Source organism: Pseudomonas sp. RT4P38, from assembly GCF_054897765.1.
The window spans coordinates 6,391,287-6,506,629 of the sequence record NZ_CM142703.1 but is presented as its reverse complement, the minus strand read 5'-3'; the positions used below and the strand labels follow the sequence as shown (position 1 = coordinate 6,506,629).

The window sequence follows — 115,343 nt, the reverse complement described above, 5'->3', positions numbered from 1 at the left end:
CAGTTCAACGCTGCTGATGCCCGGCTCGGTGGCACCGAACGGCGCCAGTTTGGCGTCCCGCTCGTGGGGTTGGTGATGACTGGAGATCGCCGACACCACACCCGATTTCACAGCTTCACGCAGGCCGTCGCGGTCGGCGCGGGTGCGCAGCGGCGGCTGGACGTGATAGAGGCTGCTGAAGTCGATCAGCGCTTCGTCAGTCAGAATCAGCTGATACAAGGCCACATCGGCGGTCACCGGCAACCCGCGAGCCTGGGCCTGAGCGATCAGGGCCACGCCACGAGCGCTGGTGAGCTGACTGAAGTGCGCGCGCACGCCACTTTGCTCGACCAGCAGCAGATCCCGGGCCAGAGCCACGGTTTCAGCGGTTTCCGGAATGCCCGGCAAACCGAGGAAACTGGCGGTCGGGCCTTCGTGGGCCAGGCCCCCTTCGGCCAGGTCATGGTCCTGAGAGTTGAAAATCACCGTCAGGTCGAATGTGGCGGCGTATTCCAGCGCCCGGCACAGCGTGCGGCTGTTGCGAAAGCTCTCCAGGCCGTTGCCGAAGGCCACGCAGCCGGCATCGCGCAAGGCAACGAGCTCCGCAAGCTGTTCGCCGTCCAGGCCTTTGCTCAGGGCGCCAATCGGGAAGACTTTGGTGTTGCCGGCCTCGCGGGCGCGGTCGAGGATCAGTTCGGCCACGGCCGAAGTGTCCAGCACCGGTTTGGTTTTCGGCGGGCAGCACAGGCTGGTGACGCCACCGGCCGCAGCGGCGCGGGTTTCGCTGATGATCGAGCCCTTGCGGCTGTAACCTGGTTCGCGCAGGGCGACGTTCAGGTCAACCAGGCCAGGCGCGGCCACCAGACCTTTGGCGTCGATGGTCTCGACCGGGACAAAACCGGCCGGTGCCGCGCCAATGGCGACGATCTTGCAGGCTTCAACATGAATATCGGTAACTTGATCCAGGCCGCTGGCCGGATCGATGACGCGGGCGCCGAGAATGCTGAGCTTCACTGGGCGTTCTCCTGCTCGAATTGGCGCTGGGCAGTCTGCCCGCTCATGGCCATGGACAACACAGCCATACGAATCGCGATGCCGTAGGTGACCTGGTTGAGGATCACCGAGTGCGGGCCGTCGGCCACCGCCGACTCAATCTCCACACCCCGGTTGATCGGCCCCGGGTGCATGACGATGCAATCCGGCTTGGCCCCGGCCAGGCGCGCGGTGGTCAGGCCGAACAGGCGGTAGAACTCGCCTTCGCTCGGCAACAGGCCGCCGGTCATGCGTTCGCGTTGCAAGCGCAGCATGATCACTACGTCGACGTCTTTCAGGCCTTCGGTCATGTCGGTGTAAACCTTCACGCCGTATTGCTCGATGCCGATCGGCAGCAGGGTTTTCGGCGCGATCACACGGATGTCCGGGCAACCGAGGGTTTTCAAGGCCAGCATGTTCGAGCGCGCGACCCGCGAGTGCAGGATGTCGCCAACGATGGCCACCGAGAGGTTTTCGAAGCCGCCCTTGTGCCGACGGATGGTGAGCATGTCGAGCATGCCCTGGGTCGGGTGGGCGTGACGGCCGTCGCCGCCGTTGATGATCGCCACTTGCGGGCAGACATGTTCGGCAATGAAGTGCGCCGCGCCGGAATCGCCGTGACGCACGACGAACATGTCAGCGGCCATGGCTTCAAGGTTGCGCAGGGTGTCGAGCAGGGTTTCGCCCTTGCTTGCCGACGAGGTGGACACGTTCAGCGTGATCACGTCCGCCGACAACCGCTGGGCCGCCAGCTCGAAGGTGGTGCGGGTGCGGGTGGAGTTCTCGAAGAACACGTTGCACACGGTCTTGCCGCGCAGCAACGGGACTTTTTTCACCGCCCGGGCGCCGACTTCGAGGAACGAGTCGGCGGTGTCGAGGATTTCCGTCAGCAGTTCGCGGCGCAAACCGTCGAGCGAGAGGAAGTGGCGCAGCTGGCCCTGATCATTGAGCTGCAGCGGGCGCTTGGTATCTAGAGGCGTCATCGCGAGGGGGACTCTCAATAGGGCGAATTAAAGGGCGAGGTCTTGCAGTTCGAGCTTGAGTTCCGGGCCGGACAGTTTCACCCGCTCGTGGGCCGCCAGCGACAAGGTCTCGCCGACCACATTCGGGCGGATCGGCAGCTCGCCGGCGTCCAGGTCCAGCAGGCACACCAGCGTCACGCTGGCCGGGCGACCGTAGTCAAAGAGTTCGTTCAGGGCGGCACGGATGGTCCGACCGCTCATCAGCACGTCGTCGATCAGCACCAGGTGCTGGCCTTCGATCTCGAACGGCAGTGCGGACGGGCGCACTTGCGGGTGCAGGCCGTTCTGGCTGAAGTCATCGCGGTAGAAGGACACGTCGAGGGTACCAAGGGGCGAGTCGCTGCCCAGTTCATCGAGCAACGCCTGGGCGACCCAGACGCCGCCGGTACGAATGCCGATGTAGCGCGGTTCACCGATGCCACGGTGTTCCAAGTGTGCCTTGAGACGGATCGCCATCTGGCTGATCAGTTCGGCGGGATTGGGCAGGCTCATGGTTGCTCCTTCTTGGGCCCGAGCCGGTGCGTGCGGGGTTTGGCTCGGGTTTTCGCTATAGAGAGTCGCTTACAGCGGCTCTTTAGAATTAGATGCAGTCAGGACTCGAACAGTGCGCTGTTTTCGTCGAGCCAGCCTTGCAGCAGCAGGGCGGCGGCGATGGCATCGACCGGGTTGTCGCGGTAGCTGCCCTTTTGTCCGCCACGATCACGCCGTTCGCCCTTGGCTTCGAAGGTGGTGAGGCGTTCGTCGTGGGTATAGAAGGGCAGGTTGTAGCGGCCATTCAGGCGGCGGGCGAATTTCTCCGCGCGCAGGCACATGTCGCTCGGTGTGCCATCCATGTTCAGCGGTAGGCCGACGACTACAGCATCCGGTTTCCACTCTTTAATCAGGGCTTCGACCTGATTCCAGTCGGGAATACCATTTTGTGCCTTCAAGGTGCACAGCTCGCGGGCCTGGCCGGTAATCACCTGGCCGACCGCAACGCCGATCTGTTTGGTGCCGTAGTCGAAACCCAAAATCAGGCGCAGGGCCATCAGGCGTGCCCCGCCTGGCTGGTCAGCAGGCTGAGATTGACGCCCAGGTGCTTGGCCGCTGCTTCCAGGCGCAGTTCGCTGCTGGTGTTGAACAAAATATCGGCTTCGAACGGGCAGGTCAGCCAGGCGTTCTGGGCCAGTTCGGCTTCAAGCTGCCCGGCCTCCCAGCCCGCATAGCCAAGGGTGATTACACTCTTGGCCGGGCCGACGCCGTCGGCGATGGCGAACAGCACATCCTGGGACGTGGACAGGGAAAGGTCGCCCTCTAGATCAACGGTCGCCTGAAACGTCTTACCCGAGGGGTGCAGGACAAAACCGCGATCGGTCTGCACCGGGCCGCCGATGAAGATCGGCACATGCTGGCAGAGCACCGGCGGTTCGATGTCGGGGCGCAGTTGCTCGAGGATATCGGCCAGATTGAGGTCTTGCGGACGATTGACTACCAGCCCCATGGCACCATTGGCCGTGTGCTCGACAATGTAGGTCAAGGTGTGCGCAAAGTTCGGGTCGACCATGTGAGGCATGGCGATCAGGAAGTGATGCTTGAGGTAGGTGGGGCTGACGTTCTTCATAAGCGCTAGTGTGGCGTTGGAGGGGCGAACTGACAAGCTGGGGATGCGTTGGAAATGCCGCAAATCCCGGCAACGACATAGATTAAATGTGGGAGCGAGCTTGCTCGCGATGGCGGTCTGTCTGTTACATGAATATTGAATGTGCTGCCGCTATCGCGAGCAAGCTCGCTCCCACAAGGGATTTGCGGTGTTCAATTGCTGGAGAGCTTGTCCCCGCGAGCAAATTTCCAGGTCCGAATGATTTCCAGCCGGTCGATATCCGACAAATCCCCGGTAAACGGCGAAAACGGTGCCGCCAGCCGCACGATGCGCTGGGCGGCCTGATCCAGCAGCGGTTGCCCGGAAGACTCCAGCACCAGTACTTCATACAGCGAGCCGTCGCGGTTGATCGAAACCAACAGGCGCAAATTGCCGTAAATCTGTTTGCGTCGGGCTTCGTCCGGGTAATTCAGGTTGCCGATGCGCTCGACCTTCTTGCGCCACTCGTCCTTATACCAGGCGCCCTTGTCGCGCATGGTCGATGCGGCGCTCAGGCGGTGAATGCGCGGGCGCTTGGCGTACAGCTGCTGTTCATTGGCCAGTTCCGCTTCGAGGCTGGCGATGTCGGTAGACAGCTGTTCACTGTCGAACGTCGGCGCGGCCACTGCGGGTTTGGTGACGGGCTTGGGTTCTTCCGTTTTGGCTGCGGCTTTTTTCGGCTTCGGCGCGACGGTCGTCACAGCTGCCTTGGGCGCCGCTTCCTTCACTTCGGGCTTGGCCGCCGGCGGTGGGGTGACTTTCTGCACCTTATTGTCCTGGAACGGCGCGACCTCGGTGGTCTTGGGAATCGCCTTTTTATCCAGGGTGCCGCTGCCTTGCTGATTCTCCTGGGCGAGGAAATCGGCTTTTTCCGGCTTCTTTTCGCTCTTGAAGGTGGCGAGGGTGATTTCCAGGGTTTTGCTGATTTGCTTGGGTTCGACGATGGTGAACCCGACGCCCAACAGCAAGGCCAGGTGAATCAGCGCCGCGAGAAACAGGGTAAAACCGAGGCGATCGGCCGGGCGCACGCCACGGTGGGCGAGTTCAGCGGGCAGATCGGACGGGAGTGTCATGACAAAAAAACCAACATCGCGTTTTTCACAGGCCGCGGATGATAACGCAATGTTGGTCGTTTCTTGGCTGTTCTATATCAACGGGCCTTGAGCTTCTGATCGATGGCATCCATCAGCAGGCCGCCGATGTCGGTGCCAAACGCATTATCAATCTCGCGAATGCAGGTCGGGCTGGTGACGTTGATTTCCGTCAGATGCTCGCCAATCACGTCAAGGCCGACGAACAGCAGACCCTTTTCACGCAGGGTCGGGCCGACTTGTGCGGCGATCCAGCGATCTTTCTCGGTCAGCGGTCGGGCTTCGCCACGGCCGCCGGCGGCGAGGTTGCCACGGGTTTCACCGGCGGCAGGAATTCGCGCCAGGCAGTAATCCACCGGTTCGCCGTCGATCATCAGGATGCGCTTGTCGCCATCGACGATGGCCGGCAGGTAACCCTGGATCATGATCTGCTGTTTGCCATGCAGGGTCAGGGTTTCGAGGATCACCGAGAGGTTCGGATGGCCAGCGGTGTGACGGAAGATCGATGAGCCACCCATGCCGTCCAGCGGCTTGAGGATCACGTCGCCGTGGTGATCGGCGAATTCACGCAGCACGTCCGGGCGACGGCTGACGATAGTCGGCGGCGTGCACTGCGGGAACAGCGTGGCGAACAGTTTTTCGTTGCAGTCACGCAAGCTTTGCGGCTTGTTGACCACCAATACGCCAGCACGCTCGGCTTGCTCCAGCAGGTACGTGGAGTAAACGAACTCCATGTCGAACGGCGGATCCTTGCGCATCAGGATCACGTCCAGGTCGCTCAGCAGCGCGTCGGTCTCGGCTTCGAGTTCGAACCATTTTTGCGGGTTGGCGAAGACTTTCAGCGGACGCATCCGCGCACGCGCTTCACCTTCGGCCTGGTACAAATCACTCTGTTCCATATAGAACAGTTCCCAGCCGCGCTTCTGTGCGGCCAGCAGCATGGCCAGCGAGCTATCCTTTTTATAGGAAATGCTGGCAATAGGATCCATGACAATCCCGACGCGAACGCTCATGGGTTATTCCTCGAAATTTGGCTGCCCGAATGGACATGAAAAAGTGGCGTCAGAGTGGCGCTGAGTGTGTTCCCGGTCAAGGAAAAACCACCGCGCCAGTCGCCCGATAGATTGGATTTGGAGACTGTGCTAAAAAGGCTGCCATATCGTGCTGGCCCTTGAACATCAAGGGTTTCGAGCCTCCGGTTATCGGAAATGGACAATTTGATTCGCAAAGGCGACGGCAGAGCAACTATGGAACAGCATTCCAGCGCCTTGAAGGTCATGGTGATCGACGATTCGAAGACGATTCGCCGCACCGCCGAAACGCTGTTGAAGAACGTGGGGTGTGAAGTGATCACGGCCATCGATGGTTTCGATGCCCTGGCCAAGATTGCCGACAATCACCCCGGCATCATCTTTGTCGACATCATGATGCCGCGTCTGGATGGCTATCAGACCTGCGCTTTAATCAAGAACAACAGTGCGTTCAAGTCCACGCCAGTGATTATGCTGTCGTCCAAGGACGGGCTGTTCGACAAGGCCAAGGGGCGCATCGTCGGCTCCGACCAGTTTTTGACCAAGCCTTTCAGCAAGGAAGAACTGCTGAACGCGATCCAGGCCCATGTACCGGGCTTCGCCGCCGTTTTGCCGCACTAGGACACGCACAGTGACGCTCGGCCAGCGGGCCCGGCGTCGACAAGAATGGGGAAGACCATGGCACGTATTCTGATCGTCGATGATTCGCCGACTGAAATGTACAAACTGACCGGCATGCTGGAAAAGCACGGTCATGAAGTGTTGAAAGCCGAAAACGGTGCCGACGGTGTGGCGCTGGCCCGTCAGGAAAAACCCGACGCGGTGCTAATGGATATCGTCATGCCCGGCCTCAACGGTTTCCAGGCGACCCGCCAGTTGACCAAAGACCCGGAAACCGGGCACATCCCGGTGATCATCATCACCACCAAGGATCAGGAAACCGACAAAGTCTGGGGCACGCGCCAGGGCGCCAAGGATTACCTGACCAAACCGGTCGACGAAGACACCCTGATCAAGACCCTGAACAACGTGTTGGCCGGTTGACCGTCCGGCCATGACCGAGTCGCTGACGGCTTTCGAACTGCTGCTGCAGATCGACCGGCGTTGCCGTGTGTTGGCGGCGGACTTGCCGTCGCAGCCGACTCGACAAGACAGCTGGAGCGGCATCGGCTTTCGGCTGGGCGAGCACTGGTACGTCGCGCCCATGGGCGAAGTCAGCGAAGTCTTGCATGAGCCGCGGTTCACCCAGCTGCCAGGGGTCAGAACCTGGGTCAAGGGCGTGGCCAACTTGCGCGGGCGTCTGTTACCGATCATCGATCTGTGCGGCTTCTTTTCTGGTAATGAGCTTGGCCATGAACTGTCGGCGGTGCGTAGGCAGCGGCGGGTGTTGGTGGTGGAGCACAACGACGTGTTTGCCGGGTTGATGGTCGATGAGGTTTTCGGCTTGCAGCACTTTGCCCAGGACAGTCTGGAACCGGTAGAGACCTTGAGCGGCCCGATTGCACCGTTCATCAAAGGCGGGTTTCAGCGCGAGCAAAACTGGCAGGTGTTCAGCCCGTTTGCGTTGGTGCAGTCGCAAAGCTTTATGCACGTCGCGGTGTAATCCATGTGGGAGCGACCTTGCTCGCGATTGAACGATAACGCGGTATTTGCTGATACACCGCGGCGCCTGAATCGCGAGCAAGCTCGCTCCCACAGGTTCTTCGGCAAGCTTTAAGGTGTTGGTTAACAGGCGAGGACCGATGATAAAAGCAAAAACAGGCAAGCCAGAAGGGTCGCGCAGCCGGTCACAGATCATCGCGCTGTTTATCGCGCTGATCGTCTTCATCATGCTGCTGTTCGCCAACTTCGCTTATCTCAACACCCAGGCCACGTACGATAAACAGTACATCGGCCACGCCGGTGAGCTGCGCGTGCTGTCCCAGCGCATTGCCAAGAACGCCACCGAAGCCGCTGCCGGCAAGGCAGCGGCGTTCAAGCTGCTGAGCGATGCGCGCAACGACTTTGCCCAACGCTGGGGCTATCTGAAGAAAGGCGATCCCTCCACCGGCCTGCCACCGGCACCTTCCACCGTGCGCCCGGAAATGCGCGCCGTGCAACTGGACTGGGAACGCCTGCTGAAAAACACTGACGCGATCCTCTCCAGCGAACAGACCGTGCTGTCGCTGCATCAAGTCGCCGCGACCCTGGCCGAAACTGTGCCGCAGTTGCAGGTCGAGTACGAAAAGGTCGTTGAAATTCTCCTCCAGCGCGGTGCCCCGGCCGCACAGGTCGCCGTGGCCCAACGACAAACGCTTTTGGCTGAGCGGATTCTCGGAGCGGTGAACACCGTGCTGTCCGGCGATGAAAATTCGCAGCAGGCCGCCGACGCCTTCGGTCGCGATGCTGCGCGATTCGGTCAGGTGCTCACCGGTATGCTCCAGGGCAATGCGGCGCTGCGGGTCAGCCAGGTCGAAGACCGTGACGCGCGCGCGCGGTTGATCGAGATTTCCGAGCTGTTCGAATTCGTTTCGGGCTCGGTGGATGAAATCCTCGAAACCTCGCCGGAGCTGTTCAAAGTCCGCGAATCGGCGAGCAATATTTTCACCCTGTCGCAGACCCTGCTCGACGAAGCTTCGCACCTGGCCAGCGGTTTCGAAAACCTGGCCGGCGGGCGCAACACCGACACCATTGGCGGGTATGTGCTGGGCCTGCTGGCACTGATGTCGATCATCCTCATTGGCCTGGTGATGGTTCGCGAAACCAATCGTCAGTTGCGCGAAACCGCCGAGAAAAATGAACGCAACCAGAACGCGATCATGCGCCTGCTCGACGAGATCGAAGACCTGGCGGACGGCGACCTGACCGTGACCGCCTCGGTGACTGAAGAATTCACCGGTACCATCGCCGACTCGATCAACTATTCCGTGGACCAATTGCGCGATCTGGTGGCAACCATCAACCTCACCGCTGGCCAGGTCGCTGCCGCGGTGCAGGAAACCCAGGCCACCGCCATGCACCTTGCGCAGGCTTCGGAACACCAGGCGCAGCAGATTGCCGAAGCCTCCACCGCGATCAACGACATGGCCCAGTCTATCGACCAGGTCTCGGCGAACGCCGCCGAGTCCTCAGCGGTGGCCGAGCGTTCGGTGGAAATCGCCAACAAGGGCAATGAGGTGGTGCACAACACCATTCACGGCATGGACAATATTCGCGAGCAGATTCAGGACACCGCCAAGCGCATCAAGCGCCTCGGCGAGTCCTCTCAGGAAATCGGCGATATTGTCAGCTTGATCGATGACATTGCCGATCAGACCAACATCCTCGCGCTCAACGCGGCGATCCAGGCCTCCATGGCCGGTGATGCCGGGCGCGGTTTTGCGGTGGTCGCCGATGAAGTCCAGCGGCTGGCCGAGCGCTCGTCTGCCGCCACCCGACAGATCGAAACCCTGGTGCGAGCGATTCAGACCGACACCAACGAAGCCGTGATTTCCATGGAGCAGACCACCACCGAAGTGGTGCGCGGCGCGCGTCTGGCGCAGGATGCCGGAGTGGCCCTGGAAGAAATCGAAGGCGTGTCGAAGACCCTTGCAGCGTTGATCCAGAGTATTTCCAACGCAGCGCAGCAACAGACGTCTTCTGCCGGTCAGATTTCCCTGACGATGAACGTGATCCAGCAGATCACCACGCAGACTTCGTCCGGCTCCACCGCCACCGCCGAGAGCATTGGTAACCTGGCAAAAATGGCCAGCCAGCTGCGGCGTTCGGTGTCCGGTTTCACCTTGCCGGCCGCCAAGGCGCAGGCCGCGGATAAAGTGTGAAACGCCCGCGGGCGTTTGCTTTTTTTGAGTAGAGCAGTGAGCGGAGTGGTTATGGGTGATCGGCACGACTATGTGGCCCTCGAGTGGGTCAAAGGCGAAATTGCCGAAACGCTGAAAGTGGCTCATCAGGCCATCGAAACCCTGCTTGATGACCCGCAGGCGACGCACGCCCTCAGTGAATGCCTGGCCTGCGTCCATCAGGTTCACGGCAGTTTGCAAATGGTCGAGTTCTACGGCGCGGCGCTGCTCGCCGAAGAGATGGAACAGCTGACCATCGCCTTGCAGCAGAACCGCGTCAGTCATCGCGATGAGACGCTCCACCTGTTGCTGCAAGCCCTTGGGCAGTTGCCGATTTACCTCGACCGGGTGCAAGGTGCGCGCCGCGACCTGCCGCTGGTCGTGTTGCCGCTGATAAACGATCTGCGCAGCGCCCGTGGCGAAAGCCTGTTGTCCGAAACCAGTCTGTTCAGTCCGCAATTGCCGGACCTGCCGCCACTGGACGAAGCGTCGCTGGCGCTGCTCGAGCCGGCAGATTTACCGAATGTGCTGCGCAAGTTGCGTCAGATGTTGCAGATGGCCCTGGTCGGATTGCTGCGTGAGCAGGATGGCGAAACCAACTTCGATTACCTGACCAAGGTCTTTGCGCGCCTCGAAGGACTGTGCGGCAACGCACCCCTGAGCCCGTTGTGGCAAGTCGCCTCGGCGCTGGTCGAAGGCCTGCGCAGCGGCTCGATCGCCAACAGTCCGGCGTTGCGCAGTCTGTTCAAAGACGCCGACAAAGAGCTCAAGCGCCTGCTCGAGCAGGGCATGCCCGGAATCAATCAGCCGGCGCCGTTGGAGTTGCTCAAGAGTTTGCTGTTCTACATTGCCAAGGCCGAACATCCCACCGGGCAGATGCTGACCATGAAAGATCGCTACGGACTGGACGACGCGCTGCCTGACAGCGCAATGGTCGACGAAGAACGGGCTCGGCTGGCCGGTCCCGACCGCGATGCCATGCGCTCGGTGCTGGCCGCGTTGTGCGAAGAGCTGGTGCGGGTCAAGGAGCGCCTGGACCTGTTCGTGCGCAGTGACCGCCAACATACCTCGGACCTTGAAAGCTTGCTGGCGCCACTGCGGCAAATCGCCGACACCCTGGCGGTGCTCGGTTTTGGCCAGCCGCGCAAGGTCATCATCGATCAACTGGCGGTGGTGCTGAGCCTCGCTCAGGGCCAGCGTGAGCCCAATGACGCGATCCTCATGGACGTCGCCGGTGCCTTGCTCTACGTCGAAGCGACCCTCGCCGGCATGGTCGGCACCGTCGAGCCGGAAAGCCAGGAAGACAGCCGCCTGCCGACCACCGACCTGACCCAGATCCATCAGATCGTGATCAAGGAAGCGCGCATCTGCCTGCAACAGGCCAAGGACATGATCGTCGACTACATCGACGCCGACTGGGATCGCCAGCACTTGCAGCCACTGCCGGCGTTGCTGACCCAGGTGCGCGGTGCGCTGGCGATGATTCCGTTGAGCCGTGCGGCGAGCCTGATCGAAACGTGCAACCACTTCATCCGCGAGCACCTGCTGCTGGATCCGGATCATCCTGGCTGGCAGGAACTGGACAGCCTGGCCGATGTGGTCACCAGCATCGAGTATTACCTGGAGCGCCTCAGCGACGATCCCCAAGCGCCCGGTGAACAGTTGCTCGATGTCGCGGAAAAAAGCCTGGCATCACTCGGCTTTTTCCCCAGCGAGCAGCAGGTGCCGGTGCTTGAAGATGTGCTCAGCCCGAGTGAAGCGCAGGTCATGCAAGATCTGCAGGAACTGGACGACCCTGACACCGTCCAGTCACTGGCCGACGTATTGGCCAGCCCTGTGTCTTGCGTCAACCCACCCGCCCTGACCATCCCCGCAAGCCTGTTGCCGCCACCCGCCGGTGAAGAGCCGGTGGACGATGAGCTGCGGGAAGTCTTCCTCGAAGAAACCGATGAAGTCCTCGAAATTCTCCGGGAATACCTGCCGCGCTGGTCGGCCAATCCCGACAGTAAATCGGCCTTGAGCGAACTGCGCCGGGCCTTCCATACGTTGAAAGGCAGTGGTCGGATGGTCCGCGCTTTGGTGCTGGGCGAACTGGCTTGGGCGATGGAAAACCTGCTCAACCGCGTACTGGAACACAGCGTTCCACCGGGGGCGGCGGTGCAGCAACTGCTGGGCGACGCGCTGAATCTGCTACCGGAACTGGTGGCCGAGTTTGCGGGCAATGCCCAGCGCCAGCGCAACGATGTCGACCAATTGGCCGCACGCGCCCACGCCTTGGCCAAGGGCGAAGAATTTATACTCGATGAAGACGCACAAGACGTCGCAGCCCTCGATCCGCTGCTGCTTGAGATCTTCCGCAACGAAGCCGAAACCCACTTGGGCAGCCTCAACCGCTTCCTCGATCAAGCCGCCGAGCACGTGCCATTGCAGGCCAGCGACGAGTTGCAGCGGGCACTGCATACCCTCAAGGGCAGCGCCTCCATGGCCGGCGTATTGCCGATTGCCGAGCTGGCGACCCCACTGGATCATCTGGCCCGGGAGTACAAGGCACACCTGATCGCCCTGGACCTGGATGAAGTCGAACTGTTGCTCGAAGCCGAAGGACTGTTCCGTCTCGGGCTACGCCAGCTCAAGACTGATCCACTGGCGGAGATTCCCGGTGCCCGTTTGTTGATCGAGCGAACCCAGGCATTGCTGGCCGAGCGTCTGGAATCCCTCCTGAGTGCACCGAATACCGGGTTGCGCATCAAGCGTGATCCGCAACTGATCAATAACTTCCTCGCGCAAGGCATGGACATCCTGCTGGACGCTGAAAGCCTGTTGCAACGCTGGCAGCAACATCCCGGCGAGCGTCAGGAACTCAGCGCGCTGCTGGATGAATTGACCACCCTGGGCGAGGGTGCCCACCTGGCTGACCTGCATCCGGTGGATGAGCTTTGCGAAGCGTTGCTCGATCTCTACGGTGCCGTGGAAGAAAGCAGCCTGGCGGTCAGCGAGGCGTTTTTCCACGAGGCTCAAAGTGCCCACGAAGCGCTGATCAACATGCTCGACGAACTGGCCGCGGGCCAGGAAGTCAGCCCGCAACCGGAGCGGGTTCGGGCCTTGCGTGGTTTGTTGGATGCGAGCCTCGATCCGTCGGCGATGGGGCTGATTCGCAGTGACGGCAGCCGTACCCTGAGCATTCGAGAACTGGGCAGCGCCACGGCCGAACTGGAACAGACCGCGACCCAGGTTGAACTGGACGATGAGATCGTTTCGATCTTCCTCGAAGAGGCGGTGGATATCCTCGAAAGTGCTGGCCAGGCCTTGCAGCGCTGGGTGAACGACCCGGACAACGCCGCGCCATTGTTGTCGTTACAGCGAGATCTACACACCCTCAAGGGTGGCGCGCGGATGGCCGAGGTCGAGCCGGTCGGTGATCTGGCGCATGAACTGGAAAGCCTTTACGAAGGTCTGGTGGACCGCCGCTACGCCTACAGCGAAGCGTTGGCGCAACTGCTGCAAGAAAGCCATGAACGGCTCGCAGAGCTGCTTGATCAGTTGCAGAACCAGCAGCTATTGGGCGATCCAGACGGGCTGATCGTGGCCATTCGCGAGTTTCGCCAGGGCAATGTCAGCGCTGTTGAAACGGTCGAACCTGCCCCGGCCGAGAATTCACCGGGCCATGATCCTGAGCTTCTGGATATCTTCCTCGAGGAAGGTTTCGACATCATCGAAAACTCCGGCGCGGCGCTGGTGCGCTGGCAGGCCGAGCCTTCGAATCGTCAGGAAGTGGAAACCCTGCTGCGTGACCTGCACACCCTCAAGGGTGGTGCGCGGATGGTGGAAATCGCACCGATTGGCGACCTCGCCCATGAGCTGGAATTCCTCTACGAAGGCCTCTCGGCTGGCGTACTGCAACCCACCGCCGCGTTGTTCGACTTGTTGCAAAGCAGCCACGATCGACTGGCGCAGATGCTCGATGCGGCCCGTGCCGGTCATCCTTTGCCGCCGGCCGATCGACTGATCGACGCGATCAAGAATTTCAGTCATCCGGCAGTGCCCGAAACACCGGCACCGGTCACGGTGTCCGCAACGCCGAAAATCGAGACGCCCGCACCGCAACCCGATGCCGGCGGTGACATGGTCAAGGTCTCGGCTGAGCTGCTCGACGACCTGGTGAACCTGGCCGGCGAAACGTCGATCTTCCGTGGCCGGATCGAACAACAGGTCAATGATGCGCGCGTGACCCTGAGCGAGATGGAAACCACCATCGAGCGCATGCGCGACCAGTTGCGTCGTCTCGACACTGAAACCCAGGGGCGGATTCTCAGCCGCCAGCAAGTCGACGCCGAACGCCTGGGCTACGAAGAATTCGATCCGCTGGAAATGGACCGCCACTCACAGTTGCAGCAACTGTCGCGCGCGCTGTTCGAATCCGCCTCGGACTTGCTCGACCTCAAGGAAACCCTCGACCGACGCAATCAGGACGCGGAAAACCTGCTGCAACAGCAGGGCCGCATCAACACCGAATTGCAGGAAGGCCTGATGCGCACGCGCATGGTGCCGTTCGAGCGGATGCTGCCGCGCTTGAAGCGCATCGTCCGCCAGGTCTCCAGCGAGTTGGGGAAAGATGTGGAATTCATCGTCGGCAATGCCGAAGGCGAGATGGACCGCAACGTCCTCGAACGCATGGCCGCGCCGTTGGAACACATGCTGCGCAACGCGGTGGATCATGGGCTGGAATCGGCCGAGGTGCGTATCGCCGCGGGCAAACCGGCTCAGGGTCGAATCACCCTCGACCTGTCACGAGAGGGCGGCGACATCATTTTCGACATCCGCGACGACGGTGCCGGCGTGCCGCTGGACGCGGTGCGGCGCAAGGCGATCAAGCGCGGGTTGCTGGCCCCGGACAGCGATATCAGCGACCGCGATGTGCTGCAATTCATCCTGCAACCGGGGTTCTCCACCGCCGAGAAAATCACCCAGATTTCCGGACGCGGCGTCGGCATGGACGTGGTCCACGAAGAGGTCCGGCAACTCGGCGGCAGCATGAGCATCGACTCTGTGCCAGGGCAGGGCGTGCACTTCCGGATTCGCCTGCCGTTCACCGTGTCGGTCAACCGGGCGCTGATGGTGCAGTGTTTTGATGATCAGTACGCGATCCCGCTTAACACCATCGACGGCATCGTTCGCGTGCTGCCCAACGAACTTGAAGGGCATTACCGGCTCGATCCGCCGACCTACAAATACGCCGGGCAACACTATGAACTGTGTTACCTCGGCGAACTGCTGAAAACCAGCCATCGCCCGAAACTACTCGGCCAGAGCCTGCCGCTGCCGGTATTGCTGGTGCAGTGCAACGAGCGGCACATCGCCGTGCAAGTCGACTCCATGGCCGGTACTCGCGAGATCGTGGTCAAAAGCCTCGGCCCGCAATTTGCGGCGGTGCAGGGGTTGTCCGGAGCAACGATTCTCGGCGATGGGCGGGTGGTGCTGATTCTGGATTTGCTGGCACCGATCCGCGCGATGCAGGCCCGTGTGCCGCAACAGTCAGCGACTCAGGAGGCGGAGGTCGAGCCGCACAAGCCATTGCTGGTGTTGGTAGTCGACGATTCGGTGACGGTGCGCAAGGTCACCAGCCGTCTGCTGGAACGCCACGGCATGAACGTGCTGACCGCCAAGGACGGTGTCGACGCCATGCTGCTGCTTGAAGAACACAGGCCTGACTTGATGTTGCTGGACATCGAAATGCCGCGCATGGACGGCTTCGAGGTGGCGACCCAGGTACGCGCCGACGAACGTCTGCAGCACCTGCCGATCATCATGATCACCTCACGCACCGGGCAGAAGCACCGCGACCGTGCCATGGCCATTGGCGTCAACGACTACCTTGGCAAGCCGTACCAGGAATCGGTGCTGCTCGAAAGCATCGCCCTGTGGAGCAAAACCCATGCGTGAGCACCGAACCAGCAACCTCACCGGGCTGCTGTTGCCCTTGGCTGACCGCAACCTGATTTTGCCCAACGTCGCTGTGGCGGAGCTTATTGATTACCAACCCAGCGCCTTCGACCTCGACACTCCGCCGTGGTACCTCGGGCGGGTAATGTGGCGGAACCGGCAGATTCCGTTGCTGAGTTTTGAGTCGGCGTGTGGGCAGAAAATCGTGATCGGTGAGCGGGCGCGGATTGTCATCCTCAATGCTCTCGGTGGGCGGCCCGATTTGAAATTCATCGCCTTGCTGGTGCAGGGGATTCCGCGGTCTTACAAGCTTGATAGCCAGTTGAGCTATGTGGATGTGCCGTTGTGTGCGCTGGAACAGGCGGCGGTGCAGGTGGGGGAGCAGGTGGCGAAGGTGCCGAATTTGCTGGCGTTGGAGGAGTTGCTCGTAAGTGCTGGGTTGATCTGACTGGCCCCATCGCGAGCAAGCTCGCTCCCACATTGGATCTCTGTCGTACACAAAACCTGTGGGAGCGAGCTTGCTCGCGATGGCGGCCGTCAATTCACCTCAAACCTGACGGCTAAACCTTGGCTTGATCCCGCAACTGCATCTGCAACGCCTCATGTTGATCCAACACCCGCTCCACCAATAACTGCACACCGTCCGTCAAACGGCTGATCGCCAAGGCTACAGAGCGGCGTGAGCCTTCCACATCGTCCGCCAGATCGGCCGCAATGGCGCTGATGGACAGCAAGTCTTCGGAGGCATTGGTCAGAAGGGCTTCGGTGTCGATATCGGGGGAGACGCTGAAGAGGTGATGTTTGCGGCGCTTGCCCGGTTTTTCATGAGGTGGGAAGTAGTAGGAAAAGACGCGGTCGGCGGCTTCCTTGAGTTTTTCGGCTTCGAGGGATGCTTGGGAATCGGTGTCAGTGTTATCTGCTGAGTTGGGCGTTACCTTGGACATAATGAGTTTCCGCTTACAGATTGGAATTGGCCCATTCGTTATGAATGGCGCTTTTGCGCCCTTTTTTTTGGGGTTTCCAGTCCCAGTCACTGGATGTGCAGCGACACACAAACGATAAAGATCAACGCAAAACCGCACCAGTCAGCGGGTTCCGGCATTGCTGTAGGCAGCGACGCCAGACTGCGTAGCCTCTCACCCGTCCTGCGAAGAAACTTTTAAACACAAATCCCCATTCGGCTGCGACAGGTTGAAGATTCCCAAAAAGGGACCTATCGTTCCCTTTTTGGGACTCATCGGTTGCCACTGTGAAAAACCTTTCCCTCAGCGAAGCCCTGTTCACGACTACTCAGCAAAAAGTGCTGGGCTTGTTGTTCGGCAAACCCGACCGAAGTTTTTACGCCAACGAGATCGCCCGCTGGGCTCAAGTGGGTAAAGGCAGCCTCATGCGCGAGCTGGATCGGTTGCAGCAGGCGGGCGTGTTGACCCTCAGCCGTCAGGGTAACCAGACCCACTATCAAGCCAATCCCGACTGCCCGATCTATGCCGAACTGCTGGGCATCGCCCGTAAAACCTTTGGTATTGCCGAGCCTCTGCGCCAAGCGCTCCAACCCTTTGCCGAACAGATCACCTGGGCATTTGTGTATGGCTCTATCGCCAAGGATCAGGCGAACGCATCCAGTGACATTGATCTCATGCTGATCGGCGAGGGCCTGCACTACAGTGAAGTGATGGAGCGGCTTATACCGATGGAGGAGCAGTTGGGCCGCGTCCTCAACCCGACGCTCTACACCCCCGACGACTGGGCAGCGAAACTGGCCGCTGAAAATAGCTTTGTCGTGCGGGTAGCGCAGCAGGACAAGATCAATCTGATGGGGGGAAACCCTGTAGGAGCTGCCGAAGGCTGCGATCTTTTGATCTTTAAGCGCCATCAATGATGCAAAGGTCAAAAGATCGCAGCCTTCGGCAGCTCCTACCACTGTCATTCGCAAGTCGTTTCGACCTGGCGCTGCCCATGCCCTTGCACTGACGGCTCTTCGCTTGTGCGGCTATCGTTCAGACAAGCGATATCTGGTGTTTCAGTGCCTGGTTCATAGCAGATGACCGGACTGTAGTACTCCATCATCGAAAACAGTGGGGAATGTTCTGGCCCCATCGCGAGCAAGCTCGCTCCCACAAGGGTTTTGTGTAAGACGGAGATCCATTGTGGGAGCGAGCTTGCTCGCGATGGCGTCCGCCCAGTCAACCATTACCCTAAGCGTAACGATCCGTCTCTCTGCTTGATAGATGCCCCCCCACGACAGCTCTTACAGGGGGGCATTGTGTTCTGAAACATTGCGCTTTTAGTCTCAAGGCCTGAGCCTTGCGCGATGCGGCAACGAATTTTGGGGTGAGCAACACATGTATCACGGGGAAAGATTGAACGCCTGGACGCATCTGGTCGGGGCGGTGGCAGCGGTGGTCGGGGTGGTGTGGATGCTGGTGATCGCCGGCATGGACGGCAGCCCGTGGAAGATCGTCAGCGTGGCGATTTACGGGTTCACCTTGTTGGTGCTTTACAGCGCGTCGACCGTTTACCACAGCGTGCGCGGGCGCAAGAAAGCGATCATGCAGAAGGTCGATCACTTTTCGATCTACCTGTTGATTGCCGGCAGCTACACGCCATTCTGTCTCGTGACCTTACGCGGGCCGTGGGGCTGGACGTTGTTCGGGATTGTCTGGGGGCTGGCGCTGATTGGCATCCTACAAGAGATCAAACCGCGTTCGGAAGCGCGGATTCTGTCGATCGTGATCTACGCGGTGATGGGCTGGATCGTGCTGGTGGCGGTCAAACCGTTACTGGCGGCGTTGGGCAGTACAGGTTTCGCCTGGCTGGCGTCGGGCGGCGTGCTGTACACCGTGGGCATTGTCTTTTTTGCGCTGGACAGTCGTTTGCGCCATGCCCACGGGATCTGGCACCTGTTCGTGATCGCCGGGAGTTTGCTGCACTTCGTGGCGATTCTGTTTTATGTCCTTTGAAGCCGCTACGGGATCAAGCGATCCAGTTGCGCCTGCGCCCGTCGGCTGAACACCTGCAACAAGTCGCTCAAGGTGTGGGGCGGCGGTTCGTCGGCGCGGGTGACCGCATACAACGTGATCGGTAACGCGGGTGCCAGAGGTCGAATCGCCGTGGTGGCGGGTGATGCGCCGAGCGCGGTAAACGGATCGATCACCGCCAGCCCGGCACCGGATTCAACCATCGCCCGCGCCAGCGAATAGGTCTGCACGGCGATGCGAACCTGTGGCGGCGGATCGACCGCCTCAAGGTAGCTGTCGAGCCTGGCTGCCAGCGGGTCGGCGCTGGACAGGCCGATCAGCGGCGCACCGCCCAGTTCGATCAATGGCAACGGTTGGCTCAAGGCGTCGTCGGTCCAATAGCCCAACGGCGCCAGTGCCACCAAAACACCGCAGGCCAGGACTTGCGCCTTCAGGCCCGGATGATCAGGCGGCTGCAAGGTCAGCGCGACATCCACTTCGCGCATCAACAAGTTCTGCATCAGCTCACGGCTGTGGGCGCTGGACAATTCGCAGACGATGTCCGGGTAGCGTTGCGTCCACTCGTTGATGGCCGGCGGCAGCAGCGACAGGGCCAGCGCCGGGATCGCGCCGATCCGTACGCTGTGACCCGGCTCGCGCCGCAGGCTCTGGGCCAGACGTCGCACGCCTTGCAGGCTTTCGGTGACCTTGTCGACTTCGCGCTCAAGCTCCAGCGCTTCGGGCGTAGCCTGCAATTTACCGCGCACCCGCAGGAATAATGGGAAGCCCAGTTGCTGCTCGGCGTGTTGCAGCACTTTGCTCACCGCCGGCTGCGATACGTGCAGTAACTGCGCGGCGCCACTGACCGAACCGGTCTGGCGAATGGCCTGGAAAATCTCGATGTGTCGCAGTCTCATGGCAAGTCCATAACCTTTGTTTATGGGTCAGGCATCTTTATGCATTGTTCAAGGTCTGTCACCTGGTCCTAATCTGAGGTCTGTTTCAACAACGGTTAAGGACAGACATGGCTCAGCGGGTTTGCATCATCGGTGGTGGCGTCATCGGGCTGACGACGGCTTACGCATTGGTGCGCGACGGCATCGACGTGACGCTGATCGAGGCCCGGGATTCGTTTGCCAGCGAAACCAGTTTCGCCAATGGCGGCCAGTTGTCCTACCGCTATGTCGCGCCACTGGCCGATGCCGGCGTACCGTTGCAGGCGCTTGGCTGGATGCTGCGCGGTGACTCGCCGTTAAAGCTGCGTCCGCGCCTGGACCCGGCGCAATGGCGCTGGATGGCGTCCTTCCTGGCGGCCTGCCGTCGTTCGGTGAACCAGCGCAACGGCGCGCACCTGCTGCGTCTGGCGCTGCTGAGCCAGTCCACGCTGCAAGGCTGGCGCGACGAAGACCGCTTCGACGGTTTCGGCTGGCGGCGCAATGGCAAACTGGTCACGTTTCGTGAAGCCGCGAGTTTCGAACATGCTCGCCATGGCCTGGCTGATCCGCGACAGCAGCACGTGCTGTCGCGGGCCGAATGCGTACAGCTGGAGCCTGCACTCGCCGAGGCGCCGTTTGTGGGCGCGATTTATACCCCCGACGAAGAAGTCGCCGATTGCCATGCTTTCTGCCAGCAACTGCTGGCTCGACTCCAGGTGTCGGGGCGTTGCGAATTTTTGCTGGGCCGCAAGGTCACCGGCATTCGCCACGCGGACGGCGCGGTGCAGGCCGTCGAAATGGGTTCGCAGGTGCTGCCGGTCGAACAACTGGTGATTGCCGCCGGACATCGCAGTCCGGCGCTGGCGCTGCCCGGCATGAACCTGCCGCTGTATCCGCTCAAGGGCTACAGCCTGACCTTGCCCATCCGCGCCGAACATCGTGCGCCGGAGCTGAGCATCACTGATTACAACCGCAAGATCGTTTACGCCCGCATCGGTGAACAACTGCGCGTGGCGGCGATGGTCGACATTGTCGGTTTCGACCCGGCGCTCGACCCCAAACGTCTGGCGCTGATCAAGCGCCAGGCGCAGGAAACCTTACCGAATGCTGGCGATTACGACGCCGCCATCGAATGGGCCGGCATGCGCCCGGCCACCCCCAGCGGCGTGCCGTTGATCGGGGCCACGGCGTACCGCAACCTGTGGCTCAACCTCGGCCATGGCGCCCTGGGTTTTACCCTGGCCTGTGGCAGCGCCCGGTTGCTCAGCGAGTTGATCGCCCGGCGCACACCTTCAATCGAAATGCAGGGCCTCGCCCCCCGCGTCGCCTGACTTGAAAAGGAAAAACCGATGAGCATCAACCGTATCAACAGCAACAGCCGACTCTCTGGCGCGGTGACCTTTGGCGATCTGGTGTTTCTCTCGGGACAGGTTCCGGATGACAGCACCGACGTCACCGGCCAAACCGCCGAGGTGCTGGCAAAAATCGATGCGTTGTTGGCCGAAGCTGGCAGCGACAAGGATCATCTGCTCAACGCGACCATTTACCTGAACGATATTGGCCGCGACTTTGCCGCCATGAATGAGGTCTGGTCGCAGTGGCTGTCACCGGGCAACGCACCGACCCGCACCACCTTGCAGGCGCAGCTGGCTCGTCCAGAGGTTCTGGTGGAAATAACCGTGATCGCCGCCCGCCGCTAATCGCCTTACCCACAACGGAGAATAACAATGCAAAAAATCACGTTGATCGGCTGCACCCTCGGCCTGCTGCTCGCCAGTCAGGTCCAGGCCAACGAAGCGCCGCTGACCGGCACGCTGAACAAGGTCGCCAATGCCAAGAGCATCACGCTGGGCTATCGCGACGCGTCGGTGCCGTTCTCCTACGTGGGTGATCACACCGGGCAGCCGATGGGCTATTCGGTGGACCTGGCGAGCAAGATTGTCGAGCGCATCAAGCAAAAGCTTGAACTGCCGGATCTGCAGGTGAAGTACAACCTGGTGACCTCACAAACGCGCATTCCGCTGGTGCAGAACGGCACGGTCGACCTTGAGTGCGGTTCCACCGGCGTGACCGCCGAGCGCATGCAGCAAGTGGCGTTTTCCTACGGGTTTATCTACGTGAAGGGGCAGTTGCTCACGGCGAAAGACAGCGGCATCAAAAGCTTCGCCGACCTGCGCGGCAAGAACGTCGTGACCACCGCCGGCACCACCAACGAGCGGTTTCTGAAGAGCTACAACATCGATCACAAGATCGATATGTTCGTGATCAGCGCCAAGGACCACGGCGAAGCCTTCCAGATGTTGCAGTCAGGTCGGGCTGCGGCGTTCTATATGGATGACGCGCTGCTTTACGGCGAACGCGCCAAGGCTCGCGATCCGCATAACTGGGTTGTAGTGGGTGAGGAGCAGTCGCGGGAAATCTACAGCTGCATGGTGCGCAAGGACGATCCGCAGTTCTTGGCACTGGTCAACTCCACTCTGGCCGACCTGTACAGCTCAGGGGAAATCAACAGCATCTACAACCGCTGGTTCCAGCAACCGATACCGCCCAAAGGCTTGAACCTGGAGTTCCCGATGACCAGCGAGCTGAAGGCAATCATCGCCAAACCGGTGAGTGATCCGGTGCAGTAATCGCCTCTTGATCCTTGCACGCTCCCACTTTGGAATGCATACCCCTGTGGGAGCGAGCTTGCTCGCGATAGGGCCCTAGAAGTCACCCCAAAGCTGCTGGGCAACCGCCAATGCCACCACCGGCGCGGTCTCGGTGCGCAACACACGAGGGCCGAGGCGGGCGGCGTGAAAACCGCCAGCCTTGGCCTGCTCGACTTCTGCGTCGGACAACCCGCCTTCCGGGCCGATCAAAAACGCTAGCGTCGCCGGTTTCGCATGGCTCACCAGCGGTTCGGCCACCGGATGCAACACCAGTTTCAACTCCGCCTGGGTCTCCTTCAACCAATCCGCCAACAGCAGCGGCGGATGAATCACCGGCACCCGTGAACGCCCGCATTGCTCGCAAGCGCTGATCGCAACCTGGCGCCAGTGCATCAGGCGTTTGTCGGCGCGCTCGTCCTTCAGCCGGACTTCGCAGCGGTCGCTGAAGATCGGGGTGATTTCTGTGACGCCCAGTTCGGTGGCTTTCTGAATCGCCCAGTCCATCCGCTCGCCACGGGACAAGCCCTGGCCGAGATGGATCTGCAGTGGCGACTCGACCTGCCCGGCGAAGCTTTCATCGATCTGCACGACCACGCGCTTCTTGCCGACCTCCACCAGCGTGGCGCGAAACTCATGGCCCGAACCGTCGAACAGTTGCAGCGCATCGCCCTCGGCCATGCGCAGCACGCGGCTGATGTAATGGGCCTGGGCCTCGGGCAACTCGTGTTCGCCAGTGCTCAAGGGGGCGTCGATAAAGAAGCGGGACAGTCTCATGCTGGGTCTCTGAAAATTGGATCGGAGTTGCTTTTGTGGCTGCTGACTATGTGTGGCGAGGGGATTTATCCCCGCTGGGCTGCGAAGCGGCCCCAAAGATGGGACTGCTGCGCAGTCCAACGGGGATAAATCCCCTCGCCACAGGGAACTGTGTTGGTCTTTAGCCCGGATCGCGGAAACCCGGGTGGAAGTCTTTTGGCACCGACACGCTGACGCTGTCACGGGTCGCGATGTCGATGCCTTCGCTGGCCACTTCGGCCAGAAAGTCGATCTGCTCAGGCGTGATCACGTACGGCGGCAGGAAGTACACCACGCTGCCCAACGGTCGAAGTAAAGCACCACGCTCCAACGCATGCTGGAACACTTTCAAGCCGCGACGTTCCTGCCACGGATAAGCCTCCTTGGTGGCCTTGTCCTTGACCATCTCGATGGCCAGCACCATGCCGGTCTGACGCACTTCCGAAACGTTCGGGTGATCGGCCAGGTGCGCGGTGGCGCTGGCCATGCGCTGGGCCAGGGCCTTGTTGTTCTCGATGACGTTGTCTTCTTCGAAGATATCCAACGTCGCCAAGGCTGCCGCGCACGCCAGAGGATTGCCGGTGTAGCTGTGGGAATGCAGGAAGGCGCGCAGGGTCGGGTAGTCGTCGTAGAAGGCGCTGTAGACGTCTTCGGTCGTCACGCAGGCCGCCAGCGGAAGATAACCGCCGGTCAGGGCCTTGGACAGGCAGAGGAAATCCGGGCGGATGCCGGCCTGTTCGCAGGCGAACATCGTCCCGGTTCGGCCGAAGCCGACGGCGATTTCGTCGTGGATCAGGTGCACGCCATAGCGGTCGCAGGCTTCGCGCAGCAATTTCAGGTACAGCGGGTGGTACATGCGCATGCCGCCGGCGCCCTGGATCAGCGGCTCGACGATCACCGCGGCCACGGTGTCGTGGTGCTCGGCCAGGGTCTGTTCCATGGCGGCGAACAGGTTGCGGGAGTGTTCTTCCCAGCTCATGCCTTGCGGGCGCAGATAGCAATCGGGGCTCGGCACCTTGATGGTGTCCAGCAGCAGGGCCTTGTAGGTTTCGGTGAACAGCGGCACGTCGCCCACCGACATCGCTGCCATGGTCTCGCCGTGGTAGCTGTTGGTCAGGGTGACAAAGCGCTTCTTGTTCGGCTGGCCGCGGTTGAGCCAGTAGTGAAAGCTCATTTTCAGCGCGACTTCGATGCAGGACGAGCCGTTATCGGCGTAGAAGCACCGGGTCAGGCCTTCCGGCGTCATCTTCACCAGGCGCTCGGACAACTCGATCACTGGCTGATGGCTGAAACCGGCAAGAATCACGTGTTCCAGTTGATCGACCTGGTCCTTGATGCGCTGGTTGATCCGCGGGTTGGCGTGGCCGAACACATTGACCCACCAGGAACTGACGGCGTCGAGGTAACGTTTGCCTTCGAAGTCTTCCAGCCAAACGCCTTCACCGCGTTTGATCGGGATCAGCGGCAGCTGTTCGTGGTCTTTCATCTGGGTGCAGGGATGCCACAACACCGCGAGATCGCGTTGCATCCACTGATTATTCAGGCCCATTTTCAGTCTCCTCGAGGCGGCTCGCGACGTGCGCGGGCAAACAATCGCGCAAGCCTATGCAATGCGTGACGTGGGGACAACCCATTGTGTCGATTGAGCTACTTTGTATAGGTGGATAGACGTCGCTGGCGGCCTTTTGATGGCTGACGTATTCTTCGCGGTTCTTTGAGCCGTCTGGCTCGTAAAACCGCTATTTCCCACGTGTATTTCCGGAGTTCGCTGAATGTCTGCTGGTTGGCTGCGCGCCTGTGCGCTGGTGATGTTGGGGCTGTTCAGCGTGTCTGCGCTGGCCAAGGATAAAACGGCGATCGTTATCGGGGGAGGGCTGTCTGGCCTCACCGCGGCTTACGAACTGCAAAACAAAGGCTGGCAGGTGACCCTGCTGGAAGCCAAACCGAGCATGGGCGGTCGCTCTGGCATGGCCACCAGCGAGTGGATTGGCAACGATAAGACCCAACCGGTTCTGAACAAGTACGTTTCGACCTTCAAGCTGAGCACCACGCCGGCCCCTGAGTTCGTGCGGACCCCGGGCTACCTGATTGACGGTGAGTATTTCACTGCCGCCGATCTGGCAACCAAGCAACCGGCCACCAGCGACGCGCTCAAGCGCTACGAAAAAACTCTGGACGATCTGGCGCGCTCGATCGAAGACCCGCAGAACCCGGCGGCCAACAGCACACTGTTCGCCCTGGACCAGATCAACGTGTCCAACTGGCTCGACCGTCTGAATCTGCCAGCCACGGCACGTCAGTTGGTGAATCAGCAGATTCGTACCCGTTATGACGAACCGTCGCGCCTGTCGCTGCTGTACTTCGCACAGCAAAGCCGCGTTTACCGTGGCGTTGCCGATCGTGATCTGCGCGCTTCGCGCCTGCCCGGCGGTAGCCCGGTGTTGGCTCAGGCGTTCGTCAAACAACTGAAAACCATCAAGACCAGCTCCCCGGTCTCGGCGATCACCCAGGACAAGGATGGTGTGACCGTCAAAGTCGGCAGCGTTGGCTATCAGGCTGACTACGTCGTCGTGGCCGTGCCATTGCGCGCACTGAACAAGATCCAGATGACTCCGTCACTGGATGCCCAGCACATGGGCGCGATCAAGGGCACCAACTACGGTTGGCGCGACCAGATCATGCTGAAATTCAAGACGCCAGTGTGGGAAAGCAAGGCACGCATGACCGGTGAGATCTACAGCAACACCGGTCTGGGCATGTTGTGGGTTGAGCCGGCTCTGAAGGGCGGAGCCAACGTGGTGATCAACCTGTCCGGCGACAACGCGCGCGTGATGCAGGCCTTCGGCGACAAGCAGATGGTCGATCAGGTGCTGATCCGTCTGCACGCCTTTTATCCACAGGCGCGCGGTTCGTTCACCGGTTACGAAATCCGCCGCTACAGCACCGACCCATCGATGGGCGGCGCATACCTGGCATTCGGCCCTGGCCAGATCAGCAAGTACTGGCGTCTGTGGGAACGTCCGATTCAGCGTGTAGCCTTTGCCGGCGAACACACTGATACGTTGTACCCAGGCACGCTGGAAGGTGCATTACGCACCGGTCAGCGGGCAGCCAGTCAGGTAGAAGACCTGGCGGCCGGCAAGTCGTTTGAACCGGCGAAGGTTGTTCCGGCAGCGACCGTTGCGGCGGCCGGCGCGGTGGCGGCGAAGAAAGGTAACTTCTTCACCAACCTGTTCGGTGGTTCTGACGACAAACCGGCACCCGTCAAGGCGCCAGAGCCAGTGGCTCCGGTTGCTCCGGCACCGGCTCCAACACCTGAGCCGGCCCCTGCGCCAGCTCCGGTCGAAGCGCCGAAACCAGCGGCACCGGTGAAAGCCGAACCCGCCAAAAAAGCCCCGGCCAAAGCTGTGGCGAAAAAACCTGCGGCCAAAGCCGAAGTCAAAAAGGCCCCAGCGAAGAAAGCTGAACCGCCGAAGAAAGTAGTGGCCAAGCCCGCTGCGACTCCAGCGACGGTTACCAAAGCGCAGTAAGCTTTGGGATTAAAAAAACGCGGCAGAAATGCCGCGTTTTTTTATGCCCAAAGAAAACCAATATCAAGAATCGAGTAAACCTTATGGCGGAGGTGTTCTTTAGTTGGACTTCATTTTTTCTTACACATGGGTCTTTAATCTTTCCTTAACTCACCTATTTCAGACTCTTGATCGTATTTCTCGATATTTCAAAGCGAAATTTTCCGCTTTAACTCGATGGATAACTCGATAGTCTTGGTCACAGTTCTCACAGGATTTGGGCAATGCAGTTACGTAATTCTTCTTCGCGCTACGGTTGGGTCAGCATCTTCATGCACTGGGGCGTGGCGCTGGTGGTCTTCGGTCTGTTTGCGTTGGGCTTGTGGATGGTCGGTCTCGACTACTACAGCGTCTGGCGCAAAGACGCGCCCGACTTGCACAAGAGCATTGGCCTGGTGTTGTTAGCCGTCATGGTTCTACGGGTGCTGTGGCGTTTCATCAGCCCGCCGCCGCCAGTCCTGGAAAGCTATAACCGCATGACGCGCATTGGCGCCAAGTTCGGTCACTCGTTCCTGTATCTCAGTCTGTTCGCTGTGATGATTACCGGTTACCTGATTTCCACCGCAGACGGTGTCGGGATTCCGGTGTTTGGCCTGTTTGAAGTTCCTGCACTGATATCCGGACTACCGGATCAGGCAGATACAGCCGGTGTGATTCATTTGTACCTGGCCTGGGCGCTGGTAATTTTTTCCGGTCTCCATGCGTTGGCAGCACTGAAACACCACTTTATTGATCGTGATGCGACCCTGACGCGAATGCTGGGGCGCAAAGCCTGATGTTCAACCTCGACTCCAAAGGAAAAGAAAGCATGTTGAAAAAGACGCTCGCCGCTCTGGCAATCGGTTCTGCTCTGCTGTCCGCCAACGTGATGGCGGCTGACTACGTTGTCGACAAGGAAGGCCAGCACGCCTTCGTTGACTTCAAGATCAGCCACCTGGGCTACAGCTTCATCACCGGTACCTTCAAGGATATCGACGGCAAGTTCAGCTTCGACGCTGCCAAGCCAGAAGACAGCAAGATCGAGTTCAACGTGAACACCGCCAGCGTGTTCACCAACCATGCCGAGCGCGACAAGCACATCGCCAGCGGTGATTTCCTGAATGCGAGCAAGTTCGCCAAAGCCACGTTTGTTTCCACCAGCGTCAAATCCACCGGCAAAAACGCCGCGGGTAAAGACACTGCTGACGTGACCGGTGACCTGACCCTGCTGGGCGTGACCAAGCCAGTCGTGGTCAAGGCCACTTTCCTGGGTGAAGGCAAGGATCCATGGGGCGGCTACCGTGCCGGTTTCGAAGGCACCACCAGCATCAAGCGTTCCGATTTCGGCAAGCAGAAAGACCTGGGCCCACAGTCCGACGCGGTCGAGCTGTACGTTTCGTTTGAAGGTGTCAAAGCGAAGTAACTTTCGCCGCTAAAACAAAAACGCCCCCGATCTCGCGATCGGGGGCGTTTTTTATTGCCAGGCGCAATCTGCACGACCGCCGCAAATCCCCTGTGGGAGCGAGCTTGCTCGCGATAGCGGTAGATCAGTTAGTGGAGATGTTGAATGTTAAACCCCCATCGCGAGCAAGCTCGCTCCCACAGTGGATTTGCGCCAGGCATAAAAAAATGCCCCTGATCTCGCGATCAGGGGCATTTTTTATGGCGGCGTTAAATCAGCGATTGCGGGTCAGCAAGGCTGGTTTCTCGCCGCGAGGGCGACCTGGCAGTTGATCGAGTTGCTCGGGTGTCGGGAAGCGATCAGTTTTCGACTCCTTGTGAATGATCTTCGGTGCCGGACCGCGCGGGTTTTGCACGGCCGGTTCCGAACGTGGCTGATCGTCGGTGCGAGCCGGGCGGCGGTTGCGGGGCTCTTCGCGACGGGCCTGGCCGTCACGTGGAGCGCCGTTGCGTGGACCGCTGCGCTTGGCCGGCGGCGTGCCAGTGGTGGCGCCATCGCTGCTGCGCGGGCCGCTTTGGCGACCCTGAGGCTTGCCGCCGGTGCGCGGAGCACCTGCGCCGGCGCCTGCGGCCGAGCCTTGTGTCGGAGCACTCGGACGGCGGCCACGGCCTTGAGCGGGTTTGGGCTGTGGCACGTAGTCGACGCGGTTACCGAAGTTATCGACGTCGTCGTCCAGAAACTCGTCCGGAGCACGGTCAGCAGCGGCGCGAGGCGCCGGGCGCTGTTGCTCGCGAGCCGGGGTGCCTTCGCGTGGCTTGTGTTCACGCGCTGGGCGATCACCACGGCCAGTGGCAGCAGGTTTTTCCTTGCCGCCCTTGTCCTTGCCTTTGTCTTTACGACCGCCGCCACCACCAGTGCCGTTCGGACCGTCGCCGCGCGGGCCACGTGGGTTGCGCGGGTTACGCACATCCGGACGCTCGCGAACTTCTGGCTTCTCGGCTTCTACAGCGCTGGAATCGAAGCCCATCAGATTGCCGTCGGCAATTTTCTGCTTGGTCATGCGCTCGATGCTTTTCAGCAGCTTCTCTTCGTCCGGAGCCACCAGCGAGATCGCCTCGCCCGAACGACCGGCACGGCCAGTACGGCCGATACGGTGCACGTAATCTTCGTCGACGTTTGGCAGTTCGAAGTTGACCACGTGTGGCAACTGATCGATGTCCAGGCCGCGAGCGGCGATGTCGGTCGCAACCAGGATGCGCACTTCACCGGCCTTGAAGTCGGCCAGGGCTTTGGTGCGAGCGTTCTGGCTCTTGTTACCGTGGATCGCGACGGCGCTCAGGCCGTGTTTGTCCAGGTACTCGGCCAGACGGTTGGCGCCGTGCTTGGTGCGGGTGAACACCAGAACCTGTTCCCAGGCGCCAGCGGTGATCAAGTGCGCCAGCAACGAACGCTTGTGGCTGGCGGCCAGGCGGAATACGCGCTGTTCGATACGCTCGACCGTGGTGTTCGGCGGCGTGACTTCGATGCGTTCCGGGTTGTGCAGCAGCTTGCCGGCGAGGTCGGTGATGTCTTTGGAGAAAGTCGCCGAGAACAGCAGGTTCTGGCGTTTGCTCGGCAGACGGGCGAGGACCTTTTTCACGTCATGGACGAAGCCCATGTCGAGCATGCGGTCGGCTTCGTCCAGCACGAGGATTTCCACGTGGGACAAATCGACGCTGCCTTGGCCGGCGAGGTCGAGCAGGCGGCCGGGGCAGGCCACCAGCACGTCCACACCGCGGGACATGGCTTGAACCTGTGGGTTCATGCCGACGCCGCCGAAGATGCAGGCGCTGACGAACTTCAGGTCACGGGCATAAACCTTGAAGCTCTCGTGTACTTGAGCCGCGAGTTCGCGAGTAGGGGTCAGGACCAGTACGCGCGGTTGGCGCGGGCCGTGACGCTGGGATTTGTCCGGGTGACCGTTGGGGAACAACCGCTCCAGAATCGGAAGGGCGAAGCCGCCGGTTTTACCAGTACCTGTCTGCGCCGCGACCATCAGGTCGCGACCTTGCAACACGGCGGGAATGGCCCGCTGTTGCACCGGAGTAGGCTCGGTATAGCCCGCTGCCTCGATGGCGCGGACTAAAGCCTCGGAGAGACCGAGGGAAGCAAAGGACATGAGTAATCCTGTTTTAGTTAGGGCTTGGCCCAATGGGAGTCTTGCCTGGCGCGAATGGCGTTTAAGAGGAACGCAATCCCGTCCGGTCCTGCTGGGCCTTGAAAGCTCGTCTGGAGTGCTCGCGCGGGCTGAAAAGCTGCGCTGTAGCGGTGTCGAGATGCCTTGAACAAGTCCGAGCGTCCGGGCGTGAGCCTGGCGGGAAGGCCGGAGTATAACAGAGCAATCACTGCGCGCCGCTTTCCTGCTGCTCAACGGTTTTTCCGCTGGCGGCGGTGGCTCGGGTGGTTTTCACCTCGGCTGCCGGTTCGGCACCATAGCGGGCGCTCAGTTCTGCGTACGCAGGCTCGCGCTTGAAGCGTTTGAGCTCGGCGCCGAAGCGTTGCACTAACAAGTCCATGCCCGCGTTGCGGCGCACCGCCAGGAACTGGCTCTGGTGGCTGATGACGGTCGGGTTCTCGGTAATCTTGTCGCGGATGCCCAATTCGTCGAGCAAGTGCTGACCCACCCGGCGGTCGGTGATCAGCAGATCGATCCGCCCGCGCACCAGTTTGCCGAAGTTGGCTTCATGGGTCGGCGCCGGTTCACGGGTGAACAGGGGCGATTCGCTGAAATCCTTGCTGTAGAGATAGCCCGGCGAGGTGCCGATGGTCAGGCCTTTGAGGTCGTCCAGGGTGCGAAACGGATGCGGGCGCTCATTGGCGTAAAACATCACGAACTCGACTTCCGAGAGCGGTTCGCTCGGGTAGAGCAAAGTAGCGTCGCGTTCGGGGCTGTGAAAAATATCCAGCGCGCCATCGGCCTGGCCCGTTTCGAGCATCGACAGGCAGCGCTTCCACGGCAGGAACTGCCATTCGACTTCGATCCCCAGGCGCTTGAAGACAATTGCCGTAGTTTCGTAGTCCAGTCCCAGGGATTTGCCGTTTTCCTCGTACACGTAAGGCGCCCACGGCTCGGTGACAATGCGCAGCTTCTCGCCCCGAGCGGCGAAGCTCAGGCAAGTAAAAAGAAACACGGTCAGTAACTGTGTGATCAAAGGCATGGCTTGAGATTACGACGAGAAACCGGAAAGAGCCAGAAACGGGATCCACAAGCTCTAACTCCGTGTGTTGCTGCACAATAAAAGTGCGTTAAAAGCAAAAAATCGCAGCCTTCGGCAGCTCGTACAAAGGTCCGTATTTCCCTGTAGGCACTGTCGAAGGCTGCGATCATTTGGTCTTGCTTTAACGACTTTTAGCGCGGCAACTTCAGATTGTTCCACACCGCCAGGCTCGGTTCGGCCTGGTTCAGCGTGTAGAAGTGCAGCCCTGGAGCGCCACCCTGCAGCAAGCGTTCGCACATTTCGGTGATGACTTGCTCACCAAAGCCTTGGATGCTTTGGGTGTCGTCGCCGTAGGCTTCCAGCTGCTTGCGGATCCAGCGCGGGATTTCCGCACCGCAAGCATCGGAGAAGCGCGCCAGCTTGCTGTAGTTGGTGATCGGCATGATCCCCGGAACGATCGGGATGTTCACGCCCATCGCCCGTACACGCTCGACGAAGTAGAAGTAGCTGTCGGCGTTGAAGAAGTACTGGGTGATCGCACTGTCGGCGCCAGCGTTGACCTTGCGCACGAAGTTGGTCAGATCGTCTTCGAAATTGCGCGCTTGCGGGTGCATTTCCGGGTAAGCGGCGACTTCGATGTGGAAATGATCGCCGGTTTCTTCACGAATGAATTCAACCAGGTCATTGGCGTGGCGCATTTCGCCACTGGCCATGCCCATGCCTGAAGGCAGGTCACCGCGCAGGGCAACGATACGCGTGATGCCGGCTGCCTTGTATTGGGTCAGCAGGCCGCGCAGGTCGTCCTTGCTGTCGCCAACGCAGGACAAATGCGGTGCGGCAGCGACTTTTACTTCGCTTTCGAGCTGCAACACGGTGTTGAGCGTGCGATCACGAGTCGAACCGCCAGCGCCATAGGTGCAGGAGAAAAAATCGGGGTTGTACGTGGCCAGCTGACGGGCAGTGGCGAGCAGTTTTTCATGCCCAGCGTCGGTCTTCGTAGGGAAGAACTCAAAGCTGTAGCGACGGTCTTGGGACATGGGAATACCCTTTGCAATCGCAAAAGGCGAACCGGTGATGGTCGGTCCGCCTGGTCAGGATCGGCGGGCGCAAAGCCCGCCGGGTCCAATCAGTAGCGGTAAGCGTGTGGCTTGAATGGACCTTCGACGGTCACGCCGATGTAGTCGGCCTGAGTCTTGGTCAGTTGAGTCACTACGCCGCCGAAACCGCGGACCATTTCCAGGGCCACTTCTTCGTCGAGTTTCTTCGGCAGTACTTCAACGGTCAGACGCTCGGCTTTCTGGGCTGGCGACAGGTCGGCGTACTTCTGGCCGAACAGGAAGATCTGTGCCAGAACCTGGTTGGCGAACGAACCGTCCATGATGCGGCTTGGGTGGCCAGTGGCGTTGCCCAGGTTAACCAGACGGCCTTCGGCCAGCAGGATCAGGTAGTCGTCGTTCTGAGCGTCAAATGCGCCAGGGCCGGTCCGGTGGATCTTGTGAACCTGTGGCTTCACTTCTTCCCATGCCCAGTTCTTGCGCATGAAAGCAGTGTCGATTTCGTTGTCGAAGTGGCCGATGTTGCAGACAACAGCGCGCTTCTTCAGGGCTTTGAGCATGTTCGCGTCGCAAACATTGACGTTGCCGGTGGTGGTCACGATCAGGTCGATCTTGCCCAGCAGCGCTTTGTCGATGCTTGCTTCAGTACCGTTGTTGATACCGTCGATGAACGGCGAAACCAGCTCGTAACCGTCCATGCAGGCTTGCATGGCGCAGATCGGATCTACTTCGGAGACTTTAACGATCATGCCTTCCTGGCGCAGGGACTGGGCCGAACCCTTGCCCACGTCGCCGTAACCGATGACCAGCGCTTGCTTGCCGGACAGCAGGTGGTCGGTACCGCGCTTGATCGCGTCATTCAGGCTGTGACGGCAGCCGTATTTGTTGTCGTTCTTGCTCTTGGTCACCGAGTCGTTGACGTTGATGGCCGGGATTTTCAGCTCGCCCTTGGCCAGCATGTCCAGCAGGCGGTGAACGCCCGTGGTGGTTTCTTCGGTCACGCCGTGGACGCGGTCCAGGATCGCCGGATATTTCTTGTGCAGCAGCTCGGTCAGGTCGCCGCCGTCGTCGAGGATCATGTTGGCATCCCAAGGCGCGCCATCCTTGAGGATGGTTTGCTCCAGGCACCACTCGTACTCTTCTTCGGTTTCGCCTTTCCAGGCGTAAACCGCGATGCCGGCAGCGGCGATAGCAGCAGCGGCCTGGTCTTGAGTCGAGAAAATGTTGCAGGACGACCAGCGTACTTCGGCACCCAGGGCAACCAGGGTTTCGATCAGCACAGCAGTCTGAATGGTCATGTGGATGCAGCCGAGAATCTTGGCGCCTTTGAGTGGCTGCTCACCGGCGTACTTGCGGCGCAGACCCATCAGGGCCGGCATTTCGGATTCGGCGATGATGGTTTCGCGACGGCCCCAGGCAGCCAGGGACATGTCGGCCACTTTGTAATCGTTAAAATCTGCAGGCGTGATAACAGCGCTCATGATGAGCCTCCATTCGTAATGTATGCGAATGGGCGCCGTTGTGCGTTTAGTGCCTGGTCGATGACGACCAAGCAACGCCCCATCCGAGCCTGACAGGTCGAACCTGCTGCAGCGCCCCTCGGACAGGTGGCGGGAAAACGGTATCAATTGAAGATGACCGTTCTGAAACGGTGGCGATTATAGCGGGCTATTCTTATCTTCCAAAGCCTTTCTGTTGATCAATGTCTGAACGGTAATCGAGACCATAGTCGATGCTTGATAGAGCTCTAGGTCGGGCTCTGCCATGATGCCCACCATCATTCGGCAAGACGCTCAGGAGTGAATATGAATTTCCACACCCGCAAATGGGTAAAACCCGAAGACCTCAACCCCAACGGCACGCTATTCGGCGGCAGCCTGTTGCGCTGGCTCGACGAAGAAGCGGCGATCTACGCCATCGTCCAGCTGGGCAATCAGCGTGTGGTCACCAAGTACATTTCCGAGATCAACTTCGTCAGCGCCTCGCGTCAGGGCGACATCATTGAACTGGGCATCACCGCCACCGAATTCGGTCGCACCTCAATCACCCTCAAGTGTGAAGTGCGTAACAAGATCACCCGCAAAAGCATCCTGACGGTGGAGAAGATTGTCTTCGTCAATCTGGGTGAAGACGGCTTGCCTGCACCGCACGGCCGGACCGAGATCACGTACGTCCAAGACCAGTTCAAGGATGATGGCATCAGCGAGTGATATAGGCGGCCACTGAACAGCTCCGAACCGCGCGTGTCGTACCTACATGACACCCTGTTGGCTCCGGAGCTATATGGACACGCAAAAAGACGGCAAGACCCCGAACCTCTCGCCTGAAGAACAGCGCGACGTCGACAAGAGCCAGCCGCCACGGGCGGCGGTGCTGCACGAAATCATCCGCACCCAGGGCGATAAGGAGCTTGAACGCAGCGTCGCCGCACTGTGGTGGTCGGCGCTGGCGGCCGGCCTGACCATGGGCCTGTCGCTGATGGCCATGGGGCTGCTCAATTCCCGTCTGCCGGACGGCGAAGGCTTCAAGGTGATCGCCAGCTTCGGTTACTGCGCGGGTTTTCTTGCGGTCATTCTCGCCCGTCAGCAATTGTTCACCGAGAACACGCTGACGGCTGTGCTGCCGATCATGACCAAACCCACACTAAACAATTTCGGTCGGCTGCTACGCCTGTGGTCGGTGGTGCTGGTGGGCAACCTCTGCGGCACGTTGCTGGTGGCGTATGTGATGCTGCATCTGCCGATTTTCGACAGCAAGACCGACCTGGCTTTCCTCGATATCGGGCGCAAGATCATGGAGAACGACGCGAGCCAGATGTTCGCCAAAGGCATTGTGTCGGGCTGGATGATCGCCACCATGGTCTGGATGATTCCGTCCATGGAGAGCGCCAAGATGTGGATCATCATCCTCATCACGTACCTCATGGCGCTGGGGGATTTCACCCACATCGTGGTCGGTTCGGCCGAGGTCTCGTATCTGGTATTTGCCGGCAAGTTGCCATGGAGGGATTTCTGGCTGGTGTTCGCCGGGCCGACGCTGGTGGGGAATATCATCGGCGGCAGCTTCATCTTCGCGCTGATCAGCCATGCGCAGATTCGTAGCGAGAGCGGGCCGCCGAAGACGTCTGCGGATCAAGGCCCGGAGCCCGATCCGCAGAAGAGCAAAAAGTAATAAGTTTGAAATCTTTGTTAGATCAAGGGCCACCCGACCCATCAGCAAGGCGGACCACACCCGCCCCACGACGTTGCAGATAGATGTAGAAAGCCGCCGTCACCACCGTCAACCCACTGACCAGCGCTCCGGTCCACGGCAAGTCCGCCAGATCCGCGCCACTGGCGACAACCAGCCCACCTATCCACGCACCGGCCGCGTTACCGAGGTTGAACGCGCTCTGGTTCAACGTTGAACCCAGGTTCGGTGCCTCATGCGCCTGGTCAATGATCAGCAATTGCAAAATCGGACACAGGGCAAAGGCGAAGATCCCCCACAACACCAGCGTGATCGCGGCTGGAATTACCGAGTGGCTGGTCTGTGTGAACGCGGCCAGCACGACCAGCACGGCCAGCGCCATGCCGACCAGTGAAGGCAGCAAACGGTTGTCCGCCAGTCGACCACCGAGCATGCTGCCCGCGGTCAAACCCACGCCAAATAACAACAGCATGATGGTTACGCCATGCGGGCTGACGCCGGTGATGTCTTGCAGGATGGGGGCGATGTAAGTGAAGACGCTGAACAGGCTGGTTGACGCCAGCACGCTCATGCCCAGCGCCAGCAACACATTGGCTTTACCCAGCACTTTGAATTCGCTGGCCAGGTTGGCCTTGTCCATGGCGATGTCCTTCGGCAACCAGACCCACTGCGCGATCGCGGCAATCACGCCGATCACCGACACCGCCCAGAACGTCGACCGCCAGCCGGCGTATTGCCCGAGCGCGGTGCCCAAAGGCACGCCCAGCACGTTGGCCAGGGTCAGGCCGGTGAACATCATCGCAATCGCCTGGGCGCGTTTGTTCGGTGCCACCAAACCGGCGGCGACCACTGAACCGATGCCGAAGAACGCGCCGTGGCACAGAGCAGTAATCACCCGGGCGGCCATCAGCGTGGCGTAGTTCGGCGCCAATGCGCAAAGAATGTTGCCGAGGATGAACATCAACGTCATGCCAAGCAGCGTGGCTTTGCGCGGCATGTTGGCGGTACCGACCGCGAGGATTGGTGCACCGAACACCACGCCCAGGGCGTAGCCGGTGATCAGCAGGCCCGCATCGGGAATGCTCACGGCGAGGTCGCGGGCCACATCGGGCAGCAAACCCATGATGACGAATTCAGTGGTGCCGATGCCGAACGCGGCAACAGCGAGGGCAAGCAAGGCGAGTGGCATGCGCAAGGTCTCTGTCGGTAGTCTTGACGCTCTGATCAGGCATACGCATGCCGACGCCCGTTCTCGATGAGAGTGGGCGGGGGCAGAAATTATTGGAATTAGTCTGTGCGCAACTGAGTGCGGCGTGGTCGCTTGCAGTATAAACAGCTGCTGACATATGGCGAATCAATTATCTGGGCGCTTGCCTTAGGGACCAACAATAAATAAAGGAGTGTGCCGTGCTTGCAACAGCACTGGTGTTAGTAGCCGCGCTGTTGCACGCGGCGTGGAATACCCTGATCAAATTCAGTGCGGAACGGCTGCTGGTGGTGGCCTGCATGGACAGCGTTGCAATGCTGTTTGTCGCACTGATGCTGCCGTTCGTGGCGTTGCCACCCCTGGACATCTGGCCGTGGATTCTGGCGTCGGCGGCGTTCGAGTTGCTCTATCGATATCTGCTGATCCAGGCCTATCGGGTTGGTGATCTCGGGCTGGTCTATCCGCTGATGCGTGGTTTGTCGCCGCTGGTGGTGCTGGCACTGACGCTGATCTTTGCCGGGGAAGTGCTGACGAACCAGCAGATCTTCGGGATTCTGCTGATCCCGTTCGGCATGCTGTGCCTGCTCTGGCAGGGCGGTGGCGGTGCGCGTTTGCCGTGGTCGATGCTGCCGGTGGTGGCGTTGATCGGTTTGTGCATCGGCTGCTACACCTTCATCGACGGCCAGGCGTTGCGACGCTGGTCGCATCCGCTGGATTACCTGGTGTGGGTCACGTTGCTCAGCGCCTGGCCGTTCCCGTTACTGGCTCTGGTGCGTAAACGACCGGCCTTCATGTTGTTCTGGCGTGAGCAGTGGCGACTGGGGTTGGCGGTCGGGTTTTGCGTGTTGTTCAGCTACGCTCTGGTGCTGTGGGCCATGCAGCTGGGCTCGATTGCCGAAGCGGCGGCATTGCGCGAGATCAGCGTGATTCTGGTGGTGCTGTTCGGCATGCGTTACCTGAAAGAACCTTTCGGCAGGCCTCGGCTCTTAGCCTGTGGGCTGGTGCTGATCGGCATTCTGGTAATGAAGTTTTGACTGGAGCTCGACTCTTGAAACTTGAAGAAGGGATTGCGTTATGACGGTTGCTCTGTGGTGCATTTTGATCGCGATTTTCCTGCCCTATATCTGCACGGGCATCGCCAGGGCCAGTGGCGGGTTCAGGCCGAAAGACAACCATGACCCCCGTGACTTTCTCGAGTCACTGAATGGTTTTGGCCGACGCGCGTATGCGGCGCATCTGAACAGTCTTGAAGTGATTCCCGCGTTCGCGGCGGCGGTGATCGTTGCGCACCTGGCCGGTAATGCCGAACTGGTGACGATCAATGTGCTGTCGGTGTTGTTTATCACCAGTCGGCTGCTGTACATCATTTGCTACTTGGCGGACTGGGCGATTTTGCGGTCGCTGGTGTGGTTGGTGGGGATGGGGTTGATCGTCAGTTTCTTTGTGGTTTCTGTCTGACAGCTCGCTCCCACAGGGTCTGGCTGACCACAAAACTTGTGTTCACTGGAGATCCACTGTGGGAGCGAGCTTGCTCGCGATTGCTATTTAACCGCCGATACAGGTCTCAGGGGCTGGTCTTCGCCGCATCAGCCACCTGAGGCACTTGAGGCAGGGCTGCGCCTTTAGGCCAGAGCATCCAGATCTGCCCCTGCTGTTTCATGTCGCCGGCCAATTGCCCGGCCGCATCGCCCGTGCCCCAGAACAGGTCCGCACGGACTTCGCCGGCAATTGCGCCGCCGGTGTCCTGAGCGGCAACCGGGCGTACCAGTGCGGTACCGTCCGGTTTAGTGGTCGATAACCACAGCAGACTGCCCAGCGGAATCACTTTGCGATCCACCGCCGCGCTGTAGCCGGCGGTCAGCGGTACGTTCAGCGAGCCGCGAGGTCCTTCGTTGCTGTCCGGATTGCGAGTGAAGAATACGTAGCTGGGGTTGCTGCCCAGCAGTTCCGGAATGCGCGTCGGATTGGCCTTGGCCCAATGGCTGATGGCGCCCATGGTCACTTCTTCTTTTTTCAGCTCGCCCTGGTCCACCAGCCAGCGGCCGATCGGTCGATACGGATGACCGTTCTGGTCGGCATACGCAATGCGCAATTGACGGCCGTCGTCGAGCTGAATGCGACCCGAACCCTGGATTTGCAGGAATTGCAGGTTCATCGGATCGGTCAGCCAGGCAACAACCGGTGCCTTGACCCCTTTGGTTTCAATCGTGGCCGCATCGTCGTAAGGCTTGAGCACGCGACCTTCGAGTCGTCCGCGCAGGCGTTTGCCTTTGAGTTCCGGGTAGATGCTATCCAGAGAGACGATGATCATGTCCTCGGGCACACCATACACCGGGATGTTTGCCACTTCGGTCTGGGTCAGGCTGCCGGAGTAGACCGGCTCGTAATAGCCGGTGATCAAGCCGTTGGGATTGTCATTGGCGGCGCGCAGACCGTAGACGTCGAGGTTCTGCTTGAGGAAGCCACGAATGTCGCTGGCGGTTTGCGGTATGTTGGCGGCAGCCGCGCAGGTCGAGCCCCACACCGGGTCGGCTTTGAGTCGGGTGCAGGCGCTGCGCCACGAGCCGAAGCCGGCCACCAGGTCGTTGTCGGACACTGTCGGAAGGGCTTCCCACGTGGCGCTGGAGTAGGTGGCCAGGGCGTGGGTTTTCGGTTTGTTGTTGTCGCCACCGGTGCAGCCCGCAAGCACGGCCACTATCGGAAGGGTCCAGGCGAGGTTGTGACGCCATGCCTTGAAACGGCTGTTCATGGAGTAATTCCTTTGTCGGTTGCCTGAGTGCTCCATGCGCTCAAACAACCCGTATTGATAATAGGGCTATTGGTCTTTACCGATGACGCGAGGATACTGGTCGCCGTTTCCCGTGACCTGAAGCCACCATGACTCTTAAAAGACTTTCTGTTGTATTGCTGGCCTGCCTGATGTTGTCTGCTTGCGGTGGTGTCGACCCCAACTCGCCGCTGGGCCAGCGCAAGGCGATCTTCAAGCAAATGCTCAAGACCGGCGAAGATCTGGGCGGCATGTTGCGTGGCCGCATCCCGTTTGACGGCCCGAAATTCGCTGACGGTGCCGTGAAACTCGATGCGTTGTCCCGTGAACCCTGGAAACATTTTCCGCAAGTGCGCGAAGAAGATCACACCAGCGCCAAGAGCGACGTCTGGCAGAAACAGGAACACTTCCAGGACATGGCCCGCACCCTTGAAGTCGCCACCGGTGAATTGGTGACTGCCAGCAAGGTCCAGCCTTACAAGGCCAGTAACCTGGGGCCGGCCGTGCAGAAGGTCGAAGATGCCTGCAGTGCTTGCCATAAAGAGTTCCGGGATCATTGATCTCAGATCAGAGGTGGACGCGGAGCGTCCATGGCTGCATTCCCACGCAGAGCGTGGGAACGATCACTTATCCAGCTCATCGAGTGCGTTCTGCAATTCCTTGCGGGACTCGGCGAGTTTGTCTTTGCGCTTGTTGATCTTCTCGGCGTCGCCTTTCTTCATGGCCTTGTCGAGATCAGCCTGACGCGTGCTGACTTCGTGCTTGGCGTCGAGCACCTTGTTCTCCCGTTCTTTCTTCAGGGAAGCGTCGGTGCAATGAGCGGTGACTTCGCTCAGGGCTGTTTCAAGGCCTGCCTGCTGATCAGCATTGCCGTGAGACTTGGCCAGTTCAATCTGGTTGATGATGCCCTGCTTCTTCGCGGCGCAGCCGGTCAGCCCCGGAGCTTCTTCGGCGGCCATCAGTGGCGTGGCCATCACGCTGCAAAGGGTCAACAGGGCGAACGGTGAAAGAAGTTTCATAAAGGCTCCATGTGAAAAGACAATCGGGTCGATGTGGCGATGGGGTGTTTGAGCCCAGCGGCACCATTGGGTTCCGGGTTGGTGGGCATCACCCGTTTTAAAAACCGTCAATCCCGGCAACACGTAATGTTTCACTCAAGGCCAGGACCTGCGGGTCGCGGAAAAATGCACTCAACTGCGCTGCGCGTCCCGGGCCGATGCCAGGTTCTGACTGCCATTGTTCGGTGCTTCGTTGCGCCAGCTCCTGCCATGAGTTGGCGAGGCGTGCCTGGCCCGTCGGTGGCAAACCCAAGGCCTTGAGCCAGCGAGCGAATGGGCGTTGCCGGGCACTGTTGAAGCTGTTCAAAAGACGAGCACTGCTGCGTTCGCCGAAGCCGTTGATGTTAGCAAGCTCTTGAGCATCGAGGGTCATCCAATCCAGCAGGCCATTCAGACGGCCTGTTTCGAAAAGTTTCTCCCAAGTGCCAGGACCGACATGGGGCAGGGCCAGTCCCTGCTTGCCGCTGAGCCAGGTCAGTCGGGCGAGGAATTGGCTTTCGCACCCCGGTGTCGGCTGCCAGCAACTCAAATGATGAAAGTCCTCAGCCAGCGGTACGCTCAATTCAGCGCGTTGGGTGCTGCGCAGCATGACACCGTCAAGCCTTGGAATGGTCAGGCCTGCCAGGCTGATGGCGACCCGGTCTCCAGGCCGGATATCCAGCATTTCCCAGCGTTGCAGTGAGCTCACACTGACTCGTTTGATCTGCCGGTCATCAAGCATTACCGGTGTCAGTTCCAGGACCGGCGTGATCCGTCCGGTCCGTCCAATGTTGAAGTGGACCTTGCGCACCTCGGCCAACGCCTGAGCAAAAGGGTATTTCCAGGCGACGCTCCAATAAGGTGGTTTGGCCTGCCAGCGCTCGGCGAGTGGACGCTGACCCTGGCGCAGGACAATCCCATCACTGGCGAAGGGCAGGGGCGAGCGATACCAGTGATCTCGCCAGCGTTCGGCATCGGCGAATACCTTGATCGAGTGGCTGTAAGGTGCGGAGCTTGGGAAACCCAACTCATCCAGGGCCGCGACGCGGGCGGGCAAACTGGCCGGGCCTTGGGGCCAGTCCCAGACAAACAGGCCGATCCCGGCGGCGTGCTCAGTGCTCAATTTTTTACGGGCCATCAAACCGGCCACGGTAGCGCGCGCATTGAGGCTGCCGGCCTGGGCCTGTACGTGGTCGGTCAGGCGCCAATAGAGTTCACCTTGCAGCAGCAGGTCCCGCGGTTGTGGCAATAGTTTGGGGATGGCGGCGATCTGGCGCGCCGAAGTCGTCCAGTCCTGGCCATTTATCCCATCACCGCGACTGATTGCCTGAGTCAGCAGGCCTTTGCGATAGATTAGCGTCACCGCCACACCGTCGATTTTTGGCTGGATCCAGACATCGTTCCGACCTTTTAGCCAGGCTTCGACGGCGCGACCATCGTGGAGTTTTTCCAGGCCGGTGTGGGCGATGGGGTGAGCAATCGTGCCGCCCGCGGTGCGTAACGGTTCTGCGGATTGGCCCAGGCCAAAACAGGTGCGCCATTCGGTCAGTCGCACACGGGACTGATCGTAGAGTTCGTCGGCGACCAATGAGCGGCCTTCCCGGTGATAGCTGTCGTCCCAGAGGTCGATTTGTTTTTGCAGTGACGAGACTTCGTCCAGGGCGCGTGAGGGTGGCCAGTCGGGGCATTCGGCGGCGTGGGTGGTCAGGCAGAAAGATGTCAGTAGAAAACCGAAAAACACGCGCAGGTTGAGCAGCATCGTGAGCGTCCTTGCTCAAGTGGAATGCTTGAAGGCTAGGACGGATTTTCAGGATGAGCAGGCCGGCTGTTTTTCAGCGTGTGTCGGCATCCGGACAGCGGACAATAAAAAGCCCCGCACGGCGAACCGCGCGGGGCTTTTGGTATCGCCAAGGAAGTTTTACAGGCCGGCAGCAGCGCGCAAGGAATCGGCGCGGTCGGTCTTTTCCCAGGTGAAGGTGGTGAACGTGTCTTCGCCCACAGTTTTGGTTTCCGGGGTGCGACCGAAGTGGCCGTACGCAGCGGTTTCCTGGTACATCGGGTGCAGCAGGTCGAGCATGGTGGTGATTGCGTATGGTCGTAGGTCGAACACTTCGCGAACCAGTTTGACGATTTTGTCGTCGCTGATCTTGCCGGTGCCGAAGGTGTTCAACGAGATCGACGTCGGCTGAGCAACACCGATCGCGTAGGAAACCTGGATTTCGCAACGCTCGGCCAGGCCGGCCGCCACGATGTTTTTAGCCACGTAACGACCCGCGTAGGCGGCCGAACGGTCAACCTTCGATGGATCTTTACCGGAGAACGCGCCGCCGCCGTGACGGGCCATGCCGCCGTAGCTGTCAACGATGATCTTGCGACCGGTCAGGCCGCAGTCGCCTACCGGGCCACCGATGATGAACTGGCCGGTCGGGTTGATGTGGAATTGGGTGTCTTTGCTCAGCAGTTCGGCAGGCAGTACGTGCTTGACGATCAGTTCCATCACGCCTTCGCGCAGGTCTTTGTAGGACACGTCAGGGTTGTGCTGGGTCGACAGTACAACGGCGTCGATACCGACAACCTTGCCGCCTTCGTAGCGGCAAGTCACTTGCGACTTGGCGTCCGGGCGCAGCCAAGGCAGCAGGCCGGATTTACGGGCTTCGGCCTGACGCTGAACCAGCTGGTGCGAGAAGGTGATCGGCGCTGGCATCAGCACGTCGGTTTCGTTGCTGGCGTAGCCGAACATCAGGCCCTGGTCGCCGGCGCCTTGATCTTCAGGCTTGGCACGGTCGACACCTTGGTTGATGTCTGGGGACTGCTTGCCGATGATGTTCATCACGCCGCAAGTGGCGCCGTCGAAGCCGACATCGGAGCTGTTATAGCCGATGTCCAGAATGACGCTACGCACGATCTCTTCCAGATCGACCCAGGCCGATGTGGTGACTTCACCCGCGATGATTGCCACGCCGGTTTTAACCAGTGTCTCGACCGCTACACGGGCGAATTTGTCTTCAGCAATGATGGCGTCCAGCACCGCATCGGAAATCTGGTCGGCGATTTTGTCCGGATGTCCTTCGGACACGGACTCGGAGGTGAAGAGGGAGTATTCGCTCATCTCGATTTTTTCCTGAATTTACCGATGGTGAGTGTCGCCAGCCGGTCGCTGAAAATGGCGGACCTGGATCTGGAAACCATTACGTAAGCCTACATAGAGGCTTTCCCCGGGAGCGAGTCCCGCAGCGGTGGCCCAACGGGCCAAATCGTCCTGTTCAAACCCCAACCATAGATCACCGCAGGCCTCCCTGGCCCAACTCTGGTTGTGGCTACATAACTCTGTCACGAGCAGGCTACCGCCCGGGTGCAGCAAGTTGGCCATGTGCTTGAGTGCTTCGGCCGGCGCGGCGAAATGGTGCAGCACCATGTTCAGTACAACGCAGTCAGCCTTGAGGCGGACACCGTTCAATGCATCGGCCAATTGCAGGCTGACGTTAGCCAGCGTTTCACGTTCGCAAACCTGGCGCGCCAGTTCGAGCATCGCCGGGCTGTTGTCCAGCGCCGTGACCTGGGTGAAGCGGCGCGCCAGTTCCGGCAGAAATGCGCCATCTCCGGGGCCGACTTCGATGGCCGTGGCGCCTTCGCTGAAACTCAACTTGTCGAGCAATGCCACCACGCTTTCGCGGTATTGCGGCAGGCCGGCGATCAAGTCTTGCTGAGCGCGAAACTTTTCCGCGACCCGTGAGAAAAAGTCCTGGCTGGCCGCCGCTCGTTGCCCATGGACCTGACCGATCCGCGACTGCACCTCGGCAGGCAGGGTCAGGTTATCCACTTCCTCCAGTAGCGCAGCGTGCAGCTTGCCGCCCAGCAGGTCGGTGTGGGGCAGGGCGCGGCGGTAGAAAATCGCGTTGCCTTCGCGGCGCGTCGCCACCAGATCGGCCTGGGCCAATACCTTGAGGTGGTGACTCATGCCGGACTGACCGATGCCGAAGATCTGCGCCAGTTCCAGCACGCCGAACGAATCGTTGGCCAGCGCGCGCAGTACATTCAGACGCAGAGGATCACCGCCGGCCTTGCACAGGGCCGCCAGCTCATCGCAATTGTCAGGTCGAATGGAAGGTGCGCGTAAATTCATAAGGCCAGCAGTCTAGTGATGGTCAGAAATCATCGCAAGAGCAATATCAAAAAGTTTTGATATTGCTCGATAGATGGCACTTCTCGGGGAAAGGGTCACTCTACAAATCGTCAGCGGAAAGGTTTCATCAGGCGAATGCGACTTTATCCACCGGAAAAACGCCTTCAGATGACTATCTGTCATTGCCCCGAGGCGGCCCGGTGAGGGAAAATGCTCGCCTTTTTTCCGTTTCGTTTTATTCACTCTCGATTCAGAACCCGCAGGAGAACAGCGATGCCCAGCCGTCGTGAGCGTGCCAACGCCATTCGTGCCCTCAGCATGGATGCCGTGCAAAAAGCCAACAGCGGCCATCCCGGTGCCCCTATGGGTATGGCGGATATCGCCGAAGTACTTTGGCGTGACTACCTGAAGCACAACCCGAGCAATCCATCGTTCGCCGACCGTGACCGCTTCGTGCTGTCCAACGGTCACGGCTCGATGTTGATCTACTCGCTGCTGCACCTGACCGGCTACGATCTGTCGATCGATGACCTGAAGAACTTCCGCCAGCTGCACAGCCGCACCCCGGGCCACCCGGAACTCGGCTACACCCCGGGCGTTGAAACCACCACCGGTCCACTGGGCCAAGGCCTGGCCAACGCCGTTGGTTTTGCCTTGGCAGAGAAAGTCCTGGCGGCGCAATTCAACCGTCCGGGCCACAACGTCGTCGACCACCACACCTACGTGTTCCTGGGTGATGGCTGCATGATGGAAGGCATTTCCCACGAAGTCGGCTCCCTGGCCGGTACGTTGGGCCTGGGCAAACTGATCGCCTTCTACGATGACAACGGCATCTCCATCGACGGCGAAGTCGAAGGCTGGTTCACCGATGACACGCCTAAGCGTTTCGAAGCCTACAACTGGCAGGTCATCCGCAACGTCGACGGTCACGACCCTGAAGAGATCAAGATCGCGATCGAAACCGCGCGTAAAAGCGAGCAACCGACGCTGATCTGCTGCAAGACCACCATCGGTTTCGGTTCTCCGAACAAGCAAGGCAAAGAAGACTGCCACGGCGCCCCACTGGGTGACGCGGAAATCGCTCTGACCCGCGCTGCGCTGAAATGGAATCACGGCCCGTTCGAAATCCCGGCCGACATCTACGCCGAGTGGGACGCCAAGGAAACCGGCCGCGCGGCCGAGGCCGAGTGGGATCAGCGTTTCGCGGCCTACTCTGCAGCTTTCCCTGAGTTGGCCAACGAGCTGATTCGTCGTCTGAGCGGCGACCTGCCGGAAGACTTCGCTGAAAAAGCCTCTGCTTATATTGCTGAAGTCGCCGCCAAGGGCGAAACCATCGCCAGCCGTAAAGCCAGCCAGAATGCACTGAATGCCTACGGCCCGCTGTTGCCTGAACTGCTGGGCGGCTCCGCTGACCTGGCCGGTTCCAACCTGACCCTGTGGAAAGGTTGCAAAGGTGTTTCGGCTGAAGACGCCAGCGGCAACTACATGTACTACGGCGTTCGCGAGTTCGGCATGAGCGCGATCATGAATGGCGTGGCTCTGCACGGCGGTCTGGTGCCTTACGGCGCGACCTTCCTGATGTTCATGGAATACGCCCGCAACGCAGTGCGCATGGCCTCGCTGATGAAGCAGCGTGTCGTGTTTGTCTACACCCACGACTCCATCGGTCTGGGCGAAGACGGTCCGACTCACCAGCCGATCGAGCAACTGACCAGCTTGCGCAGCACGCCGAACCTCGACACCTGGCGCCCAGCCGATGCCGTTGAATCGGCGGTGTGCTGGAAACTGGCTCTGGAACGCAAGGACGGCCCTTCGGCGCTGATCTTCTCGCGTCAGAACCTGCAGCACCAAACCCGCAATGCGTTCCAGATCGCCGACATCGCCCGTGGCGGTTATGTGTTGAAGGACTGCGCAGGCGAGCCTGAGTTGATCCTGATCTCCACCGGTTCCGAAGTGGGTCTGGCGGTTCAGGCCTACGACAAGCTGACCGAACAAGGTCGCAAGGTGCGTGTGGTTTCGATGCCTTGCACCAGCGTGTTCGATGCTCAGGACGCCGGCTACAAGCAAGCGGTTCTGCCGTTGCAGGTCAGCGCCCGTATCGCCATCGAAGCCGCCCACGCGGACTACTGGTACAAGTACGTGGGCCTGGAAGGCCGCGTGATCGGCATGACCACCTACGGCGAGTCGGCGCCTGCGCCAGCCTTGTTCGAAGAGTTCGGCTTCACCCTGGAAAACATCCTGGGTCAGGCTGAAGAACTGCTGGAAGACTGATCCAGAAGATGTGTCGTCTGAGCTGACGTCATCGCGAGCAAGCTCGCTCCCACAGGGATTTGTTGTGTGACACAAGCAGTGTTCACAACACAAACCCAATGTGGGAGCGAGCTTGCTCGCGATAGCGTCGGTTCAGGCAATACTGAATCAAAGGATTCACACGGTAATCGAGAACCCCATGCCTCAACCGCGTCCTTACAAAGTTGCACTCAACGGCTACGGCCGGATTGGTCGTTGCGTCTTGCGTGCGTTGTTTGAGCGAGGCGATAAGGCCGGGTTTGAAATTGTTGCGATCAACGATCTGGCTGACATGGCCAGCATTGAATACCTGACACGCTTCGACTCCACTCACGGGCGTTTTCCCGGAGAAGTGAAGGTCGACGGCGATTGTCTGCATATTAATGGCGACTGCGTGAAGGTCCTGCGCAGTGCCACCCCCGAAGGCATCGATTGGGCGTCACTGGGCGTCGATCTGGTGCTGGAGTGCTCCGGCGCTTACCACACCCGTGAAGACGGCCAGCGTTTCCTCGACGCCGGCGCGCCTCGCGTGCTGTTTTCCCAGCCGATGGCCAGCGAAGCGGATGTCGACGCCACCATCGTATACGGCGTGAACCAGGATTGTCTGACCGGTGAAGAGTTGCTGGTGTCCAACGCGTCCTGCACCACCAACTGCGGCGTGCCGCTGTTGCGTCTGCTGGATCAGGCCATTGGTCTGGAATACGTGTCGATCACCACCATTCACTCGGCGATGAACGATCAGCCGGTGATCGACGCTTATCATCACGAAGACTTGCGCCGCACCCGTTCGGCGTTTCAGTCGGTGATTCCGGTGTCCACTGGTCTGGCACGAGGCATCGAACGGCTGTTACCGGAACTTGCCGGGAGAATTCAGGCCAAAGCCGTGCGGGTGCCGACGGTTAACGTGTCTTGCCTCGACATTACGATGCAGACCGTGAGCGACACCGACGCCACCGAGGTCAACCGGATTTTGCGCGAGGCCGCCACCAGCGGCCCGCTCAAAGGCCTTCTGGCCTACACCGAGTTGCCTCACGCCAGTTGTGATTTCAACCATGACCCACATTCGGCCATCGTCGATGCCAGTCAGACCCGAGTTTCCGGCCCACGGCTGGTGAACATCCTGGCCTGGTTCGACAACGAATGGGGGTTTGCCAACCGAATGCTGGACGTTGCAGGGCACTATCTGCAATCCGCTGGCTCTCCAAAACACTGCTCTCCAAAACAGTAGGAAATGCGACCCATGACCGTGTTGAAGATGACCGACCTCGATCTGCAAGGTAAGCGCGTACTGATCCGCGAAGACCTCAACGTCCCAGTCAAGGACGGTGTAGTCACCAGCGATGCGCGAATCCTGGCCTCGCTGCCGACCATCAAGCTGGCCCTGGAAAAAGGCGCGGCCGTGATGGTCTGCTCGCACCTTGGCCGTCCGACCGAAGGCGAGTTCTCGGCCGAGAATAGCCTCAAGCCAGTCGCTGATTACTTGAGCAAGGCCCTGGGCCGTGAAGTGCCGCTGGTGGCCGATTACCTCGGCGGCGTCGACGTGAAAGCCGGCGACATCGTGCTGTTCGAAAACGTGCGCTTCAACAAGGGCGAAAAAAAGAACGCTGACGAACTGGCCAAGCAATACGCTGCCCTGTGCGATGTGTTCGTGATGGACGCCTTCGGCACCGCTCACCGCGCCGAGGGTTCGACCCATGGCGTGGCCAAGTTCGCCAAAGTCGCGGCCGCTGGCCCTCTGCTGGCCGCCGAACTGGACGCACTGGGCAAAGCCCTCGGCGCCCCGGCTCAACCCATGGCGGCCATCGTTGCCGGCTCCAAGGTCTCGACCAAACTCGACGTACTCAACAGCTTGAGCCAGATCTGCAACCAACTGATCGTCGGCGGCGGCATTGCCAACACCTTTCTGGCCGCTGCCGGTCACCCGGTCGGCAAGTCTCTGTACGAGCCGGATCTGCTGGACACCGCCCGCGCCATCGCCGCCAAGGTCAGCGTGCCGCTGCCGGTCGACGTCGTCGTTGCCAAGGAATTCGCTGAAAGCGCCACCGCTACCGTCAAGCTGATCGCTGATGTGGCCGCAGATGACATGATTCTGGACATCGGCCCACAGACCGCGGCGAATTTCGCCGAGCTGCTGAAGTCGTCCAAGACCATCCTCTGGAACGGCCCGGTGGGCGTGTTTGAATTCGACCAGTTCGGTAACGGCACCAAAGTCCTGGCCCAGGCCATCGCACAAAGCTCGGCGTTCTCCATCGCCGGCGGCGGCGACACACTGGCAGCGATCGATAAATATGGCGTTGCCGATCAGATCTCCTACATTTCTACCGGCGGCGGCGCGTTCCTCGAATTCGTCGAAGGCAAGGTTCTGCCGGCCGTTGAAGTTCTGGAAAGCCGGGCGAAGGCCTGAGGCCGCCCATTTGACCAGGCAAAGGAGTGTTCAGATGGTCAAGACATTAGCGCTATTGATTGTCGCGGGTTCGCTTGCGGCTTGCGGGAGTAACCCGAAAGCCCCGAAGGTACCCGAGACGCCTGAACAGGACAAAGGCTGCTACCAGGCCGATTGGCAGGCCGAAACCAACCCGGTGATCAACAGGCGTTCCGGGCCTGATGGCCTGGACAAATACGAGACGCAGACCCCGGCCAAGGAACATGGTTGCCCTTGACGGGTCTGACACTTTACTCAGGACTGGCGGCGTGCGTCGTCAGTCGAGGAACATGGATGAAAGGTTTTATCGCCGTTACGGCGCTGGCTCTGCTGGCAGGTTGCGCCAATTTGAACCTGTTCAAGCCTGCCGAATCGACGGACAGCTGGACCACCTGGACCTGCGACAGTCAGGCCAAAGTGCTCTGGCGCTACAGCGACGAAAGCCGCAAGGAAGTCGACGTTCGCCTGGGCGGTGCCGCTCAGGTCTACCGCTTGAAACATGAACCGGGCGCCGACGGTTCGCTGTACAGCAACGACATGCTGGCGTTTCACATAAAAGGTGAGGAAGGCCTGGTGTACTGGGTCGCCACCAATGATTTGATCGGCCGCGGTTGCAAAGCCGAGTAAGACGATTGATTTGATTCACAGAGATCAATGTGGGAGCGAGCTTGTGTGGTGAGGGGATTTATCCCCGTTCGGCTGCGAAGCAGTCGTGAATCGAATGCAAGCGGTGTATCTGATACGCCGCAGTTGCAGGTTTCAGGGTCGCTTCGCGACCCAGCGGGGATAAATCCCCTCACCACACAAGCTCGCTCCCACAGGGTTTCTGCGTACTACCGAATGAGCGGGCCGGGACTAACCCCCGATCTGCAATAACTTGAATAGCCGCCGCCGCTACGGCAGGCTGGCACGATTAACGACCCTCAACCGGGAGATACACACACAATGGCACTTATCAGCATGCGCCAGATGCTGGACCACGCAGCCGAGTTCGGCTACGGCGTTCCAGCCTTCAACGTCAACAACCTTGAGCAGATGCGCGCCATCATGGAAGCCGCTGACAAGACTGACTCCCCGGTGATCGTCCAGGCTTCCGCCGGTGCTCGCAAATACGCCGGCGCACCGTTCCTGCGTCACCTGATCCTGGCGGCAATCGAAGAATTCCCGCACATCCCGGTGTGCATGCACCAAGACCACGGCACCAGCCCTGACGTCTGCCAGCGCTCCATTCAACTGGGCTTCAGCTCGGTGATGATGGACGGTTCCCTGGGCGAAGACGGCAAGACCCCGACCGACTACGACTACAACATCCGCGTTACCCAACAAACTGTAGCCCTGGCTCACGCCTGCGGCGTATCGGTAGAAGGCGAGCTGGGCTGCCTGGGTTCGCTGGAAACCGGCATGGCTGGTGAAGAAGACGGCATCGGCGCCGAAGGCGTTCTGGATCACAGCCAAATGCTGACCGACCCGGAAGAAGCCGCTGACTTCGTCAAGCGCACCCAGGTCGACGCCCTGGCCATCGCCATCGGCACCAGCCACGGCGCGTACAAGTTCACCAAGCCGCCTACCGGCGACGTGCTGGCCATCGACCGCATCAAAGAAATCCACAAACGCATCCCGAACACCCACCTGGTGATGCACGGCTCGTCTTCGGTTCCGCAAGACTGGCTGGCGATCATCAACCAGTACGGCGGCGACATCAAAGAAACCTACGGCGTACCGGTTGAAGAAATCGTCGAAGGCATCAAGCACGGCGTGCGCAAGGTCAACATCGACACCGACCTGCGCCTGGCCTCCACCGGCGCGATGCGTCGCTTGATGGCGACCAACCCGAGCGAGTTTGATCCGCGTAAGTTCTTCGGCGCAACTGTTACTGCGATGCGTGATGTGTGTATCGCTCGCTACGAAGCTTTCGGGACTGCCGGTAATGCTTCGAAGATCAAGCCGATCTCGTTGGAAGCGATGTATCAGCGTTATTTGAAGGGTGAGTTGAACGCTAAGGTTAACTAAGCCTTTAGCGTTTGAATCGCATAAAAAACCCGCCGCGAGGCGGGTTTTTTATGGGCAGGGACTTTTGCGCGCAATCACTACCCAAAAGTCAGAGAAAATGGCGCTGCCGCTTGCTCAATGGCACTGACCACATGAGGTACCTGTTCCCGATACTCAGGATAGCGCTCAAGTACTGCTTCAACCGAGGCAAGCAATTGCTGAATGCGCTCCTGGGGTCGCTCGATCTCACAGGTGTGCGCAAACTCCAGCAGTCCTTGCCGCGAGGCAAACATTGACTTGTTGCCCGCCAGATCCAAAGCCAAAACATCTTCCGGAATATAGGCCGTGGTGTTGACGATGTCGTAGGCCGGCGCCAGGCGTGCATCGCGTTGCGTAGGCTCGGAATAGAGCAATCCGAAGTTTTTCAAATGAGCGTCGCCATTCCCGACAATACAGCTCAGGGCAACGCTATCGAAGAGTTGATCAAGGGAGGTGCGTAAATGTTTAGTCGGGCAGAACACACGGATAGCCTTGGCGATTGCCGCATAGCTTTTGCTGTACTTCTGGTTAGCCGATAGCCCCATCAACACCGCCATGTCTTCAAATCCAATTGGGTTGAGCTGGTCGTCGCGATCAAAGCGACGCATGACAAACAGCTTGGCATTGTCGGAAAGGTAAAACGGCGGAACGGGAATACCGGCCTCCTTCGCAATGGACATGCAAAGGAACTCGTTGATTGCCAGACCGGGATATTCGTCTCGACCGCTTTTGATGATCAGGTCCGAGGTTTTCGAGGTCACTCGTGGTAATCCGGTTTCTTGGCGTTCCGGTACCAACACTTTGGGTTGAACGCCGGAAATGCCGGCACGCAGAATGTAGCGATCAAGAATGTCAGCGAAGATATCTTCCGTGCCGTCCCACGTCAGAATCTCTTCGAGTTTTTCCCCCGGAAATTGTTGCTCCTCCAGCAAGGCGTCAACCGTTTCAGAGCGCACTTGAACCCTGCCAATGGGCGAAGTGCTGCCGGAAAGCGCCAGTAACAGCATCGGGTCGACATTCACAGTCTTGGCTAATCGATTTCGCAGTTGCTCCAATACATAGCCTTCCGGCAGGTTCATCTGAAAAACAGGGTGCAGTTCACGCCGACGAAACTCGTCATGCCTTACTGGCATCGACAAGCTGATAGCCATTTCTGGCGATGCATCTTCGTGATAACGGAAAGTGAAGTCTTCGGCATCGCTGAAAAGCCTGCCGCTACGCCCCTCAGGCGTGCTGACTTTGAGAGAGGTCATCTTCATTCGAATAAATCCCCAAGCTCTTCAAGGGTCGGCATAGCAGCTGGAACGACAGCAAGCTCACAATCCAGAGCGCCAAGGACACGCGCATAGGCGATCATGCCGACAGACAGAGTACCTTTCTCTACTGCAATGACTTTGTATCGTGTCAGTCCCGCGAGGTCGGCAAGCTGTGCTTGCGTCAGACCGCGATTTATACGTTTTTCGCGTAATTGGTTGCCAAGACGGCTGATCAACAGAAAATAATCCATGTTCCGCTACCGTAACATTCATAGCTGAATGTAGCGTATGCGAAACATTTTATCTACGTCGTATTTAAGTCCACGGCCAGCGGCGACACGGGGATCATAGATCGTCAAGAATCCACAAACGCATCCGAACACCCGCCTGGTGATGCACGGTCCTTGATGGGTTCCACGAGAGTGGCTGGCGATCATCAACCAGTACGGCGGCAACATCAAAGAAACCTACGGCGTACCGGTTGAAGAAATCGTCGAAGGTATCAAACACGGCGTGCGCAAGGTCAGCATCGACACCGACCTGCGCCGGGCCTCCACCGGTGCGATGCGTCGCCTGATGGCCACCAACCCGAGCGAGTTTGATCCGCGTAAGTTCTTTGGCGCGACGGTGACTGCGATGAGTGATGTGTGTATCGAACCCACTCTGCTCAATCACCCCAAACACATCCGCAATGTCCTGGACCATGATCCGGGCAATGTTGGTGACGGTGTTGATATCGTTCTCGGCGTAGTCCGGCAGGCTGGTGCAGGCCATGAGTGCAGGTATTTGAGAACGGCGTTGAGGCGTTCGCTGACGCAGTTGTGGAGTTCGCGCAGCGGGGCGTCGCTGTCGATGAGCAGGACGGGGTAGTCGGTGGCGAATTGGGACATGGGGGTGAAGCGGCGGGGCGGTAGCTGATTTGACATGGGTAATCCTTAACTCAAGAAAAGAATTAGCCACCGTTTGCTGCGAAACAAATTGGGTGACAGCTGTGCGCGGGTTCGCAGACCGAGGAGTTAAGACCCGGCAGACCCGAGAGTCTCCCACGCACAGCCGCCATAAAAACGCGAGTACGGGCAAGCGCTGCCCGTGTCGTATTTTGACGGTTGTGGTTCTAACTCGGTAGGGCTGCGAAACCCTATCGCCGACTGTAGCCGGCGACGGGGCGAACTATAAGCGGCGACTTTGGTGGCTGCAACCGGGGTGTAGGACCGCGCACTTTTGGCGAAGGGGCTTGTCGGAACGCCGCATCGCCCCGTTCGGCGACGCAGCCGTCGTAAAACCGGGCACTGCGGTGTGTCTGAAGAAATCGGGTGGCAGGGTTTGGGGCTGCTTTGCCGCCCAGCGGGAGCAAGCTCCCTCGTTACGGTGGGAGTGGTCCTACGAATTTTGCGGACGCCAGGATTTTGTAGCAGCTGTCGAGCCTGCGAGGCTGCGTTCGATCGCGAAGCGGTCGCAATCTGGCAAACACAGGCTTCCTGAAAAAACGCAGTCGCCGGTTTTACGACTGCTTCGCAGCCGGACGCAGCCTCGCGGGCTCCGGCAGCTACGGGGATTGAGTCGCGCTTAAGGGCTTACTTGTCGTGATCAATATCGAGTTTGCTGAACGTCACTTTTCCGCCTTCACTGGTGTACCCGGTGTTGTCCTGCACATAAACCCCAGCCTTGAAGTACAGCGGCTTGTCGCGCCAGGACGCGCTGATGTCGGTGTTCCACTGATAGCCCGCCGCACTGATGCCCAGCGCGCCGCCCGGGCTCAGGTGGATGAGGTAGTTGAATTCCTTATCCAGTTTCACCCCGGTAGCAAGGGTGATCACCCGCCCTTCACCGTCATCAGGGCGCATACGAACCTTGGCGACGATGTTGCCCGACTGCGTGCTGGTCGAGTACTGATACTCGAGCTTCACCATGGGTTTCTGGCTTTGATAGGCGTGGATCTGGCCAATGACGATCTTGCCCGAGCTCGGTACCTGGTTCACCGCCAGGGTGGCACGCAGGGAGTTGTCGGCGTCCGGGTAGAGCCAGTTGCGCAGGGTGCCGTTGCTGTAGGTTTCGCGAAGTTCGGTGCGGGGATACTTTGCGTTTTCAGTTTTAGTGCCGGTCACCGGCGACCAGAAAAACAACGTGCCGGTGTTGGAATGGAAGTATTGATCCTTGAAGCCGTCCACCAGTTTGCTTGTTTCAACGGTGTACGGCGGATTGCCGACAGGAACGCTGAGGTTCCAGGTTGCGAGATCGATCATAGACAAAGCTTCCACAGATTTTGCAGCACGGACGTACCAGAAGCTCTGGCACGCGCCTCGGGGGCATTCTTTATAATCGCAGAAGTTCAATTTGTTAATGTGTAAATGACAAGCGGTTGACGTCAAACTCCTGTCAAAAGGCCATTTTTCCCGGTTTCAGGGGCCTGTAGCGCCGACCGTTAGTCGGTAAACGAACGCTTTGGTTAAATGATGGCGCACTGACACCTACTGCTTTCGCGGATCCCGGTCTAGAGTGAAGACTTAGTATTTGTCCGGTTTTCACGAAAAACCGGCCTGACGTCCCGCATAAGAGAAGCAGCATGGAATGCGCGCAACCCACGCCAGCTGAAGGCAGTTCAATTCTTTTAATCGTCGATGATTACCCTGAAAACCTGATCAGCATGCGCGCGTTGTTGCAGCGCCAGGACTGGCAGGTCATGACCGCCGCCTCTGGCTTCGAGGCACTCAGTCTTTTACTCGAGCACGATGTCGATCTGGTACTGCTGGATGTGCAGATGCCGGACATGGACGGTTTTGAAGTGGCGCGCCTGATGCGTGGCAGTCAGCGAACTCGCCTGACCCCCATCATTTTCCTCAGCGCCAACGAACAGTCCCAGGACGCCGTGATCAAGGGCTATGCCAGCGGCGCGGTGGATTACCTGTTCAAGCCGTTCGACCCGCAAATTCTCAAGCCAAAAGTCCAGGCGCTGCTCGAGCATCAGCGCAATCGCCGTGCGTTGCAGCGCCTGAGCCATGATCTGGAGGTCGCACGCGCGTTCAATGCCTCGGTGCTGGACAACGCCGCCGAAGGCATCCTGGTGGTCGGTGAGGACGGTCTGATCCGCTTTGCCAATCCGGCGATGTCGCGGCTACTCAATGCCACGGTGCAAGACCTGCAGGGCAAAGAGTTCCTGGATTTCCTGCAAAATCCGCACATCCCGATCTGGGCTGACTCCGAGCTGTTCGCCGGTTACAAACGCGGCGAAACCCTGCGACTGCACGATGCATTGCTGCGTACGGCGCCCGGTCAACAGGTGCCCGTGGCGTTGTCCTGCGCGCCATTGCCCAGCGAACAACATGCGATGGTGGTGACGGTGCTGGACATGTCGGTGGTGCGCCATCTGCATCAGCAGCTGGAGTTCCAGGCGGTCACTGACCCATTGACCGGGCTGCTCAATCGTCGCGGCTTTTATCAGACGGCGGAAAACCTGCTGCTGCGTGGGGAACGTTCCGACAGCGCCTGGGTTCTGCTGTATCTGGACCTCGACGGCTTCAAGCGGGTCAATGATTCCCTCGGTCACGATGCCGGCGACCGGGTGCTGCGTTGGGTGTCCGAGCAGTTGAAGGCCAGTCTGCGGCCCTTCGACATTCTGGCGCGCATGGGCGGTGATGAGTTCACTGCTTTGCTGGATCTGGAATTCCCCGAGCAAGCGGCAAAAATTGCCGAGAAACTCATTGAGCGGGTGTCGATCTGTCAGCAGATTGATGGTCTGGATATCGCATTGGGCGCCAGTATCGGCATTGCGACGTATCCGGATTGCGGTGCCAATCTCGACGGCTTGCTGCGCGCATCCGACATCGCCATGTACGAAGCCAAGCGCGCCGGCCGTCAGCAATATCGTTTCTACGATCACGAGATGAACGGCCGCGCACGCTCGCGGCTGATGCTCGAAGAAAGTGTGCGCGCGGCGATCGAGAACCGTGATTTCAATTTGGTGTATCAACCTCAGCTGGCCATTGCCAGTGGGCAGATTCGCGGCTTCGAAGCGCTGCTGCGCTGGCAACACCCGAGCGTCGGCGATGTACCGCCGGGGCTGTTTTTGCCGTTGCTGGAAGAGGCGCGGTTGATCAGTCGCCTGGGCAGCTGGATCTATCAACAAGTGGCGAGCCAGCTAAAAGCCTGGGAAACCTTGTTTGCTGAGGATCTGGTGCTGGGCGTCAGTTTGAGCAGTACGCAGTTTGGCATGCCCAATCTGGTCACCGAGTTGCGCCAGGTACTGGAGCGTCATGGTGTGCAGGCGCGCCATCTGGAAGTCGAGGTCACTGAAGAGGGCTTGATGCAAAACCCGGAGGAAACTCGCAAACAGCTGCGCCTGCTGCGAAACCTGGGCGTGCGAGTGGCCTTGGATGACTTCGGTTCCGGGCCGTGTTCGCTGGCTCATCTGCGTGATCTGGAGCTGGATACGCTTAAGCTCGACCGGCATTTGATTGCCCGGCTACCGGAGTCCTCACGCGATGCGGCGCTGGTGCGCAATGTGATCGACCTGTGCAAGCAGTACGGGATGCTGGTGGTCGCCGAAGGGGTGGAAACCGTTGCGCAATATCGATGGCTGCAAGCCAATGGTTGCGAGTACGTGCAAGGGTTTCTGGTCGCACGGCCGATGATGGCCGAGGACGTCGGCGACTTCGTGCAGCCGTTCGACTGGAACACGCTGACCGGCTGAATTCGCTACACTGGCGACCTTTTCGTGAATCGTGTTGCCGCCCCAATGACCGCGTTGAAATACCTCCAGGCCTATCCCGCCGCGCTGCAGGACCAAGTGCGCCAGCTGATCGCCGACGGTCGGCTGGGCGACTACCTGAGCCAGCGTTACCCGGAAAAACATCGGGTACAGAGCGACAAGGCGTTGTACACCTACACGCTGGACCTCAAGCAGGAATACCTGCGTAACGCCCCGGCCATCGACAAGGTGTTGTTCGACAACCGCCTCGACCTGACCCACCGCGCCCTCGGCCTGCACACCGCGATATCCCGGGTGCAGGGCGGCAAGCTCAAGGCCAAGAAAGAAATTCGTGTCGCTTCGTTGTTCAAGGAGGCGCCTGCCGAGTTTCTGAAAATGATCGTGGTGCATGAACTGGCGCACTTCAAGGAGTCGGATCACAACAAGGCGTTCTACAAACTGTGCGAACACATGTTGCCGGGGTATCACCAGGTGGAGTTCGATGTGCGGGTGTACCTGACGTGGCGGGATATGCAATAGAGATCAAAATATCGCAACCGGGAGTGTTTAGATGGATGTAAGCAAGACCAAGAGCAGCTTCTATCGTCGGTTGTACGTGGCGTACCTGATTGATAGCGGGCTGGCCAGTAGCGTCCCGGCGTTGACCGAAGTCACCGGCATGCCCCGACGCACGGCTCAGGACACCATCGCGGCATTGGCGGATCTGGATATTGTTTGCGAGTTCGAGCAGGAAGAAGGCGCGCGCAATCATGCCGGGCGCTATCGGATTCGTGAGTGGGGGGCGATAGATCGGGGGTGGATCGAGCGCAATCTTCGGCAGATCAAAGCGGTGCTGGAATATCCTTGAACTGACGCGGTGACTGAACTGACGTCATCGTCGGATCGCCGCCCGGAGCAAGCTCGCTCCCACACTGATCCGCGGCGCAACGAAGATTTACTGTGGGAGCGAGCTTGGTCCGGGCGGCGTTCCGACGATAGGGCCCTCAGGGACGGCGCATCCCGATATGCGGAATGCCATCCTCCAGAAACTCCTCACCCGCCACCACAAACCCGTACCGCCCGTAATACCCCTGCAAATGCGCCTGGGCCGAGAGATAGATCGGTACTTCAGGCCAGCGCTTTTCAGCCTGCTTCAACGCCTGCGCCATCAGCTCATGCCCAAGCCCGGTGCCGCGCGCTTGAGGGGCAATGATCACCCGGCCGATCACCACGTCACCACCCTGTAACTCCGGGTCGAGCAATCGCAGGTACGCCACCAGCCGATCCCCGTCCCAGGCCATTAAATGGCAGGTGTCACCTTCCAGATCCTGGCCATCGACGTCTTGATAGACGCATTTCTGCTCAACGACAAACACTTCTGCACGCAGCTGCAGAATGGCGTACAGCTGCTCTTTGCCTAGATCGCTGTGGTGTTTGCAGACCCAATCGATTGTCATCTTCACATTCCTTGAACAATGTCGTTCCGATACTAAGCGCCCAGACGAAAGATGTCTTTATGGCAGAGGAATCTGTGACAAAGGCCAAAAAGCCATCATTCATTTCGCGTGGCGTTGTCTTCTTTGTGTAATCTGAGATGAAGCGCTGTGCAGTGGCTTCGATGAGTTAATGTTAGTTCTTGGGTTTGGCCGTACAGGGAGCCTTGGAGTTTTGGCTGAAAACATGTCGGGCGTCCCGCCCGCTAAGGATTTTCGAGCATGCCGCGATTGCATCGAGCCTTTGCTTTGATTGGGTTGCTGTTACTGACTCAAGGCGCGGCAGCGGAAAAGCTGCGATTGGTGGCTGATGCCTGGCCGCCCTTTACCGACGCCACGCTGCTCAACGGTGGGTTGGCCACGGACATCGTCAGCACCGCGCTGGGCCGGGCCGGTTATGCCAGTGATTTCGAACAAGTGCCTTGGGCACGGGCGTTACTGGGGGTGGGTGAGGGTCGATACGACGTGTTGGTCAACGCCTGGTACACCGACGATCGCACGAAACTTGGCCAGTATTCCGGCGAGTATCTGCTCAACCGCGTGCGCTTTCTCAAGCGCAAAGACACACCGATCGAATACAACAACCTGCAACAACTGCATACCTACCCGATAGCGATGGTGCGCGGTTATGCCTATTCGCCGGCGTTTGATGGCGACGTGTCGCTGCAGAAGGTCCCGGTGCACAGCTTCTCCATGGCTGTGCGCATGGTCGCCGCGGACCGGGTCAAATTGACGCTGGAAGACGAATATGTCGCACGTTACTACCTGGCCGGGGAATCCTCCAAGGTGCGCAATGCCGTGGAGTTTTTGCCCAAGCCGCTGAGCGAGAACAGCCTGCACATCCTGGTCAGCCTGAAGAACCCCAGGCATGCACAGATCGTCGCCGGTTTCGACCGCGAGATCGCGGCGATGAAAGTGGATGGGAGTTACGAGAGGTTGATGAAACGCCATGGAATGTGATGGTCGTTCCCACCACTCTGTGTGGGAACGATCTCAGGTTTCGCTGGTGTCTTTAATGAGATGCGTTGCCAACGTCCGCAATGGTCCAAGCTGTCGGCAGATCAACGCCAACTGCGTCTGCACCAATCGTTGCCCTTCATCGATTTCGTCCGGCATCTGCTCAAGCATATTGGCCAGAGCCTCTTCCTCATCGCTTTGAATCGCAATCGGCAGTTTGCTCGCCAGGCCTTGGGCAATTTCATCGAGGCTGGCGGCCAGTTTCACGCCGGCACCGTCGATCAAATGCTCGTGTACGTCCGACGGTAGCTGGGTGTCCCGGTGTGCGCCCAGTCCGGATAAATAACTGAGCAAGGTGTGCGACAGCACCAGGAAGCGAAAACCGACATCCGCTTCCTTACGGAAATGCCCCGGTTCCATCAGCATGTTGGCGAGCGTCGTCGATAGCGCCGCATCAGCGTTGTGCGCGTTGCGGCGGGCCAGGCGATAAGCCAGGTCGTCGCTTTTGCCGGCGGCGTATTGCTGCATGATCTGATGCAGGTAAATGCTGTTGCAGGTCAGCGTGTTGGCCAGCACTTTATTCAGGCGTCGGCCCTGCCAGTCCGGCAGGAACAGGAATACCGCCAGCCCGGCGATCAGGCTGCCGAGCAAGGTATCGAACAGCCGCGGCAGGAGCAGCCCGTAACCATCCCCGACCTGGTTGAAGCAGAACAGCACCATCAAGGTGATCGCGGCTGTGGCCAAGGTGTAGCGGGTGGTGCGGTTGATAAAGAACACCACCCCGGCGGCGATCGCAAAGCACGACTGGACCAAAGGATTCGGAAACAGATCGAACAGCGCCCAGGCCACCGTCAGGCCGATGGCTGTGCCGATGATCCGCTGGCCGAGTTTGCGGCGGGTGGCGCCGTAGTTTGGCTGGCAGACAAACAGCGTGGTGAGGATGATCCAGTAACCCTGGGACGGGTGGATCAAATGCACCATCGCGTAGCCGATGCTCAAGGCCAGGGGCAAACGCAGGGCGTGACGGAACAGTAACGAGGTCGGTGTCAGCTGGGTGCGCAAGCGTATCCAGACATCCTTGAGGCTGTGTGGCGAACGGTCGAGCAGGCTGCTGTCGGTGGCGTCGGCCAGGGCATCGGGGTTGCTGGCATCGCTGAGCAAACGGTCGAGCGTGCCGAGGTTGGCCGCCAGTGCCCGCAACGAGCGCAACAACCCGCGCCAGGCCGGGTTGCTCTGAATGCGCAGGTGTTCGAGGGAGGCGTGCAGATCGCTCAGGGCTTCGGCGAAGCTGGCGTCATAGATGAACGGCTGGCGCATCTGGATCGACTCGGCCAGCGCCCGGCAGGCCTTGCCTTGCTGGCGCAGCAGGCGCTGACAACGGAACATCACGTCGCTGTGAAAGAAGGCATCGGCCAAGGCGTTGTAAGGGTAGTGCGAGGAGCTGGCGCGCTCGTGGATGTCCTGGGCGAGGAAGTACAACTTCAGGTATCGGCTGAGTTTCGAGCCCGGTCGACCGTTGCCCACCCGATGCAGGATGATTTCCTTGGCGGCGTTCAGTGCTGCCACGACACGACCGTTTTGCTGCGCCAGTTCCAGTCGACGCGCTTCCACGTCCATCTGGCGGATCGGCTCGAACAGCGACGATTTCAGCTTCAGGTAAAAACCCAGTTCACGGAACAACCGCGCCAGGCTTTGCTGCACTGGCTGATTGGAAAACAGCGCCTGCCACAGCACCGAGAGCAAACCGTACCAGGCCGCACCGGCCACCAGTAGCACCGGCTCGTGCCAGAAATCGGTGACGGCGCCGCCGCGCTGGTCCACGCCGATCATGGTGTAGACCGACAGGATCAACGTCGCCGAAGCAATCGCGCCATAGCGTTCGCCGAGGGCACCGAGCATGGTCAGGCCGAAACTGGCCAGCGCCAGGGCGATGATAAAAATGATGGGGTAGGGGAAGAGTAATTCGACGGAGAAGGCGGCGACGCTGAAACACACCAGCGTCACGGCCAGTGCGTTAAGGCGGCCCTGCCAACTGTCGTCGGTCTCGGCCAGGGCGCTGGCGATGATCCCGAGGAACAGCGGGATCAGCAGCCCCATTTCATCCTTATACCAACACAGCGCCATGCTGCCGGTCAGGGCGATGAACACCCGCACGCTGTAACTGAATTTATCCAGCGCCCAGAGGCGACGCAGAGACTGATTAAACGGGGTCGATGGCATGAAGTGCGGAGGCCTTCCGAGGCAATGACGCTAAATTGAGCCAGTAATGACGCCGACGCAATGGCGCCGATCACATCTGACAGCAAAATCTGTTCCTTGATTGTTCTGTGTTGCCTGTTCGGACGCCTTCGCGGGCAAGCCTCGCTCCTACGGTACAGATGATATCTGTAGGAGCGAGGCTTGCCCGCGAAGAACGATAACGCGGTCGAATCAGACGTACTGCGCAGCCGCGTAACCGGAGGCCCAGGCCCACTGGAAGTTGAAACCGCCCAGATGCCCGGTGACGTCGAGTACTTCACCAATGAAGTACAGGCCGGGGCTTTTCAGCGATTCCATGGTCTTGGACGAGACTTCTCGCGTATCGACGCCGCCCAGGGTCACTTCAGCGGTACGGTAGCCTTCGGTGCCGGCCGGCACGACTTTCCAGCTCGCCAGTTTTTCGGCGATGTCGGCAATTTCCGCGTGGGTGTACTGCTTCATCGGTTTGGACACGAACCAGTTGTCCGCCAGCAGGTTGGCCATCTTCTTGGTGAAGATTTCACCGAGCAGGGTTTTCAGCTCGCTGTTCGGACGCTCGGCCTGCTGCTGTTGCAACCAGGTCGGCACGTCGTGATCCGGCAGCAGGTTGATCTCCACCGTATCGCCGGACTCCCAGAACGACGAGATCTGCAAAATCGCCGGACCACTGAGGCCGCGGTGAGTGAACAGGATGTTCTCGCGGAAACTCTGGTCATTGCAGCTCACCAGGCAATCCACCGATGTACCGGACAGCTCGGTGCAAAGTTCCTTGAGCTGATCGGTGATGGTGAACGGCACCAAACCTGCGCGGGTCGGCAGCAAGTCGTGGCCGAACTGCCTGGCCACTTGATAACCGAAACCGGTCGCACCCAGCGTCGGGATCGACAAGCCGCCCGTGGCGATCACTAACGATTCGCAGGTGATCTGGTCAAGGGTGGTTTGCAGCAGGTAGCCGCTTTCCATTTTCTCGATGTGCTGGATAGAGGTGTCCAGGTGCAGGCTGACGCCGACCTGATCGCACTCGTTGAGCAGCATCTCGAGGATGTCGCTGGATTTGTTATCGCAGAACAATTGGCCGAGTTTTTTCTCGTGGTAGGGCACGCCGTGTTTGGCGACCATCCCGATGAAATCCCACTGGGTGTAGCGGGCCAGGGCCGATTTGCAGAAGTGTTCGTTCTGCGAGAGGAAATTGTTCGGTTCGGTGTACATGTTGGTGAAATTGCAGCGGCCACCGCCCGACATCAGGATTTTCTTGCCGGCCTTGTTCGCATGGTCGAGCAATATCACCTTGCGCCCGCGCCCGGCGGCGGTCAGCGCACACATCAAACCTGCGGCGCCAGCGCCAATGATCACGACTTCGGTAGAGCGCAAAACGGTGTCCTCACACAAATTTTTAATTCACCGCGAAACCAATGTGGGAGCGAGCTTGCTCGCGATGGCGGACTGTCAGACAACAACTATGTTGAATGTGCTGGCCTCATCGCGAGCAAGCTCGCTCCCACAGGGGATTTTTGTTGGTGCGTAGATCGCTTACAGGATGCGAACGCGCAGCGAACGGCCTTTGATCTTGCCGTCGTTCAGACGCTGCAGGGCTTGCTTGGCGATCCCGCGTTCAACAGCCACATACGCCTGGAAGTCGAAGATCGCGATCTTGCCGACCTGAGCGCCCGGAATACCCGCATCGCCCGTCAGTGCGCCCAGAATGTCGCCCGGACGCACCTTGTCTTTACGGCCCGCGCCGATGACCAGCGTGCTCATCACCGGCAGCAGCGGTGCGCCGCCCTGGGAGGTGAGGTTGTCGATTTGATCCCAGCTCAACGGCGACTTCTGCAGTTGCTCGATGGCTTGGGCGCGGTGGGCTTCGGACGGTGCGACCAGGCTGATCGCAATACCTTTCTCACCCGCGCGGCCAGTACGGCCCACACGGTGGATGTGGATTTCCGAGTCACGGGCCAGTTCGACGTTGATCACCATGTCCAGCGCATCGATGTCCAGACCGCGAGCGGCGACGTCAGTGGCGACCAGCACCGAGGTGCTGCGGTTGGCGAACATCGCCAGTACCTGGTCACGGTCACGCTGTTCCAGATCGCCGTGCAGGCCGACGGCGGAGATGCCTTTGGAGGTCAGGTGATCAACGGTTTCCTGAACCTGCTGCTTGGTGAAGCAGAAGGCCACGGTGGATGCCGGGCGGAAGTGGCCGAGGACCTTGGTCACGGCGCTCATGCGTTCTTCCGGGGAGATTTCGTAGAAGCGCTGCTCGATCTGCGTGTCGTCGTGGAACGCCTCGGCCTTCACGATCTGAGGGGTGCGCATGAATTTCGCCGCCAACTGCTTGATACCCGTCGGGTACGTGGCGGAGAACAGCAGGGTCTGGCGACGCTCTGGGGTCTGGGCAATGATTTCTTCGATGGAGTCGTAGAAGCCCATGTCGAGCATGCGGTCGGCTTCGTCGAGGATCAGCGTGTTCAGGCCATGGAGCACCAGCGAACCTTTGCGCAAATGCTGCTGAAGGCGGCCCGGGGTGCCGACGATGATGTGCGCGCCATGCTCCAGAGAGCCGATCTGCGGGCCGAAGGACACGCCGCCGCACAGGGTCAGGACCTTGATGTTGTCTTCGGCACGAGCCAGACGACGGATTTCCTTGGCGACCTGGTCAGCCAGCTCACGCGTCGGGCAAATGACCAGCGCTTGGCAGCCGAAGAAGCGCGGATTGATCGGGTTCAACAGGCCGATACCGAAGGCGGCGGTCTTGCCGCTGCCGGTCTTGGCCTGGGCGATCAGGTCCATCCCCTTGAGGATCACCGGCAAGCTTTGCGCCTGGATCGGCGTCATCTGGGCATAACCGAGGGAGTCGAGGTTAGCCAGCATGGCGGCGGACAGCGGCAAAGTATTAAAAGCGGTGGCGATGGTGGTCACGGGACTGGCCTGCAAAACAAAATGTCGCGCAGTGTACCAGCCCGGTGGCCATTCGCCCTAAGGCTCTATGTGCTCTTCCGGACGCTTGACGCGCCGTCCGTCTTCCTTTGAGAGCTGCGAAAAGATCGTCGCGGCCAGCATCGCCATGATTCCGACCGTCACAAACGTCAATTGGAACGCGCCCAAAACCGTGTCCACGCCATCGTTTCCGACTTCGGCAGTGAAACCACCGAGTAGCGCACCGGCGCAGGCAACGCCGAGGCTCAGGGACAATTGTGCGACCACCGACAGCAGGCTGTTGCCGCTGCTGGCGCTGGCATCGTCGAGGTCGATCAGGGTCACGGTGTTCATTGCGGTGAACTGCAAGGAGTTGATCGCGCCGAGGATCGACAGCATCACCAACAGCAACCAGTACGGTGTTTGCTCGCTGACCAGACCCATGCTTGCCAGCATCAGTCCCAGCGCCAACGTGTTGCCGGTGAGCACCATGCGATAGCCCAAACGTTCGATCAGCGGCCGCGCCACCGACTTGGCGACCATCGCTGCCGCCGCCAGCGGCAGCATGCTCATCCCGGCCTGGGACGGTGAGTAACCCAGCGCCACTTGCAACAGCAACGGCACGAGAAACGGCAGGGCGCCGCTGCCCAGTCGGGCGAACAGGTTGCCGAGGATGCCGACGGCAAACGTCCGGGTCTTGAACAGCGACGGCGCGAACAGTGGATTTTCAATGTGCCCGGCCCGTAACCAGTAGGCCGCCAGACAGGCCATGCCGCCGAACAGCAGCAACATCACGCGCAAGTGCGGCAGGTGCAATTCGCCGAGACCTTCCATGGCAATGGTGATCAGCACCATCGCTGCGCCAAACAGCAAAAAGCCCAGGCTGTCGAAACGCGTGCGTTCGCTGCCACGCAGATCGGGGATGAATTTCCACACCGCGTAACACCCGACGGCGCCCACGGGCAGGTTGATCAGGAAGATCCAGTGCCAGGTCAGGTATTCCACCATCCAGCCGCCCATGGTCGGGCCGATCAACGGGCCGAGCAATCCGGGAATGGTGATGAAACCCATGATCCGCACCAACTCCGAGCGCGGGTAGGCGCGCAGCACCACCAACCGTCCGACCGGCAGCATCAGCGCACCGCCCAGGCCCTGGATCACCCGCGCGCCAATCAGCATGCTCAGTGTGCTCGACAATGCGCAGAGCAACGAGCCGAGACTGAACAGCAGAATCGCGCCGAAGAAGATTTTCTTGGTGCCGAAACGGTCGGCGATCCAGCCTGAGGCGGGGATCAGCAAGGCGACGGTGAGCATGTAGGCGATGATCACGCCCTGCATGCGCAGCGGGTCTTCGGCCAGGTCTCGGGCCATGGCGGGCAGGGCGGTGTTGAGGATGGTGCCGTCGAGGGATTGCATGAAGAAAGCGATCGCGACAACCCACGGAACCCAGCGGGCGGTGACGGCGTCGAGAGGCGGGCGGTTGGGCATGGGACCTCTTGTTAGTGTGAATGAGGTAATCCGTGGTGATTTCATCGCGAGCAAGCTCGCTCCCACAGGTTTTGCGCTGCCCTTGTAGGAGCGAGGCTTGCCCGCGAAGCTTTTTACAGGGTCAGCGTAAGTCGTCTGATCAGCGCCCCAGGCAATAACGCCGACGCCGTAGCCCGCTGACTGTACGTGCTGGCCGACAACATCAGCTCGCGCTCTTCGGTCAATGCTTCCAGCTGCGATCCCAGCAAACTGTAGGCACTGTCATCAAACCGCATGGTACTCACCGGCGCCTGAATCTCGCCGTTCTCGACCCAGAATGTCGCAAACCGCGTCATGCCGGTCAGGCGTGCCGCCGGCTGATCGGAGTAGTTCAGGTACCACAGGTTGCTGATGTACAAGCCAGTGCCCAATTGCTTGAGGATCTCTGCGTCAGGCAACGTACCGGCCGCCATGTTCACTGCGCTCGGCATTTCACCGCCGCTGGCGCCGTTGGCGGTCAGGCCGTACTCGGCCGCACTGCGTGAGCTGACCATCTGCGCGGCGGCCTTGCCGTTGACGATCAACCCCAAATCGCTGCGCGGATAACCTTCGCCGGAGAATGCGGGGCTCAACGAACCGCTGACCTTTTCATCGACCGACACCAACGGGCTGAACGCACTGTCGCCCGCGTAAAGCTTCTGCAGCGGACTGTTTTTGCAGGCAATCGACTGTGCCGAGAAACCACCCCAGCCCAGCATGTCCATGATTTCCCCCAGGGCGGCCGGCGCCAGATAGGCGCGGTACTGACCCGGCGCCAAGGTGTGTTGCGGTCTGCCGAGAAACGCCAACTGCTCGCGTGCCTGTGCAAAGCGCTTGGCAAACCCTTCGCTGTTCCAGTCGTGCCCGGCGTAACTGGCTTTCACCGCCTGGCCGTTGTCATGGAACAGGCTGAAGTCGAAGTTGAAGCTGTTGGCCTGGTGCCAACCGAAAGCACCCGAGGAACTGGCGAAACCGCGGCTGATCGGGCCGGCAGCATAGAAGCCCACCAGGTCAAGCCCTTCGGCGGCCTGGGTGATTTCGGCCACCACCTGCTCGGTGTCCGGCAGCGGATGTTCCTGCACGTTCTTGCTCTGCCAGTCGTTGTGGTTGAGCAGCAGGTACGGGTCCTGCGGCAACAACGGCAATGTTTCGCGCAACTGTTGCAGACCTTCGGCCAGGCGCTGAATATCGACTTCAGCATCACCGGAAAGGGTAATGCTCAGGTCGGCATGCCGGCCATCATTGATCAGTTTGAAACCGATACTCGCCTGCTGCACCTGACCGGCCTGACGAACCTTGGCGTGGTTGAATCGCACGAAGGCCGAGGACTCGGCGGCGTAGCTGAGGGTGAATTGTTCCGGCTCGTGAATCGCATCGCGCAGCCAGTTGACCAAAGCCTTGAACGACTCGGCCTGATTTTTTGAAGTACTCATCAGGCGTCTCCCCCAAATACATCTACGTTGCTGAACACACAGGCCGGCGAGGCATGCCCGACGCGAATGACCTGATTCGGTTCGCCCTTGCCGCAGTTCGGCGTACCCAGGACCTTGACGGTGTTCGCATCGCCGACGGCGCTGAGGCTTTTCCAGAACTGTGCGGAAATCTCCCGGTAGTTGGGGTTCTTCACCACGCCTTTGAGTTCGCCGTTTTCGATCAGCTGAGCCCATTCGCATCCGAACTGGAATTTATTGCGAGCATCGTCGATGGACCACGAGCGATTGGTCGACATCATGATGCCGTGTTCGATGTTGCCGATCAGTTGCTCCAGCGGTTGATCGCCGGGCTCGATGTTCAGGTTGGCCATGCGGTCGATCGGTGGGCGGTTCCAGCCGCAGGCGCGGCTGTTGGCGACGCCGTCCATGCCGGTACGGAATTGCGACAGCGCACCGCCCAGTGGGCGCAGCAGCAAACCTTCCTTGATCAAAAATTGCTTGCTGGCAGCCGTGCCGTCGTCGTCATGCCCGTAGCTGGCGAGTTGTTCGGGAATATCCGGGTCGAAGGTCACGTTGAGCAGTTTGGAGCCGTATTGCAGGCGGCCGAAGTCTTCTGCCTTGACGAAACTGGTACCGGCGTAATTGCGCTCGTCACCGAGGATGCGATCCAGTTCCAGCGGGTGGCCGATGGATTCGTGGATCTGCAGCATCATCTGGTCCGGCATCAGCAGCAGGTCGCGCGGGCCTTGCGGGGTGTTCGGTGCCAACAACAGTTGCAGCGCTTGATCAGCGACTAGCGGGCCGGCGCCGACCAGACCGCAACGGCTGATGACATCGGCACTGCCTTGCTGGCCGAAGTTCTCGCGGCCCAGGCTACGGGTCTGGCTGTCGCTACCGTCGTAGGCGGTGACTTCCAGGCTTGGGTAGACGAAACGCTGGGCCTGACGCAGTTCGGCACCGGCGCTGCTGAGGTAGATCTGCTCGACGTGGGTGATGCCGATGCTCACCTGCCAGTTCACCAGTCGCTCGTCCTTGGGCACGGCGGCGGATTCGGCGCCGAGCAGTTGGTAGCAATCGCTCAGGGACGGGAAGGGCTGGTCCAGGTTCGGTGAAAAATAGTCGCCGCGGTCGCTGGAGACGGCTTGCTCGCGCAGGTCGAGCAAGGCGTGGGGATTGAGTCGACGGGCTTGTTGCTCGGCACGTTCCAGGGCGGCTTGCAGGCCTGATTGGGACAGGTCGTTGGTCGCGGCGTAGGCTTCGACGCCATTGACCCGAACGGTCAGCATCGCGCCTTCGTCACGGCTCAGGCTCGGAGGTTCGGCGACATTCTTGCGCACCGACAGGTATTGACCGGACTCGCGCACATAACGCAGCGAAAAGAATTCAGCGCCCGTGCGCAAGGCAGCGAAGCGCTGCTTGAGCTGGGGATGGAAATCGAACATTCGGGAACCTCCTTGGTATGGAGTGGCGGTGTATCGATGTTGCGAGGGGGTGAAACGTTTGCGTGGCGCTAGATTAGGCCTGCGTGGGGGGTAGGATCAAGCACGGAGCGGTGTAGGAAGGGATTACCAAGGTGTGTCAGGCTGGGTTGTGTTGTACCCGCAGGCCCCATCGTCGGAACGCCGCCCGGACCAAGCTCGCTCCCACAGGGATTGGGGTTGATCGCAAATCTGCAATCCAACCCAAAACCTGTGGGAGCGAGCTTGGTCCGGGCGGCGTTCCGACGATTGGCCATGACGCGGTGTAACGGTCTTACTGAGCAGTCAGGCTCACATCCCGCATCGGCTTGCCACGCACCGGTGCATCACCGGCCACGAAGTAGGCAGCTTGGCTACGCGGCAACGGCTTGCGACCACGGATCTTGTCGGCGATTTTCTCGGCGATCATGATCGTTGGCGCGTTCAGGTTGCCGGTGGTGATGATCGGCATGATCGAGGCGTCGACCACGCGCAGGGCTTGCAGGCCGTGCACACGACCTTCGGCGTCGACCACCGCCATTTCGTCGGTGCCCATCTTGCACGAGCAGGACGGGTGGAACGCGGTTTCGGCGTGTTCGCGGATGAACTTATCGAGCTGCTCATCGGTTTGCACGTCAATGCCCGGGCTGATCTCGCGGCCACGGAAAGCGTCCAGCGCAGGCTGTTGCATGATTTCACGGGTCAGGCGAATGCCGTCACGGAATTCCTGCCAGTCCTGCTCGGTGGCCATGTAGTTGAACAGGATGCTCGGGTACTCGCGCGGATCCTTGGACTTGGCCTGAATGCGACCACGGCTCGGCGAACGCATGGAACCCATGTGCGCCTGGAAACCGTGCTCTTTCACGCCGTTGCTGCCGTTGTAGTTAATCGCGACCGGCAGGAAGTGGTACTGGATGTTCGGCCAATCGAATTCTTCGCGAGTACGGATGAAACCGCCGGCTTCGAACTGGTTGCTGGCGCCGATGCCGGTGCCGTTGAACAGCCACTCGGCACCGATGGCCGGTTGGTTGTACCAGAGCAGCGACGGGTACAGCGAGACCGGTTGGGTGCAGGCGTATTGCAGGTACAACTCGAGGTGATCCTGCAGGTTTTCGCCGACGCCTGGCAGGTCGTGGACCACCGGGATGTCGAGCGTGTTCAGCAGTTCGGCAGGGCCGACGCCGGAACGTTGCAGAATCTGCGGCGAAGCGATGGCGCCGGAGCACAGCAGCACTTCTTTGCGGGCGCGGGCTTCAACGCGCTCTTCAGCGGAGCCGATCAAGTAACGCACGCCGACTGCACGCTTGCCTTCGAACAGGATCTTGTCGGTCAGGGCGTGGGTGACGATGGTCAGGGTCGAGCGCTTCTTGGCGATGTCCAGGTAACCGCGAGCGGTGCTGGCGCGACGACCGTTCGGCGTCACGGTGCGGTCCATCGGGCCGAAACCTTCCTGCTGATAACCGTTGAGGTCTTCGGTACGCGGATAACCGGCTTGCACGCCGGCTTCAACCATCGCGTGGAACAGCGGGTTGTTGCCGGCTTTCGGCGTGGTCACGCTGACCGGGCCGTCGCTACCGTGGTAGTCGTTCGCGCCGATGTCCCGAGCTTCAGCCTTGCGGAAGTACGGCAGGCAGTTCAGGTAGTCCCAGTCTTCCAGACCTGGCAGTTTCGACCAGTTGTCGTAATCCATCGCGTTGCCGCGGATGTAGCACATGCCGTTGATCAGCGAAGAACCACCCAGGCCCTTGCCGCGACCGCATTCCATCCGGCGACCGTCCATGTGTGGTTCTGGATCGGTTTCGTAGCCCCAGTTGTAGCGACGACCTTGCAGCGGGAACGCCAGGGCGGCCGGCATTTGCGTGCGGAAGTCCAAGCGGTAGTCCGGGCCGCCGGCTTCGAGCAGCAGGACGGTGACGCCTTCGTCTTCAGTCAGACGGGTCGCCAGGGTGTTACCGGCGGAGCCGGCACCGATGATGATGTAATCGAATTCTTGGGACATTAAATGCACCCTCTTTGAAGTTGGTCAGGTCACGGCGAGTGCTTCGCACTCGATCGCGAGCAAGCTCGCTCCCACAGGTCATGCGCTGTCCTTGTGGGAGCGAGCTTGCTCGCGATGACGGCCTCTCAGGCGAAGCAAATGTCGCCTTAGAAAACCGAGGCGTAATCGCCCAGTTCGACCTGTACCGATTTGATGCGTGTGAAGTTGTTCAGCGAGCTGATGCCGTTCTCACGGCCCACGCCCGACTGCTTGTAGCCGCCGACCGGCATCTTGGCGTCGGACTCGCCCCAGGCGTTGATCCAGCAGATACCGGCTTCCAGTTGATGAATCACACGGTGAGCGCGATTCAGGTCTTTGGTGACAACGCCAGCGGCCAGGCCGAAGTCGGTGTCGTTGGCACGGCGGATCACTTCTTCTTCGGTGTCGTAGCTCAGGATGGCCATGACCGGGCCGAAGATTTCTTCGCGAACGATGGTCATCTCGTCGGTGCAGTCGGTGAACACGGTCGGTGCCACGAATGCGCCTTTGGCGAAGTCGCCGTCGGTCAGGCGAGTTCCGCCGCACAGGACGCGAGCGCCTTCTTCCTTACCTTTGGCGATGTAACCCAACACGCTTTCCATGTGGGCGAAGCTGACCAGCGGGCCGAAGTTGGTGTTCTCGTCTTCCGGGTTGCCGATACGGATGCGCGCAACGCGCTCAGCGATCTTGGCTTCGAAAGCCGCTTTCAGGTGAGTTGGTACGAACACGCGAGTGCCGTTGGTGCAGACCTGACCGGAGCTGTAGAAGTTGGCCATCATCGCGGTGTCGGCGGCGCGATCGAGGTCGGCGTCGTCGAAAATGATCAGCGGGGATTTGCCGCCCAATTCCATGGTCACGTCTTTCAGCGAAGACGCGGAAGCGCTGGCCATCACCTTCTTGCCGGTATCGGTGCCGCCGGTGAAGGAGATTTTTTCGATGCGTGGGTGCTCGGTCAACCAGGTGCCGACTTCACGGCCGCTGCCGGTCAGCACGTTGAACACGCCAGCCGGAACGCCGGCTTCGGTGTAGATCTCGGCCAGTTTCAGCGTGGTCAGGGACGTGACTTCGCTTGGCTTGAAGATCATCGCGTTACCGGCCGCCAGGGCAGGTGCGGATTTCCACAGGGCGATCTGGATCGGGTAGTTCCACGCGCCAATACCAGCCACAACGCCCAGCGGCTCACGACGGGTGTAAACGAAAGACGTGGTGCGCAGCGGGATTTGCTCGCCTTCGATGGCCGGTACCAGACCTGCGTAGTACTCCAGCACGTCAGCGCCGGTAACGATGTCGACGTAACGGGTTTCAGAGTACGACTTGCCGGTGTCCAGGGTTTCCAGGGCGGCCAGTTCATCGTTGCGCTCGCGAAGGATATCCACGGCACGACGCAGGATGCGCGAACGCTCCATGGCGGTCATCGCGGCCCAGATTTTCTGGCCCTTTTCAGCGCTGACCACAGCACGCTCAACGTCTGACTGGGTCGCACGTTGTACTGTTGCGAGGACTTCACCGTTAGCCGGGTTGATGGCTTCGAAGGTGGCGTCGCTGCTGGCGTCGGAGTAGCCGCCATCGATGTAGAGTTTTTGCAGTTCGAAACGGGCCATAGTGTCCTCGCAAGTGCATAAGTGGTTGGCGTTGACCACTGGGCGTGCCTTATAGCTTGGGCAACGCTGGTCAGTGGCAGTTCAGGTGCTGAGCGGTTCTGTGTGCTCTAACTCACCTGCTTGGCCAGTTGGAAATCCATGTATTCGTAAGCGATCTGGTGCGCTTGCCCGGTGTCGAAAGCATCTCCCGACAGCGCGCCGCGCAACCACAAGCCGTCAATGAGGGCTGCCAGGCCCCGGGCTGCACTGCGCGCGTCATCGAGCGGCAATACACGGCGGAACTGGCAGCACAGGTTGGAATACAGACGGTGATCGTTGATCCGCTGCAACCTGTGCAAAGACGGGTGGTGCATGCTGGTGGCCCAGAAGGCCAGCCAGGTTTTCATTGCCGGGCCATTGACCTGGCTGGCGTCGAAGTTGCCTTCGATAATCACCTGGAGGTGAGCCCGCGGGCTGCTGTCCTCCAGCGCCTGACGGCGCGCGGTGACGTTCTCGCTGAGGACACTCATCAGGTACTGCGCCGTGGCAGCGATCAGGCCGTTCTTGTCCTGAAAATAGTGACTGATGATGCCATTCGAGACACCGGCCAAACGGGCGATCAGCGCAATGCTGGCGTCCCCCATTCCGACCTGATCTACCGCCTGCAATGTGGCTTCGATCAACTGCTGGCGGCGGATGGGTTGCATACCGACCTTGGGCATCTTGCACATCTCCTTAGGCCTTCCGGTGGACGTGAAACGTCTATCGGATTGAAGGCCAGTCTATTTTGTTTTGATTGAACGTTCAATCAACAAAGAATAAGATCTGCGACAATTCGTCGCTGCCTACAGGTTTTTCCTACACGTAGTTGGCGGAAAAACGACACCCCAAAACGCTCGAAACCCACGCGCACTGGCGCTCCCGGGCTTCGGGCTTTTTTCGGGGTGTCTTTATATCACCCGCCTGTCGGCTGCCAACTAAGCGATTGGTCGGGTAACGCGTTGCCTTGTGTTTTTCTCTCGCACTGCCTGGAGCATCTGTGCCATGAGTTCTGCCTCTCTTATAAAGACCCCACCCGAGAAGGTGACGGTCAACGGTTGGGTGTTCTACACCTCTACCGCGTTGATCCTGTTGTTGACCGCCATTCTGATCATCGCCCCGCAAGAGGCCGGCAGATTGCTGGGTATTGCCCAGGCCTGGTTGTCCCGCAGCTTCGGCTGGTACTACATGGTGGTGATCGCCGCTTACCTGGTCTTCGTGGTCGGCCTGGCGTTTTCGTCCTACGGCAAGCTCAAACTGGGCAGCAAGGACGACACCCCAGACTTCAGCTACGGCGCCTGGGCGGGGATGCTGTTCTCGTCGGGTATCGGCATCTCGCTGCTGTACTTCGGTGCTTCCGAGCCGCTGGACCACTATTTCAATCCGCCGGAAGGCGTGGCCGGCAGCAACCTCGCGGCACGTCAGGCGGTTCAGCTGACGTTCCTGCACTGGGGCCTGCATGGCTGGGCGATTTATGCATTGGTCGGCTTGGCCGTGGCGTATTTTGCTTACCGTCATAACCAGCCGCTGGCGTTGCGGTCGGCGCTGTATCCGCTGGTCGGCGAGCGTTGGGTCAAAGGCGCAGCCGGTCATGCGGTGGACGGCTTCGGCATGTTCGTGACCCTGCTGGGGCTGGTGACGAACCTGGGGATTGGTTCGCTGCAAGTGTCGTCGGGCCTGGAAAACCTGTTCGGCATGGAGCACAGCAACACCAACCTGCTGATCGTGATCATCGTGATGAGCACCGTGGCGACCATCGCTGCCGTGTCCGGCGTGGAGAACGGCATCCGGCGTCTGTCCAACCTGAACATTGTGCTGTTCAGCGGTCTGCTGATTTTCGTGCTGCTGTTCGGCCCGACCCTGCATTTGCTCAACGGCTTCGTGCAAAACGTCGGCGACTACCTGAACAGCGTGGTGCTGAAGACTTTCGACCTCTATGTGTACGAAGGCGACAGTGAGAAATCCGACCGCTGGTTGGGCCTGTGGACCCTGTTCTACTGGGCCTGGTGGATTTCCTGGGCGCCATTTGTAGGCATGTTCATCGCGCGTATTTCCCGTGGTCGCACGGTGCGTGAACTGGTGGCCGGTGTGCTGCTGATCCCGCTGGGTTTCACCTTGGCGTGGCTGTCGATCTTCGGTAACTCGGCCCTGGACCTGGTGATGAACCACGGGGCGGTGGAACTCGGGAAGACGGCGCTGGAACAGCCGTCCATGGCGATTTACCAGTTGCTGGAGCATTACCCGGCGTCGAAGATTGTGATCGGCGTGTCGATCTTTGTTGGTTTTGTGCTGTTCCTGACCCCGGCGGATTCCGGCGCGGTGATGATGGCCAACCTTTCGTGCAAGGGCGGCAACGTTGACGAAGATGCGCCGCACTGGCTGCGGATCTTCTGGTCGGCGGTAATTACCCTGGTGACAATCGGCCTGCTGTTTGCCGGCAACTTCGAAGCCATGCAAACCATGGTGGTGCTGGCCGGTCTGCCGTTCTCGGTGGTGCTGGTGCTCTTTATGTTCGGCTTGCACAAGGCGATGCGCCAGGACGTGCAGATCGAACAGGAGCAAGCGGAGCTCGCAGCACGCGGTCGTCGTGGTTTCAGCGAGCGTTTGACTCAGCTGGATTTGCAGCCGAATCAGTCGATCGTTCAGCGTTTCATGGACAAGCAAGTCAGCCCGGCGCTGGAAGAGGCTGCGGTGCAACTGCGTACTCAAGGCCTGGACGTGCAAACGTTGCTGGGCAAGGCCAAGCGTTGCATGGGCCTGCGGATCGAGATGGAGGAGGGCAACCCTTTTGTCTACGAAGTGAGCCTGGACGGCTATCTGGCAGCGGCGAGCGACACGGTTTCGGCTGAGAGTGCTGATGAACCACGTGCACGTTACTACCGCGCCGAGGTGTACTTGCACAACGGTAGCCAGGACTACGACTTGATGGGCTTCACTCAGGATCAGATCACCCGTGACGTGCTCGATCAGTTTGAAAGCCATCGGCAGCTCCTTGGCCGGGTCTATAGCTGAGTTGTGAGTGACGCGGTGTCTCAGTGACACCGCGTCGCGTTCATCGCGAGCAAGCTCGCTCCCACAGGATCGGGGTTGTGACACAAATATTGATCACGGCACCGATCCTGTGGGAGCGAGCTTGCTCGCGATGAGGCCATCAGCCGCAAAGGTGCTTTACCCGATATCCCGTAAACAAAAACGCCGCGATCCTCTCGCGGCGTTTTTGTGTCTGCTGCCTTACCCCAGGTTCTTGCCGAGCAGCGCGTGATACAGCTCGCTGTCACCCAGAATCCCGACCACCTTGTTGTTGTCGTGCAGCACCAGCTTATTACCCGTCTGATATCGAATCTGCAGCGCGTCGCGCATGCCGATGTTCGAATCCACCAGCGTTGGTCGACGACCCAAGCCTTCAACCGCTTGCCCTGGAATCCAGTTCTGCAGGTCCAGGCTCGCGCCGTTCTGGCGTGCACCTTTGATGGTGTTGCCTTCGGCCAGGTCCAGCCAGGAGTCGCCGCCCGGATCGAGGCATACCGAACCGTTGATGCGTTTGCAGTTGTCCAGGGTGCGCATCAGGCTGCGACCGCACAACACGTTCAGCGGGTTGGTATGGGCGACGAAGGTCCGCACATAGTCGTCCGCAGGGTTCAACACGATCTCTTCCGGCTTGCTGTACTGGACGATCCGACCGTCTTTCATGATCGCGATACGGCTGCCCAGCTTCAGTGCTTCATCGAGGTCATGGCTCACGAACACGATGGTTTTGTTCAGCTTGCTTTGCAGCTCCAGCAGTTCGTCTTGCAGGCCCTGGCGGATCAGCGGGTCGAGGGCCGAGAACGGTTCGTCCATCAGCAGAATGTCGGCATCCATCGCCAGCGCGCGGGCCAGGCCCACACGTTGCTGCATACCACCGGAGAGCTCGTCCGGCTTCTTGTTACGCCACTGGGTCAGGCCCACCAGCTCAAGTTTTTCATCGACCAGTTTTTTCCGTTCCTTCTCAGGTCGTCCCTGCATTTCCAGACCGAAGCTGATGTTCTCGCGAACGGTCAGCCAAGGCATCAGGGCGAACTTCTGGAACACCATCGCAATGCGCTGGGTGCGCATCATCTTCAGTTCCGCCGGGGTGCAGGAAGCGATGTCGATCTGCTTGCCTTCGTGCTCGACGAACAATTTGCCGCGGCTGACGGTGTTGAGACCGTTGATGCAGCGCAGCAAGCTGGATTTGCCGGAGCCGGACAGGCCCATCAGTACGCAGATTTCACCCTTTTCGACGTCCAGGCTGGCCTTTTCGACGCCGACAATCTGCCCGGTCTTTTTCAGAATCTGGTCACGAGTCATGCCTTGGTCGAGGAGTTTCAAGGCCTCGCGCGGGTCTTTGGAGAAGATTACGTCGACGTCTTCGAAGCGAATAATGCTCATGCGTCACCCCCTACTTTGGCTTCGGGTTGTTTGCAGATACGGTCGAGCATGATCGCCAGCAGTACGATCGCCAGGCCCGCTTCGAAGCCCAGGGCGATATCAGCAGTGTTCAGTGCGTTGACCACGGGTTTGCCCAGGCCGTCGGCGCCCACCAGTGCCGCGATCACCACCATCGACAGCGACAGCATGATGCACTGGGTGATACCGGCCGCGATGCTTGGCATGGCGTGGGGCAGTTCAATCCGTGAAAGCAGTTGACGGCGCGAGCAGCCGAAGGCTTTGCCGGCGTCCATCAGTTCCTGCGGAACATCGCGAATACCCAGGTAAGTCAGGCGGATAGGTGCGGCAATCGCGAACACCACCGTAGAAATCAGGCCCGGGACCACACCCAGACCGAAGAGGGTCAGGGTAGGAATGAGGTACACGAAGGTCGGCACGGTCTGCATCAGATCGAGCACCGGACGCATCAGTGTGTAGAACATCGGTTTGTGCGCGGCGACGATGCCCAACGGCACGCCGATGACCACGCAGACCAGGGTGGCGAACAACACCTGGGCAAGGGTTTCCATGGTTTCCTGCCAGTACCCCAGATTGAGGATCAGCAGGAAGGAGGCGATGACAAAAACGGTCAGTCCCCACTTTCGTTGAATGAAGTGTGCCAGTAGCGCGATGAGGCCAATCAATGCCAGCGGGTTGAACCAGGTCAGCGCGAAAGTCACGCCGTGGATCATCGTTTCCAGTGACACGGCGATTGCGTCGAAGGTGTTGGCGCCGTGTTGCGTCAACCATTCAACGAAGCCCGCGATGTACTGGCCTAAAGGTATTTTCTGATCAATCAGCATGGTAGTGAACGTCCGCATGCAAGGAAATAAACAGCCCGGGCGAGCGAACTCGCCCGGCGTAAGCGATGCTTCCTAATTCAAGGCTGCGCGAGCTTGGCTTTCACGGCCTCCAGGCCTGGTTTACCGTCAATGGTGGTCACGCCAGCGAGCCAGGTATCGAGCACCTGTGGATTCTTTTTCAGCCAGGCCTTGGCGGCCGCGTCAGGCTTCATTTTGTCGTCCAGGACGTTGCCCATCAGGGTGCTTTCCATGTCCAGAGTGAACTGCAGGTTTTTCAACAGCTGACCCACGTTGCTGCATTCCTGCGCATAGCCCTTGCGGGTGTTGGTGTAGATGGTTGCCTGGCCGAAGTTGGGGCCGAAATACTCGTCGCCGCCGGTCAGGTACTTCATCTTGAAACGCGTGTTCATCGGGTGTGGTTCCCAGCCCAGGAACACCACGGCGGTGTTGCGCCGCTGGGCGCGATCGACTTGCGAGAGCATGCCTGCCTCGCTGGACTCGACCACCTTGAAGCCGGCGGCTTTCAAGCCGAAGGCGTCCTTGTCGATCATGCTCTGGATCAGACGGTTGCCGTCGTTACCCGGTTCGATGCCGTAGATCTTGCCGTCGAGTTCTTTCTTGAACTTGGCGATGTCGGCGAAATCTTTCAGACCTTTGTTATACAACTCTTCCGGGACGGCGAGTGTGTATTTTGCGTTTTCCAGGTTGGCGCGCAGGGTGTCCACGGTGCCGGCATCGCGGTAGGCCTTGATGTCGTTTTCCATGGTCGGCATCCAGTTACCCAGGAACACGTCCATGTTCTTGCCGTCGGCCAGGGACTTGTAGGTCACCGGTACGGAAATCATCGTGGTTTTGGTCTTGTAGCCGAGGGCATCGAGGACGACGCTGGTGGTGGCGGTGGTGACGGTAATGTCAGTCCAGCCGACATCGGAGAAGTTTACGGTGCTGCATTGAGCCGGTTCGGCGGCTTGAGCCAGAAACGGCAGACTCAGCATGGCGGCCAACAACAACGACGGGGAACCTTTCATGGATGGACTCCTTGGTGTTTTTTTTGGCAGTGTTCCGACTGGACCACCGCACTTATAGGTTGCGGTTGGATGGCGTTTTGGAGACAGCTCTACCACGGCGCCTTGCAATCGAGTCGATACGATCATGTACCAGTGAAAATCTGACGCCTACAGGGTGCGTCGTAACCAGTACAGGGATGGTCGCATCCAGTGTCGGTGACGTCGTTTACAGCTTTTTTCAGCCCCCTTTGACCCTCTGATCCGCAAAAAAACGGCGAAAACGCAGCGTCAAAGCCTCGCGGCGTTGGTGGGCATGAGTGCGTCGGTGTGAGACGTCGAACGACATGATAAAAGCCTGATGATGCGGCCATCTCGGCGGATTGCAGCTTGAGCGTAGCAGCTCCGTCACTGGGCGCTTTTGCGTCTGGAGTTGGCACATCCAGGAGTTCGGCAGTAATGGCTATCAGTGTTTTCGACCTGTTCAAAATCGGCATCGGCCCTTCCAGTTCGCACACCGTGGGGCCTATGCGGGCCGCGGCGTTGTTCGTGCAAGGTTTGCGTGAGCAGGGTCTTTTGGAACAAGTGCGTCGCGTCGAAGTTCAGCTTTATGGTTCGTTGTCGGCCACCGGCATCGGTCACGGCAGCGACAACGCGGTGATCATGGGCCTGATGGGCGAGTGGCCGGATGCGATCGATCCGTCGCAAATCGGCATCCGCATCGAAACCCTGCGCGAAACTCACACGCTGTTGCTCGACGGTCGCTTGTCGGTCCCGTTCATTTGGGCCCGGGACATGCGCCTGATCGACGAAAACCTGCCATTCCATCCCAACGCCATGACCCTGATTGTCGAAGGCGATCACGGCGAACTGCATCGCGACACCTACTATTCCATCGGCGGCGGTTTTGTCGTTGATGAGGCACAGGCATCCAGCGGCGTGGTGGATCTGGATCGCACCGTGCTGCCTTACGACTTCTCCAGTGCCGTCGAGCTGCTCAGCCTCTGCAAGCAGCACAACTTGCGCGTTGCAGAGTTGATGATGGCCAACGAGAAAGTCTGGCGCAGCGAAGAGGAAATCCGCGCTGGCCTGATGACACTCTGGCGCGCCATGCAGGATTGCGTGGAGCAAGGCCTCAAGCACGAAGGCATCTTGCCCGGCGGACTGAATGTGCGCCGTCGCGCAGCCAAGTTGCATCGCAGCCTGCAAGAATTGGGTAAACCCAATGTCATCGGTTCGACATTAAGTGCCATGGAGTGGGTCAACCTGTTCGCCCTGGCGGTCAACGAAGAAAACGCCGCTGGCGGGCGCATGGTCACGGCGCCGACCAATGGCGCGGCGGGGATCATTCCGGCGGTGTTGCACTACTTTATGAAGTTCAGTGAGGTGGTGACCGACGCCAACGTGGTCGACTATTTCCTCAGTGCGGCGGCGGTAGGGATTCTGTGCAAGAAGAACGCTTCGATTTCCGGTGCCGAAGTCGGTTGCCAGGGTGAAGTCGGTTCGGCTTGCGCGATGGCGGCGGCCGGGTTGGCGGAGATCCTCGGCGCCACACCGGAGCAGCTGTGCAACGCGGCGGAAATCGGTCTGGAACACAACCTCGGTCTGACCTGCGACCCGGTGGGCGGGCTGGTGCAAGTGCCGTGCATCGAGCGCAACGCGATTGCCGCGGTGAAAGCCATCAACGCGGCGCAGATGGCGCTGCGTGGTGATGGTCAGCACTTTATCTCCCTGGATCGGGTGATCCGCACGATGCGTGATACCGGCGCCGATATGCATGACAAATATAAAGAGACATCGCGAGGTGGGTTGGCGGTTAGCGCGGTTGAGTGCTGATACCGAGTTGACCCCGTTCGCGGGCAAGCCTCGCTCCTACAGAATCACGCGATCCCTGTAGGAGCGAGGCTTGCCCGCGAAGGCGCCAGACCAGTCAAAACTGCGCGCTAAGTGAACACCGGAATCAAAACACGCCACGTTTTGGCGCGTCGCTTACAGATAAGCGACTAGCCCGAGATCCGGGATCCAAGTTGGCCATTACCGCCTGTCACCTGTGCTTGTGGTGACACTCTCCATTAGGTCGCCGTAGCCCTGTTCCCACAAGTGCTACCGATTTGCTCACGCCCAACGGGGCAGAGCGCCTGCCGCCGACAATGGCACTTATAACCCCTACTCACGGCGCGGCTTATTTAGACGCGCTGCGACGTCGTTTTCAGGAGTTATTGAATGACCATTCAACTTTAGGCATGGCAATTGCTCTGTCATTACAAAGCCCGTCTCCCACGCGAGAACGATGGCAATAACAAGAGCCTCCGCCTGAGGCCACCACCCGCTTTGTGTGAGGAGATACCGCGATGACGACGTTCAACTCCGGGGCTCAACCCCAGAACCGTGCGCCTCAATCCATCGGCTTTTTGCTGCTGGACAATTTCACGCTTATTTCTCTGGCCTCTGCAGTAGAACCCCTGCGTATGGCCAACCAGTTGTCCGGTCGTGAGCTGTATCGCTGGACCACGATCACCGTCGATGGCGGTCAGGTCTGGGCCAGTGATGGCCTGCAGATCACTCCCGACTGTTCCATGCACAAAGCACCCGCCCTGGACACCATCATTGTCTGTGGCGGTATCGGCATCCAGCGCACTGTTACCCGGGAACACGTTTCGTGGCTGCAAAGCCAGGCGCGTCAGTCGCGCCGTCTCGGTGCGGTCTGCACCGGCAGCTGGGCCCTGGCGTGCGCCGGCCTGCTGGATGGTTTCGATTGCAGCGTGCACTGGGAATGTCTGGCCTCGATGCAGGAAGCTTTTCCGCGTGTGGCCATGAGTACGCGTCTGTTCACCCTCGACCGTAACCGTTTCACCAGTTCCGGCGGCACCGCGCCGCTGGACATGATGCTGCACCTGATCAGTCGCGATCACGGTCGTGAACTGTCGGCCGCGATCTCGGAAATGTTCGTCTACGAGCGCATCCGCAACGAGCAGGATCACCAGCGTGTGCCGCTCAAGCACATGCTCGGCACCAACCAGCCGAAGTTGCAGGAAATCGTCGCGCTGATGGAGGCCAACCTGGAAGAGCCGATCGACCTCGACGAACTGGCAGTGTACGTCGCCGTGTCGCGTCGTCAGCTGGAGCGGCTGTTCCAGAAGTACCTGCACTGCTCACCGTCTCGTTACTACCTGAAACTGCGCTTGATCCGTGCTCGGCAACTGCTCAAGCAAACGCCGATGTCGATCATCGAAGTGGCGTCGGTGTGTGGCTTCGTGTCTACGCCGCACTTCTCCAAGTGCTACCGCGAATACTTCGGCATTCCACCGCGTGACGAGCGCGTAGGTTCCAACACCACGCAACAAGTGGCGATGATGCCGCTGCCGCAAGCACTGGTGTTGTCACCGTTGTCCGGGCCGTTGTCGGCGTTGAGTCAGGCGCGCAATGAGTCGACGTTTGCCAGCGTAAGGCTCTAAGACCGAGGCGCCTTCATCGCGAGCAAGCTCGCTCCCACAGGGATATGCGATTCCCTGTGGGAGCGAGCTTGCTCGCGATGGGTTCTATCAGGCGCTACGGCTCTGCTGATACTCCGCCAGCGCGGGCAGCAATTGCTTGTCGATGGCCTGGCGCACGGCCGGCAGGATGGTCGCGCTGCTGGTGTACATCTGCTTGACCATGGTCCGCAGTTCCGTCGCCCGTTCGTTGTTCAAACCCCGTACCGCGCATTCGCAGGCCTGCTCAGCGGTTGCGCCCGGGGGCACTGCAAATCCCAACGCCTTGAGCTGGCCCAACAGGTCTTCCTGGTCAATCAAATCGGCGTACATCATGACGCAATCCTTCTTCAGGGAACGGTGTCGTGATTCGATTCTCATAGGGGCAAGGGGCGTCGGCAAGGACGATTTGTCGCAATGGCCGCAATACCTATGAACAGGTCGTTTTCGGCTAACTTGCGCAGGAGGAGAGTGGGCACACTGGGATCAGCTGGCTTCACGAAGGTTTGGTCACCCTCGCGCAACGGCTCCTCAACAGTACCCACCTCTGCCCCGATCCTGTCACGGCTTGATCGGGGTTTTTTTTTGCCTGTGAATCAGGGATATATGAGGTGTATGGACTGGCGCCATCGCGAGCAAGCTCGCTCCCACAGGGATCTGCAGCGGACACAGTATTTGTGTACGACACAGTTCCAATGTGGGAGCGAGCTTGCTCGCGATGAACGATGACGCGGTTTACCGTTGCAATACGAGGATGCGCGACAACAATTCATCACGGTCGACATAGCAACCCTGAAAATGCCGGGTGCCGGTGGCGGGGTCAAAGGCGTTGCGGGCGTGGAGGGTGCGGCGGTTGTCGAAACACCACATTTCGCCGGGGTTTAACCGCGTCATCACGCGGAATCGCGTTTCCCGGGTCATCGCAATAAAGCGGCGGTAGGCGTGATAGAGCGCGGGCATCTGCTCGACCGACGCATCGAACGGCCCGCGCAGAAAGTTCGCCATGCGGATTTCCGAAACCTGCCCAAAGGCATCCAGTGCGATGATCGGCGCGAGACGGCGGTAGTCGCTGTGGCGGTCTTTGTTGCGGAACTCCACAGGTATTTCGCAAAGGCTTTTGAACGCCTCGGGATCTTCATCGCGCAAGGCTTCGGCAATGGCAAAACCGTCGACGAAAATACTCTCGCCACCCTCGGCGTCATTCACCAGGCAATGCAGAAATTGCAACCCCGGTTGCAACTCCCGGGTCGGCAGGTCGCTGTGCAGCGGCAGGTTGAAAGCGGTGTAGGCATTGCTGTCGGCATCGGCCTTGGATTGCACGTTGAACAGCACGCCAAAATTGCTCTCGCGGACGAACGAAATCCGTTGGGCGATCAGCTTCAACGAGCCCGGCTCGGTGGGCACACCGCGGACCTGAGTCAGGCCGATGTCGCGCACGGCCAGCAGCCATTGCAGCAAGGCGTCGTTGTCGTTCATCAACGCCTGATACTCGAATACCGGCAGCTTCAGGTTGCTGTTCCAGAGCTGGCTTTTGGGCTTGGATGCCCGGCGTTCGGCGCGCGACTCGTCATCGTAGGCGTGGGCCCGCAACCAGCCCGGATCGAAGCGGCTGAGATGCCCGTCCTGCCAATCGACACGCAGGCAGCCTTCGGCATCAATGCTGACGTCCGAGGGCTTCAGGTTTTCGGCGACGTCGACGATTTCCAGCACTTGCTCGCGGGTCACGGTGTAGACGCACAGCGGGCACGGACAGTTGTCTCGCAGCCACTGATGATGAAAGGGGCTGACACGGTCATCGGCCCACTTCGCTTGAATTCGGTCCGCCAGGGTTTGTACGGCGGTCAACGCGCTGATCAACGGGTAGGTACGGAAGTCGGCAAAAGCTGCGGCGGTGTTCATGGCGATCTCCTTGCTATTTTTTAGGGGGTAACGCGATCACTCGGCCAATGTAGTCGGGGGCGGGAAGGTCGGTTTGCTCGGCGACGATGGCTTGCAGCTTGTTCAAGGTGTCTTCGCTGAACGGTGCGGAGCGCGGTCCGGCGAGGTCGACGTGCAGCAGCATTTGCTCGTTGCCCGCCAGCTCCTTGTCATCGCCTATCAAATGCAGGCTGTGATAGAGGTGCAGGCGTTTTTGGTCGTGGCCGATGATTTGGGTGTGCACTTCGACGTCGGCGTCGAGCTTCACTTCGTGCAGGTAATTGAGGTGCAGTTCGAGGGTGAACAGCGAGTTGCCGCTGGCTTCGCGATTGTTGCTGTCCATCCCCAGGCGATCCATCAGCGCGTCGGTGGCGTAGCTGAAGATGAGCAGGTAGAAAGCGTCGCGCAGGTGGCCGTTGTAGTCGACCCAGTCGGGGATGATTTTGGTTTGGTAGGTGGTTAGGGTGGGCATGATGAGGGATCCAAATGGTGTGGTGACTGGATGGCCCCCATCGCGAGCAAGCTCGCTCCCACATTGGATTTGTGAACGACGCAAATCACTGTGGGAGCGAGCTTGCTCGCGATGGGGCCGGTCCTGCTGGCTTATTATTCGCTGAACGCCATCCCATGCTTCTCTTTGGTGGTCTTCACCGCCTCCAGCACCGCCAGCAAGCAATCATCACGATAGCGCTCCAGCGCCGAAATGCTGTGTGTGCCCAACTGATCACTGGTGCCATCCACCACATCATCGATCAACTTGTCGGTCAATTCCGGCGCCGGCAGATACGTCCACGGCAACTGCAACGCTGGCCCGAATTGCGCCATGAAGTGCCGCATGCCCGCATCACCACCCGCCAGGGTGTACGTCAAAAACGTGCCCATGAACGACCAGCGCAGGCCCGCACCAAAACGAATGGCATCGTCGATCTCACCGGTAGTCGCCACACCGTCGTTAACCAGGTGCAGCGCCTCACGCCACAGCGCTTCGAGCAAGCGGTCGGCGATGAAACCGGGTACCTCCTTGCGTACATGCAGCGGACGCATGCCCAGGGATTCATACACTTTCATTGCCGCTTGAACGGCTTCGGGAGCGGTGTTTTTGCCACCCACCACTTCCACCAGCGGCAGCAGATAAACCGGGTTGAACGGGTGGCCGACAACGCAGCGTTCCGGATGCGTCGAACTCTCGTAGAACTCGCTCGGTAACAGGCCGGAAGTACTGGAGCCGATCAGTGCATTCGGCTTGGCCGCGGCGCTGATTTTGCTGTGCAGTTCCAGTTTCAGGTCCAGACGCTCAGGGGCGCTTTCCTGAATGAAATCCGCGTCGCGAACGCATTCTTCAATGGTGGCGACAAAGCGCAACCGGTCCTGCGATGCGCCCGGCGCCAGGCCTTGTTTCTCCAGCGCTCCCCAGGCATTGGCGACGCGTTTGCGCAGGGCTGCTTCGGCGCCGGGTGCCGGGTCCCAGGCCACCACGTCGAGGCCGTGGGCGAGGGCGCGGGACACCCAGCCGCTGCCAATGACACCGCTGCCCAGGGCGGCGAAGGTTTTGATTTCAGTGATAAAAGTCATGGCAATTCCTGAAGTTGAAAAGGTCGATTAACCGCGCTTGGTCAGGCCCATTTTTGCCCGCCCTTCAGCTGGCGTCAGAACGCGGGCGCCGAGGCGGCTGAGGATCTCCGAGGCGCGTTCGACCAGTTGGCCGTTGGTCGCCAGTACGCCCTTGTCCAGCCAGATGTTGTCTTCCAGGCCGACCCGCACGTTGCCGCCGAGCAGCACCGCTTGTGCAGCCATCGGCATTTGCATGCGACCGATGCCGAACCCGGCCCAGACCGCATTGGCGGGCAGGTTGTCGACCATGGCTTTCATGGTGGTGGTGTCGGCCGGCGCGCCCCACGGGATGCCCAGGCAGAGTTGGAACAGCGGGTCGTCGAGTAACCCTTCCTTGATCATCTGCTTGGCAAACCACAGATGGCCGGTGTCGAAGATTTCCAGCTCGGCCTTCACGCCCAGCTCTTGAATTCGCTTCGCGCCGGAACGAAGTTGCGCCGGGGTGGAAACGTAAATGGTGTCCCCGTCGCCGAAGTTCAGGGTGCCGCAATCGAGGGTGCAGATTTCCGGCAGCAGTTCTTCAACGTGAGCCAGACGGGTCAGCGGGCCGACCAGGTCAGTGTTCGGTCCGAACTCCATCGGGTTCTCGCCCGCGCCGATTTCCAGGTCGCCGCCCATGCCGGCGGTGAGGTTGACGATGATGTCGACGTCCGCCTCGCGGATGCGCTCCATCACTTCGCGATACAGCGCTACATCACGGCTGAATTTGCCGGTTTCGGGGTTGCGCACGTGGCAGTGGACCACGGTGGCGCCAGCCTTGGCGGCTTCCACGGCGGCCGCGGCGATTTGTTTCGGGGTGACCGGCACGTGTGGGCTTCTGGCGGTCGTGTCGCCAGCACCGGTGAGTGCGCAGGTGATGATGACGTCGTGGTTCATGAGGCGGGTTCCTTGCAGGCGTGATAATTCCGATCGCAGCCCGGTCGGGCTGCGAGTCGGTGGTTCAATCGGGTTTATTTGGTGGTCAGTTGCAGGTTTTCAGCCGCCGGTTTGCCATCGAAGGTGGTCACGCCTTCGAGCCAGCGTTGCTTGTCTTGCGGGTGATCTTTCAGCCATTGCTTGGCCGATTCGAAAGCGTCTTTGTGATCCAGCAGCGGCTGCATCATCCGGCTCTCGTCTTCAGCGGTGTACGTCAGGTTGCTCAGCAAACGACCGATGTTCGGGCATTGTTCGGCGTATTTCGGTGCGGTGACGGTCCAGACCGTGGCCATGCCTTCGTTCGGGCCCAGGGCGTCGTCGCTGCCGGTGAGGTACGTCATCTTCACGTTGACGTTCATCGGATGCGGCGCCCAACCGAAGAACACCACGGCCTCTTTGCGTCGCACGGCGCGATCCACCGCCGCGAGCATGCCGGCCTCACTGGACTCGACCAACTGGAACTTGCCGAGGCCAAACTGGTTCTTGGCGATCATCGCCTTGATCTGGGTATTGGCCCCCGAGCCAGGCTCGATGCCGTAGATTTTGCCGCCCAGTTCCTTTTCAAACTTGGCGATGTCGGCAAAGGTTTTCAGGCCCTTGTCGGCGAGGTAGGTCGGTACGGCGAGCGTGGCGCGGGCGTCTTTCAGGCTTGGCGCCTCAAGCACCTTGACCTGATTGGCCGCGACGAACGGGGTGATGGTCTGGGTCATCAGCGGGTTCCAGTAGCCCAGGAACAAGTCCAGGCGCTGGTCGCGGATCCCGGCGAAGATGATTTGCTGGGACGCGCTGGTTTGTTTGGTGTTGTAGCCGAGGCCATCGAGCAGGACTTGGGTCATGGCGCTGGTGGCGATCACGTCGGTCCAGTTCACTACGCCCATGCGCACGTTCTGGCATGAAGCAGGTTCGGCCGCCATGACGCTGGCGCTCAAGAAAGCGGTACCGCTGAGTGCAAGAACACAGCTGCTGATCAGTCGTTTCATGTCGGGTTCCTCGGCAGGTCGTTATTGTGGGTCCGGTCGTCTTTGTGCGCCGGTGATGCCAAGTTACGCAGCTTGAGGCCCGCTAAAGCGCACTGCGGCGACCAGCTCTTGCACTGCAGCGACCTGTGCTCTTGAATGCCTCTCGCAAGTGGCGTATCAACGTCCACACGCTTCCCGCCCTCTCGTTACCTGCCAGTCGAGTGCGCTCCATGTCCCAGGATTTCTACTTCATGTTGATGCCGGGTTTCTCGGCCATCGGTTTCATCTCGGCCATCGAGCCGCTGCGGGTCGCCAATCGCTTTCGTGGCGAGTTGTACCGCTGGCATGTGCTCAGTGCGGACGGCGGGGCGGTGCTGGCCAGCAACGGCATGTCGGTCAACGCCGATGCGGCGCTGGAACCGCTGAAGAAAGGTGCGACATTGCTGGTGGTCGCCGGCTTCGAACCGCTGAAATTCGCCACGCCGGCGCTGGAACACTGGCTGCGCCGGCTGGACAACGAAGGCGTGACCCTCGGCGCCATCGACACCGGCAGCTTCATCCTCGCCGAAGCCGGCCTGCTCGACGGCCATCGCCTGACCCTGCACTGGGAAGCCATCGACGCGTTCAAGGAGTCCTATCCGCAGCTCAGCGTCACCCAGGAGTTGTTCGAGATCGACCGCCGGCGCATTACCTCCGCCGGCGGCACCGCGTCCATCGACCTGATGCTCGACCTCATCAGCCAGGCCCACGGCCCGGAACTGGCGATCCAGGTCAGCGAACAGTTCGTACTGGGGCGCATCCGCCCGCGCAAAGACCACCAGCGCATGGAAGTGGCCACGCGTTATGGCATCAGCAACAAGAAACTGGTGCAGGTGATTGGGGAGATGGAGCAGCACAGCGAACCGCCGCTGAGCACGCTGGAATTGGCCGAATCGATCAAGGTGACGCGACGGCAGTTGGAGCGATTGTTTCGGTTGCACTTGAACGACACACCGAGCAATTTCTACCTGCGCTTGCGGCTGGAGAAGGCGCGGCAGTTGCTGCGCCAGACCGACATGAGCGTGCTGGAAGTGAGCATCGCGTGCGGGTTTGAATCACCGTCGTATTTCACCCGTAGTTATCGGGCGCGGTTTGAACGGTGTCCGCGGGAAGATCGACGGCGGTTGGGAGATGGCCGGGAACTGGTCTAAGCGCAGATTTCGACAGCAATAGAAAACCCTGTGGGAGCGAGCTTGGTCCGGGCGGCGTTCCGACGATAGCGGTGTATCAGACACATAAATGTTGACTGTTGCGACGCCATCGTCGGAACGCCGCCCGGACCAAGCTCGCTCCCACAGTTCTGATCTGCAGCAGTCTTACTTCTTCATCAGGCCGGAACACGCCGCTTTGTAAGCCTCATGCTGATACTTGTTCAGCGTCCCCGGTAGCTCAAAGTCGAACTTTTTGTTCTGCGCATTGATGGTCTGTGGCGACAACAACGTGACCTCGCAATTTTCCAGCAACTGGAAAACACCCTCGATCTTGAACGTGGTTGGCCCACCGGCAAATTCGCCTTTCTTGCTGCGTTTCTTGATCGCGATCCGGTCGATGGAGTTCTCGCGTACAAACGACGCTACCTGAGCGGCGAAGACTTTGACGTTGGCGGCTTCGTCGTCATCGTCGAGGGCGATTTTCTTGGTGGCCAGGGCGACATGGCTCAGGACCTGATCGTCGAGGGAGGCCACGGCGATGATCGCTTCGCTGCCTTTGATTTCGATGCCGCAGATTTTCATGTAAATCCCTTTCCTTGTTGGTGGAGTGCAGCTTACAGCTCGAGTTGATTGGGCTTGATGCCAAAAGCTGCGGCGATTTTTTCGCGAGTGGCCTTGCGGGGCTTGGCAACAGTCTCCTGCTGGGCGAAGGCCGGTTGGGAGATGCCCATGCGTTTGGCCACTTCATCCTGTGTAAGGTTCAAGTGTTCACGCCAGGCACGAATAGGCGTTGCGCCGTCGACGATGCGGCTGACCACCTCGTGAGGGATCAGATCGGGTTCTATCTTCAGCGCGACGTATTGCGCGTAGGGAATGACCACAAAAGCGGGATTCCCATCTGCGTCATTGATGATCTGAACGTCAGTAGGTGCGTTCATCGTGTTTTTGGTCTCTCGAATATAAGTCTTTTATAAGATTACGAATCTTTACTTATATTTCGCTGTCGGCCAATTAACGAAGCATGTCGGGATGTTGCCCGACCACAACATCACTCCTGCCCAATCGACTCCAAAAACTCCGACCGCTCGTCACTCATCCGCGCCACACAATCATTCTGCGCAATCGTGAACGCCTTGCTGCCGCTCGTCGCCGGAAACGCCTCAACCGCGCAATCCGCATCCCGGGTCTTCAGCCATTGCTGTTGTGCGGCCTTGAGCTTGGCGGTGATGTCGGTCAGTTGCGCCGGGTTCTTGCCGTAGAGCGTTTGCATGCGCTCGGTCAGGCTGTTGTAGTTCTCTTTCAGCAGGTCTTCGGCGGTGGTTCTGCTGTAGACCGAGCATTCCAGGGTCTGGACCTCGTTTTCGACTTTGTCGCAGGGGTTGTCGTCGGCCTCTTCAGCCGCGTGTACGCCGGTCGCTATCAGTGCCAAAGCCAGGAAGATCGATTTCATTGCGCCGCCGCCCCTTTTTCCAGTAAAGCATCCAGTAATGGTGCGAATTCTGGCCCATGCGCAGGCCCTTGAACAGGTGGCCCAGGACGTCCGACGATGACCCTTTGTCGCAGATTGACGCTTTCGGCAAACCCCCTGTCGTTTTTGCACCCGGCTACCCCGTCCCTCAGGCATATGCTGGCCCCAAAGCGCCGACACACGATTCGGCGCATGAATCGCTAATAGGGGACAGCCTGATGAGCCCAGCCGAATTGCACGCCGACAGCATCGTTATCGACGGTCTGATTATTGCCAAGTGGAACCGTGAGCTGTTCGAAGACATGCGCAAGGGCGGTCTGACCGCGGCCAACTGCACCGTGTCGGTGTGGGAGGGCTTCCAGGCCACCGTTAACAACATCGCCGCCAGCCAGAAGCTGATCCGCGAAAACAGCGATCTGGTGATTCTAGTGCGCACCACCGCCGATATCCGCAAGGCCAAAGAGCAGGGCAAGACCGGCATCCTCTTCGGCTTCCAGAATGCTCACGCCTTTGAAGACCAGATCGGTTATGTCGAGGTCTTCAAGCAGCTGGGCGTCGGTATCGTGCAGATGTGCTACAACACCCAGAACCTGGTCGGTACCGGTTGCTACGAGCGTGATGGCGGCCTGTCGGGCTTCGGTCGTGAAATCGTCGCCGAGATGAACCGTGTCGGCGTTATGTGCGACCTGTCCCACGTAGGTTCGAAAACCTCCGAAGAAGTCATCCTCGAATCCAAGAAGCCGGTCTGCTACTCCCACTGCCTGCCGTCGGGTCTGAAAATTCACCCGCGCAACAAATCCGATGAAGAACTGAAGTTCATCGCCGATCACGGCGGTTTCGTCGGCGTGACCATGTTCGCGCCGTTCCTGGCCAAGGGCATCGATTCGACCATCGACGATTACGCCGAAGCCATCGAATACACCATGAACATCGTCGGCGAAGACGCCATCGGTATCGGCACCGACTTCACCCAGGGCCATGGCCAGGACTTCTTCGAATACCTGACCCATGACAAGGGCTACGCCCGCCGCCTGACCAGCTTCGGCAAGATCATCAACCCGCTGGGCATCCGCACCGTCGGCGAGTTCCCGAACCTGACCGAAACCCTGCTCAAGCGCGGCCATCCCGAGCGCGTGGTCCGCAAGATCATGGGTGAGAACTGGGTCAACGTCTTGAAGGACGTCTGGGGCGAGTAAGCCACAGCACCTCTGAATCCTTTCCCCCGGCCGTCCGCGCCGGGGGCAACACCACGAATTTTCTGGAGTTAAGTTTCCATGGCCAAGATCGCCCCGCAATTGCCAATCGAAGTCGACAGCGAAACCGGTGTCTGGACCTCCGACGCCCTGCCAATGCTGTATGTGCCGCGTCACTTCTTCGTCAACAACCACATGGGCATCGAGGAAGTGCTGGGCGCCGACGCCTACGCCGAAATTCTCTACAAGGCCGGCTATAAATCCGCCTGGCACTGGTGTGAAAAAGAAGCTGAGTGCCACGGCCTGGAAGGCGTTGCGGTGTTCGAGCACTACATGAAGCGCCTGTCGCAACGCGGCTGGGGCCTGTTCAAGATCCAGGACATCGACCTCGACAAAGGCACCGCCAGCGTCAAGCTCGAACACTCGGCGTTCGTCTACGTGTACGGCAAGGTCGGACGTAAGGTCGACTACATGTTCACCGGCTGGTTTGCCGGTGCCATGGACCAGATTCTGCAAGCCCGCGGCAGCAACATTCGCACGGTTGCCGAACAAGTCTACGGTGGCTCCGAAGAAGGCCACGACGACGGTTTGTTCACCGTCAAGCCGTTGTAAGTCGAGGACCCCGCCATGGCTTTCGAAGCAATGTTCCAGCCGATCCAGATCGGCAAACTGACCATCCGTAACCGCGTGCTCAGCACCGCGCACGCCGAGGTCTACGCCACCGACGGCGGCATGACCACCGACCGGTACGTCAAGTATTACGAAGAGAAAGCCAAGGGCGGGATCGGCCTGGCGATCTGCGGCGGTTCCTCCAGCGTGGCCATCGACAGTCCGCAGGGCTGGTGGAAGTCGGTCAACCTGGCCGACGACCGGATCATTCCGCACTTCCAGAATCTGGCCGATGCCATGCACAAGCATGGCGCCAAGATCATGATCCAGATTACCCACATGGGCCGTCGTTCCCGTTGGGACGGCGAGCATTGGCCAACCCTGCTGTCGCCTTCGGGCATCCGTGAACCGGTGCACCGTGCGACCTGCAAAACCATCGAGCCTGAAGAAATCTGGCGGGTAATCGGCAACTACGCCACTGCGGCTGGCCGCGCCAAGGCCGGTGGCCTGGACGGCGTCGAACTGTCGGCAGTGCACCAGCACATGATCGACCAGTTCTGGAGCCCGCGGGTCAACAAGCGTACTGACGAATGGGGCGGCAGTTTCGAGAACCGCATGCGTTTCGGCCTGGAAGTGATCAAGGCTGTGCGGGCTGAAGTCGGCCCGGATTTCTGCGTCGGCATCCGTCTGTGCGGTGACGAATTCCACCCGGACGGCTTGTCCCACGAGGACATGAAGCAGATCGCCAAGTACTACGACGACACTGGCATGATCGACTTCATCGGTGTCGTGGGCTCAGGTTGCGACACCCACAACACCCTGGCCAACGTTATTCCGAACATGAGTTATCCACCGGAGCCGTTCCTGCACCTGGCTGCCGGTATCAAAGAAGTGGTCAAGGCCCCTGTTTTGCACGCGCAGAACATCAAGGACCCGAACCAGGCGACCCGTATTCTGGAAGGCGGCTACGTGGACATGGTCGGCATGACCCGCGCCCACATCGCCGACCCGCACCTGATCGCCAAGATCAAAATGGGTCAGGTCGACCAGATCAAACAATGCGTCGGCGCAAACTACTGCATCGACCGTCAGTACCAGGGCCTGGACGTCCTGTGCATCCAGAACGCCGCGACCTCCCGTGAATACATGGGCGTGCCGCACATCATCGAGAAGTCGAGCGGTGTGAAGCGCAAAGTTGTGGTGGTCGGTGCCGGCCCTGCCGGGATGGAAGCCGCTCGCGTGTCCGCCGAACGTGGCCACGACGTGACCCTGTTCGAGAAAAAAGAGTTCATCGGCGGGCAGATCACCACTGCCTCGAAAGCGCCACAGCGTGACCAGATTGCCGGCATCACTCGCTGGTTCCAGCTTGAGCTGGCGCGTTTGAAAGTCGACCTGCGCCTGGGCGTGGCGGCCGATGCGGCAACTATTCTGGACTTGCGTCCGGACGTGGTGGTGCTCGCCGTCGGCGGTCATCCATTCCTGGAGCAGAACGAACATTGGGGCGCGGCTGAAGGCCTGGTGGTCAGTAGCTGGGACATCCTCGATGGCAAGGTCGCACCGGGCAAGAATGTGCTGGTCTACGACACCATTTGCGAATTCACCGGTATGTCGACCGCCGACTTCCTCGCCGACAAGGGCAGCCAGGTCGAGATCGTCACCGACGACATCAAACCGGGCGTAGCGATTGGCGGCACCTCGTTCCCGACGTACTACCGCAGCATGTACCCCAAAGAAGTGATCATGACCGGGGACATGATGCTGGAGAAGGTCTACCGCGAAGGCGACAAGCTGGTGGCGGTGCTGGAAAACGAATACACCGGCGCCAAAGAGGAGCGGGTGGTGGACCAGGTCGTCGTCGAAAACGGCGTACGTCCGGACGAAGAAATCTACTACGCCCTGAAGGAAGGTTCGCGCAACAAAGGCCAGATGGACATCGAAGCCCTGTTCGCGATCAAGCCGCAACCTTCGCTGAGCCAGGCGGGTGACGGTTACTTGCTGTTCCGCATCGGCGACTGCGTCGCCCAGCGCAACACCCACGCGGCGATCTACGACGCCCTGCGGTTGTGCAAGGATTTCTAAGAGCTTGTGGATAACCCTGTAGGAGCGAGGCTTGCCCGCGAAGGCCGACTGACATTCAACATTGACGTCGGCTGATCCATCGCCTTCGCGGGCAAGCCTCGCTCCTACAGGGATTCGAGCAAGGCATCCAGGTAGTTTGGCCTGCAAGACCCTGCGGTCTTTGGGAGCTCCACATGTTGAACACCCTTCTTCCAATCCTGTTGTTCGCAGCCACCGGACTTGCTGTCCTGGGCGCGTTGCGGCGGGTGGCTATGTGGCGCCGAGGTCGAGCTTCGAAAGTCGACCTGATCGGCGGCCTGTTCGCCATGCCCAAGCGCTACATGGTCGACTTGCACCATGTCGTCGCGCGGGACAAATACATCGCCAACACTCACGTCGCCACGGCTGGCGGTGCGGTGGCGTCGATGGTGCTGGCGATTCTGGTTCACGGTTTCGGCCTGCACAGTCGCATTCTCGGTGTTGCCCTGTTGATTGCTTCGGCGGTGATGTTCGTCGGTGCGATTTTCATGTTTCTGCGCCGTCGCAACCCACCGGCTCGCCTGTCCAAAGGGCCATGGATGCGCCTGCCGAAAAGCCTGTTGGCGTTCTCTGCGAGCTTCTTCCTGTTGACCCTGCCGGTGGCGGGCATCCTTCCGGAAAACTTCGGTGGTTGGGTGCTGGCTGCGATCCTCGGCGTCGGTGTGCTGTGGGGCGTCAGCGAACTGTTCTTCGGCATGACTTGGGGCGGGCCAATGAAGCACGCCTTCGCCGGTGCCCTGCACCTGGCCTGGCACCGTCGCGCCGAACGTTTTGGCGGCGGTCGTTCCACCGGTTTGAAACCACTGGACCTGAACGATCCGACCGCGCCACTGGGCGTGGAAAAACCCAAGGATTTCACCTGGAACCAACTGCTCGGCTTCGACGCCTGCGTGCAGTGCGGTAAGTGCGAAGCCGCGTGCCCGGCGTTCGCCGCCGGCCAGCCGCTGAACCCGAAAAAACTGATTCAGGACATGGTGGTCGGCCTTGCCGGTGGCACCGACGCCAAGTTCGCTGGCAGCCCATATCCTGGGAAGCCAATCGGCGAGCACGCCGGCAACCCGCATCAACCGATCGTCAACGGTCTGGTGGACGCCGAGACTCTTTGGTCCTGCACCACCTGTCGCGCCTGCGTCGAGGAGTGCCCGATGATGATCGAGCACGTCGACGCCATCGTCGACATGCGCCGTCACCTGACTCTGGAAAAAGGCGCGACCCCGAACAAAGGTGCCGAAGTCCTCGAAAACCTGATCGCCACCGACAACCCTGGCGGTTTCGCGCCGGGCGGGCGGATGAACTGGGCGGCGGATTTGAACCTGAACCTGCTCAGCGAGAAGAAATCGGTCGACGTGCTGTTCTGGGTCGGCGACGGTGCCTTCGACATGCGCAACCAGCGCACCTTGCGCGCCTTCGTCAAAGTGCTGAAAGCAGCCAAGGTCGACTTCGCCGTACTGGGCCTCGAAGAACGCGACAGCGGTGACGTGGCCCGACGTCTGGGCGATGAAGCGACGTTCCAGTTGTTGGCCAAACGCAACATCCAGACCCTGGCCAAATACAGCTTCAACCGCATCGTCACCTGCGATCCGCATAGCTTCCACGTGCTGAAAAACGAGTACGGCGCCTTCGACGGCAACTACCTCGTGCAGCACCACAGCACCTACATGGCCGAAATCATCGGCGCTGGCGCCCTGAATCTCGGCCAGCACAAAGGCAGCAGCGTGACCTATCACGACCCGTGCTACCTCGGCCGTTACAACGGCGAATACGAGGCACCGCGTGAAGTACTGCGCGCCCTCGGGATCGAGATCAAGGAAATGCAACGCTCCGGTTTCCGCTCGCGCTGCTGCGGCGGTGGCGGCGGTGCGCCGATTACCGACATTCCAGGCAAACAACGGATCCCCGACATGCGCATGGAAGACATCCGCGAAACCGGCGCCGAACTGGTGGCTGTGGGTTGTCCACAATGCACTGCGATGCTCGAAGGCGTGGTCGAACCGCGACCGCTGATCAAGGACATCGCCGAACTGGTGGCGGACGCGTTGCTTGAAGACGCTGCGCCTAAGCCGACCACACCGGCCCAACGTGAACCTGCGGAGGCCCACTGATGAGCGACATTATCCGCCGCGACCCACGCGCCGAATGGATCGCCCGCAACCGTCTGCACCCGCTGCACGCAGCCATGCAACCGGCGCAGCACAGCTGGATGGGACCTAATGGCATCATCCGCAAGAATCCCCATGGCATCGGTTTTATCGGCCCCAACGGCATCAAACGGATCGACCGCAGCGGCGCTCAACAGGGCGGGGCGAGCAAACGCTCGGCCGCGGTTGAAGTGCAATTGCCGCTGCACCAAGTGCCGCAACCTGCGTTTTACATCAGCGTGGTGCCGGACATGGTCGGCGGCCGCTTGAGCAGCCACGACCGCGACTTGCTCGGTCTGGCTCATCAGTTGGCCGGCAACGACGGTGCCGTGTTGGCCGTGGTCTTCGGCGAACACAAGGAAAACGCATTCGCTACGGCGGGCGTCGACCGCTTGCTGGTATTGGAAGGCGACGAATTCAGCGGTTATGCACCGGAACAACGAGTCCAGGGCCTGCGGGCTGTGGATAACCAGTTCAGCCCGCGTCACTGGTTACTGCCGGACAGCCGCAGCGGGGGGGGTGAACTCGGTCGACGCTTTGCCGCAGCACTGGGCGAACGCCCGGCCACGCGAGTCTGGCAGGTCAAGGATCAGGAATGCATCGGCCGCGCCGGTGCGGGTTTGCAAGACCTTGCGCGCCCGGTCGCTCGGTTGATTCTGGCCGCCGTCGAATGCGCCGAACCGGTCAGCGAAACCCGTCACGAAGCCTTGCCGGTGGAGTTATCCACAACGGTGGCGCGCAGTCTCTCGCGCATCGAGGATTTGGGCGCAGTGGCAGTGGACCCGGCGGCGATTCCGATGGCCGAAGCCGAATTCATCTTCTCCGGCGGCAACGGGGTCAAGGACTGGGGACTTTTCCACAGGACCGCCGAAGCGCTGGGCGCTACCGAAGGCGCGTCCCGAGTGGCGGTGGACGATGGCTTCATGGCGCGCGACCGTCAGGTCGGTGCGTCCGGCACCTGGGTTACCGCGCGGGTTTACGTGGCGGTGGGGATTTCCGGGGCGATCCAGCACCTGCAAGGCATCGGTGCCTGCGACAAGGTGGTGGCGATCAACCTCGATCCTGGCTGCGACATGATCAAACGGGCCGACCTGTCGGTGATCGGCGAGAGCGCCGAGATTCTTCAAGCCTTGATCGATGCGGTAGAGGCTTACCGCAATGAAGCCAAGCGCGATGCGGCTTAAGGAAAGGAAAGGGTTATGAGCACGAAAATCATCAGCCTGGTGTCCATCGGCGCCCACCCGACCTCCGGCCGGCCACGTCGCGCGGAGCAGGATGCGCGGGCGGTGGAGCTGGGTCTGCAACTGGCTGGGGATAACCTGCAAGTGCTGCATGCCGGCGATGTTGCGGAACCAGCGCTACGCGCGTATCTGGGCATGGGCCTGGAACAACTGCATGTGCTTGAGCAACCGGAAGGCGCCGATGCACTGCCGGCATTGACCGCGTATTTGCGTGATGCCGGGGCTCAGGTTGTGCTGACCGGCAGCCAGGCGGAAACCGGCGAAGGCTCGGGAATGTTGCCGTTCCTGCTGGCGGAAAATCTGGGCTGGCCGCTAGTCATAGGGCTGGCTCAAGTTGAATCCATCGATGGCGGTTCGGCGCTGGTGCTGCAAGCCTTGCCACGTGGTCAACGCCGTCGTCTGAAAGTGCGGCTACCGTTTCTCGCCACTGTGGATAACGCTGCGCCGAAACCTCGGCAGAGCGCTTACGGCCCGGCCCGACGCGGGGTGTTGCAGGCGGATGAAGTCGAAGTGATCGACGATGAACTGCTGGCGCTCGCCACCCTGCAACCGGCCAAGCCACGGCCTAAACGCTTGAAGGTGATCAAGGCCAAGAGTGGCGCGGACCGGATGAAAGCCGCGACGGCCAAGGCCAGCGGTGGAGGCGGACAAGTGCTGAAAGGGTTGAGTGCGGAGGCTGGGGCTGAAGCGATTCTCAAGTTGTTGATCGAAGAAGGCGTCGTCCGCTAACGGTCCTGTGGAGCCCGGTATATGGCAGTTGAATTTCGTTCGGCCCTGCGCGCGGATGCGCGGGAGATTGCTCGTTTGTTTCAGATTTCATCAGAAGGCGCTGCGGATTACATCTGGAGTCAACTGGCGCAGCCCGGTCAGGACTTGCTGGATGTGGGTGCCAGTCGCTACGCCCGTGAGGACGTGGATTTTTCCTGGCAGAACTGCCTCATTGCCGAGGCCGAGGGAAACGTCATTGGCATGATGCACAGCTACGTGATGCGTCACGATCCGCTGGCGGCCCCCGTGACAGATCCGGTCCTGGCGCCGTATGCCAGGATGGAAATTCCCGACACCCTCTATATTTCCAGCCTGGCGCTGCATGAAGGCTGGCGAAATCAGGGGCTGGGCAAGCAATTCCTCGCCTACGCCTACGACCGTGCCAACCAGCTTGGGCTCAATGGCTTGAGCCTGATCGACTACGCCGTGAACACCGGCGCCCGCCGGTTCTACGAACGACATGGCTTCCGTGTCGTCGATACCTGCCAGATCACACCGCATCCAATGATTCGGGTCACGGGTGAGGCCTATCTGATGTATCGGCCCTAGTGAGCTACATTTCTCTATGAGCTGCTCAGGGTTGCCGCAGCGCTAGTTCATAAAACTCGTTTTCAAGAATGGGTTGAACATGAAAGCGGTCAGTCGGCGTGAGACATGTCTGATCGGCGGCGTGTATTCAAAGTCGTCTCTGGTGCTGCTTGCATTTTTTATCTGTGCAGCATCAAGTGCGATGGCTGATACCACGCCAGCAGCTCCGGATTTCTACACATGGTTAGAGTCCGAACAGGGACAAAAAGCGTCCTTGGCGCAAATGAAGCAGCAATGCGCCAAGGTGTTGGATGCTGAAAAAAACCTGAATTGTTCAGTGTCTGTTCTCGCCCGAATGTTCGAGGCCAAAACCGCAAACCAGATTCCCGAATACTATCTGGCGATCAAGCATCGTCACGCTCAGGCAATCGCGAATGACCCTGAACTCAACGCGATGTTTTCCATGTTCGGCGGCGAATCCCTCGCGACCCTGCGGGCGGGCGGCGATTTTTCGGTGACAAGAGCGAAGCGGCACGAGGTACTTGTCATCCATCCTTACGCCAGTGACAGTCACGTGACTGACGAGGTGCTGCCCTATCTCGATGTCAAAGCGGCCAATGGTGCCTCGTCACGCTTCATTCTGGACACCGGCGCACCGCAAACCCGGGTCGACCACGACACCGCGAAGCTGATGGGTATCAGGTTATTAACCGACTCTCACTATGGCTACAGCACGTTTTATGGTGAACGTGACCTGTCTGCCAAACTGGGGATCTTTGAGTCTTTAAAGACAGGCTCAAGCGAGTTCAGAAACGTCCTGGTGTTTGTCAGCGACCGGGAAAACTTACTGGGGCTCGATTTGCTCGGTAAGTTGGGGCGTTTGAAGGTCACCAAAAAGACGCTGGAGGTTAACGCCGAACCTCCCGCGCGATGTGATTCGCGAATCACCTATGCGCGTATCGACATCAATCAAAGACTGACCATTGCCGCACGCCTGGATCGTCGGGCCACGCCGGCGATTATCGACACCGGCAATGTTGATTACCTGACGTCGTCCTCGCCGGGCAACTCACCCATTCATATCACCGATAAACCGCGTTCCCAAACCTTCAAGGGTGAATTGAGCCTGGCGGGACATATCCAATTGATCACCTACCACTACTACCCGGACTTTACGATTCCACCGTCGTTGTTGCTGGGTCAGTACGTGCCTTCGCTTTTGCTTGGGTGGGGTGCATTCAATGACCATGAGTTGAATCTGGACATCGACTCGGGCCGATCGTGTTTCAACAGGATCTAACATTCGATTGGATTTTTTCGTGGGTAAAAAGAATATTATCTGTCAGCTCATTTTATTATTGGTGTAAGGCGTTTCGTGTTGGGGGTGCCTTAAGACGTTTATCGATTGCAGTATTCGCGCGTTTTATTCGGATTTATTCGAGCAGTCTTGGTTGTATATCAGTAGGTTGCTCCGATTTTGGCAGGACTTGTCGTCGTTTAAATTCAATCGTAGGGCGTCCTACAAGGCTCAGGAATAGGCCTCCCAGCTGAATAGCCATGATCTTGTTCAATTGTTTTCGTTGATATATATTTTTTTCATCCGCTGTTACTTGATTCTAAGCAGCAGTATTTTGCGTGGTTCTCCGGTGTTCGGCGCTTAATCATGAGGAGGGTCACTCAACAAAAGGCCTTGCAGATGTTGAAAGAATGTAGATGCGGCAATTGTAAACGGCTACTAGCCAGAGTCGGTGAGTTTACCGAGTTCCAGATCAAATGTTCCCGATGTGGCACGTTGAATCATGTGAAGGCCTCGAGCCTCGAACGATCGCCTACGAGCGAATTACATGCAGCACCTGCTGCGAAAAATCATAAAACTTCGTAGGAAATAACAGATGAACAATGGAATCGTACTTCCTCCTCTAAAGGTCACTGCAACTGCTCCTGGCTATAGCCCGATGGCACCAGGCGGTGCTTGGCCGGCACCCAATCCAGCAATGGTTTTTATTGCGCAGCAACAAGAACGGAACGAACTCTACAGCCAAGGTATGTGGCGAGAGATGATCATAAAGATCACTAATGAGCAACAGGCTTCTATTAGAAATGGGGCTGCTGTAGGCATTGTCACTTCCATTGTGCGTGACATGCAAGCGATCCCTTTTGCTGATAACTATATTTGCTTGAATCCTAATATGTCACCAGCACAAGCTTTGAATTACACCTCGCGTAATTTCAAAGCAGGTTCTGTACCTGAATCCACGGGCCTGTCTGGCGGTACGCTAACTCCAATTGCTGCCTTTGGTCATTTTCTGTATGGCAACGGAACTGCAGCTAAGACCAACATCAATAGTTTGGGTCTAAATCTTTCTGGTACGGCTATTCCGATGCTAGGGAAGGTCTGAAGTACCCACCGATTTTTGATGCCTTCACTACTTGAGGTTCAAAAAAAATGAATCGGTCGAAAAACAGCCCTTCTTGTCCTTAATTCACGGTTCTTTCCTCTGATCGCGCTGTTTCAGGGCGATTAGCCCGCATTACAGACGCACCTCGCCCATCCCCATCAACCGTTTTCGCACCATCCACAGATTCGACAAAGCGAACAAGGTTGTCTGTTGAGCGATGTTTTTCGACAAGCCACGAAAGCGCACTTTCGTATAACCAAACTGGCGCTTGATCACGCGAAACGGATGCTCAACCTTGGCCCGCACCTGCGCTTTCGCGTATTCGATCTTGCGTCGCATGCGCCCGATCAGGCTCTTTTTTGCGTGCTTTTTATAGCTGCTTGGTCGGGCGGCAATCGACCAGATCATCTTGCGATCCTGATGCTCGGGACGTTTGTCCACGCCGGTGTAACCGGCGTCGCCACACACGTAAGTTTCCTCACCGTGCAGCAACTGATCGACCTGCGTCACGTCCGCCACATTGGCCGCCGTGCCCACCAGGCTATGCACCAAGCCGGATTCGGCATCGACGCCGATGTGCGCTTTCATACCAAAAAAATACTGATTCCCTTTCTTGGTTTGGTGCATTTCGGGATCGCGTTTACTGTCCTTGTTCTTGGTCGAACTCGGCGCGTGAATGATCGTCGCATCGACCACCGTGCCCTGACGTAGCATCAACCCTCGGTCGCCAAGATAACCGTTGATGACCTGCAAAATCCCACCGGCCAACTCATGTTTTTCCAGCAGACGCCGGAAGTTGAGGATCGTGGTTTCATCGGGGATCCGATCCAGGTGCAGCCCCGAAAACTGGCGCAAAATTGTAGTCTCATAGAGCGCTTCTTCCATCGCCGGATCGCTGTAGCCGAACCAGTTTTGCATCAAGTGAACCCGCAACATGGCCATCAATGGATACGCCGGACGGCCCCCTTCGCCCTTTGGATAATGCGGCTCGATCAAATTAACCAAGCCCTTCCAGGGCACCACCTGATCCATCTCGATCAAGAAGCGCTCGCGGCGGGTCTGCTTACGTTTGCCGGCATACTCGGCATCGGCGAAGGACATCTGTTTCATCGGGACTCAACCGTCGTGTTCGTGTCAGGCGGGTATTTCACCAGATTTGGAAGTCTTCTTCAGAGTTTCCCTAGAGTCAGCGTTTGCTGTTGCTCCACTGGGTCGAACTGCCATTGCTTTGGATAAGGTGCCATACGACACAGCCTCGAACTCTTGGGTGACTGGGGTGTGGCTTGGTAACATCACTTTAAAGATTGAAGGCACAATCACGAAACACGAAAACGGAAGACTGTCTTTCAATGGAGGGGCACGAGCTTACAATGATATATATGACGCGAATACGGGTACGTGGCGCACCGCAATAGGTGAGAATGCTACAAGTGTGCTTGCTGCTGTCGAGAAATATTTAAATGCAAAACCCTATGAGATTGCTATACAAGGCACTAATGTGATTGCTATCGACCGTTAATATCAATTTCCACCGTCTATAAAATGCACATTGGACCATTTTAAATTTTCAAATATTTAGTGCGATATTCGCATAAATTGGTCGTGCTTACATTGGCGACCAACACTGCATCTTAACAGGGACATTATCTATGCCTTCGTATACACGCCTACTCATCTCAGTTGTTCTGTTCATCGGAGCTTGGTTCTGCTTGTTATCCGCAGCAGTACATGTTCCTGCGAACCCGAAAGACCTTTCTGATACTGCGGGTTTATCTCCAGCGGTTATTTATACGGTAGCACTGGAAGCCATAGGCTTTGTAGCAATCGTGTTTGTTGGTCTGGGTATGCTTTTTTCGAAAATTCTCAAATCCCATTCTTTTGGTATGAAACTGGTTATTTTTTGTTCATCAAACCTCCTTCTATTACTTTCCTCACTATTGGGTATATTTGTAAATGTCTCATATGTGCCCGATACGATACCTGGTGTTGCTAGCATCAGCCTTTATATAGGTGTTATAGGGCTGGTCACAACGGCTGCCCCAAAACGAACATAAACCACGCAAGGTTATGAAGTATTTATAGATCACTTATTTCAGAAAATTCTCCAGCCGCGGTTTTCAGTCGTTTCGGCCGTTTGAGGTTCTGGCCACTGGTAAACGCATTTATCCACAATCCCTGTTAGCGCTTCTGTGGATAACATGTTCGCCCTTCGCTACACCCCATACAAATCAAGCCCTGCAACCCTTCGTACAAAAAACAACCAGCCTAACCCGCGGTTTTTTCACGCTTTTTCCAGAGGATAACTTTGTACGCGAGCCAATACTTGCCCCCAATCTCTGTTAGCGCATCTGTGGATAAGATGTTCGCTGTCCGCTACAGGCCATGTAAAACGGGCTTATCAGGCGAGTGATCAAAAAACGATCAAATCATCGTTTTCGATCGATAAACCTCGCGCAAACCCCGATTTATCGCGGCCTCCAACGGTTTTCCACAGATCCGGCAAAGTTGCCCCCAAAGTCTGTTGGCGCTTCTGTGGATAAGGTGTTCGCCATCCTCTGCAGGCCAAGTAATTCGTGCATTACAGGCTTTCGATCAAAAAACAACCAATCGCAGTTCAAAACCCTGCTTCTGGATAAGTCACGGATTTTCTTCGGTTTCTGTGGAGAAAGTTTTCGCTGTAAAACGAGTTGTCCCCATTTGCTGTGGGTGAAGGTGTGGATAACTTGTTCGCGAACCTCTACAGCCCCACACCCGTGGCAGCTCTAAAGCAATCGATCGAAATTTGAACAATAAAAAACCGCGAAACTTGTTCGCGGTTTTTTGTCTCAGCGGGGTCGGTCAGCCTTGAACCGGCACGCCTTTGAGGTAAGGCGCAGGTTCAGCCCCCAGGTTGTTTAGCAAGCGCTCGCTGTACCAATCCACAAAGTTCACCACACCAAATTCATAGGTCTTGGAGTAAGGCCCTGGCTGGTAAGCCGTGGAGTTGATGCCGCGCTGGTTCTCTTCGGCCAGGCGACGGTCTTGGTCGTTGGTCGCATCCCACACCTTGCGCATGCGTTCCACGTCGTAGTCCACGCCTTCGACCGCATCCTTGTGCACGATCCACTTGGTGGTGACCATGGTTTCCTGGGCGCTGATCGGCCACACGGTGAACACGATGATGTGGTCGCCCATGCAGTGGTTCCAGGAGTGCGGCAGGTGCAGGATGCGCATCGAACCCAGGTCCGGGTTCTTGATGCGGCCCATGAGTTTGGCGCAACCCTGTTTGCCGTCGATCGTCATCGACACGGTGCCCTTGAGCAGCGGCATGCGCACGATGCGGTTACGCAGGCCGAAGCTGGCGTGCGCGTAAGGGATCTTCTCGGCTTCCCAGGCGGCAGCGGAGGCGGCGACGTGGTCCTTGAAGGCCTGATCGGCACGCGGGTCGGTGACGTCGTCCCATTCCAGCAGGGTTTTCAGCAGTTCCGGGTGCGACGCGTTGCAGTGATAGCACTCGCGGTTGTTTTCCAGCACCAGTTTCCAGTTGGCTTTTTCGAACAAGGTGGTCTGGATCGCCACCTTGGTGTTCTCCATGTCGTACGGTTCCATGTAATGGGTCAGCGTCGACAGGAAGTCATCAATGGCTGGCGGGTTCTCCGACAGGCTGATGAAGATGTAACCGCCAGCGGTCTTCACGTTCACCGGCTTGAGGCCGTACTCCTTCATGTCGAAGTCGGCGCCCATCTCGGTGCCGGCGAACAGCAGGCGACCGTCCAGCTCATACGTCCACTGGTGGTAGTGGCAGACCAGTTTGGCGACTTTGCCTTTTTCACTGGTGCACAGACGCGAACCGCGGTGGCGGCAGACGTTGTGGAACGCATGGACCACGCCGTCGGCCCCGCGAATCACGATGATCGGGTTCTTGCCGACTTGCAGGGTCAGGTAGTTGCCCTTGGTCGGGATCTCGCAGGTCATGCCGGCGATCAACCACTCTTTCTGGAAGATTTCCTGCATGTCGATATCAAACAGCCGCTCGTCAGAGTAAAACGGCTGCGGCAGCGAGAAAGTGCGTTCGCGCTCTTGAAGCATCTGCGCGGTGGCCTTGCGTGCGGGTTCCAGCGGATCGCCCAGGCTAAGTTTTGCGGTGACGTCCATCGATTTGATCCTCAAGGCCATTCTGTGTGGCCGGCGAAAGTGGCTAATCAGGTTTGCTACGCAAGGTGTAAAGATTGTGTCTTGGTATGGAGCGAGTGTGGGGCCGCCGTTGCCCGGAACCTTATCCATGGGCGACATGGCCCAATCTGTTCCCGACGCGCAACCCCCGGTAGATGCGGGCTGGTCGCGATAAGTATGTGAATGTCGCAGATAGGTAAATGGGTGGTTCGCGCGTTACGCAGAATCGCCAACATAAGGCCGACCATCGGCGGTGGAGAACAGCATGTCCAACAGCTTCCTGAATCCGGTAACCACCCAGACCTGGGCCAATGGTCGACACATCGTCCGTTGCGTCAAAGTCATCCAGGAAACCTGGGATGTGCGCACCTTCTGCTTTATGGCTGACCAGCCGATTTTGTTCTTCTTTAAACCGGGGCAGTTTGTCACCCTGGAGCTGGAAATCGAAGGCGTGCCGATCATGCGCTCCTACACCATTTCCAGCTCGCCATCGGTGCCGTACAGCTTTTCGGTGACGATCAAGCGCGTACCGGGCGGCAAGGTTTCGAACTGGCTGCACGACACCCTGCACGAAGGCCAGGAGCTGGCCGTGCACGGGCCGGTCGGGCTGTTCAACGCCATGGACTTCACTGCGCCGAAAGTTCTGTACCTCAGCGGTGGCGTTGGTATCACGCCGGTCATGTCGATGGCTCGCTGGTTCTATGACACTAACGGCAACGTCGACATGGTGTTTATCCACAGCGCCCGTTCGCCGAAAGACATCATTTACCACCGCGAACTGGAACACATGGCGTCGCGGATCGATAACTTCAGCCTGCACCTGATCTGCGAGAAGCATGGTCTGGGCGAGCCGTGGGCCGGATATCGCGGTTACCTGAACCACAAGATGCTCGAACTGATGGCGCCGGACTTCATGGAGCGCGAAGTGTTCTGCTGCGGCCCGACGCCGTATATGAACGCGGTCAAGCGCATGCTCGAAGCGGTCGGCTTCGACATGTCGCGTTATCACGAGGAGTCGTTCGGTGCTACACCACCGGAAGCCCGTGCCGATGCGGTGGAACAAGCCGAAATCGCCGCAGATGCACCGGACATCGACGTGGCGGACCTGCACCAGGTGGAATTCACCGCGTCCGGCAAGAGCATTCGTGTTGCACCGGGTGAAACCGTGCATGCGGCGGCGGCCAAGCTGGGTCTGTTGATTCCGAAGGCGTGCGGGATGGGGATTTGTGGGACTTGCAAGGTGATGAAGCTGGGCGGGGAGGTCGAAATGGATCACAACGGCGGGATCACCGAGGAAGATGAGGCCGAGGGGTTTATTCTTTCGTGCTGCAGCGTGCCGAAGGGTGATGTGCGGATTGAGTTCTGATACACGCCGCGGAACCTGTGGGAGCGAGCTTGCTCGCGATGACGGCGGTACATTCAACATCTATGTTGGCTGACCTACCGCTATCGCGAGCAAGGGTAAGTATTTCAGTCCACAAACAAGTCTGGCATCAGCTTGTCGTTGGTGCCGGGCTCGAAGCGGTAATGTTCGAATTCGGTCACGCCATGCTCCCGCAGAATTTCCTCATCAATCAGCAATCGCCCAGTAATGCTGCGACCGCTGCTGCTCAGAATCACATGGGCGGCATCCGCCATGATTGCGGGCGTGCGCGCATGCTTGAACGACTCGCGTGACCCGAGCTGAAACTCGATGGCGGCGGTGGCGATCATCGTCTGCGGCCACAGGGAATTGACGCTGATGCCGTAGTTCTTGAATTCCTCACTCATGCCCAATGTCAGCATGCTCATACCGTATTTGGTCACCGTGTAGGGGCTGTATTGAGCAAACCATTTGCTCGCCAGATTCAGTGGCGGGGAAAGGCTGAGGATATGTCCGCCGCTTTTCTTCAGATAGGGCAGGGCGGCCTGACTGCACAGCAGCACGGCGCGGGTGTTGATCTGGTGCATCAGGTCGAAGCGCTTGAGTTCGATGTGCTGGACTCCGGTCAACTTGATTGCCCCGGCGTTGTTGATCAGTGCATCAATGGCGCCGAAATGTTCATGGGCCTGGGCCAGCGCCTCACGCACCGCGACTTCATCACGCACATCCACCTGCAAGGCCAGCACTTGGCCGCCGGCCGCTTCAACTTCCTTCGCCACGCTGAAAATCGTACCTGGCAACTTGGGGTGTGGCTCGGCGCTTTTAGCGGCAATCACAATGTTGGCCCCATCCCGCGCAGCCCGCAGCGCGATCTCACGACCAATCCCGCGACTCGCGCCGGTGATAAACAGGGTTTTGCCTTGTAAGGACATGCGTGCGCTCCTGATTATTATTGTCTGAGCGGATTAATGTAGACCAAGGCGTGCGCCACGATTGATCGTTCCCACGCGTGGGAACGATCAGTCGATCAGTGGCGGGGGATCAACGGGACATGACCTCGCGAATATCCGCCGCCAGTTCCCGTACGCGTTCTTCTTCGGTGTCCCACGAGCACATGAAGCGTGCGCCGCCGTTGCCGATGAAGGTGTAGAAGCGCCAGCCCTTGGCCGTCAGTGCAGCGATGGCGGGCTCCGAGAGTTGCAGGAACACGCCGTTGGCCTGCACCGGGAACATCAGTTCCACGCCTGGAATGTCGCTCACCCGTTCAGCCAACAGCTGCGCGCAGTGGTTGGCGTGGCGGGCGTATTTGAGCCAGGCGTCGTTTTCCAGAATCCCGACCCACGGCGCCGACAGGAAACGCATCTTCGAGGCCAGTTGCCCGGCCTGTTTGCAGCGGTAGTCGAAGTCTTCGGCCAGTTTGTGGTTGAAGAACAGAATCGCTTCCCCCACCGCCATGCCGTTTTTCGTGCCGCCGAAGCACAACACGTCGACGCCGGCCTTCCAGGTCAGGTCTGCTGGCGAGCAGCCGAGGAAAGCGCAGGCGTTGGAGAACCGCGCGCCGTCCATGTGCAGGTTCAGGCCCAGCTCTTTGCAGGTGGCGCTGATGGCGCGGATTTCTTCCGGGGTGTAGACGCTGCCGACTTCGGTGGCCTGGGTCAGGGTGACTACGCGCGGTTTCGGGTAGTGGATGTCCTGGCGCTTGAGCGCGATTTCGCGGATCGATTCCGGGGTCAGCTTGCCGTTTTCAGTGCGGGCGATGAGCAGCTTGGAGCCGTTGGAAAAGAATTCCGGTGCGCCGCATTCGTCGGTTTCGACGTGAGCGGTTTCCGAGCAGATCACGCTGTGGTAACTCTGGCACAGCGACGACAGGGCCAGGGAGTTGGCCGCGGTGCCGTTGAAGGCGAAGAATACTTCGCAGTCGGTTTCGAACAGTTTGCGGAAATCGTCGGACGCGCGTGCGGTCCACTCGTCGTCGCCATAGGCGCGCTGGTGGCCGTGGTTGGCCTGTTCCATGGCAGCCCAGGCTTCAGGGCAGATACCGGAATAGTTGTCGCTGGCGAATTGTTGGCTCTTATCGGTCATGGCCGGCTTCCGTGTTCGGGGGGCTCTTATGGTGAAGAGTTCCGTGGTCAATGATGGTGCGCACTTTACCCAAGATCGTCAGGAGAGCACACGGGATGATGCTGTCAGAAAAATACAAAGGCTCCGGGCAATTATGCACATGACGCAAAGGGATGGGGCACTGGGTCTGCTCAAGTGGCTGGCGCTGTTGAGTATGGTGCTCGATCACCTGCGATATGTCGGTTATTCCGTCGATATTCTGTATGTTCCGGGCAGGCTGGCCTTTCCGTGGTTCTGTCTGGCGATGGCCGCAAACCTGGCGCGGCCCCGCGCGGTGGCGACCGACGGCCAGTGGCGTTATCTGGGCTGGTTGCTGCTGTTTAGCGCTATCAGCGAAATTCCCTACCGGATGTACATTCCTGATCCCAACACCTTGAACGTCCTGCCCTCGTTGGCGCTGGGGTTGCTGGTGGCCCGTGGCTGGCAGGACCGAACCCTGCAAGCGCGACTATTAGCGGCAGGTGCCTTGCTGCTGGCGGCGCTGTTCCCGGAGCGACTGATGTTCGGCTTCTTCGGTGTGTTGTTGCCACTGGCGATGTTGCTGGTGATCAGGCGGCCCTGGTATTTCAGCCTGTTGCCGGGATTGGTCTGTCTGGCAGCCAATCAGTGGCCAGTGCTGTATTCCTCCGCGCGGTTTCACAATGTTGAAGCCATCCTAGGCCTCGCCGCTTGTCTGATCGCGCCACTGGCCGGCCTGCTTTTGTTGCGTCACGCCGGCTGGCTCAACCCTCCACCGCCGATGCGTCGCTGGGCGTACGCGCTGTATCCGCTGCATTTTTTACTGTTACTCGCAGTGCGACAGACAATCGCCTAAACCCTGTGGGAGCGAGCTTGCTCCGGGCGGCGTTCCGACGATAGCTGTGGGCCAGGCAACATCAATGCTGACCGTGACGGCCTCATCGCGAGCAAGCTCGCTCCCGCAGGGGTTCCTTGTTGATTTGAGGAGTGTGTCCGGCATGCCATTTCCCGCCATGTCGTAAACGCACCTTTGCGTGGCGTCCGTAGGCATTTGGCCTGTCTGCGCCGGTCATACCATCGCATTCAAAGGGCACTGTCGAAACACCGGTGCCTTACCGAGACGAATGGCGCATAGATGCCGCTGGGAGAGACGCGATGTTCAGCAAGCAAGACCAGATCCAGGGTTACGACGATGCACTGCTGGCGGCGATGAATGCCGAGGAGCAACGCCAGGAAGATCACATCGAGCTGATCGCGTCAGAGAACTACACCAGCAAACGCGTCATGGAAGCGCAAGGCAGTGGCCTGACCAACAAATACGCCGAAGGCTATCCGGGCAAGCGCTACTACGGTGGCTGCGAGCACGTCGATAAAGTTGAAGCGCTGGCCATCGAACGCGCCAAGCAACTGTTCGGTGCCGATTACGCCAACGTGCAGCCGCACTCCGGTTCCTCGGCCAACAGCGCCGTTTACCTGGCTCTGCTGCAAGCCGGCGACACCATTCTGGGCATGAGCCTGGCCCACGGCGGTCACTTGACCCACGGCGCCAAAGTGTCGTCCTCGGGCAAGCTGTACAACGCCGTGCAGTACGGCATCGACACCAAAACCGGTCTGATCGACTACGACGAAGTCGAGCGCCTGGCCGTCGAGTGCAAGCCGAAGATGATCGTTGCCGGCTTCTCTGCTTACTCCAAGACCCTCGACTTCCCACGCTTCCGTCAGATCGCCGACAAGGTCGGTGCCCTGCTGTTCGTCGACATGGCCCACGTCGCCGGTCTGGTCGCTGCTGGCCTGTATCCGAATCCGCTGCCTTACGCCGATGTGGTCACCACCACTACCCACAAGACCCTGCGCGGTCCACGTGGCGGCCTGATCCTGTGCAAGTCCAACGAAGAAATCGAGAAGAAGCTCAACGCGGCAGTCTTCCCGGGTGCCCAGGGCGGCCCGCTGATGCACGTGATTGCCGGTAAAGCCGTGTGCTTCAAGGAAGCTTTGGAGCCTGGTTTCAAGGCCTACCAGCAACAAGTGATCGATAACGCCCAGGCCATGGCCGGCGTATTTATCAAACGCGGCTACGATGTAGTGTCCGGCGGTACCGATAACCACCTGTTCCTGGTCAGCCTGATCCGTCAGGGTCTCACCGGTAAAGAGGCGGATGCAGCACTCGGTCGCGCCCACATCACCGTGAACAAGAACGCTGTCCCGAACGATCCACAGTCGCCGTTCGTGACCTCCGGCCTGCGCATCGGCACCCCGGCGGTGACCACTCGCGGCTTCAAGGTTACCCAGTGCGTCACGCTTGCCGGCTGGATCTGCGACATCCTCGACAACCTCGGCGACGCCGATGTCGAGGCCAATGTTGCGCAGCAAGTTTCGGCCCTGTGCGCGGACTTCCCGGTTTATCGCTGAGCGCGGTTTTGGAGTAAATGACTATGCAACGCTACTCGGGCTTCGGCCTCTTCAAACACTCCCTCAGCCATCACGAAAACTGGCAGAAGATGTGGCGCACGCCGACCCCTAAAAAGGTCTATGACGTGGTCATCGTCGGCGGTGGCGGGCATGGTCTGGCGACCGCCTACTACCTCGCCAAAGAGCACGGCATCACCAACGTGGCCGTGGTCGAGAAAGGCTGGCTGGGCGGCGGTAACACCGCGCGCAACACCACCATCGTTCGCTCCAACTACCTGTGGGACGAGTCGGCGCACCTGTACGAACACGCGATGAAATTGTGGGAAGGCCTGTCCCAGGACCTGAACTACAACGTGATGTTCTCCCAGCGTGGCGTTTACAACCTGTGCCACACCCTGCAGGACATTCGTGATTCCGAGCGTCGGGTCAGCGCCAACCGCCTCAACGGCGTGGACGGCGAACTGCTCGATGCCAAACAGGTTGCCGACGAGATTCCGTACCTCGACTGCTCGAAAAATACTCGCTACCCGGTGATGGGCGCTACCGTCCAGCGTCGCGGCGGCGTGGCCCGTCACGATGCCGTGGCGTGGGGCTTTGCCCGTGCTGCCGACGCCCTGGGCGTCGACTTGATTCAACAGACCGAAGTGATCGGCTTCCGCAAGGAAAACGGCGTGTGCATCGGTGTTGAAACCAACAAAGGCTTCATCGGCGCCAAGCGCGTCGGTGTAGTGACCGCCGGTAACTCCGGGCACATGGCCAAACTCGCCGGTTTCCGTCTGCCGATCGAATCCCACCCGCTGCAAGCGCTGGTGTCCGAGCCGATCAAACCGATTATCGACAGCGTGATCATGTCCAACGCCGTACACGGTTACATCAGCCAGTCCGACAAGGGCGACCTGGTGATCGGCGCCGGTATCGACGGCTACAACGGCTACGGCCAGCGCGGTTCGTACCCGGTGATCGAGCACACCATCCAGGCCATCGTCGAGATGTTCCCGGTGTTGTCCCGCGTACGCATGAACCGTCAGTGGGGCGGCATCGTCGACACCACGCCGGACGCATGCCCGATCATCTCGAAAACCCCGGTGCCGAACATGTTCTTCAACTGCGGTTGGGGCACCGGGGGCTTCAAGGCAACACCTGGCTCGGGCAACGTCTTTGCCGCGAGTCTGGCCAAGGGTGAAATGCACCCATTGGCCGCACCTTTCTCCATCGACCGTTTCCACAACGGTGCGTTGATCGATGAACACGGCGCTGCTGCGGTTGCCCACTAACAGGAGAAATCCCCATGTTGCATATCTTCTGTCCTCACTGCGGCGAGCTGCGCTCCGAAGAGGAATTCCACGCATCTGGCCAGGCGCACATCCCGCGCCCACTGGACCCGACTACCTGCACCGATGAGGAGTGGGGCGACTACATGTTCTTCCGCGATAACCCTCGCGGTCTGCACCACGAGCTGTGGGATCACGTCGCCGGTTGCCGTCAGTATTTCAACGCCACCCGTGACACCGTGACCTACGAGATTCTCGAAACCTATAAGATCGGCGCCAAGCCGCAGTTCACCGACAAGACCGATAGCCCGAAAGCGGCCACGACGGCTCTGGGAGAGAAGGTATGAGCCAGATCAATCGCCTGTCCAACGGCGGACGGATCGACCGCAACAAAGTGCTGAGCTTCACCTTCAACGGCCAGACCTACAAAGGCTTTGAAGGCGATTCGCTGGCCGCTGCACTGCTGGCCAACGGTGTCGACATCATCGGTCGCAGCTTCAAGTACTCCCGTCCGCGCGGGATCTTTGCCGCCGGTGCGGAAGAACCGAACGCCGTGCTGCAGATCGGAGCGACCGAAGCCACGCAGATCCCGAACGTACGCGCCACGCAACAAGCGCTGTATCAAGGTTTAGTCGCCACCAGCACCAACGGCTGGCCGAGCGTGAACAACGACATGATGGGGATTCTCGGCAAGGTCGGCGGCAAGCTGATGCCGCCGGGCTTCTACTACAAAACCTTCATGTACCCGCAATCGTTCTGGATGACTTACGAGAAGTACATTCGTAAGGCCGCCGGTCTTGGCCGTTCGCCGACCGAGAACGATCCGGACACCTACGACTACATGAACCAGCACTGCGACGTGCTGATCGTCGGCGGTGGCCCGGCTGGCCTGGCCGCCGCACTGGCAGCCGCTCGTAGCGGTGCCCGCGTAATCCTCGCCGATGAACAGGAAGAGTTCGGCGGCAGCCTGCTCGATTCCCGCGAAAGCCTCGACGGCAAGCCTGCCAACGAGTGGGTCGCCAGTGTCATCGCCGAACTCAAGGACACCCCGGACGTGCTGCTGTTGCCGCGCGCCACGGTTAACGGTTACCACGACCATAACTTCCTGACCATTCACGAGCGCCTCACCGATCACCTCGGCGACCGTGCCCCGATTGGCCAGGTGCGTCAGCGCATCCACCGTGTTCGCGCCAAGCGTGTGGTGCTGGCGACCGGCGCTCACGAGCGTCCACTGGTTTACGGCAACAACGACGTGCCGGGCAACATGCTCGCCGGCGCTGTGTCGACTTACGTGCGTCGTTATGGCGTGGCACCGGGCAAAAAGCTCGTGCTGTCGACCAACAACGATCACGCCTATCGCGTGGCACTGGACTGGCTCGACGCCAGCCTGCAAGTCGTCGCCATCGCCGATGCCCGCAGCAATCCGCGCGGTGCGCTGGTTGAAGAAGCACGCGCCAAAGGCATCCGCATCCTGACCGGCAGCGCCGTGATCGAGGCCCGTGGCAGCAAGCACGTGACCGCCGCTCGCGTTGCCGCGATCGATGTCAAAGCACACACCGTGACCAGCCCAGGTGAGTGGCTTGAATGCGACCTGGTTGCCAGCTCAGGCGGTTACAGCCCGGTGGTTCACTTGGCGTCGCACTTGGGTGGCAAGCCGATCTGGCGTGAAGACATCCTCGGTTTCGTACCGGGCGAAGCACCGCAGAAACGTGTGTGTGTCGGGGGCATCAACGGCGTCTACGGTCTCGGCGATTCCCTGGCCGATGGTTTTGAAGGCGGCGCTCGCGCAGCCAGCGAAGCCGGTTTCAGTGTGGTCGAAGGCACTTTGCCGAAAGCCCTGAGCCGTCTGGAAGAGCCAACACTGGCGCTGTTCCAGGTGCCGCACGAAAAGAACACCGCACGTGCGCCGAAGCAATTCGTCGACCTGCAAAACGACGTCACCGCCGCCGCCATCGAACTGGCGACCCGCGAAGGCTTCGAGTCGGTCGAGCACGTCAAACGCTATACCGCACTGGGCTTCGGTACTGACCAGGGCAAGCTCGGCAACGTCAACGGTCTGGCCATCGCCGCCCGTTCGCTGAACGTGACCATCCCGCAGATGGGCACCACCATGTTCCGCCCGAACTACACGCCGGTGACCTTCGGCGCCGTGGCCGGTCGTCACTGTGGGCACATCTTCGAACCGGTGCGTTTCACCGCGCTGCATCACTGGCACGTGAAGAACGGCGCCGAGTTCGAAGACGTTGGTCAGTGGAAGCGTCCTTGGTACTTCCCGAAAAACGGTGAAGACCTGCACACTGCCGTGAAGCGCGAATGCAAAGCCGTGCGCGACAGCGTCGGCCTGCTGGACGCTTCGACCCTGGGCAAGATCGACATCCAGGGCCCGGATTGCCGTGAGTTCCTCAACCGCATCTACACCAACGCCTGGACCAAGCTCGACGTGGGCAAGGCTCGCTACGGCCTGATGTGCAAAGAAGACGGCATGGTCTTCGACGACGGCGTAACTGCCTGCCTCGCCGACAACCATTTCGTGATGACCACCACCACCGGCGGCGCTGCACGCGTGCTGCAATGGCTGGAAATCTACCACCAGACCGAATGGCCAGA

101 protein-coding genes, 2 pseudogenes and 1 riboswitch (2 of these 104 cut by a window edge) are annotated in these 115,343 nt (G+C 59.6%); of the genes and pseudogenes, 52 read left to right on the top strand and 51 right to left on the bottom strand.

All coding sequences use genetic code 11. The annotated features are described in order from the left end of the window. The 7 genes from ACYZT7_RS30320 to gshB form a co-directional block, all read right to left on the bottom strand. Positions 1-993 carry the 5' portion of a dihydroorotase gene (locus ACYZT7_RS30320; protein ID WP_462039325.1) on the bottom strand. The gene continues 279 nt to the left of window position 1, outside the view, so only the first 993 of its 1,272 coding nucleotides appear in the window; its start codon is at positions 991-993; its stop codon lies off the left edge, out of view. Then, complete coding sequence (locus ACYZT7_RS30315; protein ID WP_007913665.1) at positions 990-1,994, bottom strand: aspartate carbamoyltransferase catalytic subunit; 1,005 nt, start codon at positions 1,992-1,994, stop codon at positions 990-992. Before ACYZT7_RS30315 ends, ACYZT7_RS30320 begins: the two co-directional genes overlap by 4 nt. Positions 1,995-2,021: 27 nt before the next feature. Next, a complete protein-coding gene (gene pyrR, locus ACYZT7_RS30310) occupies positions 2,022-2,525 on the bottom strand; it encodes a bifunctional pyr operon transcriptional regulator/uracil phosphoribosyltransferase PyrR (protein WP_462039324.1) in 504 nt (167 codons plus the stop codon). A gap of 98 nt (positions 2,526-2,623) precedes the next feature. Beyond that, positions 2,624-3,061 (bottom strand): Holliday junction resolvase RuvX, encoded by a 438-nt coding sequence (gene ruvX, locus ACYZT7_RS30305; RefSeq protein ID WP_090178626.1) that lies wholly within the window; start codon positions 3,059-3,061, stop codon positions 2,624-2,626. Continuing rightward, complete coding sequence (locus ACYZT7_RS30300) at positions 3,061-3,633, bottom strand: YqgE/AlgH family protein (RefSeq protein ID WP_462039323.1); 573 nt, start codon at positions 3,631-3,633, stop codon at positions 3,061-3,063. Before ACYZT7_RS30300 ends, ruvX begins: the two co-directional genes overlap by 1 nt. Before the next feature lie 191 nt (positions 3,634-3,824). Continuing rightward, a complete protein-coding gene (locus ACYZT7_RS30295) occupies positions 3,825-4,724 on the bottom strand; it encodes a TonB family protein (protein WP_462039322.1) in 900 nt (299 codons plus the stop codon). Between the two features lie 77 nt (positions 4,725-4,801). Then, positions 4,802-5,755, bottom strand: coding sequence for a glutathione synthase (gene gshB / locus ACYZT7_RS30290; protein ID WP_449645788.1), 954 nt, complete (start codon positions 5,753-5,755; stop codon positions 4,802-4,804). A gap of 234 nt (positions 5,756-5,989) precedes the next feature. Here gshB and pilG point away from each other — a divergent pair, with 234 nt between their 5' ends. The 6 genes from pilG (at position 5,990) to ACYZT7_RS30260 (ending at position 15,979) form a co-directional block, all read left to right on the top strand. Further along, on the top strand, positions 5,990-6,394 hold the full coding sequence (pilG, locus tag ACYZT7_RS30285) for a twitching motility response regulator PilG (RefSeq protein WP_282382370.1): 405 nt from the start codon (positions 5,990-5,992) through the stop codon (positions 6,392-6,394). 57 nt (positions 6,395-6,451) lie between these two features. Next, the gene (gene pilH, locus ACYZT7_RS30280) at positions 6,452-6,817 is read left to right on the top strand and encodes a twitching motility response regulator PilH (RefSeq protein WP_007897961.1); all 366 of its coding nucleotides are present in this window, start codon (positions 6,452-6,454) and stop codon (positions 6,815-6,817) included. 10 nt (positions 6,818-6,827) lie between these two features. After that, entirely contained in the window at positions 6,828-7,376 is a 549-nt protein-coding gene (locus ACYZT7_RS30275; protein WP_462039321.1) for a chemotaxis protein CheW, read from the top strand. 139 nt (positions 7,377-7,515) lie between these two features. Then, complete coding sequence (locus ACYZT7_RS30270) at positions 7,516-9,573, top strand: methyl-accepting chemotaxis protein (protein WP_462039320.1); 2,058 nt, start codon at positions 7,516-7,518, stop codon at positions 9,571-9,573. A gap of 51 nt (positions 9,574-9,624) precedes the next feature. Further along, positions 9,625-15,531 (top strand): Hpt domain-containing protein, encoded by a 5,907-nt coding sequence (locus tag ACYZT7_RS30265; protein ID WP_462039319.1) that lies wholly within the window; start codon positions 9,625-9,627, stop codon positions 15,529-15,531. After that, positions 15,524-15,979 carry a chemotaxis protein CheW gene (locus tag ACYZT7_RS30260; protein ID WP_462039318.1) on the top strand — a complete coding sequence of 152 codons (456 nt, stop codon included), beginning with the start codon at positions 15,524-15,526 and terminating at the stop codon, positions 15,977-15,979. Before ACYZT7_RS30265 ends, ACYZT7_RS30260 begins: the two co-directional genes overlap by 8 nt. Before the next feature lie 112 nt (positions 15,980-16,091). On the opposite strand, the gene ACYZT7_RS30255 is transcribed toward ACYZT7_RS30260, so the two are convergent. After that, positions 16,092-16,475 carry a DUF6124 family protein gene (locus ACYZT7_RS30255; protein ID WP_462039317.1) on the bottom strand — a complete coding sequence of 128 codons (384 nt, stop codon included), beginning with the start codon at positions 16,473-16,475 and terminating at the stop codon, positions 16,092-16,094. 305 nt (positions 16,476-16,780) lie between these two features. Between ACYZT7_RS30255 and ACYZT7_RS30250 the strand changes: the two genes are divergently transcribed. Both ACYZT7_RS30250 and trhA read left to right on the top strand, forming a co-directional pair. After that, on the top strand, positions 16,781-17,410 hold the full coding sequence (locus tag ACYZT7_RS30250) for a nucleotidyltransferase domain-containing protein (protein ID WP_462039316.1): 630 nt from the start codon (positions 16,781-16,783) through the stop codon (positions 17,408-17,410). Between the two features lie 463 nt (positions 17,411-17,873). Beyond that, on the top strand, positions 17,874-18,491 hold the full coding sequence (gene trhA / locus ACYZT7_RS30245) for a PAQR family membrane homeostasis protein TrhA (protein ID WP_283182017.1): 618 nt from the start codon (positions 17,874-17,876) through the stop codon (positions 18,489-18,491). 5 nt (positions 18,492-18,496) lie between these two features. On the opposite strand, the gene ACYZT7_RS30240 is transcribed toward trhA, so the two are convergent. Then, positions 18,497-19,405: a LysR family transcriptional regulator gene (locus ACYZT7_RS30240; protein ID WP_462039315.1), complete on the bottom strand. Its 909-nt coding sequence runs from the start codon at positions 19,403-19,405 to the stop codon at positions 18,497-18,499. A gap of 107 nt (positions 19,406-19,512) precedes the next feature. On the opposite strand from ACYZT7_RS30240, the gene ACYZT7_RS30235 reads away from it, so the two are divergent. The 3 genes from ACYZT7_RS30235 to ACYZT7_RS30225 are packed head-to-tail and all read left to right on the top strand — an operon-like array spanning position 19,513 to position 22,053. Then, on the top strand, positions 19,513-20,754 hold the full coding sequence (locus ACYZT7_RS30235) for a D-amino acid dehydrogenase (RefSeq protein WP_462039314.1): 1,242 nt from the start codon (positions 19,513-19,515) through the stop codon (positions 20,752-20,754). A gap of 18 nt (positions 20,755-20,772) precedes the next feature. Further along, positions 20,773-21,123, top strand: coding sequence for a RidA family protein (locus ACYZT7_RS30230; protein ID WP_462039313.1), 351 nt, complete (start codon positions 20,773-20,775; stop codon positions 21,121-21,123). Between the two features lie 27 nt (positions 21,124-21,150). Next, positions 21,151-22,053, top strand: a complete 903-nt coding sequence (locus tag ACYZT7_RS30225; protein WP_462039312.1) for a transporter substrate-binding domain-containing protein — start codon at positions 21,151-21,153, stop codon at positions 22,051-22,053. Positions 22,054-22,128: 75 nt separating this feature from the next. On the opposite strand, the gene ACYZT7_RS30220 is transcribed toward ACYZT7_RS30225, so the two are convergent. Both ACYZT7_RS30220 and ACYZT7_RS30215 read right to left on the bottom strand, forming a co-directional pair. Further along, positions 22,129-22,848 (bottom strand): 16S rRNA (uracil(1498)-N(3))-methyltransferase, encoded by a 720-nt coding sequence (locus ACYZT7_RS30220; RefSeq protein WP_462039311.1) that lies wholly within the window; start codon positions 22,846-22,848, stop codon positions 22,129-22,131. 160 nt (positions 22,849-23,008) lie between these two features. Further along, positions 23,009-24,415: an adenosylmethionine--8-amino-7-oxononanoate transaminase gene (locus ACYZT7_RS30215; RefSeq protein ID WP_462039310.1), complete on the bottom strand. Its 1,407-nt coding sequence runs from the start codon at positions 24,413-24,415 to the stop codon at positions 23,009-23,011. 223 nt (positions 24,416-24,638) lie between these two features. On the opposite strand from ACYZT7_RS30215, the gene ACYZT7_RS30210 reads away from it, so the two are divergent. The 3 genes from ACYZT7_RS30210 to ACYZT7_RS30200 all read left to right on the top strand — a co-directional run bounded on the left by ACYZT7_RS30210 (position 24,639) and on the right by ACYZT7_RS30200 (position 27,837). Further along, positions 24,639-26,396, top strand: a complete 1,758-nt coding sequence (locus tag ACYZT7_RS30210; protein ID WP_462039309.1) for a flavin monoamine oxidase family protein — start codon at positions 24,639-24,641, stop codon at positions 26,394-26,396. Between the two features lie 263 nt (positions 26,397-26,659). Then, positions 26,660-27,211 (top strand): cytochrome b, encoded by a 552-nt coding sequence (locus ACYZT7_RS30205; protein ID WP_462039308.1) that lies wholly within the window; start codon positions 26,660-26,662, stop codon positions 27,209-27,211. A 32-nt stretch (positions 27,212-27,243) separates the two neighbouring features. After that, entirely contained in the window at positions 27,244-27,837 is a 594-nt protein-coding gene (locus tag ACYZT7_RS30200) for a YceI family protein (RefSeq protein ID WP_462039307.1), read from the top strand. 253 nt (positions 27,838-28,090) lie between these two features. On the opposite strand, the gene ACYZT7_RS30195 is transcribed toward ACYZT7_RS30200, so the two are convergent. The 4 genes from ACYZT7_RS30195 to ahcY all read right to left on the bottom strand — a co-directional run bounded on the left by ACYZT7_RS30195 (position 28,091) and on the right by ahcY (position 33,549). Further along, positions 28,091-29,974 carry a DEAD/DEAH box helicase gene (locus ACYZT7_RS30195; protein WP_462039306.1) on the bottom strand — a complete coding sequence of 628 codons (1,884 nt, stop codon included), beginning with the start codon at positions 29,972-29,974 and terminating at the stop codon, positions 28,091-28,093. 223 nt (positions 29,975-30,197) lie between these two features. Beyond that, positions 30,198-31,013, bottom strand: coding sequence for a substrate-binding periplasmic protein (locus ACYZT7_RS30190; RefSeq protein WP_462039305.1), 816 nt, complete (start codon positions 31,011-31,013; stop codon positions 30,198-30,200). 191 nt (positions 31,014-31,204) lie between these two features. Continuing rightward, on the bottom strand, positions 31,205-32,050 hold the full coding sequence (metF, locus tag ACYZT7_RS30185; protein ID WP_449645603.1) for a methylenetetrahydrofolate reductase [NAD(P)H]: 846 nt from the start codon (positions 32,048-32,050) through the stop codon (positions 31,205-31,207). An 89-nt stretch (positions 32,051-32,139) separates the two neighbouring features. Beyond that, positions 32,140-33,549, bottom strand: coding sequence for an adenosylhomocysteinase (gene ahcY / locus ACYZT7_RS30180; protein ID WP_077747242.1), 1,410 nt, complete (start codon positions 33,547-33,549; stop codon positions 32,140-32,142). A 23-nt stretch (positions 33,550-33,572) separates the two neighbouring features. After that, a riboswitch (S-adenosyl-L-homocysteine riboswitch) is annotated at positions 33,573-33,675 on the bottom strand. Positions 33,676-33,873: 198 nt separating this feature from the next. Here ahcY and ACYZT7_RS30175 point away from each other — a divergent pair. Both ACYZT7_RS30175 and ACYZT7_RS30170 read left to right on the top strand, forming a co-directional pair. Further along, the gene (locus tag ACYZT7_RS30175) at positions 33,874-34,278 is read left to right on the top strand and encodes an acyl-CoA thioesterase (RefSeq protein WP_462039304.1); all 405 of its coding nucleotides are present in this window, start codon (positions 33,874-33,876) and stop codon (positions 34,276-34,278) included. Positions 34,279-34,351: 73 nt separating this feature from the next. After that, the gene (locus tag ACYZT7_RS30170) at positions 34,352-35,239 is read left to right on the top strand and encodes a formate/nitrite transporter family protein (RefSeq protein ID WP_462039303.1); all 888 of its coding nucleotides are present in this window, start codon (positions 34,352-34,354) and stop codon (positions 35,237-35,239) included. A gap of 22 nt (positions 35,240-35,261) precedes the next feature. On the opposite strand, the gene ACYZT7_RS30165 is transcribed toward ACYZT7_RS30170, so the two are convergent. After that, a complete protein-coding gene (locus ACYZT7_RS30165) occupies positions 35,262-36,446 on the bottom strand; it encodes an MFS transporter (RefSeq protein WP_462039302.1) in 1,185 nt (394 codons plus the stop codon). Positions 36,447-36,664: 218 nt separating this feature from the next. On the opposite strand from ACYZT7_RS30165, the gene ACYZT7_RS30160 reads away from it, so the two are divergent. Further along, entirely contained in the window at positions 36,665-37,498 is an 834-nt protein-coding gene (locus ACYZT7_RS30160; RefSeq protein ID WP_095127118.1) for an EamA family transporter, read from the top strand. Positions 37,499-37,538: 40 nt separating this feature from the next. Beyond that, positions 37,539-37,922, top strand: coding sequence for an MAPEG family protein (locus tag ACYZT7_RS30155; RefSeq protein WP_462039301.1), 384 nt, complete (start codon positions 37,539-37,541; stop codon positions 37,920-37,922). 106 nt (positions 37,923-38,028) lie between these two features. Here the strand turns inward: ACYZT7_RS30155 and mltA are convergent, their stop codons facing one another. Beyond that, the gene (gene mltA, locus ACYZT7_RS30150) at positions 38,029-39,213 is read right to left on the bottom strand and encodes a murein transglycosylase A (RefSeq protein ID WP_462039300.1); all 1,185 of its coding nucleotides are present in this window, start codon (positions 39,211-39,213) and stop codon (positions 38,029-38,031) included. Positions 39,214-39,341: 128 nt separating this feature from the next. Between mltA and ACYZT7_RS30145 the strand changes: the two genes are divergently transcribed. Further along, the gene (locus ACYZT7_RS30145) at positions 39,342-39,791 is read left to right on the top strand and encodes a c-type cytochrome (protein WP_462039299.1); all 450 of its coding nucleotides are present in this window, start codon (positions 39,342-39,344) and stop codon (positions 39,789-39,791) included. 63 nt (positions 39,792-39,854) lie between these two features. Here the strand turns inward: ACYZT7_RS30145 and ACYZT7_RS30140 are convergent, their stop codons facing one another. From ACYZT7_RS30140 to ACYZT7_RS30125, 4 genes are all read right to left on the bottom strand, one after another. Further along, entirely contained in the window at positions 39,855-40,250 is a 396-nt protein-coding gene (locus tag ACYZT7_RS30140; protein ID WP_462039298.1) for a DUF1090 domain-containing protein, read from the bottom strand. Between the two features lie 97 nt (positions 40,251-40,347). Further along, complete coding sequence (gene ligB, locus ACYZT7_RS30135; RefSeq protein ID WP_462039297.1) at positions 40,348-42,027, bottom strand: NAD-dependent DNA ligase LigB; 1,680 nt, start codon at positions 42,025-42,027, stop codon at positions 40,348-40,350. A gap of 159 nt (positions 42,028-42,186) precedes the next feature. Beyond that, entirely contained in the window at positions 42,187-43,377 is a 1,191-nt protein-coding gene (metK, locus tag ACYZT7_RS30130; protein WP_462039296.1) for a methionine adenosyltransferase, read from the bottom strand. 18 nt (positions 43,378-43,395) lie between these two features. Further along, the gene (locus ACYZT7_RS30125) at positions 43,396-44,391 is read right to left on the bottom strand and encodes an ArsR/SmtB family transcription factor (RefSeq protein ID WP_462039295.1); all 996 of its coding nucleotides are present in this window, start codon (positions 44,389-44,391) and stop codon (positions 43,396-43,398) included. A gap of 273 nt (positions 44,392-44,664) precedes the next feature. Between ACYZT7_RS30125 and tkt the strand changes: the two genes are divergently transcribed. The 6 genes from tkt (at position 44,665) to fba (ending at position 51,112) form a co-directional block, all read left to right on the top strand. Next, positions 44,665-46,662 carry a transketolase gene (tkt, locus tag ACYZT7_RS30120; protein ID WP_462039294.1) on the top strand — a complete coding sequence of 666 codons (1,998 nt, stop codon included), beginning with the start codon at positions 44,665-44,667 and terminating at the stop codon, positions 46,660-46,662. Between the two features lie 178 nt (positions 46,663-46,840). Further along, positions 46,841-47,908, top strand: a complete 1,068-nt coding sequence (epd, locus tag ACYZT7_RS30115) for an erythrose-4-phosphate dehydrogenase (RefSeq protein WP_462039293.1) — start codon at positions 46,841-46,843, stop codon at positions 47,906-47,908. Positions 47,909-47,920: 12 nt separating this feature from the next. After that, positions 47,921-49,084, top strand: a complete 1,164-nt coding sequence (locus ACYZT7_RS30110; RefSeq protein WP_462031153.1) for a phosphoglycerate kinase — start codon at positions 47,921-47,923, stop codon at positions 49,082-49,084. Between the two features lie 34 nt (positions 49,085-49,118). Then, positions 49,119-49,340 (top strand): hypothetical protein, encoded by a 222-nt coding sequence (locus ACYZT7_RS30105; protein WP_462039292.1) that lies wholly within the window; start codon positions 49,119-49,121, stop codon positions 49,338-49,340. Positions 49,341-49,396: 56 nt separating this feature from the next. Further along, positions 49,397-49,729 carry an MliC family protein gene (locus ACYZT7_RS30100; RefSeq protein ID WP_462039291.1) on the top strand — a complete coding sequence of 111 codons (333 nt, stop codon included), beginning with the start codon at positions 49,397-49,399 and terminating at the stop codon, positions 49,727-49,729. Positions 49,730-50,047: 318 nt separating this feature from the next. Continuing rightward, positions 50,048-51,112 carry a class II fructose-bisphosphate aldolase gene (gene fba / locus ACYZT7_RS30095; RefSeq protein ID WP_046045276.1) on the top strand — a complete coding sequence of 355 codons (1,065 nt, stop codon included), beginning with the start codon at positions 50,048-50,050 and terminating at the stop codon, positions 51,110-51,112. A 77-nt stretch (positions 51,113-51,189) separates the two neighbouring features. Here the strand turns inward: fba and ACYZT7_RS30090 are convergent, their stop codons facing one another. Next, positions 51,190-52,389, bottom strand: a complete 1,200-nt coding sequence (locus ACYZT7_RS30090) for a type II toxin-antitoxin system HipA family toxin (RefSeq protein WP_449645620.1) — start codon at positions 52,387-52,389, stop codon at positions 51,190-51,192. Beyond that, complete coding sequence (locus ACYZT7_RS30085; RefSeq protein ID WP_449645621.1) at positions 52,386-52,637, bottom strand: helix-turn-helix domain-containing protein; 252 nt, start codon at positions 52,635-52,637, stop codon at positions 52,386-52,388. Before ACYZT7_RS30085 ends, ACYZT7_RS30090 begins: the two co-directional genes overlap by 4 nt. Positions 52,638-52,761: 124 nt before the next feature. Here ACYZT7_RS30085 and ACYZT7_RS30080 point away from each other — a divergent pair. Continuing rightward, a pseudogene (locus ACYZT7_RS30080) lies at positions 52,762-53,040 on the top strand (class II fructose-bisphosphate aldolase); the annotation flags it as partial. Here ACYZT7_RS30080 and ACYZT7_RS30075 read toward each other — a convergent pair. Both ACYZT7_RS30075 and ACYZT7_RS30070 read right to left on the bottom strand, forming a co-directional pair. Beyond that, positions 53,035-53,312 (bottom strand): annotated as a pseudogene (locus ACYZT7_RS30075) (fructose-bisphosphate aldolase); the annotation flags it as partial. The pseudogenes ACYZT7_RS30080 and ACYZT7_RS30075 overlap by 6 nt on opposite strands. A gap of 648 nt (positions 53,313-53,960) precedes the next feature. Continuing rightward, positions 53,961-54,629 (bottom strand): polysaccharide lyase family 7 protein, encoded by a 669-nt coding sequence (locus tag ACYZT7_RS30070; protein WP_462039290.1) that lies wholly within the window; start codon positions 54,627-54,629, stop codon positions 53,961-53,963. Between the two features lie 320 nt (positions 54,630-54,949). Between ACYZT7_RS30070 and ACYZT7_RS30065 the strand changes: the two genes are divergently transcribed. Genes ACYZT7_RS30065 through ACYZT7_RS30055 form a run of 3 tightly spaced genes read left to right on the top strand, consistent with a single transcriptional unit; the run spans position 54,950 to position 57,938 of the window. Then, a complete protein-coding gene (locus ACYZT7_RS30065) occupies positions 54,950-57,073 on the top strand; it encodes a putative bifunctional diguanylate cyclase/phosphodiesterase (RefSeq protein ID WP_462039289.1) in 2,124 nt (707 codons plus the stop codon). 45 nt (positions 57,074-57,118) lie between these two features. Further along, positions 57,119-57,610 (top strand): M48 metallopeptidase family protein, encoded by a 492-nt coding sequence (locus tag ACYZT7_RS30060; RefSeq protein WP_033060381.1) that lies wholly within the window; start codon positions 57,119-57,121, stop codon positions 57,608-57,610. Between the two features lie 31 nt (positions 57,611-57,641). Next, positions 57,642-57,938, top strand: a complete 297-nt coding sequence (locus ACYZT7_RS30055; RefSeq protein WP_007894945.1) for a winged helix-turn-helix domain-containing protein — start codon at positions 57,642-57,644, stop codon at positions 57,936-57,938. A gap of 136 nt (positions 57,939-58,074) precedes the next feature. Here ACYZT7_RS30055 and ACYZT7_RS30050 read toward each other — a convergent pair whose 3' ends face one another. After that, positions 58,075-58,527 (bottom strand): GNAT family N-acetyltransferase, encoded by a 453-nt coding sequence (locus tag ACYZT7_RS30050; protein WP_462039288.1) that lies wholly within the window; start codon positions 58,525-58,527, stop codon positions 58,075-58,077. Positions 58,528-58,785: 258 nt separating this feature from the next. On the opposite strand from ACYZT7_RS30050, the gene ACYZT7_RS30045 reads away from it, so the two are divergent. Further along, entirely contained in the window at positions 58,786-59,523 is a 738-nt protein-coding gene (locus ACYZT7_RS30045; protein WP_462039287.1) for a substrate-binding periplasmic protein, read from the top strand. A 33-nt stretch (positions 59,524-59,556) separates the two neighbouring features. Here the strand turns inward: ACYZT7_RS30045 and yccS are convergent, their stop codons facing one another. The 9 genes from yccS to betI form a co-directional block, all read right to left on the bottom strand. Then, on the bottom strand, positions 59,557-61,740 hold the full coding sequence (gene yccS / locus ACYZT7_RS30040) for a YccS family putative transporter (protein ID WP_462039286.1): 2,184 nt from the start codon (positions 61,738-61,740) through the stop codon (positions 59,557-59,559). A 210-nt stretch (positions 61,741-61,950) separates the two neighbouring features. Beyond that, complete coding sequence (locus tag ACYZT7_RS30035) at positions 61,951-63,129, bottom strand: BaiN/RdsA family NAD(P)/FAD-dependent oxidoreductase (RefSeq protein WP_462039285.1); 1,179 nt, start codon at positions 63,127-63,129, stop codon at positions 61,951-61,953. Between the two features lie 159 nt (positions 63,130-63,288). After that, on the bottom strand, positions 63,289-64,674 hold the full coding sequence (gene dbpA, locus ACYZT7_RS30030; RefSeq protein WP_462039284.1) for an ATP-dependent RNA helicase DbpA: 1,386 nt from the start codon (positions 64,672-64,674) through the stop codon (positions 63,289-63,291). Between the two features lie 57 nt (positions 64,675-64,731). Further along, on the bottom strand, positions 64,732-66,159 hold the full coding sequence (gene mdtD, locus ACYZT7_RS30025; protein WP_462039283.1) for a multidrug transporter subunit MdtD: 1,428 nt from the start codon (positions 66,157-66,159) through the stop codon (positions 64,732-64,734). 113 nt (positions 66,160-66,272) lie between these two features. Beyond that, positions 66,273-67,610 carry a TldD/PmbA family protein gene (locus ACYZT7_RS30020; protein WP_462039282.1) on the bottom strand — a complete coding sequence of 446 codons (1,338 nt, stop codon included), beginning with the start codon at positions 67,608-67,610 and terminating at the stop codon, positions 66,273-66,275. Further along, a complete protein-coding gene (locus ACYZT7_RS30015) occupies positions 67,610-69,052 on the bottom strand; it encodes a TldD/PmbA family protein (protein WP_462039281.1) in 1,443 nt (480 codons plus the stop codon). Before ACYZT7_RS30015 ends, ACYZT7_RS30020 begins: the two co-directional genes overlap by 1 nt. A gap of 310 nt (positions 69,053-69,362) precedes the next feature. Continuing rightward, complete coding sequence (betA, locus tag ACYZT7_RS30010) at positions 69,363-71,066, bottom strand: choline dehydrogenase (protein ID WP_462039280.1); 1,704 nt, start codon at positions 71,064-71,066, stop codon at positions 69,363-69,365. 146 nt (positions 71,067-71,212) lie between these two features. Continuing rightward, positions 71,213-72,685: a betaine-aldehyde dehydrogenase gene (gene betB / locus ACYZT7_RS30005; RefSeq protein ID WP_462039279.1), complete on the bottom strand. Its 1,473-nt coding sequence runs from the start codon at positions 72,683-72,685 to the stop codon at positions 71,213-71,215. A gap of 107 nt (positions 72,686-72,792) precedes the next feature. Continuing rightward, the gene (gene betI, locus ACYZT7_RS30000) at positions 72,793-73,386 is read right to left on the bottom strand and encodes a transcriptional regulator BetI (RefSeq protein WP_033060362.1); all 594 of its coding nucleotides are present in this window, start codon (positions 73,384-73,386) and stop codon (positions 72,793-72,795) included. 379 nt (positions 73,387-73,765) lie between these two features. Between betI and ACYZT7_RS29995 the strand changes: the two genes are divergently transcribed. Next, positions 73,766-75,715, top strand: a complete 1,950-nt coding sequence (locus ACYZT7_RS29995; RefSeq protein ID WP_462041884.1) for a BCCT family transporter — start codon at positions 73,766-73,768, stop codon at positions 75,713-75,715. Positions 75,716-75,934: 219 nt separating this feature from the next. Here ACYZT7_RS29995 and choV read toward each other — a convergent pair whose 3' ends face one another. The 3 genes from choV to ACYZT7_RS29980 form a co-directional block, all read right to left on the bottom strand. After that, positions 75,935-77,113 (bottom strand): choline ABC transporter ATP-binding protein, encoded by a 1,179-nt coding sequence (gene choV / locus ACYZT7_RS29990; protein ID WP_309677858.1) that lies wholly within the window; start codon positions 77,111-77,113, stop codon positions 75,935-75,937. Then, positions 77,110-77,955 (bottom strand): choline ABC transporter permease subunit, encoded by an 846-nt coding sequence (gene choW, locus ACYZT7_RS29985; protein WP_449645635.1) that lies wholly within the window; start codon positions 77,953-77,955, stop codon positions 77,110-77,112. Before choW ends, choV begins: the two co-directional genes overlap by 4 nt. A gap of 77 nt (positions 77,956-78,032) precedes the next feature. Beyond that, the gene (locus tag ACYZT7_RS29980) at positions 78,033-78,983 is read right to left on the bottom strand and encodes a choline ABC transporter substrate-binding protein (protein ID WP_131060631.1); all 951 of its coding nucleotides are present in this window, start codon (positions 78,981-78,983) and stop codon (positions 78,033-78,035) included. Between the two features lie 435 nt (positions 78,984-79,418). Here ACYZT7_RS29980 and ACYZT7_RS29975 point away from each other — a divergent pair, with 435 nt between their 5' ends. Then, positions 79,419-80,795 (top strand): L-serine ammonia-lyase, encoded by a 1,377-nt coding sequence (locus ACYZT7_RS29975; RefSeq protein ID WP_462039278.1) that lies wholly within the window; start codon positions 79,419-79,421, stop codon positions 80,793-80,795. 515 nt (positions 80,796-81,310) lie between these two features. Next, on the top strand, positions 81,311-82,414 hold the full coding sequence (gene gbdR, locus ACYZT7_RS29970) for a choline metabolism transcriptional regulator GbdR (protein ID WP_046029844.1): 1,104 nt from the start codon (positions 81,311-81,313) through the stop codon (positions 82,412-82,414). An 87-nt stretch (positions 82,415-82,501) separates the two neighbouring features. Here gbdR and ACYZT7_RS29965 read toward each other — a convergent pair whose 3' ends face one another. The 6 genes from ACYZT7_RS29965 to choX form a co-directional block, all read right to left on the bottom strand. Further along, complete coding sequence (locus ACYZT7_RS29965; protein WP_008151923.1) at positions 82,502-82,765, bottom strand: hypothetical protein; 264 nt, start codon at positions 82,763-82,765, stop codon at positions 82,502-82,504. Between the two features lie 399 nt (positions 82,766-83,164). Beyond that, complete coding sequence (locus ACYZT7_RS29960; protein ID WP_462039277.1) at positions 83,165-84,328, bottom strand: gamma-butyrobetaine dioxygenase; 1,164 nt, start codon at positions 84,326-84,328, stop codon at positions 83,165-83,167. Between the two features lie 13 nt (positions 84,329-84,341). Next, on the bottom strand, positions 84,342-84,818 hold the full coding sequence (locus tag ACYZT7_RS29955; RefSeq protein ID WP_462039276.1) for a thioesterase family protein: 477 nt from the start codon (positions 84,816-84,818) through the stop codon (positions 84,342-84,344). 134 nt (positions 84,819-84,952) lie between these two features. Further along, positions 84,953-85,918, bottom strand: coding sequence for an L-carnitine dehydrogenase (locus ACYZT7_RS29950; RefSeq protein WP_338920995.1), 966 nt, complete (start codon positions 85,916-85,918; stop codon positions 84,953-84,955). A gap of 27 nt (positions 85,919-85,945) precedes the next feature. Then, positions 85,946-86,833 (bottom strand): beta-keto acid cleavage family enzyme, encoded by an 888-nt coding sequence (locus ACYZT7_RS29945; protein WP_461974997.1) that lies wholly within the window; start codon positions 86,831-86,833, stop codon positions 85,946-85,948. Positions 86,834-86,907: 74 nt separating this feature from the next. Further along, the gene (gene choX / locus ACYZT7_RS29940; protein ID WP_123368590.1) at positions 86,908-87,852 is read right to left on the bottom strand and encodes a choline ABC transporter substrate-binding protein; all 945 of its coding nucleotides are present in this window, start codon (positions 87,850-87,852) and stop codon (positions 86,908-86,910) included. Between the two features lie 209 nt (positions 87,853-88,061). Here choX and ACYZT7_RS29935 point away from each other — a divergent pair, with 209 nt between their 5' ends. Then, positions 88,062-89,021 (top strand): GlxA family transcriptional regulator, encoded by a 960-nt coding sequence (locus ACYZT7_RS29935; protein ID WP_462039275.1) that lies wholly within the window; start codon positions 88,062-88,064, stop codon positions 89,019-89,021. A gap of 165 nt (positions 89,022-89,186) precedes the next feature. On the opposite strand, the gene ACYZT7_RS29930 is transcribed toward ACYZT7_RS29935, so the two are convergent. The 3 genes from ACYZT7_RS29930 to ACYZT7_RS29920 form a co-directional block, all read right to left on the bottom strand. Beyond that, on the bottom strand, positions 89,187-89,603 hold the full coding sequence (locus tag ACYZT7_RS29930) for a DUF3010 family protein (RefSeq protein WP_462039274.1): 417 nt from the start codon (positions 89,601-89,603) through the stop codon (positions 89,187-89,189). Between the two features lie 32 nt (positions 89,604-89,635). Further along, positions 89,636-89,959, bottom strand: coding sequence for a helix-turn-helix domain-containing protein (locus ACYZT7_RS29925; protein ID WP_462039273.1), 324 nt, complete (start codon positions 89,957-89,959; stop codon positions 89,636-89,638). Positions 89,960-90,069: 110 nt separating this feature from the next. Beyond that, positions 90,070-90,471: a lysozyme inhibitor LprI family protein gene (locus ACYZT7_RS29920; RefSeq protein WP_462039272.1), complete on the bottom strand. Its 402-nt coding sequence runs from the start codon at positions 90,469-90,471 to the stop codon at positions 90,070-90,072. Between the two features lie 236 nt (positions 90,472-90,707). Between ACYZT7_RS29920 and ACYZT7_RS29915 the strand changes: the two genes are divergently transcribed. The 10 genes from ACYZT7_RS29915 (at position 90,708) to ACYZT7_RS29870 (ending at position 101,462) form a co-directional block, all read left to right on the top strand. After that, positions 90,708-91,685, top strand: a complete 978-nt coding sequence (locus tag ACYZT7_RS29915; RefSeq protein WP_462039271.1) for a dipeptidase — start codon at positions 90,708-90,710, stop codon at positions 91,683-91,685. A gap of 78 nt (positions 91,686-91,763) precedes the next feature. Further along, positions 91,764-92,294: a DUF5943 domain-containing protein gene (locus ACYZT7_RS29910; RefSeq protein WP_003194877.1), complete on the top strand. Its 531-nt coding sequence runs from the start codon at positions 91,764-91,766 to the stop codon at positions 92,292-92,294. Positions 92,295-92,309: 15 nt separating this feature from the next. Next, positions 92,310-94,370, top strand: a complete 2,061-nt coding sequence (gene dgcA / locus ACYZT7_RS29905; protein WP_462039270.1) for a dimethylglycine demethylation protein DgcA — start codon at positions 92,310-92,312, stop codon at positions 94,368-94,370. Between the two features lie 173 nt (positions 94,371-94,543). After that, positions 94,544-96,490, top strand: a complete 1,947-nt coding sequence (gene dgcB / locus ACYZT7_RS29900) for a dimethylglycine demethylation protein DgcB (protein ID WP_462039269.1) — start codon at positions 94,544-94,546, stop codon at positions 96,488-96,490. Beyond that, positions 96,490-97,710, top strand: coding sequence for an electron transfer flavoprotein subunit alpha (gene etfA, locus ACYZT7_RS29895; RefSeq protein WP_462039268.1), 1,221 nt, complete (start codon positions 96,490-96,492; stop codon positions 97,708-97,710). The genes dgcB and etfA overlap by 1 nt, the downstream gene beginning before the upstream one ends. Positions 97,711-97,725: 15 nt before the next feature. Beyond that, positions 97,726-98,496: an electron transfer flavoprotein subunit beta gene (gene etfB / locus ACYZT7_RS29890; RefSeq protein ID WP_462039267.1), complete on the top strand. Its 771-nt coding sequence runs from the start codon at positions 97,726-97,728 to the stop codon at positions 98,494-98,496. Between the two features lie 21 nt (positions 98,497-98,517). Beyond that, on the top strand, positions 98,518-99,084 hold the full coding sequence (locus ACYZT7_RS29885; protein ID WP_462039266.1) for a GNAT family N-acetyltransferase: 567 nt from the start codon (positions 98,518-98,520) through the stop codon (positions 99,082-99,084). 79 nt (positions 99,085-99,163) lie between these two features. Beyond that, the gene (locus tag ACYZT7_RS29880) at positions 99,164-100,363 is read left to right on the top strand and encodes a retroviral-like aspartic protease family protein (protein WP_462039265.1); all 1,200 of its coding nucleotides are present in this window, start codon (positions 99,164-99,166) and stop codon (positions 100,361-100,363) included. Positions 100,364-100,759: 396 nt separating this feature from the next. After that, complete coding sequence (locus tag ACYZT7_RS29875) at positions 100,760-100,945, top strand: Com family DNA-binding transcriptional regulator (RefSeq protein WP_462039264.1); 186 nt, start codon at positions 100,760-100,762, stop codon at positions 100,943-100,945. A 10-nt stretch (positions 100,946-100,955) separates the two neighbouring features. Beyond that, positions 100,956-101,462 carry a lipid II-degrading bacteriocin gene (locus ACYZT7_RS29870; protein ID WP_462039263.1) on the top strand — a complete coding sequence of 169 codons (507 nt, stop codon included), beginning with the start codon at positions 100,956-100,958 and terminating at the stop codon, positions 101,460-101,462. Positions 101,463-101,594: 132 nt separating this feature from the next. Here ACYZT7_RS29870 and ACYZT7_RS29865 read toward each other — a convergent pair whose 3' ends face one another. Beyond that, positions 101,595-102,572: an IS5 family transposase gene (locus tag ACYZT7_RS29865; RefSeq protein WP_462039262.1), complete on the bottom strand. Its 978-nt coding sequence runs from the start codon at positions 102,570-102,572 to the stop codon at positions 101,595-101,597. Between ACYZT7_RS29865 and ACYZT7_RS29860 the strand changes: the two genes are divergently transcribed. Then, positions 102,532-102,981 (top strand): lipid II-degrading bacteriocin, encoded by a 450-nt coding sequence (locus ACYZT7_RS29860; protein WP_462039261.1) that lies wholly within the window; start codon positions 102,532-102,534, stop codon positions 102,979-102,981. The genes ACYZT7_RS29865 and ACYZT7_RS29860 overlap by 41 nt on opposite strands. 130 nt (positions 102,982-103,111) lie before the next feature. After that, positions 103,112-103,516, top strand: a complete 405-nt coding sequence (locus ACYZT7_RS29855; RefSeq protein ID WP_462039260.1) for a hypothetical protein — start codon at positions 103,112-103,114, stop codon at positions 103,514-103,516. A gap of 784 nt (positions 103,517-104,300) precedes the next feature. On the opposite strand, the gene gbcA is transcribed toward ACYZT7_RS29855, so the two are convergent. After that, positions 104,301-105,596 carry a glycine-betaine demethylase subunit GbcA gene (gene gbcA, locus ACYZT7_RS29850; protein WP_462039259.1) on the bottom strand — a complete coding sequence of 432 codons (1,296 nt, stop codon included), beginning with the start codon at positions 105,594-105,596 and terminating at the stop codon, positions 104,301-104,303. A gap of 283 nt (positions 105,597-105,879) precedes the next feature. Between gbcA and gbcB the strand changes: the two genes are divergently transcribed. Beyond that, entirely contained in the window at positions 105,880-106,980 is a 1,101-nt protein-coding gene (gene gbcB / locus ACYZT7_RS29845; RefSeq protein ID WP_129440532.1) for a glycine-betaine demethylase subunit GbcB, read from the top strand. Positions 106,981-107,084: 104 nt separating this feature from the next. Here gbcB and ACYZT7_RS29840 read toward each other — a convergent pair whose 3' ends face one another. Next, positions 107,085-107,909 carry an SDR family oxidoreductase gene (locus ACYZT7_RS29840; protein WP_462039258.1) on the bottom strand — a complete coding sequence of 275 codons (825 nt, stop codon included), beginning with the start codon at positions 107,907-107,909 and terminating at the stop codon, positions 107,085-107,087. Positions 107,910-108,018: 109 nt separating this feature from the next. Continuing rightward, positions 108,019-109,059 carry a threonine aldolase family protein gene (locus ACYZT7_RS29835; RefSeq protein WP_462039257.1) on the bottom strand — a complete coding sequence of 347 codons (1,041 nt, stop codon included), beginning with the start codon at positions 109,057-109,059 and terminating at the stop codon, positions 108,019-108,021. A gap of 133 nt (positions 109,060-109,192) precedes the next feature. Between ACYZT7_RS29835 and ACYZT7_RS29830 the strand changes: the two genes are divergently transcribed. The 5 genes from ACYZT7_RS29830 to ACYZT7_RS29810 all read left to right on the top strand — a co-directional run. After that, positions 109,193-109,912, top strand: coding sequence for a TraX family protein (locus ACYZT7_RS29830; RefSeq protein WP_462039256.1), 720 nt, complete (start codon positions 109,193-109,195; stop codon positions 109,910-109,912). Positions 109,913-110,211: 299 nt separating this feature from the next. After that, on the top strand, positions 110,212-111,465 hold the full coding sequence (glyA, locus tag ACYZT7_RS29825; RefSeq protein ID WP_033053962.1) for a serine hydroxymethyltransferase: 1,254 nt from the start codon (positions 110,212-110,214) through the stop codon (positions 111,463-111,465). Between the two features lie 23 nt (positions 111,466-111,488). Continuing rightward, a complete protein-coding gene (locus ACYZT7_RS29820; protein ID WP_007947735.1) occupies positions 111,489-112,739 on the top strand; it encodes a sarcosine oxidase subunit beta in 1,251 nt (416 codons plus the stop codon). A gap of 14 nt (positions 112,740-112,753) precedes the next feature. Beyond that, entirely contained in the window at positions 112,754-113,083 is a 330-nt protein-coding gene (locus ACYZT7_RS29815; RefSeq protein ID WP_131060659.1) for a sarcosine oxidase subunit delta, read from the top strand. Beyond that, on the top strand, positions 113,080-115,343 hold the 5' portion of the coding sequence (locus ACYZT7_RS29810) for a sarcosine oxidase subunit alpha (RefSeq protein WP_462039255.1). Its footprint extends 754 nt past the window's final position; only the first 2,264 of its 3,018 coding nucleotides appear in the window; its start codon is at positions 113,080-113,082; its stop codon lies beyond the right edge, outside the window. Before ACYZT7_RS29815 ends, ACYZT7_RS29810 begins: the two co-directional genes overlap by 4 nt.

Coding starts and splice junctions, on each gene's coding strand:
- epd (WP_462039293.1), top strand. CDS start 46,841: ATGCCTCAACCGCGTCCTTACAAAGTTGCACTCAACGGCTACGGCCGG.
- trhA (WP_283182017.1), top strand. CDS start 17,874: ATGTATCACGGGGAAAGATTGAACGCCTGGACGCATCTGGTCGGGGCG.
- ACYZT7_RS30225 (WP_462039312.1), top strand. CDS start 21,151: ATGCAAAAAATCACGTTGATCGGCTGCACCCTCGGCCTGCTGCTCGCC.
- choX (WP_123368590.1), bottom strand. CDS start 87,852: ATGAAACGACTGATCAGCAGCTGTGTTCTTGCACTCAGCGGTACCGCT.
- ACYZT7_RS29870 (WP_462039263.1), top strand. CDS start 100,956: ATGAACAATGGAATCGTACTTCCTCCTCTAAAGGTCACTGCAACTGCT.
- ACYZT7_RS30190 (WP_462039305.1), bottom strand. CDS start 31,013: ATGCCTTTGATCACACAGTTACTGACCGTGTTTCTTTTTACTTGCCTG.
- gbdR (WP_046029844.1), top strand. CDS start 81,311: ATGACGACGTTCAACTCCGGGGCTCAACCCCAGAACCGTGCGCCTCAA.
- gbcB (WP_129440532.1), top strand. CDS start 105,880: ATGTCCAACAGCTTCCTGAATCCGGTAACCACCCAGACCTGGGCCAAT.
- ACYZT7_RS30315 (WP_007913665.1), bottom strand. CDS start 1,994: ATGACGCCTCTAGATACCAAGCGCCCGCTGCAGCTCAATGATCAGGGC.
- ACYZT7_RS30200 (WP_462039307.1), top strand. CDS start 27,244: ATGTTGAAAAAGACGCTCGCCGCTCTGGCAATCGGTTCTGCTCTGCTG.
- ACYZT7_RS30195 (WP_462039306.1), bottom strand. CDS start 29,974: ATGTCCTTTGCTTCCCTCGGTCTCTCCGAGGCTTTAGTCCGCGCCATC.
- ACYZT7_RS30015 (WP_462039281.1), bottom strand. CDS start 69,052: ATGTTCGATTTCCATCCCCAGCTCAAGCAGCGCTTCGCTGCCTTGCGC.
- ACYZT7_RS30235 (WP_462039314.1), top strand. CDS start 19,513: ATGGCTCAGCGGGTTTGCATCATCGGTGGTGGCGTCATCGGGCTGACG.
- ACYZT7_RS30260 (WP_462039318.1), top strand. CDS start 15,524: ATGCGTGAGCACCGAACCAGCAACCTCACCGGGCTGCTGTTGCCCTTG.
- etfB (WP_462039267.1), top strand. CDS start 97,726: ATGAGCACGAAAATCATCAGCCTGGTGTCCATCGGCGCCCACCCGACC.
- mltA (WP_462039300.1), bottom strand. CDS start 39,213: ATGAACAGCCGTTTCAAGGCATGGCGTCACAACCTCGCCTGGACCCTT.
- choV (WP_309677858.1), bottom strand. CDS start 77,113: ATGAGCATTATTCGCTTCGAAGACGTCGACGTAATCTTCTCCAAAGAC.
- ACYZT7_RS30175 (WP_462039304.1), top strand. CDS start 33,874: ATGAATTTCCACACCCGCAAATGGGTAAAACCCGAAGACCTCAACCCC.
- ACYZT7_RS30295 (WP_462039322.1), bottom strand. CDS start 4,724: ATGACACTCCCGTCCGATCTGCCCGCTGAACTCGCCCACCGTGGCGTG.
- ACYZT7_RS30140 (WP_462039298.1), bottom strand. CDS start 40,250: ATGAAACTTCTTTCACCGTTCGCCCTGTTGACCCTTTGCAGCGTGATG.
- ACYZT7_RS30230 (WP_462039313.1), top strand. CDS start 20,773: ATGAGCATCAACCGTATCAACAGCAACAGCCGACTCTCTGGCGCGGTG.
- ACYZT7_RS30215 (WP_462039310.1), bottom strand. CDS start 24,415: ATGGGCCTGAATAATCAGTGGATGCAACGCGATCTCGCGGTGTTGTGG.
- ACYZT7_RS29935 (WP_462039275.1), top strand. CDS start 88,062: ATGTCCCAGGATTTCTACTTCATGTTGATGCCGGGTTTCTCGGCCATC.
- ACYZT7_RS29975 (WP_462039278.1), top strand. CDS start 79,419: ATGGCTATCAGTGTTTTCGACCTGTTCAAAATCGGCATCGGCCCTTCC.
- ACYZT7_RS30065 (WP_462039289.1), top strand. CDS start 54,950: ATGGAATGCGCGCAACCCACGCCAGCTGAAGGCAGTTCAATTCTTTTA.
- metF (WP_449645603.1), bottom strand. CDS start 32,050: ATGTCCCAAGACCGTCGCTACAGCTTTGAGTTCTTCCCTACGAAGACC.
- ACYZT7_RS30090 (WP_449645620.1), bottom strand. CDS start 52,389: ATGAAGATGACCTCTCTCAAAGTCAGCACGCCTGAGGGGCGTAGCGGC.
- ACYZT7_RS30205 (WP_462039308.1), top strand. CDS start 26,660: ATGCAGTTACGTAATTCTTCTTCGCGCTACGGTTGGGTCAGCATCTTC.
- betA (WP_462039280.1), bottom strand. CDS start 71,066: ATGTCCCAAGAATTCGATTACATCATCATCGGTGCCGGCTCCGCCGGT.
- pyrR (WP_462039324.1), bottom strand. CDS start 2,525: ATGAGCCTGCCCAATCCCGCCGAACTGATCAGCCAGATGGCGATCCGT.
- ACYZT7_RS30275 (WP_462039321.1), top strand. CDS start 6,828: ATGACCGAGTCGCTGACGGCTTTCGAACTGCTGCTGCAGATCGACCGG.
- ACYZT7_RS30045 (WP_462039287.1), top strand. CDS start 58,786: ATGCCGCGATTGCATCGAGCCTTTGCTTTGATTGGGTTGCTGTTACTG.
- ACYZT7_RS30110 (WP_462031153.1), top strand. CDS start 47,921: ATGACCGTGTTGAAGATGACCGACCTCGATCTGCAAGGTAAGCGCGTA.
- ACYZT7_RS29820 (WP_007947735.1), top strand. CDS start 111,489: ATGCAACGCTACTCGGGCTTCGGCCTCTTCAAACACTCCCTCAGCCAT.
- pilG (WP_282382370.1), top strand. CDS start 5,990: ATGGAACAGCATTCCAGCGCCTTGAAGGTCATGGTGATCGACGATTCG.
- ACYZT7_RS29950 (WP_338920995.1), bottom strand. CDS start 85,918: ATGACTTTTATCACTGAAATCAAAACCTTCGCCGCCCTGGGCAGCGGT.
- gshB (WP_449645788.1), bottom strand. CDS start 5,755: ATGAGCGTTCGCGTCGGGATTGTCATGGATCCTATTGCCAGCATTTCC.
- ACYZT7_RS30055 (WP_007894945.1), top strand. CDS start 57,642: ATGGATGTAAGCAAGACCAAGAGCAGCTTCTATCGTCGGTTGTACGTG.
- ACYZT7_RS30210 (WP_462039309.1), top strand. CDS start 24,639: ATGTCTGCTGGTTGGCTGCGCGCCTGTGCGCTGGTGATGTTGGGGCTG.
- ACYZT7_RS30300 (WP_462039323.1), bottom strand. CDS start 3,633: ATGAAGAACGTCAGCCCCACCTACCTCAAGCATCACTTCCTGATCGCC.
- ACYZT7_RS30105 (WP_462039292.1), top strand. CDS start 49,119: ATGGTCAAGACATTAGCGCTATTGATTGTCGCGGGTTCGCTTGCGGCT.
- betI (WP_033060362.1), bottom strand. CDS start 73,386: ATGCCCAAGGTCGGTATGCAACCCATCCGCCGCCAGCAGTTGATCGAA.
- ACYZT7_RS29980 (WP_131060631.1), bottom strand. CDS start 78,983: ATGAAAGGTTCCCCGTCGTTGTTGTTGGCCGCCATGCTGAGTCTGCCG.
- ACYZT7_RS29920 (WP_462039272.1), bottom strand. CDS start 90,471: ATGAAATCGATCTTCCTGGCTTTGGCACTGATAGCGACCGGCGTACAC.
- gbcA (WP_462039259.1), bottom strand. CDS start 105,596: ATGGACGTCACCGCAAAACTTAGCCTGGGCGATCCGCTGGAACCCGCA.
- pilH (WP_007897961.1), top strand. CDS start 6,452: ATGGCACGTATTCTGATCGTCGATGATTCGCCGACTGAAATGTACAAA.
- tkt (WP_462039294.1), top strand. CDS start 44,665: ATGCCCAGCCGTCGTGAGCGTGCCAACGCCATTCGTGCCCTCAGCATG.
- ACYZT7_RS30070 (WP_462039290.1), bottom strand. CDS start 54,629: ATGATCGATCTCGCAACCTGGAACCTCAGCGTTCCTGTCGGCAATCCG.
- ACYZT7_RS29910 (WP_003194877.1), top strand. CDS start 91,764: ATGGCCAAGATCGCCCCGCAATTGCCAATCGAAGTCGACAGCGAAACC.
- ACYZT7_RS29965 (WP_008151923.1), bottom strand. CDS start 82,765: ATGATGTACGCCGATTTGATTGACCAGGAAGACCTGTTGGGCCAGCTC.
- yccS (WP_462039286.1), bottom strand. CDS start 61,740: ATGCCATCGACCCCGTTTAATCAGTCTCTGCGTCGCCTCTGGGCGCTG.
- ACYZT7_RS29875 (WP_462039264.1), top strand. CDS start 100,760: ATGTTGAAAGAATGTAGATGCGGCAATTGTAAACGGCTACTAGCCAGA.
- ACYZT7_RS29840 (WP_462039258.1), bottom strand. CDS start 107,909: ATGTCCTTACAAGGCAAAACCCTGTTTATCACCGGCGCGAGTCGCGGG.
- ACYZT7_RS30125 (WP_462039295.1), bottom strand. CDS start 44,391: ATGAATTTACGCGCACCTTCCATTCGACCTGACAATTGCGATGAGCTG.
- ACYZT7_RS30165 (WP_462039302.1), bottom strand. CDS start 36,446: ATGCCACTCGCCTTGCTTGCCCTCGCTGTTGCCGCGTTCGGCATCGGC.
- ACYZT7_RS29955 (WP_462039276.1), bottom strand. CDS start 84,818: ATGCCCACCCTAACCACCTACCAAACCAAAATCATCCCCGACTGGGTC.
- etfA (WP_462039268.1), top strand. CDS start 96,490: ATGAGCGACATTATCCGCCGCGACCCACGCGCCGAATGGATCGCCCGC.
- ACYZT7_RS29960 (WP_462039277.1), bottom strand. CDS start 84,328: ATGAACACCGCCGCAGCTTTTGCCGACTTCCGTACCTACCCGTTGATC.
- ACYZT7_RS30170 (WP_462039303.1), top strand. CDS start 34,352: ATGGACACGCAAAAAGACGGCAAGACCCCGAACCTCTCGCCTGAAGAA.
- ACYZT7_RS29815 (WP_131060659.1), top strand. CDS start 112,754: ATGTTGCATATCTTCTGTCCTCACTGCGGCGAGCTGCGCTCCGAAGAG.
- ACYZT7_RS30265 (WP_462039319.1), top strand. CDS start 9,625: ATGGGTGATCGGCACGACTATGTGGCCCTCGAGTGGGTCAAAGGCGAA.
- choW (WP_449645635.1), bottom strand. CDS start 77,955: ATGCTGATTGATCAGAAAATACCTTTAGGCCAGTACATCGCGGGCTTC.
- ACYZT7_RS30100 (WP_462039291.1), top strand. CDS start 49,397: ATGAAAGGTTTTATCGCCGTTACGGCGCTGGCTCTGCTGGCAGGTTGC.
- ACYZT7_RS29865 (WP_462039262.1), bottom strand. CDS start 102,572: ATGAAACAGATGTCCTTCGCCGATGCCGAGTATGCCGGCAAACGTAAG.
- glyA (WP_033053962.1), top strand. CDS start 110,212: ATGTTCAGCAAGCAAGACCAGATCCAGGGTTACGACGATGCACTGCTG.
- ACYZT7_RS29835 (WP_462039257.1), bottom strand. CDS start 109,059: ATGACCGATAAGAGCCAACAATTCGCCAGCGACAACTATTCCGGTATC.
- ACYZT7_RS30155 (WP_462039301.1), top strand. CDS start 37,539: ATGACGGTTGCTCTGTGGTGCATTTTGATCGCGATTTTCCTGCCCTAT.
- ACYZT7_RS29915 (WP_462039271.1), top strand. CDS start 90,708: ATGAGCCCAGCCGAATTGCACGCCGACAGCATCGTTATCGACGGTCTG.
- mdtD (WP_462039283.1), bottom strand. CDS start 66,159: ATGCCCAACCGCCCGCCTCTCGACGCCGTCACCGCCCGCTGGGTTCCG.
- ACYZT7_RS29885 (WP_462039266.1), top strand. CDS start 98,518: ATGGCAGTTGAATTTCGTTCGGCCCTGCGCGCGGATGCGCGGGAGATT.
- ahcY (WP_077747242.1), bottom strand. CDS start 33,549: ATGAGCGCTGTTATCACGCCTGCAGATTTTAACGATTACAAAGTGGCC.
- ACYZT7_RS30220 (WP_462039311.1), bottom strand. CDS start 22,848: ATGAGACTGTCCCGCTTCTTTATCGACGCCCCCTTGAGCACTGGCGAA.
- metK (WP_462039296.1), bottom strand. CDS start 43,377: ATGAGCGAATACTCCCTCTTCACCTCCGAGTCCGTGTCCGAAGGACAT.
- betB (WP_462039279.1), bottom strand. CDS start 72,685: ATGGCCCGTTTCGAACTGCAAAAACTCTACATCGATGGCGGCTACTCC.
- ligB (WP_462039297.1), bottom strand. CDS start 42,027: ATGCTGCTCAACCTGCGCGTGTTTTTCGGTTTTCTACTGACATCTTTC.
- ACYZT7_RS29945 (WP_461974997.1), bottom strand. CDS start 86,833: ATGAACCACGACGTCATCATCACCTGCGCACTCACCGGTGCTGGCGAC.
- ruvX (WP_090178626.1), bottom strand. CDS start 3,061: ATGGCCCTGCGCCTGATTTTGGGTTTCGACTACGGCACCAAACAGATC.
- dgcB (WP_462039269.1), top strand. CDS start 94,544: ATGTTGAACACCCTTCTTCCAATCCTGTTGTTCGCAGCCACCGGACTT.
- ACYZT7_RS30240 (WP_462039315.1), bottom strand. CDS start 19,405: ATGAGACTGCGACACATCGAGATTTTCCAGGCCATTCGCCAGACCGGT.
- ACYZT7_RS29830 (WP_462039256.1), top strand. CDS start 109,193: ATGCACATGACGCAAAGGGATGGGGCACTGGGTCTGCTCAAGTGGCTG.
- fba (WP_046045276.1), top strand. CDS start 50,048: ATGGCACTTATCAGCATGCGCCAGATGCTGGACCACGCAGCCGAGTTC.
- ACYZT7_RS30060 (WP_033060381.1), top strand. CDS start 57,119: ATGACCGCGTTGAAATACCTCCAGGCCTATCCCGCCGCGCTGCAGGAC.
- ACYZT7_RS30085 (WP_449645621.1), bottom strand. CDS start 52,637: ATGGATTATTTTCTGTTGATCAGCCGTCTTGGCAACCAATTACGCGAA.
- ACYZT7_RS29930 (WP_462039274.1), bottom strand. CDS start 89,603: ATGAAAATCTGCGGCATCGAAATCAAAGGCAGCGAAGCGATCATCGCC.
- ACYZT7_RS30255 (WP_462039317.1), bottom strand. CDS start 16,475: ATGTCCAAGGTAACGCCCAACTCAGCAGATAACACTGACACCGATTCC.
- ACYZT7_RS30050 (WP_462039288.1), bottom strand. CDS start 58,527: ATGACAATCGATTGGGTCTGCAAACACCACAGCGATCTAGGCAAAGAG.
- ACYZT7_RS29855 (WP_462039260.1), top strand. CDS start 103,112: ATGCCTTCGTATACACGCCTACTCATCTCAGTTGTTCTGTTCATCGGA.
- ACYZT7_RS30270 (WP_462039320.1), top strand. CDS start 7,516: ATGATAAAAGCAAAAACAGGCAAGCCAGAAGGGTCGCGCAGCCGGTCA.
- ACYZT7_RS29880 (WP_462039265.1), top strand. CDS start 99,164: ATGAAAGCGGTCAGTCGGCGTGAGACATGTCTGATCGGCGGCGTGTAT.
- ACYZT7_RS30020 (WP_462039282.1), bottom strand. CDS start 67,610: ATGAGTACTTCAAAAAATCAGGCCGAGTCGTTCAAGGCTTTGGTCAAC.
- ACYZT7_RS30145 (WP_462039299.1), top strand. CDS start 39,342: ATGACTCTTAAAAGACTTTCTGTTGTATTGCTGGCCTGCCTGATGTTG.
- dgcA (WP_462039270.1), top strand. CDS start 92,310: ATGGCTTTCGAAGCAATGTTCCAGCCGATCCAGATCGGCAAACTGACC.
- ACYZT7_RS29925 (WP_462039273.1), bottom strand. CDS start 89,959: ATGAACGCACCTACTGACGTTCAGATCATCAATGACGCAGATGGGAAT.